The 115,343-nt window shown below is 44.4% G+C and carries 78 protein-coding genes, 4 tRNA genes and 1 rRNA gene (1 of these 83 running past the window's edge); 55 read left to right on the top strand and 28 right to left on the bottom strand.

The annotated features are described in order from the left end of the window. Positions 1 to 214 precede the first annotated feature (214 nt). Positions 215 to 326 (top strand): 5S ribosomal RNA (rrf, locus tag AC59JT_RS00005). 149 nt (positions 327 to 475) lie between these two features. Here the strand turns inward: rrf and AC59JT_RS00010 are convergent. Then, positions 476 to 862 (bottom strand): response regulator, encoded by a 387-nt coding sequence (locus AC59JT_RS00010; RefSeq protein WP_497394838.1) that lies wholly within the window; start codon positions 860 to 862, stop codon positions 476 to 478. 552 nt (positions 863 to 1,414) lie between these two features. Here AC59JT_RS00010 and AC59JT_RS00015 point away from each other — a divergent pair. Then, on the top strand, positions 1,415 to 1,804 hold the full coding sequence (locus AC59JT_RS00015; protein ID WP_497394840.1) for a VOC family protein: 390 nt from the start codon (positions 1,415 to 1,417) through the stop codon (positions 1,802 to 1,804). Positions 1,805 to 1,853: 49 nt separating this feature from the next. Here the strand turns inward: AC59JT_RS00015 and AC59JT_RS00020 are convergent, their stop codons facing one another. Continuing rightward, entirely contained in the window at positions 1,854 to 2,051 is a 198-nt protein-coding gene (locus tag AC59JT_RS00020; RefSeq protein WP_497394842.1) for a hypothetical protein, read from the bottom strand. 501 nt (positions 2,052 to 2,552) lie between these two features. Beyond that, entirely contained in the window at positions 2,553 to 5,360 is a 2,808-nt protein-coding gene (locus AC59JT_RS00025; RefSeq protein ID WP_497394844.1) for an HD domain-containing protein, read from the bottom strand. A gap of 487 nt (positions 5,361 to 5,847) precedes the next feature. On the opposite strand from AC59JT_RS00025, the gene AC59JT_RS00030 reads away from it, so the two are divergent. Together AC59JT_RS00030 and AC59JT_RS00035 are read left to right on the top strand one after the other, a co-directional pair. Next, the gene (locus AC59JT_RS00030; RefSeq protein ID WP_497394846.1) at positions 5,848 to 8,112 is read left to right on the top strand and encodes an aconitate hydratase; all 2,265 of its coding nucleotides are present in this window, start codon (positions 5,848 to 5,850) and stop codon (positions 8,110 to 8,112) included. 126 nt (positions 8,113 to 8,238) lie between these two features. Next, positions 8,239 to 10,284 carry a M3 family metallopeptidase gene (locus tag AC59JT_RS00035; protein ID WP_497394848.1) on the top strand — a complete coding sequence of 682 codons (2,046 nt, stop codon included), beginning with the start codon at positions 8,239 to 8,241 and terminating at the stop codon, positions 10,282 to 10,284. A gap of 161 nt (positions 10,285 to 10,445) precedes the next feature. Here AC59JT_RS00035 and AC59JT_RS00040 read toward each other — a convergent pair whose 3' ends face one another. The 5 genes from AC59JT_RS00040 to AC59JT_RS00060 all read right to left on the bottom strand — a co-directional run bounded on the left by AC59JT_RS00040 (position 10,446) and on the right by AC59JT_RS00060 (position 19,566). Further along, complete coding sequence (locus tag AC59JT_RS00040; protein ID WP_497394850.1) at positions 10,446 to 12,080, bottom strand: ABC transporter substrate-binding protein; 1,635 nt, start codon at positions 12,078 to 12,080, stop codon at positions 10,446 to 10,448. 195 nt (positions 12,081 to 12,275) lie between these two features. Next, complete coding sequence (locus AC59JT_RS00045; RefSeq protein WP_497394852.1) at positions 12,276 to 14,633, bottom strand: alpha-L-rhamnosidase-related protein; 2,358 nt, start codon at positions 14,631 to 14,633, stop codon at positions 12,276 to 12,278. A 116-nt stretch (positions 14,634 to 14,749) separates the two neighbouring features. Further along, positions 14,750 to 17,194, bottom strand: coding sequence for a carboxylesterase family protein (locus tag AC59JT_RS00050; RefSeq protein ID WP_497394854.1), 2,445 nt, complete (start codon positions 17,192 to 17,194; stop codon positions 14,750 to 14,752). 63 nt (positions 17,195 to 17,257) lie between these two features. Continuing rightward, on the bottom strand, positions 17,258 to 18,154 hold the full coding sequence (locus AC59JT_RS00055) for a hypothetical protein (RefSeq protein ID WP_497394856.1): 897 nt from the start codon (positions 18,152 to 18,154) through the stop codon (positions 17,258 to 17,260). A gap of 5 nt (positions 18,155 to 18,159) precedes the next feature. Further along, complete coding sequence (locus AC59JT_RS00060; protein WP_497394858.1) at positions 18,160 to 19,566, bottom strand: MBOAT family O-acyltransferase; 1,407 nt, start codon at positions 19,564 to 19,566, stop codon at positions 18,160 to 18,162. Between the two features lie 97 nt (positions 19,567 to 19,663). On the opposite strand from AC59JT_RS00060, the gene bla reads away from it, so the two are divergent. Continuing rightward, complete coding sequence (gene bla / locus AC59JT_RS00065) at positions 19,664 to 20,539, top strand: subclass B3 metallo-beta-lactamase (protein WP_497394860.1); 876 nt, start codon at positions 19,664 to 19,666, stop codon at positions 20,537 to 20,539. A gap of 82 nt (positions 20,540 to 20,621) precedes the next feature. Here bla and uvrA read toward each other — a convergent pair whose 3' ends face one another. After that, entirely contained in the window at positions 20,622 to 23,441 is a 2,820-nt protein-coding gene (uvrA, locus tag AC59JT_RS00070; protein ID WP_497394862.1) for an excinuclease ABC subunit UvrA, read from the bottom strand. 304 nt (positions 23,442 to 23,745) lie between these two features. Here uvrA and AC59JT_RS00075 point away from each other — a divergent pair, with 304 nt between their 5' ends. After that, positions 23,746 to 24,330, top strand: coding sequence for an RNA polymerase sigma factor (locus AC59JT_RS00075; protein WP_497394864.1), 585 nt, complete (start codon positions 23,746 to 23,748; stop codon positions 24,328 to 24,330). 272 nt (positions 24,331 to 24,602) lie between these two features. On the opposite strand, the gene AC59JT_RS00080 is transcribed toward AC59JT_RS00075, so the two are convergent. Both AC59JT_RS00080 and AC59JT_RS00085 read right to left on the bottom strand, forming a co-directional pair. Continuing rightward, positions 24,603 to 25,808, bottom strand: coding sequence for an MFS transporter (locus tag AC59JT_RS00080; RefSeq protein ID WP_497394866.1), 1,206 nt, complete (start codon positions 25,806 to 25,808; stop codon positions 24,603 to 24,605). A 37-nt stretch (positions 25,809 to 25,845) separates the two neighbouring features. Then, positions 25,846 to 26,511 (bottom strand): FadR/GntR family transcriptional regulator, encoded by a 666-nt coding sequence (locus AC59JT_RS00085; protein WP_497394868.1) that lies wholly within the window; start codon positions 26,509 to 26,511, stop codon positions 25,846 to 25,848. A gap of 279 nt (positions 26,512 to 26,790) precedes the next feature. On the opposite strand from AC59JT_RS00085, the gene AC59JT_RS00090 reads away from it, so the two are divergent. The 4 genes from AC59JT_RS00090 (at position 26,791) to AC59JT_RS00105 (ending at position 30,216) form a co-directional block, all read left to right on the top strand. Next, the gene (locus AC59JT_RS00090) at positions 26,791 to 26,982 is read left to right on the top strand and encodes a hypothetical protein (RefSeq protein ID WP_497394870.1); all 192 of its coding nucleotides are present in this window, start codon (positions 26,791 to 26,793) and stop codon (positions 26,980 to 26,982) included. Positions 26,983 to 27,074: 92 nt separating this feature from the next. Then, positions 27,075 to 27,836: an endonuclease III gene (gene nth, locus AC59JT_RS00095; RefSeq protein ID WP_497394872.1), complete on the top strand. Its 762-nt coding sequence runs from the start codon at positions 27,075 to 27,077 to the stop codon at positions 27,834 to 27,836. A 176-nt stretch (positions 27,837 to 28,012) separates the two neighbouring features. Further along, positions 28,013 to 29,026 (top strand): recombinase RecA, encoded by a 1,014-nt coding sequence (gene recA, locus AC59JT_RS00100; protein ID WP_497394874.1) that lies wholly within the window; start codon positions 28,013 to 28,015, stop codon positions 29,024 to 29,026. Between the two features lie 380 nt (positions 29,027 to 29,406). Then, entirely contained in the window at positions 29,407 to 30,216 is an 810-nt protein-coding gene (locus AC59JT_RS00105; protein ID WP_497394876.1) for a phosphatidylinositol-specific phospholipase C/glycerophosphodiester phosphodiesterase family protein, read from the top strand. A 5-nt stretch (positions 30,217 to 30,221) separates the two neighbouring features. On the opposite strand, the gene AC59JT_RS00110 is transcribed toward AC59JT_RS00105, so the two are convergent. Together AC59JT_RS00110 and AC59JT_RS00115 are read right to left on the bottom strand one after the other, a co-directional pair. After that, entirely contained in the window at positions 30,222 to 31,025 is an 804-nt protein-coding gene (locus AC59JT_RS00110; RefSeq protein WP_497394878.1) for a DUF4249 domain-containing protein, read from the bottom strand. Between the two features lie 5 nt (positions 31,026 to 31,030). Further along, positions 31,031 to 33,364, bottom strand: a complete 2,334-nt coding sequence (locus tag AC59JT_RS00115) for a TonB-dependent receptor (RefSeq protein WP_497394880.1) — start codon at positions 33,362 to 33,364, stop codon at positions 31,031 to 31,033. A 234-nt stretch (positions 33,365 to 33,598) separates the two neighbouring features. Between AC59JT_RS00115 and AC59JT_RS00120 the strand changes: the two genes are divergently transcribed. From AC59JT_RS00120 to AC59JT_RS00130, 3 genes are all read left to right on the top strand, one after another. Then, entirely contained in the window at positions 33,599 to 35,401 is a 1,803-nt protein-coding gene (locus AC59JT_RS00120; protein WP_497394882.1) for a DUF885 domain-containing protein, read from the top strand. 132 nt (positions 35,402 to 35,533) lie between these two features. After that, a complete protein-coding gene (locus AC59JT_RS00125) occupies positions 35,534 to 36,010 on the top strand; it encodes an RNA polymerase sigma factor (protein WP_497394884.1) in 477 nt (158 codons plus the stop codon). Continuing rightward, positions 36,000 to 36,488 (top strand): hypothetical protein, encoded by a 489-nt coding sequence (locus AC59JT_RS00130; protein WP_497394886.1) that lies wholly within the window; start codon positions 36,000 to 36,002, stop codon positions 36,486 to 36,488. The genes AC59JT_RS00125 and AC59JT_RS00130 overlap by 11 nt, the downstream gene beginning before the upstream one ends. Before the next feature lie 12 nt (positions 36,489 to 36,500). On the opposite strand, the gene AC59JT_RS00135 is transcribed toward AC59JT_RS00130, so the two are convergent. After that, positions 36,501 to 37,328: a glycoside hydrolase family 16 protein gene (locus AC59JT_RS00135; protein ID WP_497394888.1), complete on the bottom strand. Its 828-nt coding sequence runs from the start codon at positions 37,326 to 37,328 to the stop codon at positions 36,501 to 36,503. A 679-nt stretch (positions 37,329 to 38,007) separates the two neighbouring features. Here AC59JT_RS00135 and AC59JT_RS00140 point away from each other — a divergent pair. From AC59JT_RS00140 to AC59JT_RS00195, 12 genes are all read left to right on the top strand, one after another. Beyond that, positions 38,008 to 41,157: a SusC/RagA family TonB-linked outer membrane protein gene (locus tag AC59JT_RS00140; protein WP_497394890.1), complete on the top strand. Its 3,150-nt coding sequence runs from the start codon at positions 38,008 to 38,010 to the stop codon at positions 41,155 to 41,157. A 70-nt stretch (positions 41,158 to 41,227) separates the two neighbouring features. Further along, positions 41,228 to 42,877, top strand: coding sequence for a RagB/SusD family nutrient uptake outer membrane protein (locus AC59JT_RS00145; RefSeq protein WP_497394892.1), 1,650 nt, complete (start codon positions 41,228 to 41,230; stop codon positions 42,875 to 42,877). A gap of 149 nt (positions 42,878 to 43,026) precedes the next feature. Further along, positions 43,027 to 44,541 (top strand): glycoside hydrolase family 32 protein, encoded by a 1,515-nt coding sequence (locus AC59JT_RS00150; protein WP_497394894.1) that lies wholly within the window; start codon positions 43,027 to 43,029, stop codon positions 44,539 to 44,541. 2 nt (positions 44,542 to 44,543) lie between these two features. Beyond that, entirely contained in the window at positions 44,544 to 46,019 is a 1,476-nt protein-coding gene (locus AC59JT_RS00155) for a family 43 glycosylhydrolase (protein ID WP_497394896.1), read from the top strand. Between the two features lie 81 nt (positions 46,020 to 46,100). Then, positions 46,101 to 47,498, top strand: coding sequence for an SGNH/GDSL hydrolase family protein (locus tag AC59JT_RS00160; RefSeq protein ID WP_497394898.1), 1,398 nt, complete (start codon positions 46,101 to 46,103; stop codon positions 47,496 to 47,498). 30 nt (positions 47,499 to 47,528) lie between these two features. After that, positions 47,529 to 50,114 (top strand): glycoside hydrolase family 38 C-terminal domain-containing protein, encoded by a 2,586-nt coding sequence (locus AC59JT_RS00165; RefSeq protein WP_497394900.1) that lies wholly within the window; start codon positions 47,529 to 47,531, stop codon positions 50,112 to 50,114. 140 nt (positions 50,115 to 50,254) lie between these two features. Continuing rightward, entirely contained in the window at positions 50,255 to 52,561 is a 2,307-nt protein-coding gene (locus tag AC59JT_RS00170) for a GH92 family glycosyl hydrolase (protein WP_497394902.1), read from the top strand. A gap of 30 nt (positions 52,562 to 52,591) precedes the next feature. After that, positions 52,592 to 53,443, top strand: a complete 852-nt coding sequence (locus tag AC59JT_RS00175) for an alpha/beta hydrolase (RefSeq protein WP_497394904.1) — start codon at positions 52,592 to 52,594, stop codon at positions 53,441 to 53,443. 63 nt (positions 53,444 to 53,506) lie between these two features. Next, on the top strand, positions 53,507 to 54,682 hold the full coding sequence (locus AC59JT_RS00180; RefSeq protein WP_497394906.1) for a DUF5005 domain-containing protein: 1,176 nt from the start codon (positions 53,507 to 53,509) through the stop codon (positions 54,680 to 54,682). 126 nt (positions 54,683 to 54,808) lie between these two features. Then, entirely contained in the window at positions 54,809 to 56,044 is a 1,236-nt protein-coding gene (locus tag AC59JT_RS00185) for a sugar MFS transporter (RefSeq protein WP_497394908.1), read from the top strand. A gap of 50 nt (positions 56,045 to 56,094) precedes the next feature. Continuing rightward, complete coding sequence (locus AC59JT_RS00190; protein WP_497394910.1) at positions 56,095 to 57,117, top strand: LacI family DNA-binding transcriptional regulator; 1,023 nt, start codon at positions 56,095 to 56,097, stop codon at positions 57,115 to 57,117. Positions 57,118 to 57,251: 134 nt separating this feature from the next. After that, positions 57,252 to 58,130, top strand: coding sequence for a sugar phosphate isomerase/epimerase family protein (locus tag AC59JT_RS00195; RefSeq protein ID WP_497394912.1), 879 nt, complete (start codon positions 57,252 to 57,254; stop codon positions 58,128 to 58,130). 235 nt (positions 58,131 to 58,365) lie between these two features. Here AC59JT_RS00195 and AC59JT_RS00200 read toward each other — a convergent pair whose 3' ends face one another. After that, complete coding sequence (locus tag AC59JT_RS00200) at positions 58,366 to 61,014, bottom strand: glycoside hydrolase family 2 protein (protein ID WP_497394914.1); 2,649 nt, start codon at positions 61,012 to 61,014, stop codon at positions 58,366 to 58,368. Between the two features lie 221 nt (positions 61,015 to 61,235). Here AC59JT_RS00200 and AC59JT_RS00205 point away from each other — a divergent pair, with 221 nt between their 5' ends. From AC59JT_RS00205 to AC59JT_RS00305, 21 genes are all read left to right on the top strand, one after another. Further along, positions 61,236 to 62,627, top strand: a complete 1,392-nt coding sequence (locus AC59JT_RS00205) for an SGNH/GDSL hydrolase family protein (RefSeq protein WP_497394916.1) — start codon at positions 61,236 to 61,238, stop codon at positions 62,625 to 62,627. 266 nt (positions 62,628 to 62,893) lie between these two features. Beyond that, positions 62,894 to 64,657, top strand: a complete 1,764-nt coding sequence (locus AC59JT_RS00210) for a RagB/SusD family nutrient uptake outer membrane protein (RefSeq protein WP_497394918.1) — start codon at positions 62,894 to 62,896, stop codon at positions 64,655 to 64,657. 38 nt (positions 64,658 to 64,695) lie between these two features. Next, complete coding sequence (locus AC59JT_RS00215; RefSeq protein ID WP_497394920.1) at positions 64,696 to 65,139, top strand: DUF5004 domain-containing protein; 444 nt, start codon at positions 64,696 to 64,698, stop codon at positions 65,137 to 65,139. A 33-nt stretch (positions 65,140 to 65,172) separates the two neighbouring features. Then, positions 65,173 to 66,213: a DUF4961 domain-containing protein gene (locus AC59JT_RS00220; RefSeq protein ID WP_497394922.1), complete on the top strand. Its 1,041-nt coding sequence runs from the start codon at positions 65,173 to 65,175 to the stop codon at positions 66,211 to 66,213. Between the two features lie 123 nt (positions 66,214 to 66,336). Continuing rightward, positions 66,337 to 69,456: a SusC/RagA family TonB-linked outer membrane protein gene (locus tag AC59JT_RS00225; RefSeq protein WP_497399316.1), complete on the top strand. Its 3,120-nt coding sequence runs from the start codon at positions 66,337 to 66,339 to the stop codon at positions 69,454 to 69,456. 27 nt (positions 69,457 to 69,483) lie between these two features. Next, entirely contained in the window at positions 69,484 to 71,232 is a 1,749-nt protein-coding gene (locus AC59JT_RS00230) for a RagB/SusD family nutrient uptake outer membrane protein (protein ID WP_497394924.1), read from the top strand. Positions 71,233 to 71,264: 32 nt separating this feature from the next. Then, complete coding sequence (locus tag AC59JT_RS00235; protein ID WP_497394926.1) at positions 71,265 to 74,375, top strand: SusC/RagA family TonB-linked outer membrane protein; 3,111 nt, start codon at positions 71,265 to 71,267, stop codon at positions 74,373 to 74,375. Positions 74,376 to 74,469: 94 nt separating this feature from the next. Further along, positions 74,470 to 75,618: a prolipoprotein diacylglyceryl transferase gene (locus AC59JT_RS00240; RefSeq protein WP_497394928.1), complete on the top strand. Its 1,149-nt coding sequence runs from the start codon at positions 74,470 to 74,472 to the stop codon at positions 75,616 to 75,618. Beyond that, positions 75,615 to 76,736 carry a beta-1,2-mannosidase gene (locus AC59JT_RS00245; protein ID WP_497394930.1) on the top strand — a complete coding sequence of 374 codons (1,122 nt, stop codon included), beginning with the start codon at positions 75,615 to 75,617 and terminating at the stop codon, positions 76,734 to 76,736. Before AC59JT_RS00240 ends, AC59JT_RS00245 begins: the two co-directional genes overlap by 4 nt. Before the next feature lie 404 nt (positions 76,737 to 77,140). Next, positions 77,141 to 77,215: transfer RNA gene (locus AC59JT_RS00250), tRNA-Pro, on the top strand. A gap of 10 nt (positions 77,216 to 77,225) precedes the next feature. Next, positions 77,226 to 77,300, top strand: a tRNA-Ile gene (locus AC59JT_RS00255). Between the two features lie 24 nt (positions 77,301 to 77,324). After that, positions 77,325 to 77,400, top strand: a tRNA-Phe gene (locus tag AC59JT_RS00260). 10 nt (positions 77,401 to 77,410) lie between these two features. Continuing rightward, positions 77,411 to 77,484 (top strand) — tRNA-Cys (locus tag AC59JT_RS00265). A gap of 467 nt (positions 77,485 to 77,951) precedes the next feature. Further along, on the top strand, positions 77,952 to 80,852 hold the full coding sequence (locus AC59JT_RS00270) for a TrlF family AAA-like ATPase (protein ID WP_497394932.1): 2,901 nt from the start codon (positions 77,952 to 77,954) through the stop codon (positions 80,850 to 80,852). Between the two features lie 246 nt (positions 80,853 to 81,098). Further along, complete coding sequence (locus tag AC59JT_RS00275) at positions 81,099 to 83,882, top strand: hypothetical protein (protein WP_497394934.1); 2,784 nt, start codon at positions 81,099 to 81,101, stop codon at positions 83,880 to 83,882. After that, positions 83,879 to 86,656, top strand: coding sequence for a hypothetical protein (locus tag AC59JT_RS00280; RefSeq protein WP_497394936.1), 2,778 nt, complete (start codon positions 83,879 to 83,881; stop codon positions 86,654 to 86,656). Before AC59JT_RS00275 ends, AC59JT_RS00280 begins: the two co-directional genes overlap by 4 nt. 69 nt (positions 86,657 to 86,725) lie before the next feature. Then, entirely contained in the window at positions 86,726 to 87,082 is a 357-nt protein-coding gene (locus AC59JT_RS00285; protein ID WP_497394938.1) for a glyoxalase superfamily protein, read from the top strand. A gap of 38 nt (positions 87,083 to 87,120) precedes the next feature. Further along, entirely contained in the window at positions 87,121 to 87,993 is an 873-nt protein-coding gene (locus AC59JT_RS00290; protein ID WP_497394940.1) for an alpha/beta fold hydrolase, read from the top strand. A gap of 88 nt (positions 87,994 to 88,081) precedes the next feature. Then, positions 88,082 to 90,547, top strand: a complete 2,466-nt coding sequence (locus AC59JT_RS00295) for a phosphocholine-specific phospholipase C (RefSeq protein WP_497394942.1) — start codon at positions 88,082 to 88,084, stop codon at positions 90,545 to 90,547. A gap of 191 nt (positions 90,548 to 90,738) precedes the next feature. Continuing rightward, complete coding sequence (locus AC59JT_RS00300; RefSeq protein ID WP_497394944.1) at positions 90,739 to 90,888, top strand: hypothetical protein; 150 nt, start codon at positions 90,739 to 90,741, stop codon at positions 90,886 to 90,888. A gap of 81 nt (positions 90,889 to 90,969) precedes the next feature. Next, positions 90,970 to 91,176, top strand: a complete 207-nt coding sequence (locus AC59JT_RS00305; RefSeq protein WP_497394946.1) for a hypothetical protein — start codon at positions 90,970 to 90,972, stop codon at positions 91,174 to 91,176. 1 nt (position 91,177) lies between these two features. Here AC59JT_RS00305 and AC59JT_RS00310 read toward each other — a convergent pair whose 3' ends face one another. The 7 genes from AC59JT_RS00310 to AC59JT_RS00340 all read right to left on the bottom strand — a co-directional run bounded on the left by AC59JT_RS00310 (position 91,178) and on the right by AC59JT_RS00340 (position 98,715). Continuing rightward, a complete protein-coding gene (locus AC59JT_RS00310; RefSeq protein ID WP_497394947.1) occupies positions 91,178 to 92,161 on the bottom strand; it encodes a hypothetical protein in 984 nt (327 codons plus the stop codon). A gap of 109 nt (positions 92,162 to 92,270) precedes the next feature. Continuing rightward, positions 92,271 to 93,110, bottom strand: coding sequence for an SDR family NAD(P)-dependent oxidoreductase (locus AC59JT_RS00315; RefSeq protein ID WP_497394949.1), 840 nt, complete (start codon positions 93,108 to 93,110; stop codon positions 92,271 to 92,273). A 112-nt stretch (positions 93,111 to 93,222) separates the two neighbouring features. Next, positions 93,223 to 94,119, bottom strand: a complete 897-nt coding sequence (locus AC59JT_RS00320) for a helix-turn-helix domain-containing protein (RefSeq protein ID WP_497394951.1) — start codon at positions 94,117 to 94,119, stop codon at positions 93,223 to 93,225. Positions 94,120 to 94,266: 147 nt separating this feature from the next. After that, the gene (locus AC59JT_RS00325; protein ID WP_497394953.1) at positions 94,267 to 94,608 is read right to left on the bottom strand and encodes a hypothetical protein; all 342 of its coding nucleotides are present in this window, start codon (positions 94,606 to 94,608) and stop codon (positions 94,267 to 94,269) included. A gap of 188 nt (positions 94,609 to 94,796) precedes the next feature. After that, complete coding sequence (locus AC59JT_RS00330; RefSeq protein ID WP_497394955.1) at positions 94,797 to 95,981, bottom strand: acetyltransferase domain-containing protein; 1,185 nt, start codon at positions 95,979 to 95,981, stop codon at positions 94,797 to 94,799. 93 nt (positions 95,982 to 96,074) lie between these two features. Beyond that, complete coding sequence (locus tag AC59JT_RS00335) at positions 96,075 to 97,166, bottom strand: family 43 glycosylhydrolase (RefSeq protein WP_497394957.1); 1,092 nt, start codon at positions 97,164 to 97,166, stop codon at positions 96,075 to 96,077. Between the two features lie 124 nt (positions 97,167 to 97,290). Further along, positions 97,291 to 98,715 carry a sulfatase family protein gene (locus AC59JT_RS00340; RefSeq protein ID WP_497394959.1) on the bottom strand — a complete coding sequence of 475 codons (1,425 nt, stop codon included), beginning with the start codon at positions 98,713 to 98,715 and terminating at the stop codon, positions 97,291 to 97,293. 380 nt (positions 98,716 to 99,095) lie between these two features. Between AC59JT_RS00340 and AC59JT_RS00345 the strand changes: the two genes are divergently transcribed. From AC59JT_RS00345 to AC59JT_RS00360, 4 genes are all read left to right on the top strand, one after another. Beyond that, positions 99,096 to 100,307, top strand: a complete 1,212-nt coding sequence (locus tag AC59JT_RS00345; RefSeq protein ID WP_497394961.1) for a zinc dependent phospholipase C family protein — start codon at positions 99,096 to 99,098, stop codon at positions 100,305 to 100,307. A 118-nt stretch (positions 100,308 to 100,425) separates the two neighbouring features. Continuing rightward, entirely contained in the window at positions 100,426 to 100,758 is a 333-nt protein-coding gene (locus AC59JT_RS00350) for a hypothetical protein (RefSeq protein ID WP_497394963.1), read from the top strand. Positions 100,759 to 101,086: 328 nt separating this feature from the next. Next, positions 101,087 to 102,364, top strand: coding sequence for a phage integrase SAM-like domain-containing protein (locus AC59JT_RS00355; RefSeq protein WP_497394965.1), 1,278 nt, complete (start codon positions 101,087 to 101,089; stop codon positions 102,362 to 102,364). A 27-nt stretch (positions 102,365 to 102,391) separates the two neighbouring features. After that, complete coding sequence (locus AC59JT_RS00360; RefSeq protein ID WP_497394967.1) at positions 102,392 to 102,946, top strand: hypothetical protein; 555 nt, start codon at positions 102,392 to 102,394, stop codon at positions 102,944 to 102,946. 37 nt (positions 102,947 to 102,983) lie between these two features. Here the strand turns inward: AC59JT_RS00360 and AC59JT_RS00365 are convergent, their stop codons facing one another. Together AC59JT_RS00365 and AC59JT_RS00370 are read right to left on the bottom strand one after the other, a co-directional pair. Beyond that, positions 102,984 to 104,690 carry a DUF2326 domain-containing protein gene (locus AC59JT_RS00365; protein WP_497394969.1) on the bottom strand — a complete coding sequence of 569 codons (1,707 nt, stop codon included), beginning with the start codon at positions 104,688 to 104,690 and terminating at the stop codon, positions 102,984 to 102,986. 236 nt (positions 104,691 to 104,926) lie between these two features. Beyond that, the gene (locus tag AC59JT_RS00370; protein WP_497394971.1) at positions 104,927 to 105,886 is read right to left on the bottom strand and encodes an SMEK domain-containing protein; all 960 of its coding nucleotides are present in this window, start codon (positions 105,884 to 105,886) and stop codon (positions 104,927 to 104,929) included. A gap of 196 nt (positions 105,887 to 106,082) precedes the next feature. Between AC59JT_RS00370 and AC59JT_RS00375 the strand changes: the two genes are divergently transcribed. From AC59JT_RS00375 to AC59JT_RS00385, 3 genes are read left to right on the top strand one after another with little or no spacing between them, the layout of a single operon-like run. After that, positions 106,083 to 106,823, top strand: coding sequence for an ImuA family protein (locus tag AC59JT_RS00375; RefSeq protein WP_497394973.1), 741 nt, complete (start codon positions 106,083 to 106,085; stop codon positions 106,821 to 106,823). A 4-nt stretch (positions 106,824 to 106,827) separates the two neighbouring features. Next, a complete protein-coding gene (locus tag AC59JT_RS00380; RefSeq protein ID WP_497394975.1) occupies positions 106,828 to 108,327 on the top strand; it encodes a Y-family DNA polymerase in 1,500 nt (499 codons plus the stop codon). A gap of 5 nt (positions 108,328 to 108,332) precedes the next feature. Beyond that, positions 108,333 to 111,524 (top strand): error-prone DNA polymerase, encoded by a 3,192-nt coding sequence (locus AC59JT_RS00385; protein ID WP_497394977.1) that lies wholly within the window; start codon positions 108,333 to 108,335, stop codon positions 111,522 to 111,524. 2 nt (positions 111,525 to 111,526) lie between these two features. Here AC59JT_RS00385 and AC59JT_RS00390 read toward each other — a convergent pair whose 3' ends face one another. From AC59JT_RS00390 to AC59JT_RS00400, 3 genes are all read right to left on the bottom strand, one after another. Continuing rightward, complete coding sequence (locus AC59JT_RS00390) at positions 111,527 to 112,222, bottom strand: SOS response-associated peptidase (RefSeq protein WP_497394979.1); 696 nt, start codon at positions 112,220 to 112,222, stop codon at positions 111,527 to 111,529. Between the two features lie 97 nt (positions 112,223 to 112,319). Further along, positions 112,320 to 112,667 (bottom strand): hypothetical protein, encoded by a 348-nt coding sequence (locus AC59JT_RS00395; RefSeq protein WP_497394981.1) that lies wholly within the window; start codon positions 112,665 to 112,667, stop codon positions 112,320 to 112,322. Positions 112,668 to 112,770: 103 nt separating this feature from the next. Then, positions 112,771 to 113,007 carry a helix-turn-helix domain-containing protein gene (locus tag AC59JT_RS00400; protein ID WP_497394983.1) on the bottom strand — a complete coding sequence of 79 codons (237 nt, stop codon included), beginning with the start codon at positions 113,005 to 113,007 and terminating at the stop codon, positions 112,771 to 112,773. Positions 113,008 to 113,120: 113 nt separating this feature from the next. Here AC59JT_RS00400 and AC59JT_RS00405 point away from each other — a divergent pair, with 113 nt between their 5' ends. Further along, positions 113,121 to 113,513: a hypothetical protein gene (locus AC59JT_RS00405; RefSeq protein WP_497394985.1), complete on the top strand. Its 393-nt coding sequence runs from the start codon at positions 113,121 to 113,123 to the stop codon at positions 113,511 to 113,513. A gap of 8 nt (positions 113,514 to 113,521) precedes the next feature. Then, positions 113,522 to 114,403 (top strand): IPT/TIG domain-containing protein, encoded by an 882-nt coding sequence (locus tag AC59JT_RS00410; RefSeq protein ID WP_497394987.1) that lies wholly within the window; start codon positions 113,522 to 113,524, stop codon positions 114,401 to 114,403. 112 nt (positions 114,404 to 114,515) lie between these two features. On the opposite strand, the gene AC59JT_RS00415 is transcribed toward AC59JT_RS00410, so the two are convergent. Next, positions 114,516 to 115,343 carry the 3' portion of a DUF6538 domain-containing protein gene (locus tag AC59JT_RS00415; RefSeq protein WP_497394989.1) on the bottom strand. The gene runs 462 nt beyond the window's last position, so only the last 828 of its 1,290 coding nucleotides appear in the window; the start codon falls outside the window, past its right edge; the stop codon is at positions 114,516 to 114,518.

The raw sequence follows: 115,343 nt of genomic DNA on the forward strand, positions 1-115,343 counted from the left end.
CGTTGATAGGTTACAGGTATAAAGGTGGTGACATCATAGCCGAGTAATACTAATCGCCCGAAGCTTTCTTCGTGTTGGATTTATAGGTCCCCATAGCAATATGGGGACCGACCAAAACAACAGACAGATAATAATACTGTTGTTTTCTCTTAAACTTACTTCTTTCAATAATATGTCATTGTTTAAACCGTAAAGGTTAAAACATTAAAGATATTCAGGTGCCTATATCGGCGGTGTCTACCTCTTCCCATTCCGAACAGAGAAGTCAAGCCCGCCAGAGCCGATGGTACTGCGGTAAAACGTGGGAGAGTAGGTCGGTGCCAAATTTTACAAGAAACCCTTTCAGAGAAATCTGGAGGGGTTTTTGCGTTTAGGGGAGGTTTCTGATAGCTCAAGCGTTTAGACGCACAATACCATCTCCGACTTTCAGCGGAGGGATGCCCTTATACGTACAATGTGATTAAGTTAGCCGGTTTTAAAAGGCTATTTGGACGTCCTGGCCTTCGGCTTTGATGAGGTTTTTGATGGTGTCTACCAGGTTTTCCAGGTCGAAGGGTTTGCTGATGATGGCGTTGCAGCCGTAGATGCTTAGATCAAGGCCGGGTTGCATATAGGCGGTGAAGATAATGATAGGGATATGTCTGAATTTTGGGTGCTGCTTAATGGCATGGCATAACTCACCGCCGTTACCGTCTTGAAGGCGGTAATCCAGGATGATCATATCGGGGTTATATTGCTCGACCAGGGGTAGGAACCCCAGGCTTTTGGTGGCGCTGTGGACTTCGTAATTTTCGTAAGCCAGCACTTCTTCGACGATCTGGACGATATCCAGGTTGTCATCAAGTAACAGGATCTTTTTCATGATTACTTCCAGGTATGGCGGGTTACTCAAAAAGCTGAAAGCGATTGCGTCGCGCGGAAGAACGGTATGTAATGCACCTCTTCGCAATTCGACCGGGATCAGGTATTCAAACCATACACCTAAAGGTAAGCATGTTATTTTGCTTATCCTATTTTTTTAATTAAATTTTTTCCTATAAGTTAAACTAGTTTATTAGTTAAATAATAAAGCGGATTTAACATAACGGTACACTAAGCCTCTAAATCGGCGGAAGCGCAGTGTAGCGCTGTATGCGTAGCACGCTACACTGCTACACCTTGGTGTAGCATGCTACAGTATTGGTTTTGAGAGTGTTGTTATTTTTGGTGGCGCTGTTTTGTCAGTATTTGGTGCTACAGGTGTTTTTTGAGCTTCCGTACACTAAGGGATGTTTTAGTCTAAAGTCGGGAGTTTTAAGTCTTAAGTCGGATAGGAGGTGATGGGGATTCTAGGTCGAGATGCCCAAAAAGACTAAGGACTTAAGGCTCCCGACTCAAGACTAACAAATATTCAATAAAACGCTACATTTGAAGCATGACCACCTCCATAGGATTTACCCAGATTGACCACCCCGCCATTGCCGTAATTAACGTTGAAGCCATGGCCGATTGGTATTGCCGCGTGTTAGGCTATACCAAATACTACCTGCACCCTAAGCCGGTGTGGATGCTGCGCGCGCCCGATAACTCATTGCTGGAAATTATGCCGGTTGACGATACCGCACGCCCCCACCGCACAACCTGGACACCCGGCTGGAGTCACCTGGCGCTGCGGGTGAGTGATATTGAAGCGGCTATAACCCACCTGGACGCCCACAACGTGGTTTGGACCAGCGATCTCATCGAAGCTATTGGCGGCGGCAAAGTACGCGCCTTTGAAGATCCTGAGGGGAATATGTTGCAGATAGTGGAGCGGAATTTTTGATGTGCAAATGTGCAAACCTATTTGTGCCGGGCATGTGCCGAAGCCGCCATTAATCAACCCAAAACAGGGTTTCAATATCAAATCGTACGTCGAACGGGAGATCGGTTTTGAGGAGGTGGACGGTGATGATGCCGCGGCCCTTTATTTCAACACAATCCAGTATGCTGATGTTGTTTTGCTGAAAGTAGGCGGCATGCTTCTTCTCCAAAGCTTGTAGATAAAGTTGCGCCTGCGCTTTGGTTGACATGTGATTGGTTTGATCATAAGAACCATGCCGGGGTTAACACTTTTCTCGCGCCAAAATACACAATGCCGAAACCTAAAAAAATGACCGTCGTCACTATTTTGAAAATAGGTGATATTATTTTACCAAGGCATTACTGGAGATGGGAGGCTTAACGTTAGCTTGTTAAATAACCACAAGCGGGGACGCTTGCGGTAGCGGGGTTGAAAAAGTAGGATGAGGCAAATCTCACCACGCGTCATTGCGAGGTACGAAGCAATCTACATAAGCTGAGCATGTGGCAAAGTCACGAGTACGCCGCGCTCAGGCCTGCGCTGCATACTCGCGCCAGCGTGGGGTAAACCTTACCGCGCGTCATTGCGAGGTACGAAGCTCCGATAGCTATCGGGACTCTACATAAGCCAAGCATGTGGTAAGGTCACGAGTACGCCGCACTCAGGCCTGCGCTGCATACTCGCGCCAGCGGGGGATAGCATTTGGCGTGCGGAGCCATTTAAAAACTATCTATATATATTTGTCGATATGTCTTTTTAATTTTTCAAAAGCAAGAGGATATTTTCTTTTTCGTTCTTCAAAATCATAGGGTATTATAACATCGCCATTAAAATATTTTGATATAAGTTCTTTAAACAATGGGTCATAATCTTTCAATTTACTAAATCGGTATTGTCTAATTAATTTAACGTTGTCGATTACTTCGCTAAGTTTTTGCAGGTCTACACGTGACTGCTTCGGTGAATAAATTGAGTATGCTACCCATCCCTCAAATGGGGGACTTTCTAATAGATGCGATTTTTTTAATCCAGACCTAACTCTTGATTGAACTTCACTGTTGAACATTTTATTATAATGTGATACCCTTGAAAAAACTCTTACGCATTCTTCATTGTGCGCTATATCGAGTTGTTGACTTAACTTTCCAATGCTTTCGTCGCTGCTTTTTAGGTTAATTATCAAATCATCGGTAAGGGTGCCGATCTTTTCTGTGTTATGGAATATTAAAAATTCGTTGAGATTTGGTTTGTGTAAATGTTTTAAAAAATGATGGTCAAATAAAACATATCCATTTTTACAAAGGCCTATTAGATCATTTTCACTGTAATTTTTAAACGCGGGATGAGTAAATCGTAGCTCCTTAGAAAAAAAATGGCCTTCCTTGTAAATCGGTAAATCACTTTTAAAATCATAACATAAAAGTTTCGCAATAATATCAGAGTAGATGTCTTCGTACAAAGCATTAGATAGAATTTCATTGTCATCTAAGGAATTCCGGCTAAGATTTAAATTCAATATTCCATCGAAATCAAATATTGACACTTTGGGGTTGGATTTTAATATTCTGCCATGATAATTATCCGGTATTTTCCCGTAGGGGATGACAATTCCATTACAGGTTAAATTTTTAGTGATTTTTTTTGATTCAATATATGTCCACATTACAGAATGAAAACCTTTTGGATAAATTACGTTCCATATAGGGTCTACAGGCTCGTCATAGTTTGGAGAAAGCGAAAAGCTTGGTGATTTCTGAAATTTGATCCCATTTATAATTGTAAAATATTTTATTTCAGGACTGGACAATGTGTACCAGTCTGTCCATCGAATGTCGCTAGGTGAAGAGATCCTGTCTTGCAGATTTTGAAAAGTTTCCTTCGTTATTCTAATTCTAAGAGTGGTTCCTTCAATTTGATGGCCTTGATGTTTTAATACCTCTATTTGATTCGAATTAATAGAAGTTTTAAACATAAAAGCACTTGTAGAATGAATGGATTTAGTTTCAACTTCAATTTCTGAACCTAAAATAAATGCTGCCAATACACCTATTCCAAACTTTCCTGACCGTGCAATCAAAGAGTGCCCAGATTCATCTGTGAATTTTTTTTTCCAGTCCAAACTTTTTCTGAAAGACGATCCCGCCTTTAAAAAATAGTTTTTAATTTCAAAAAGGGTCATACCTTTTCCATTATCTTGTATAGAAAAAAAATACTCGTTGCCGCTTTCAATTAAAGAGACTTCGACTACAGGAATATAGGTTCGGTTTACGCCCTCTTCCTTTTTCCGTTCTCTGCAAGCGTCTATAGCGTTTTGCAACAACTCCCTGACCCCATAAGAGGGATTGTCGCCGTACAACGGAGCTGCCAGTAATTTTAGAAGCTCAATGTCAGTAGTGAACGTTATTTCTTCAGGTATATAATTAACTGATTTAATAAATTCAGACCGAGGATTGTCCAAGTTCGATTTTATTCTTCTATATTTTATCTTGGGCTTTTCTAACTCTTGATCTTTGCCATAAATCTCACCCAAAATAGCCCAAGAAACATCTATTTCATTTTGTATGTCTTTAAATAATTTTTTTAGGCTGAGAAACATTACGCTGTTATTTGGTGCGGTTTCTACTAATAACGTTTCATTATCGTTTTGAAACACTTTTACAAATTTTATTGCCAGATGTTTTAAGTGCTCATATTCAGAGAACGGAGTTGAAAAAGTTTTTATTTTTAGAGTTTGAATTGAAACTCGATTTGCGTCAAACTGAAAAAAGTCAGCGATTCTCAAAACAATCATCAAAAAAATAATTTTAATCGAGTAAGGGTTGGCCCATTCATATTCTGAGTAATTTGATTTTAAATAATCAAATGTATTTCGAATATCAATTCCATGACTTCTTGCAACTAACCCCGATAAATCTTTACAGTAATCGTCAAAATCGTTGCCAATAGATATAGCTTTCTCATCACCGAGTATTGCTCCTTTTAATGAGATCTCGTGGGCAAATCTTGCATGATGTCTTCGGAGAAATTCACCGATCAATTTTCTATCAGTGGTATTTATATGGTTTTTATCTGTTAGATTGGGTAACCTTACGATTATTGATTCGTCTCCAAAAATTATTTTTTTTTGATAACTACTGAACTTTCTAGCTTCGTCTAAGAAGTCTTGCCAAAGATTAGACCAAGTTTTATCGTCAAAAAAATCAGATTTCACATCATCATAAGACCCATCAATCATTCCTCGAAACATACTTAATGAGGTAAACATGCCGATGTCATGTAACATTATTGAATTGACGAGAATAGCAACATCCAATGGCCGCAATAAATTAGACAATGTGTTGTCTTCTATAATATCTTGACAGCTCTCTAAAACACTTTGCACGTGTTTAATTCCGTGATTAGTATATTCTTCGAAGAAATACATTTCGCCGTTTTCGAGCAACTCAGAGACCATCGCGACCGTAGATAAGGTCGCTGCATATAGTTTGTAGTCTTTGACTAATATATCGTTAAATCGTTTAGGTAAAATAATTGGCATAAGACTAATATAATAATATTAGCCATTTTTTAACTATATTATGTATAATTTACATCAGTGTTAAGTTACTGTTGATTCCATGCCCCCTCCCCCGCGTAAGGGATTGCAGCGGATACCGGCCATGTGGCTAAGGCCTGTGCAGTATGAGCGGAAAGCCCGACCCGCTTCTATCAGCGGGTTACGCCCTTATCAGTCATTGGGTCATTAGTCATTGGGCCTGTCGCTTTGTTAATATACACCCATCCCCAACCTACCAATGACTCAATGACCAATGACGCGCAGCAAATGACGCCGCAGGCTATACGCTATTTAGAATATATCCAAATAACACACAACATCCCCCCAACTTCGCTTTAAAGCTTATATTTTGTAAATTCGCCGCTATCGCTGCTTCGTGGTGGTTTTTGGCCGTAAACCGGGCTAAAAATTTGGCTTCCGCGGGGTGGTTGTGGTTTTATTACGTAATCCTATAAAAATTATACCCAACATGGCTTTTGATTTAGACATGATTAAGAGTGTTTACCAGCGTTACAGTGCCCGTGTGGCTGCTGCCCGCAACGCTACCGGTAAACCCCTTACGCTAACCGAAAAAATATTATACGCTCACCTGAGCGAGGGCGAGGCTAAACAGGCCTTTAACCGCGGTGTTGATTATGTTGACTTCGCGCCCGACCGCGTGGCCATGCAGGATGCTACCGCCCAAATGGCGCTGTTGCAGTTTATGCAAGCCGGTCGCCCTCAGGTTGCTGTACCTAGTACCGTTCATTGCGATCACCTGATACAGGCCAAGGTTGGCGCTGTGGAAGATTTGAACACGGCGGTTGATGTTAACCGCGAGGTGTATGATTTCCTGGCTTCGGTGAGTGATAAATACGGCATTGGTTTCTGGAAAGCCGGCGCGGGTATTATTCACCAGGTGGTGTTGGAAAACTATGCTTTCCCGGGTGGTATGATGATTGGTACCGATAGCCACACGCCTAACGCGGGTGGTTTGGGTATGATTGCTATTGGTGTTGGCGGTGCCGACGCGTGCGACGTGATGGCGGGCTTGCCATGGGAGCTAAAATTCCCGAAACTGATTGGTGTTAAACTGACAGGCAAATTAAGCGGCTGGACAAGCGCTAAAGACGTTATTTTAAAAGTGGCTGGTATATTAACCGTTAAAGGTGGTACCGGTGCTATTGTTGAATATTTTGGCGAAGGCGCGCAAAGCCTGAGCGCTACCGGTAAGGGTACCATTTGTAACATGGGTGCCGAAATTGGTGCTACTACTTCTATCTTCGGTTACGACGAGAAACAGGCTACTTACCTGCGTGGTACCGAGCGTGGCGAAATTGCCGACGCTGCCGACGCCATTGCCGAGCATTTAACCGGCGACGCGGAAGTGTATGCTAACCCGCAAAACTACTTTGACCAGGTTATTGAAATTAACCTGAGCGAGTTGGAGCCGCATATTAACGGTCCGTTTACGCCGGATCTGGCGTGGCCGATTTCGAAATTTGCTACGGCGGTTAAAGAGAACGGCTGGCCTGCAGTGCTGGAGGTTGGTTTGATAGGCTCATGCACCAATTCATCGTACGAGGATATTACTCGTTCGGCTTCGTTGGCGGCACAGGCTATCAGCAAAAACCTGAAAGCTAAAGCCGAGTTTACCATTACCCCGGGTAGCGAACTGGTTAGGTACACGGTAGATCGTGATGGTTACCTGGATACTTTTGGCCAGATGGGTGGTGTGGTATTGGCTAATGCTTGCGGACCATGTATCGGTCAGTGGGCGCGCCATACGGATGACCCTACGCGCCGTAACTCCATCATAACTTCGTTTAACCGTAACTTTGCTAAAAGGCAGGACGGTAACCCTAATACGCATGCTTTTGTGGCGTCGCCGGAAATGGTGACTGCTTTTGCTATTGCAGGCGATTTGACCTTTAACCCGCTTACCGACTTTTTAACTAACGAGAACGGCGAGCAGGTGAAACTTGACGAGCCACTAGGCTTAGAGATGCCGATTAAAGGTTACGCGGTTGAGGATGCCGGCTACCAGGCCCCTGCCGAAGATGGCAGCAACGTGGTAGTTAAGGTTGACCCGGCTTCGGCACGTTTGCAGTTGTTGGATCCGTTTAAGCCTTGGGAGGGTACAGACCTTACCGGCCTTAAACTGTTAATTAAAGCCAAAGGCAAATGTACTACCGACCACATATCGATGGCCGGCCCTTGGTTGAAATTCCGCGGTCACCTGGATAACATTAGCAACAACATGCTGATTGGTGCCATTAACTACTTCAACAACAGCGCCGATAGCGTTAAAAACCAACTAACCGGCGAGTACGGCCCTGTGCCTGCTACGCAGCGTGATTACAAAGCGCATGGTATTGGTAGTATAGTAGTGGGTGATGAGAACTATGGTGAAGGTTCATCGCGCGAGCATGCGGCAATGGAGCCACGCCACCTGGGTGTGCGTGTGATATTGGTGAAATCGTTCGCCCGTATACACGAAACCAACCTGAAGAAACAAGGTATGCTGGGCGTAACTTTTGCCGATAGCAACGACTATGAGAAAATTCAGGAAGATGATAAAATTGACGTATTAGGCTTAACTGAATTTGCCCCGGGCAAACAGCTTACGGTAGTGTTACATCACCAGGATGGTACTACAGATAGCTTCGCGGTTAACCACACTTACAATGCGCAGCAGATTGAGTGGTTTAAAGCCGGTGGTGCTTTGAATATTATCAGGAAGCAGCAAGCGTAATTTATTTCGGATTTCGGATTTTCGATTTCGAATTTATTTTTGATTTTATAAATGTAGAGACGCAATATTTTGCGTCTCTTTTTTTTGTGGGTGGATTTGGGTTATATTTGATCAACTGGTTTTATTATGATCAAAAAATTACTTTTTATGGCGATGCTGCCTTTGGCGGTGTCGGCTCAAAATACCACGAACCCTTTACTGGTATACACCAACGCCCCCATTCATTTTGAACAGGTGGACGCCGCCGTTATTGACGATGCCGCCGCGCAGGTGATCAAAAAATGCGACGCCATGAGTGCCGCCATTATCGCCATCCCCGCCGGGAAGCAAACCGTGGCCAACACCCTGATGGCTTTTGACGAACTGAACTTTGTGCTGAATAGCCTGAGCGGGAAACTGTCGGTCATCTCCAGCGCCTACGAGGACGACAAAACCCGCGACGAAGCCGTTAAGCTAAACGAAAAGCTGGCAGGCTATAGTTCTGACTTGTATTTAAATTTGAAGCTGTACCAGGCTTTAAAGCGGTTTTCGTTAAGTGCTGGCGCGAAAGGTCTGCGTGCTGATCAAAAGAAGTTTTTGAGTGAGACTTTGGTTTCGTTTGAGATCAATGGTACCAAGTTAAGTGCCGCGGGGCGGACAGCATTGAAGAAGACCTATGCTAAGATCATCAGCTTCGGCGCGCAGTTTGACAGGAATATAGCTGAGAGTAAAGATAGCGTTACGTTTACCGCTAAACAGGTTACCGGCGTACCATCGGGTATCAGCAGCGCCTGGAAACGCGGGGCGGATAACTATACCATCACCATTAACGGCCCCAACTTCGTCAACATCATGCGCTACGCGGATGACCCCGAAGTGCGCAAAACCATGCAGGCGCACTACTTTAATCGCGCCTACCCGGCCAACATTAAAACGCTGGATAGTTTGTTCTTTTACCGCCAGAAACTGGCAACGCAGCTAGGTTATAAAACCTACGCGCAATATGCCTTGCTGCAAAAAATGGCGGCCAAGCCGGCAAACGTATGGCTGTTTTTGGAGGACCTGAAAGCCAAGCTAACCCCCAAGATCCCGGTAGCCAATGCCGAACTTCGTGGCCTGAAACATTACCTTAACCCCACCCAGCCCGATACGTTATTTGCCTGGGACGGTGCTTACTACAACAAAAAACTACTCGACGTAAAATACCAGCTCAACACCGACGAGGTGAAGCTGTACTTCGAAATGAATAACACCATTTCGGGGATGTTTACGCTGTACCAAAAACTTTTCGGCATTGATATCCGCGAAGCGAAAGGCATGCCAACCTGGTACCACAAAGTGCGCAGTTACGAGCTATTTAAAGACGGCCAAAAGATGGGAACTTTCTTCCTTGATCTATATCCCCGTGCTAATAAATACACGCATTTTGCAGCGTTTAATCTATCGCTGTACCATAAGCAACCAACAGGTGAGGACCTGCTGCCGGTAGGTACCTTACTCTGCAACTTCCCCGAAGGGGCAACCAATGAGCCCACGCTGCTTAACCACGGCGATGTGGTAACGCTGTTCCACGAGTTTGGGCATTTGATCCATTTCCTGTTGGCACATCCAGCCATATCATCACAAAACGCGTTTGCTGCTAAGGGCGATTTTGTGGAGGCTCCATCGCAGTTCCTGGAAAACTTTTGCTGGAACTATGACGCCTTAAAACTTTTCGCCAAACACTACAAAACCGGCGAGGTACTGCCCAAAGCGCTGTTTGATAAAATGGAGAAGGGCCGCACCGTAGGCTTGATCCCTGCTAATATGTTCCAGGTGTATTTGAGTATGCTTGATTTTACTTATGAGGACCGTTACGCCGCTGCCAAAAAGCAAGGCATTAACAACGTGGCCATCAACCTATATAAAATGCTGCAGGTGCCTTTCCCGACAGGCACACACTTTATTGCCGGCTTTGACCACCTGAATGGTTACGGAGCAAACTACTACGGCTACTTATGGTCGAAGGTGTACGCTCAGGATATGTTTTCGGTGTTTGAGAAGAATGGGGTGGTTAGCCCGGCTATAGGCGAGCGTTACCGTAAAATGATACTGGAGAAAGGTGCCACGCAGGATGAACAGGTAATGCTGCAAAACTTCTTGGGCAGAAAACCTAATTCGGCGGCGTTCTTGAAATCTATTGGGTTGAAGTAGTCATTCGGTCATTAGTCATTCGCCTGCGGCGTCATTGGTCATTGCTTAACTCAACAGGTCATTTCGACGAGGAACGAGGGGAAATCTTATACGCCCTGCTACTTGCAGCTTGTATAAGATTTCTCGCTATCGCTCGAAATGACAAGCGAACGTGTGGTGGCTTACAACCCCTTCTTCACCCTCTTCAACGTCAGCAAATTTTGCGCGTTGGTGCTAAAGCCGGTTATGTTGGTTTGATACAGGTTAACCCGTTTATCGTAATATAGCGCTACTACCGGCGCCTGTTGCATCACGATGTTATCCATTTGACGGTAAAGGGCGTGGCGCTGATGGTCGTCTTTTACCAGGTAGGCGGCTTCAAAAAGTTTGTCGAATTGCTTATTGTTGAAGCCCGTATAATTGGGGCCGAAGGGTACTTTGTTTTTGGAGTAAAAAACGGAAAGGTAATTCTCAGCATCCGGGTAGTCGGCTATCCATGAACCATAGAAAAAGTTGATGCCGTTTTTAGCCACCATCTCGCGCAGACTGGCACCATGAGTAACTTCTACCGTGGTTTTTATGCCGGCGCGTTCCAGTTCGCCTTGCACATATTCTATCAGGCTGTGGTAGGCGGTGGTGCTGGTTAGCTGTATGGGCGGCATGTTTTTACCGTCGGGATAACCGGCTTCGGCCAGTAGTTTGCGACAACGGGTGGGATTATAGCTGTAACCGTTAGGTAATGTATCGCTATAGCCGGGCATCCCTTTGGCAATGAAACCCGCCTGGCCTGGTGTACCTAAACTGTTTCGCAGGTATTTCACCAGTTTTTGCCTATCGATAGCGCAATTAATAGCCTGGCGGACCTTGAGTTTCCTCAGCGGCGATTTTTTAACAATAGCCAGATTGGTATCAACCAACATCCCCAGGTACAAGGTGTGCAGGTACGGCCCCGAACTTAGCGTAAACTGGCCTTTATATTTTTGTGTCAGGTGGCCGGATTTGGTTAGGATATCATCGCGATAGCTGCCGTCTATATCATTCACAAGGTCCAGGTTTTTTTTGATGAATTCCATAAACGCGGTTTGCTTGTCATCAATAAAAGTAGCTTTCATAGCATCCAAATAGGGCAGGCGGTTACCGGCCTTATCGCGCTCAAAATACTTTTCATTTTTCAGGAAAACCAGTATCTCGCCTTCTTTCCAATATTTAAACTTAAAGGGGCCCGTACCTACCGGATGACTGCGGAAATCTTTCCCATAATGATCAACCACCTCATGTGGCACCACCGAGCAGTATTGCGCTGTAAGCATGCTTAGTAACGGCGCGAAGGGTTGCTTCAATGTAAGCCGAAATGTACTATCATTTACAGCCTCGAAAGCTTCTTTACCCGTAACTTTGTCGCTAAAGATCCATGAGCCGGATGAGGCTACTTTTGGGTCTATCAGGCGCGCAAAGCTGTAAACAAAATCTTGTGCGTTTACCTTTCTTCCAACACCATTTTTGAACTGCGCCGCGTCATGAAAGAATACATCGTTACGTAAATGGAAGGTGTAGATTTTGCCGTCGGCAGACAAGTCCCAGCTTTTAGCTATGCAGGGAATGGTTTGCAGGCTATCGTTAATTTGCACCAGGCCGTTAAACAGCTGGTTATCCATCCAGATGGTGTTGTGGTTTCGGCAAAAGGCCGGGTCGAGCGAGGTAAGGCCCTCATCGAGATTGAGGTTGAAGGTGGTTTTATCTGCGTTCTGTTTATCGGTATTGCAGGCAGTAATTAGCAAGGCTGACAGCAAGAGTATGTAGCAGATGGGTTTATTCATTAACTAAATATAGGGAAATGTTGCGTAGGCATTGTTAAGGCTTTGCGATTTGACAATGGGATGAGAAGCGATGCAATCGCAAAACCGTGTTAAGCGCTCGTTGCAAACTATCGCGAGATTAAAGCCATGCAATCGCAAGACCATGTTAAGCACTCGTCACAGACGAGCGCAAGTTTTGTAGGACGAGCGCAAATTCTATATCACCACCAAATTCACCCCACTTTTCAAAACATATCGCTTACTTTTCCAAACCAATACTCCCGTAGTTTTTTGCGGCAGGCGGATGTTTACTTTCCATTTGCCACCTTCAAAGCTATAGGCAGCAGCAACTACGCCGTTAGGGTGCGGCATTTCGCCGCTTACGTTTTTCATGCTGCCCAAGTGAGGTTCAATTTTTATGTGTGTGAAGCCGGGGGCATCGCTGTCAATACCTAAAACAGTACGGAAAAACTCCACATTCGGACTACTACCCCAGGCATGGCAATCAGACCGGGAAGTATTCACATCCGAATACTCGGCCCAGGTAGTAAGGCCCATCGCCATGTTTTCGCGCCAGATGCCGATCAGGCTGGTGTAATCATTGGTGGCTCCGGCTTTTATCAGCGCCTGGTTCAAATAATATTTAAAGTAAACCGAACATTGTATCAGGCTTTTATCCGTGGCCAATTGTTTAGCCAATGCAGGCATATCGGCAGGTTTCACCAGGCCTGTTAGTATGGCTAATGAGTTTGCGTGTTGCGAGTAACCTTTCTTGTCGCGGTTATCGGCGTAAAGTTTTTTGTTAGCGTCCCAGTATTTGCGTTGTATGGTGGCTTTAAGCTGGGCTGCTTTTTTGTTATAGATGGCAGCCTGCTCTTGTAAACCCAGCTTGCCCTCCATTTCGGCGGCCCATTGGTAGGCGTATAGTAGTTGCAGGTCGTATATGGCGGCACAACCGTCGCTGCCATTTACGCCGCCGGCCAGGTTGCCGGCCCAATCAACAAAAGCCCAGTAAGGCGTATTTTTTACTGAACCATCGGCCATCTGGTATTTGGCAAAAAAATCCAGTATGCCACGCACACCCAACAGTTTATCCTTCACAAAGGCCGGATCATTTCGGTACATAAAATAATCATGCACCATACCAATGTACCACAGCGAGAAAGGCGAAATGATCTGCGTTCCTTTAGTTGGGTAGCAGCTTTTGGTAATACCTTCGGCCTGGCGCGAGTGGTCTATTTGGGTAATGGCGTTACGGGCAAGGCGGTCGTCGGGCGTGTTGTAATAGCTCACCATGGCCTGTATGCGGGTGTCGCCAATGTATTGCAGTTGCTCGTAATAAGGGCAATCCATATAGGTTTCTACAGCGTTAAGTCGCGCGGTGCGCCAGCCAATATCCAGCATTTGGGTTATTTCGTTATCGCCGGCATTAAAAACCGCGGTGCGTTTAAACGGATAGCCGGTGAAGGTGCCGTACAGGTCGTCAATAGTTAAAGGTTCGTCTTTAGTGGTGACGATTAATCGGATATAGCGGAACGTACGATAGTTTAGCGTAGTAAACGTTTGGCCTTTGCTGCCATCGGCCAGTAAACTATCAATGCGCCCTACAAAAACTTTCCCGTCTACCTCGTTACGGTTGCCTTTGCGCTCACCTTTTCCCGGCAGGTAAAGCGATTCGGCGTAGCCGATGGACAGGCGCGCGTCTTTGCCTCCGCTCATGTTTAGGGTGATGTAGGCATTGGTCTCAAAAGTTTGATCGAGCAATAAAGTAACCTGGCTGTTGGCAGGAATAGTTAAAGGTGTTTTTTCCTGCGGGAAGGTTGCCGGCACGCTTATACCTGTGGCTTTGCGTAGTTTGGTTAGGCGCTGGTAGGTCATTTCGGGCTGAGGGAGTGTGGTAGGTACCAATGCCCAGTCAATACCCCAGGCCATGCCTTTTAAGGTGCCATCCATTATTTTATTGGCGTTGGCCCAGGCGCTATCGTCATAGTTAACCGCTGTCCAATCGCCTTTAACGGCTTTGCTCATATCGGCCATTTCGCCTTTACTGGCCGCGAAGAAATAGCCCGGTACAGGCTGTCTGCCGGCATCGCGCACGCATTTCCAGCTTTTGTTGGTGTTAATGATCTCTTCGGCGGCGGAGTTACCTTGCAGAATGAAAGCGGTACGTACGGAGATCTGCGCCTCTGGTCTAAAATCGGCCTCGTTAAATACCAAAGCAGCTATGGTGTTTTTGCCTTCGGCGAGGTAGGGAGCCAGGTTAACGGTTTCGTAATTCCAGAAATAAGTATCGCCCCGCGCCGGACCTAACGACACCAGCGTGCCATTGATATATAATTTATACCGGTTGTCTGCCGATACATGCACATAAAAAGTAGCCGGCTTAGTTTTTAACTCAAAGCTTTTGCGGAAATGAAATACCGCGTAAGTATGCCCGTCATCCCACGGCGCTGCCACCCATTGCGCGTTCCAGCTTGCCCGTTTCGGCGTTTGCGGATATGCGGTTTGAGAACGAACGGCCAAAGGCGCTAAAAGGCCGGAAAACGAAAGCAGAAGGGCGTACAGTAGCTTCATAGTACAAGGTCATGAAATTGGTGCTGCAATATGGCGAAATAAACAATTCAAAGCAAATAAATCGTTTTAGCTTATATTTACTCATTGGTCATTATGTCATTGGTTTTTTGTGGCGACTACTCTGCTACTTTCCAGTTATTATCGTAAAAGCCGGCATATTGTATTTGCGGGGCGCCGTCTTTAAGCATATCCAGTTTATATAGCATAATATCGGCAAAGCCGCTGCCGCCGGTAAAGTATTGGTTGGCGTTTAGGGCGTTCATACCTTCTATGCCCGTGCCGGCAATTACCGAAACCACATAGTCGGAAGTACCTCGCTGGGGCCAAACAAAGTAGGCGCCAAGGTCATTACCCGTAAACTTTTTGCCGCCTATCTGGGCTGTGCCGTCGGCTATTTTTATAGGGCAGTCAAGCAACAGGTTGCTCCACGCCGCGTTGGTGTTGGCGTTGCCTATCAATATAATATTCCGGGCTTCCTGCTTTTTGGCCAGGTACTCTTTATCGCTGATGATGTCAAAAGCGCCGTTGCCGCGGTAGTACCAGCTTTCCGCATCGTATCGGGCTTTGTTAATAGCCCATTGTTGTTGCTGCGTGGTGCCGCCGGTGCCGTATACATACAGTACGTCCTTATTAAAACCTTCTTTAAAAGTGCCGTAACGGTGCGGGCCTTTTTCGGTTGATGGAGGCTGGGCTACCAGTTTCCAGCCGGTATTTTCTTTCCGTAGATAAACACTGTCGTTCTCGGTAACGGTGGTATATTTTAGCGGGGCCGAAGCATCCATCACCAAAGTAACCGCCTTGTCTTTTGCAAAACCTGCCAGCTTTAATTTAAGCAGGGCCACATTATCGATAGTGCCGGTTATGGTGGCCGATTGCCTGTTGCGATTTAACCTGATGCGGCTATACTGAAATGGTACCACCTGCTGATGAATAGTTGCCCAATGGTTGGATGCCGATATACCCGGACTAGCGGTACTAAAGTCGATCGAATTAAGTTCATTATCCGTTGGTATTTTGTGCCATTTAAACAGATCAAAAATTGGCTGCCAATCTACCGAATGGTCGCCGTACCAGTGCGAGCCGCCGGGATATTCATAATAGCTCAAATCACTATGGAAGGCGGCCAGTTGCTGCTTCATCTGGCGGGCAAAGGCCACGGGTACGGTTTCATCGGCATCGCCATGCAAAATATAAACACCTGCCTGTTTATAGTTTTGGGCCAGTTTAGGCACGTCGCTTTGGTTGCTGGCGCGAAGTAAAAGTTTGCCAAAGTCAGTCGAACTGCTATCGGGCACCACCCCATCGGCCGAGCCGTAAGTTTTTAGTGTAGGATAACCCGCACACGGCGCTATCGCAGCCCATTTATCCGGATAGGTTGCACCCAAAAACCAGGTGCCATGGCCGCCCATGGAGTGGCCGGTTAGGTAAATATGTTGCGCGTCGGGTTTAAATTGTTGTTTGGCCAGTGTAAGTACCTCCATGGCATCTATACGCCCCCAATCTTCCCAGTTAAAGCCACGCGGGCGGCGGTTGGTTGGGCTAACCAGGTTACCCCAGTCTTTTGATTTGTAGGCCCGCACCTGGTTAATAGCTTCTACACCGGCACCATGCACCGAGAAGAATAGCGCTTCGCCATCCTTTTGCCCACCCACCTGCGGCGCTACCGAATAGTATTGCAGGCTGCCGTCAATACGGCTTACAAAGGTTTGGCTGTATTTATCGCCGGGTAAAACGCTTTCTATTTTCAGGGTGGCTTTATCCAGTTCCTTGCCGTTTTGTATTAATGTTAGCGCGCAATCATTAAAACCTTTAGTTTGTACGGTAGAGCCATCAAACTCAAAATAAATTTTACGGGTGCTGTTGGCAGGTACGTTTTGCAGCCAGCTGGTTACCTGCCTGCCGCCAAGATTGCTGCGCATTTGCAGGCTTTTTAGCGTAGCCGATGTAGTATTGATAACTACCACTGCGGCCATTTGCTTACCCATGGTTTTGCCGGCTATGATAAATGGCGCTGTAGGATCTTTTACATCCAGCAAAATAGCTTTAGCGGGGAAGGTTAATTGGCCCTGCAGCATGCCGCCGCGCACATAAAAATCATTATTGCCTTTATTTAGTTTAACTACCACGTTCATCCAGCCAAAGCGGTATGGGTCGCCCATATGCAGCGCGCCATTTACAAATACTGCACTATTGCCCGAAATATTCAAAATAGCCACCCTTTCGACAGGCGAATTATAGTTAAAATACAGGTAGGTGCCCTCGCCGCCACGTACCCGGAAGCGGCCCGCGGTATCGGCTGTTATTTTGGCCCATTTGGCATCGGTACTGTTGGTGGCGCCTGTTAGCGTACCGCCTTCGGTGGGGCTTTTTAGCATGCCTTTATATAGCGCATAAGCCAGTCCATCCTGGTAAACTGCCGCACGGTTGTAATTGACGTTTACGCGTATGGATAATCCGTTAGTGAATGCGTATTTACTTTGTGCATAGCTGTTGATAGTGAGCACCGTAAGTAGGCATACTATAAAATTGGGCAGCTTAAATTGGAGGGAAGATCTGGTCATACACAAACCTAATAAAAAACTGTTTATTCCTTATCTCCGGCGGTGCATCTGTTAAAACAGATTTTACTGCTGGAAAAAGTTATCGAGCATTTTTAGGGTTTGGCTACGGGCGTTGAGCGCCATTACTTCTGTTTGAAAGTATCGGGCATATTTCCCGGCATCGCCTACGGTGAAGTGTATACCATCGGTGGTTGTATAGCCTTTGCAGTCGGGTTTGGCAATGTAGCGATACTTCTGTTGAGGGAAACCGGTGAAGAATGCATTCCTGATGGTTTGGCTAAGCGGCAGGTCGCATAATTTGGTGTGCACCGGTAATTCAAAAAATATGACCGTTATTTTCCGTACTTCTAAAGCATCTACAAACCGGTGCAGCTCTTTAATGGCAGATTGAACCGCTTCCGCCTGCGGTGCCACATCGTATTTTTTAACCTGCGCGTCAAGCAACTGGTTAGCCAAAGCTTTGCTGCGCGAATTTGCTGCCTGTGTTTTGCCACGAAGCGATTTTACGGCGCGCTCCATTTGCCATACTACCAAAGGCAGCGGCTGTTTACCTTCGCGGAAGGGTAGTATGTTTTTACGCACCACATTTAGTGCGGGGTTGGTCATATTGTCGACAAAGCTTTTATTCTCGGGTACCAGCAGGGTGTTCATTTCAATAAATACTGTGTCGGGGAGTTGTTCTTTACGGAGGATAATATGCAGGCCATCCAGGTTACCCTGACCGCTAAATGCAAGGTTATAGCAACCGGGCAAAGCATTGGTTAGTTTTGCCGAAAGCGACGAGCCTACCATCACATTTTTAGGCGTAGGGCCAAAAATATAGCGTTGTGCTTTAATGGCGTTTTCCTGCCATTGCTGCTGTTTACTGTATACGTCAGGGTCTACGTTAACCGAGTACAGCGCATACAATACCAGTAAAACTAAGGTTGCGAGTGATGTTTTTTTGATCGCCTGACTCATCTCGTTTAAAACTGGAAGTAAATAAATGAACCGGATGTACCGCTGTTAACCAGCATGAGGAAAAGCATGATCGCGTACAGCATATAATCATATCGCATCGCGACAGCAAAAAACTGACGTTCCTTTAGCAAATACAGCGCATGATAAATTATAACCGGGGCCGAATAAACCAGGATATACAAAACAGGCCGTACATCAACCGGCATGGCAAGGTTGGTGCCGATGCTTTTAAGATAGATGATGACATGGCCAAACTCCGGCAGTTTAAACAGTAACCATGACAGGGTGATGAAAAAGAATACCACCAAACCCAGCAAAGCACTTGCCACAGCGCCCGTTTTTTTTTTGACGTTGTTGTGTATAAAACGCTCGCTAGCCAATGCCAGCCCGTGAAACGCGCCCCATACGGCATAGCTCCAGGCCGCGCCGTGCCACAAGCCACCCAGCACCATGGTGATCATAAGGTTAAGGTATGTGCGTGCCTTACCTTTGCGGTTACCCCCAAGCGGGAAGTATAAATATTCCATCAAAAACGTGGACAGGGATATGTGCCAGCGTTTCCAGAACTCTTTAAACGAAGTGGAGATGTATGGAAAATTAAAATTGTCCTGAAACCGGTAACCAAATAGCCTGCCCAAGCCTATGGCAATAAGCGAATACCCTGCGAAATCAGCAAATATCTGGAAGGAATAAGCAAAAAGCATTGCCACCAGGTTTGCCGATGACATGGATTGAAAGTAGGGGTAGGCTATCCAGAAGGTAAAATCCTTTAAATTATCGGCCACTACCATTTTTAAAAAGTAGCCGATGATGAGGGTTTTGAAGCAACTATCCCAATCAATATCGCTTAGTTTTTTCTCGCCTATCTGCGGGTAAAAATCGTGCGCTTTCAGTATAGGGCCGGCCACGAGGTGCGGGAAGAATGAGATGAAGAACAGTGTGTTGCGGGTATGTTGCGCCAATGACTCGGGTACCAACCTGCTGCGTTGATTGGCCGGTTCTTTAAATACATCAATCAATAAACTTATTCCCTCAAAAGTAAAAAACGAAATACCTATGGGCAGCGGGATAGTAAGCAGCCAATGGCCTATCGACTCATCAGCGTTGAAAAGGGTATGCGCGGCCAGCTTACCATACTTAAAAAACGCCAGCAATAACAGGTTGAGCGCTACGCCCGCGCCAGCCACCAACCTGCGATTTTTTGCACCCTGTAAGGCGATGTGGTAACTAACCAGGATATTAAGCGCGCCCGATGACAGCAGCAACGCAACCAGCATAGGCTGATCGTAAGCGTAAAATATCAGGCTGGAAACAATGAGAATAAGTATTTGATGGCGCCGGAAAGCAGGGGTATAGTAGGCAATAAATGTTAACAGCAATAATCCTAAAAAAGTAAAACTGTTAAACAGCATGCAGGCGTTGGTTTATATGCGGCGAAAATAAACATTTTATATCATAGCGCACTTGTTATTCGTTATCGTAGTATCTTAGCAGTACATCAATTTTTATATGAAACACCTGTTTAAAACAGCGGCGCTGGCATTGGCGCTCGGCTTTTCTGTTACACAATTATCGGCTCAGCAAGTTAAAGAGCCTGCCGCTATGGATTCAAACTGGGCCAGGCCTTATCAGCCTTTCCGTATAGCGGGAAATTTGTATTATGTGGGCACTTATGACCTGGCCTGCTACCTGGTTACCACACCCGCAGGCCATATCCTGATCAATACCGGATTGGCGGCATCTGCCGATATCATCAAAGCCAACCTGGCTACCATGGGTTTTAAAATGAAGGATATTAAAATACTGCTAACCACACAGGCGCATTTTGACCATATGGGCGCCATGGCCGCCATAAAAAAACTAACCGGCGCCAAAGTATGGGTTGATGCGGGCGATGCGGGTGTGCTGAAAGACGGCGGAAAATCAGACTATGCCATGGGTGGGAAAACAGCTACTTACGTCCCGGTAGCACCCGACCGTTTGTTGTATGATAAAGATGTTGTAAAATTGGGCGGCGCACAGCTAACCCTGCTGCATCACCCAGGCCATACCAAAGGTTCATGTAGTTATGTTATCACCGTAAAAGACGATAAGCGCAGTTACCGCGTGCTGATAGCCAACCTGCCCACTATCGTTACCGAGGAAAGATTCGACAACATCAAAGCATATCCAACAATAGGTAAAGACTATGCTTATACTTTAGCAGCCATGAAGAATTTACAATTTGATATCTGGGTAGCCTCACACGCAAGTCAGTTTGGTTTACACAGCAAGCATAAACCCGGCGATGCCTACAATCCGCAAGCCTTTTTCGGACGGGCGGACTACGATGCTTCGTTGGCGAAACTACAGGAAGCATTGGATAAAAAGCTTAAACAAAAATAGGAGGCGAAGGCCTCCTATTTTCAAAACTCTTGCGCTCGTTTGCAACGAGTGCTTAATATGGTCTTACGTTTACAACGTGAAACTATTCAAATCGCTCTTTTAAAAACTTCCCGGTAAAGCTGTCTTTAACTTTGATCAGGTCTTCGGGCAGGCCTTCAAACATTACCTTGCCGCCGCGGTCGCCACCTTCGGGGCCTATGTCTATCACCCAGTCGGCGCATTTGATCACGTCCATGTTGTGCTCGATAACGATGATGGTATTGCCATGATCCAATAGCGCATCGAATGATTTCAACAGCTTCTTAATATCCGCAAAGTGCAGGCCTGTGGTAGGCTCATCAAAAATAAACAGCGTTTTATGCGGGTTGTTACCTTTCACCAGAAAAGATGCCAGTTTTATACGCTGCGCTTCACCGCCTGATAGGGTGTTGGACGATTGCCCCAATTGCACATAACCCAAACCAACATCAACCAAGGGTTTTATTTTGGCCAGGATCTTAGCTTCTTTGCTAAAAAATTCGAGGCCCTCTTCAATGGTCATGTTCAACACATCGCTTACATTTTTTTCGTTGTATTGAACGTCGAGGATGTGTTGCTTGAAGCGTTTACCACCGCAGGTTTCGCAGGTAAGGAAAATATCGGCCATAAACTGCATCTCAATCTTCACTTCACCCTCTCCCTGGCAAACGTCACAACGGCCGCCTTCTACGTTGAACGAGAATGCCGACGGTTTTAACCCCGCCGCTTTGGCTGCTGGCTGAGCAGCATACAGGTTACGTATCTCGTCCCAGGCCTTAACATAAGTAACCGGGTTTGAGCGCGATGAACGGCCGATAGGGTTTTGATCCACCATCTCTACCTGTTCAATCTTGTTATAATCGCCCTCAATAGCATCGTATGATCCGGTTTGCTCGCCGGTATAGTTGCCTAAGGTTTTTTGTAGTGCGGGCGCGAAAATACGTTTCACCAAACTGGTTTTACCCGAGCCTGATACACCGGTAACCACCGTAAGCACACCCAACGGGAATTTAGCATTAACGTGCTGCAGGTTATTTTCGCGGGCGCCTTTTATTTCAATAAAATCGTTCCATTTGCGGCGGGTGGCCGGTATGGCAATTTCTTCGCGGCCGCTCAGGTATTTGCCGGTAAGGCTTTTATCGTCTTTTATGATCTCGTCATAAGTGCCGCTAAACACCAGTTCGCCACCGTGGGTGCCGGCAGCCGGACCGATATCTATCACATGATCGGCCGCCTTCATTATTTCTTCTTCGTGCTCAACCACCAAAACGGTGTTGCCTACATCGCGCAGCGATTTCAACACGGTTATCAAGCGCTGCGTATCACGTGGGTGTAAACCAATGCTCGGCTCATCCAGCACATATACAGATCCCACCAAACTACTACCCAAAGAGGTAGCCAGGTTAATACGCTGCGACTCACCGCCTGATAAGGTGTTTGACAAACGGTTAAGTGTTAAATAACTCAACCCAACATCATTTAAAAAACCTAAACGGTTGGTTATCTCGGTTAATAAACGCTTGCCTATTTTTACATCGGTTTCGTTCAATTTAATTTTGGTAAAAAACTCATACGCTTTATCCAAAGGCATCAGCACCACATCGGTAATCGATTTATCATTTACCTTCACATAAGTCGCGTCCTTACGCAAACGGCTGCCTTTACAATCGGGGCAGGTAGTTTTACCGCGGTAGCGGGATAGCATAACGCGGTATTGTATTTTGTAGGTCTGCGCCTCCATTTCCCTGAAAAACTCATCCAGGCCGCGGAAGTATTGGTTGCCGGTCCATAATAGGCGTTGTTCGGCTTCGGTGAGTTGGTTGTATTGGCGATGGATAGGGAAATCAAACTTTAAGGATTGCTTTACCAGCTGATCATTCCACTCGCGCATTTTTTCGCCGCGCCATGGGGCAATAGCGCCCTCGTACACGGTTTTGCTTTTGTCGGGGATAACCAGGTCCTCATCAATGCCAATTACTTTGCCATAGCCCTCGCAGCGCTTACAAGCGCCGTAAGGGTTATTAAAGCTGAAAAAGTTTGGCGATGGTTCTTCAAATTTTATCCCGTCCAGCTCAAAGCGGTCGCAAAAGAATTTTTCGGTCTCGCTATCAGCATCCGGGGTTTGATATTTAACATAGCAGTCGCCTTTTCCCTCGAAAAATGCGGTCTGCACCGAATCGGCCAAGCGGCTTAAAGTTTCTTCAGAGTTGTCTTTATTTATACGGTCGATAATGATGCGCAGGGTATGATCTGATGTTAGCGGGCCATCACTTAAAGTGTTATCCTCCAACAAACCTTCAATTCTTGCAATAGCACCATCCAATTCAACCCTTACAAACCCTTTTTGCATCAGCACCGCCAGTTCTTCTTTAATACTACGGTTATTGTGCGGATGCAGCGGGCAAAGTACCGTAGCCTGCGTATCATCAGGCAGGGCCATCACAAAGTTGGTAACATCGGTAACGGTATCTTTTTTAACCACTCCACCAGATACAGGGGAAATAGTTTTGCCAATACGCGAGAACAGTAGCTTCAGGTAATCATAGATCTCGGTTGATGTACCAACGGTTGACCGTGGGTTAGAGGTGATCACCTTTTGTTCAATAGCGATAGCTGGCGCGATGCCTTTTATATAATCAACATCGGGTTTGTTCATACGGCCCAAAAACTGGCGGGCGTATGAGGATAGGCTCTCTACATAACGGCGTTGCCCTTCGGCATACAGCGTATCAAACGCCAGCGAAGATTTGCCCGAGCCCGACATGCCCGTAACCACCACCAGTTTATTTTTGGGGATGGCCACGTCCAGATTTTTAAGGTTATGCACCCGGGTGCCCTTTATAATGATATGCTTTTGCGGATCTTTATCTGCTTCGTTGATCATGTATGCTGTTGTATAAAAAAGATATTTATCTGTACGTTAAACCCTTCGTAATAAAATTAGTCTAAACGTACATAAGCCAATACCCTAAATTTTTGAAATGCAAAAATCCTAAAATTTTTAGCAGTTTCCAAATATCAGCGTAAGGCAAATTATTATTATGACACAAAATTTATTTGCTTATTAGCGTAGATTTTGTTTTATTTGATGTAGCAATAACTTAACCAAAAAGGAGAAACGACTATAGAATAAAACTATACTTAAAAATTTTTGAACTAATTAATTTAAAAGTACTAGTAGTATTTCTATGGATTTTCAATTGCAAAGTGATCAGGATCTAATCCATCTGTACGTAACCGGCGATGAAAAGGGCTTAGTGGAGTTGATCCGTCGGTACCAAGCTAAAATTTATACCTCCATATACCTACTTGTAAAGGACGAATACCTGGCCGAAGACATTTTTCAGGACACCTTTATTAAAGTAATTAACACCCTTAAAGCAGGCAAATACAACGAAGAAGGTAAATTTTTACCCTGGGTAACCCGTATTGCACATAACCTGGTTATTGACCATTTCCGCCGCGAAAAACGCGCGCCTATGGTAAGTAATGGCGACGACTTTGATATATTTGAAGTATTGGGCAATTATGACGAAAGTACCGAGGACCGCATGGTACGCGAGCAAACTCACAAGGACCTAAAATCGTTGATACAGCTACTTCCTTCGGAACAGAAAGAGGTATTGATCATGCGTCATTTTGGCGATATGAGCTTTAAAGAGATAGCCGACATTACAGATGTAAGCATAAATACCGCCCTGGGCCGTATGCGTTATGCGCTAAATAATCTGCGTAAAATGATGCAGACCAAAGAGCTTAGCCTAAAAAACTAAACATCAAAATTGTGATTATGTAAAAACGCCTTCCCGGAAGCAATTCCGGGGAGGTTGTTTTGTTTAGGAGCGATTTTGACCTAAGCACTCCAGCAATGCTTTTCCAGACGTAAATCAAATCATTGCCGTTGGCTTTAGCCAACGGTTAACAAACTAACAAGAATGGCTTTAGCCGAACCTGTCAAATAGTTCGGCTAAAGCCATTGCTTTTCTTAGCATATTCCGTTGGCTTCAGCCAACGGCAATGAAGAATGCGGGAGGGTGATTGGCTATTAAGCAGTCGCCTTCTTTCTTCCTTCAATATTTGGCAGGAAAGCCGTAATGATCCCTATCAACGGTAAAAACGAACAGATCTTATACACATAAGCAATGCTGGTTTCATCAGCAATTTTACCTAACACGGCCGAGCCAATACCACCCATCCCGAAGGCAAAACCAAAAAACAGGCCGGCTACCATACCCACATTGCCGGGCAGCAATTCGGTGGCGTAAACCAATATGGCCGAGAATGCCGACGCGATGATAACGCCAATGATGATAGCCAATACCCCTGTCCAAAACAGGTTAGCATAAGGTAACATCAGCGTAAAAGGAGCTGCACCTAATATCGATATCCAGATTATATATTTGCGGCCAAACCTATCGCCCAGCGGACCGCCAATGATGGTGCCCGCGGCAACAGCGCCTAAAAACATGAATAGGTATAACTGCGATTGCTGTACCGAAACGTGAAACTTATCAATTACATAAAAAGTAAAATAGCTGCTCATGCTGGCCATATAGAAGTATTTAGAGAAGATCAATACCAACAGGATAATAACAGCGCCAATTACCTTGTTTCGCGGTATTGGATTGGTAATAACTGGTGCCGCTTTCTGTGCTTTTATTACCAAATGGCCTTTATACCAATTGCCTATCTGTATCAATACAATAATGCCTAACACAGCGGCTAAAGCAAACCATATAATATTATGCTGGCCGTAAGGAATAATAACCAAAGCGGCTAACAAAGGCCCCATGGCACTACCCGCGTTGCCGCCTACCTGGAACAATGATTGCGCGAACCCCTTTTTACCGCCCGATGCCATGTTGGCCACGCGCGACGACTCCGGGTGAAATACTGATGAGCCCATCCCCACTAAACTCACGGATAGTAACACGGTGTAAAAATGACCGGCATACGATAGAAAGATTAGCCCCAGCAAAGTACAGCACATGCCAATGGCTAATGAATATGGCTTAGGTTTTCTATCGGTATATAAACCAACAAAAGGTTGTAGTATTGATGCGGTGAGCTGGTAGGTAAGCGTAATTAAACCTATCTGGCTAAACGAAAGATGATAGTTTTCTTTTATTAAAGGATAAACCGATGGGATAACCGATTGCATCAGATCATTTAGTAAATGCGAGAAGCTGATGGCGAACAATATGGGGTAAACGGTTTGTTGAACGACGGTTTTGGTAGTTGTAGTACTCATGTTATGATGTATTGATGATGGCCAGGCCATCGTGTTATTATTTAGATATGTGGCCGATGATAGCCGCTACATTTTGCCAGGCTTTTTTGGCATCCTGGTTTATAATACTATCCAGCAGTTGCTGGTGCAGATGCTGGGTTTGAATAAAATCCTGCGTATCGGTATGCAATTGCATAAATGTGTTTTTTAAATGCAGCGATACAGATTTAAACAGGTCGGCCAGGATCTCATTCTTCGACGCCTCGGCAATGGCTGAGTGAAACTTAATGTCCGCGTCGATGCATGCTTCTACTTCGCCCAGTTCCGCATATAGTTTGCGGTTGGCTAAGTGTTGCCTTATCGTTTCAATATCTTTTGACGAACGGTTAAGCGCTGCTTTTTCGGCTATTTTCATTTCAAACAGCTCGCGTATTTCGTTCAGGTCCTTAATATTGGTGCGTTTAATACGTTGCTCAAAGGGCTCGGTATTGGCGCTGGCTTTAGCCACAAAAGTGCCCGCACCTTGCTGCACACGTAGCAAACCGCTATTGGCTAAAATTTTTATCGCTTCGCGGATGGTAGAGCGGCCAACGCCGAAACTTTTCATCAACTCGGGTTCTATCGGCAGTTTATCGTTCACCTGATATTTACCCAGCAGTACCTGTTCCTGTATTTTGGCAGCCACCTTATCGGCCAGGGATTGTTTGTTGATGAGTGTTTCCATTTTCGCAAATCAGCATATCATCTGATGAATTGTAAAGGTGGGGATTTTATTTCATAAAAACAATCCCATGCGTCATTACGAGCGTAGCGTAGTAATCCCCTTTAGAAAAGTAATCGTCTGACCGGTCCTGCCGGGGATCACTACGCTCGTTCCTCGCTCGTGATGACGTGCTGAATTTAGCACCCCAAACAAAATTTCATTAAATTTTCATTTTGATAAAATAAAGTGAAACAGGCTTGCGTTATAAGTCGTATACAAAACAAACAAACTAAAATGCTTATGGGTGAAACCTTTACATTAAATGAACTCATTAACCAAAGCGACGTGAAAAAGGCTGATGTAAATGAAAATTTAGAAGGTGATGATCTGGTATTTTACCACTCATTACGTGCAGACCTGGAGCAGCTAAGCAAGAAGCCCAAGCTGCAAACTATTCATTCCATCCTCGATTATTCGAAAAGCTTACGCTAGGTTTTTTGAGAAAAAAATTGGGTCCGAAGTGAAAATTAGATTTCGCTTCGGACTTTTTTTATTTTTGAGCTTTCCAAACGCCTCAACAACAAATGCTCAGAGCCGAACGCTACCGCCATTTTGTAGAATATTTTTCAAAACACCAGCCCGAAGCCGAAACCGAGCTGCACTACACCAATCCGTACGAGTTGCTGGTGGCGGTTATCCTATCGGCCCAATGTACCGATAAGCGCATAAATCAGGTTACGCCGGCGCTGTTCGCGCGTTTCCCAACGCCCGAGAGTTTGGCGGCATCAACATCTGATGAGGTATTTACTTACATCCGCAGCGTAAGTTATCCTAATAACAAAGCCAAACATTTGGTAGGTATGGCCAATATGTTGGTCAACGTTTTTCATGGCGAAGTGCCAAGCGATATTAACGAATTGCAGAAAATGCCCGGCGTGGGTCGTAAAACGGCAAATGTTATAGCTTCGGTGGTGTATGATGTGGCAGCTATTGCTGTGGATACCCACGTGTTTCGCGTAGCGGACAGGATAGGCCTTACCAATAAAGCAACCACCCCGCTGGCGGTAGAAAAGCAATTGGTAAAATACCTGCCGCAAGATACGCTTGCCATAGCCCACCACTGGCTTATTTTGCACGGCCGCTACATTTGCGTAGCCCGCAGCCCTAAATGCGAGATATGCCCGCTTACCTGGTTCTGCCGCTATTACGAGCGTAATAATACCGAAGGCGCGTTATTAAAAGCGGAAGCGTTAAAGGTGAAAAAAGCCAAAGAGGCCAAACGTAAAAAGGAACTGAATGCTATTAGTAAGGAGTTGGCTAAACGAAGTGTGGATAAGAATATTTGATTGGTGTTAAGGCGATGCCTATGTTTACGTGATGTAGAGACGCAATATTTTGCGTCTCCCGCTAATGCATTCCAAGACGCAAAATATTGCGTCTCCATGTATTAAAAAATAATTACTAAAAAAATTAGTATTTATCAAAACTATCATTTACATTTGCTAAGTATATTATTAAAAGGATGAGCAACGCAGATAAATTAAAGGCATTACAACTTACACTGGATAAGTTGGAAAAATCATACGGTAAAGGTACCATCATGAAATTGGGCGACGCCGTAATTGAACAAACCGAAGTAATTTCTACCGGTTCGTTAGGTTTGGACATTGCTTTAGGTGTTAATGGTTTGCCTAAGGGCCGTATCATTGAGATCTATGGTCCGGAGTCATCAGGTAAAACAACCTTGGCCATCCATGCCATTGCCGAAGCGCAAAAGAAAGGTGGCATTGCCGCGTTTATTGATGCCGAGCATGCGTTCGACAGATTTTACGCAAAAAAATTAGGCGTAGATGTAGAGAACCTTTTAATATCACAACCGGATAACGGTGAACAGGCTTTAGAGATAGCCGACAACCTGATCCGTTCGGGAGCTATTGATATTTTGGTGGTCGATTCGGTAGCGGCCCTGGTGCCAAAGGCCGAGATAGAAGGCGAGATGGGCGAATCTAAAATGGGTTTGCATGCGCGCTTAATGTCGCAGGCATTGCGTAAGCTTACCGGTACTATCAGCAAAACCGGATGCTGCTGCATATTTATTAACCAGTTGCGCGATAAGATCGGTGTAATGTTTGGTAACCCCGAGACCACTACCGGTGGTAACGCTTTGAAGTTTTATGCTTCGGTACGTTTAGATGTGCGTCGTATATCACAAATTAAGGATACTGACGAGGTTTCAGGTAACCGTGTTAAGGTTAAAATTGTTAAAAACAAAGTTGCGCCGCCGTTCCGCATTGCTGAGTTCGACATTATGTTTGGCGAAGGTATTTCAAAAGCAGGCGAGATCATTGACCTTGGTGTTGAACACAACATCATTAAAAAAGCAGGTTCATGGTTTAGCTATGGCGATACCCGCCTGGGCCAGGGCCGTGATGCTGTTAAGCAACTGATCCTGGATAATCCTGAACTGATGGAAGAACTGGAAACCCGTATCCGTACCGAAGTTACCGGCGATAACCTGATAGAGGAAGTAGAATAATATAGTGTAGCCGCAAGGTTTTCACTGCCAAGTGAATATTAGTTAGTTAAGCCGCTCCCGGTAAAGGAGTGGCTTTTTTATTGAGTTACTCTTGTAACAATGAGGTAATATGAAGAAGCCATAACGTAATGAATACTTAACTTCTTAATAAAAATAAGCCAATGCTATATGAGTAATTTTGACCTAAAGGTTCGGCGAGCGAACGGCGAGAGTTTTAAACCAGGAGTTGAAGTAGTGTAATTATTACACAGTTAAGTTGCTGAATATCTGACGATAAAAGTCAAATATATATTTTTAAAAATGCTTTGTAATTTGAATGTCATCTGATATTTTTGAGATTGTAACAACCCTGATACATTTAAATTATTGAAACTAACCGTATGCGTATACAGTTTTTGAGGACGCTTATTGCCTGTACTATAGGCTTGGCTCCTTACATTACTAATGCCCAAACTCAACCGTTGGAGAATGGGTTCTCACATAACGACTATCGCCGCAAGCATCCGCTGCTTGATGCCGAGCAAAATGGCTTTACCCATATGGAAGCCGATGTGTTTTTGCTTGGTGGTAAATTGGTGGTAGCACACGTTAATCCTTTCTTTAAAGGTAAACGAACACTTGAAAATTTATACCTGCAGCCTCTGTTGGACAAGATAGCCCAAAACAATGGCCGTTTTTACGAAGGTTACGACAAGCCAATCACCCTGCTGATAGATATTAAAAGTAACGGGAATCGTGCCTATGCCGCGCTTAAACCCTTGCTTGAAAAGTATCGCGCTATATTGACCAGCTATGATAGCAGCCGTGTTACGCTACGTGCCGTTACCATAGTGCTATCGGGCCATAAACCTTACGACACTATGAAGAGTGAGGAAAGTCGCCTGGCATTTATTGATAAGGACCTGCGCAAAGGTTTGATTGATACTACCAGTAAGGTTTTTACCATGGCCAGTTGCAAATACTCAAAGATGTTGAAGTGGAAAGGCGCGGGCAATATTTCTGAACGTGAGAAGAATAAACTAATGCGTTATGTATCCCTTGCCCATCAAAACGGCGAACGTGTAAGGTTATGGGCATCGCCTGACAATAAAGCGGTTTGGAAAGAGATGTTGAACTGCGGTGTGGATCTGATCAATACAGATAAACTGGTGCCTTTGCGTAATTTCCTTACTGCTAATAATGTAAACTAGGGCAATTACCGTACAGTGAATGATCGCCTGAAATTGGTGCGTACGCTGAAATAGCCCAAAACCTGGCTGTCAAAATTATTTACCGGGTTGGTTGGTGTCGCCGAACCGCCTATAAAATTATTTTGTTGTGCAAAGGTGTACCAATAGTTATATAAAGGCTCATCAAGCCCCTGCATGTCAACATCCACACGGTCGCCCGATTTTATCTTAATGTCATTTTGGTATAACTTGGAATTAACCATACGTCCATCGCTGTACTCGTCACTCCGCACAAAAATATTTTTCACCTGCACACCGTTCACAAACATCACAAAGCGATAAAAATTTTTAACACCCGGAGGGTCGTGATAATATAAGGTAACGGTTTTAGTCTCATCGTCGCCAAAAGCAGGGTCGCTGGTTGTAACCGAGTCAATAGGTACCCGGTCGGCCGGCATGGTTGAGCTTGCAGTATAAGTTTTACCATCAACTATAGCACGCAACGTATAATTGCGCCGTACCCGCCCAAAAATTTGAGTACTGGTGTAAACCCCCGGGCTTCGTTCGGTATAGGTATAAACAGCTCCGGAGTTATTGTCAGTAACCTTAACACTGGCACCGCTCACTCCCGGAAAAGTATTAGGAGCGTCAAAATTAACCGTACGGCTTATATTTATAGTTTGTGTACCAATTAAATCTATCAAATTCCCCTCAATTATTAACTGTGGAGCGGCGTTTTTAAGCTTAAGGTCGATAGCATCTTTACACGATATAAGCCCAATGCTTGTTAACAGCATCAGCAGCAATAGTTGATATCGTATGTTCTTCATCTCCATTAAAACTTAAAGTTATAAGTAACTGACGGGATTATACCAAACAAACTGGTTTTAATCGCGTCTGTGCGGCTTGGATCGTCTTTATTATCCTCAAACGTAATAGTGTAGGGATTCTTATGATTATAAGCATTAAACAGGCCAAACGTCCAGCTGGAGTGAAAACGTTTATGTTCGCGGCCTTCCAAAGTAGCGCCTAGGTCAAGGCGGTGATAGGCGGGCATACGGTCGGTATTGCGTTCAGGATAATAGAAGGTGGTTACACCTCCAACCTTGTATTTACCGCGGGGGTAGGTAACCGCGTTACCAGTGCCGTATACAAAAGTGCCGGATAAAGTCCAGCGTTTGCTGAGTTTGTAAATACCTACGGCAGACATGTCATGTGTCCTGTCGTGCCTGGCGGCGAAATAGCGTCCTTCGTTAACCGCGTCAAAACGATTTTCGGTTTTTGATAAGGTGTATCCCAGCCAGCCGTTAAATCTTCCACGTTTCTTCTTCAAAAAAAGCTCAATACCATATGCCCTGCCCTGGCCATACACCAGTTGCGATTCTACATCAGAATTACCCACCAGTTGCGCGCCGTTTTTATAGTCTATTTGGTTCTGCGTCCATTTATAATATACTTCGGTCGAAAACTCGTACAGGTTATCCTGCATGTTTTTAAAGTAACCTAATGAAAATTGGTCGGCAATGCCCGGTTTAATATTATTGCTACTCATTACGTACATATCTGTAGGCGATGAGGAGGTTGAATTGGTAAGCAAGTGGATATTTTGTGTATTGCGATTGTACGATGCCTTTAGCGAGTTTTGATCGTTAAAAGTATAGCTTAACGAAGCCCGCGGTTCGGGGTTAAAGTACTGTTTGATCAAATCATTATTGTTATAGGTTTGGCTATTGGTAATAACCCCGGATGCATTATAAGTATTGATAAGCCCCGGGCCGAGTAACGAGAACCAGCTTAAGCGCATGCCATATAACAAGTTTAATTTATTGGTAGGATGCCATTCATGCGATACGTAAGCGGCCATTTCGGTACCGTAGCGTTGCTGAATGATCTTGCCGTTAACGCCCGATGTGGAGGATGACGTGATATCGCCCGGCGTTATAGAATGGGTAGTGAAATTAGCGCCGAAGTGTAAGGTGTTTTTATCAGAGAAATAATATTGAAGATCTTCCTTAACATTAAAATCGCGGATCTTGGAATACACTCTGAAATCGTTATTGGTGGCGTAGTTTTGAACGATGTAGTAATAGTTGCTATAAATAAGCGAGGTGTTGGAAAACAGTTTGCTGTTAAAAATATGATTGAAACGTAAGGTAGCTGTTTGATTGCCCCAGTTAGTTTCAAAATTATCTTTAAGTCCCAATACATCCTTGCCAAAATACCCCGACGCGTAAATGGCGTTTTTCTCGTCAAACCGGTAGTTTAATTTAGCATTCAGATCATAAAAATACAGGCTGGCATCCCGCGCAGCCGAGTCAGGCGAAAGCTTTAAAAACACATCGGCATAGGTACGGCGGGCGCTTATCATAAATGATCCTTTGTCTTTAACCAACGGTCCTTCTACCTTCAGTCTTGAAGCGATCAGACCAACACCCCCCTGTACCGAAAATTGTTGATTATTACCATCCAGCATCTTAATATCCAGTACTGATGATAGCCTGCCGCCATATTGTGCCGGCATGCCGCCTTTGTAAAGGCTAACATCTTTTATAGCATCAGAATTAAAGGTGGAGAAGAAGCCAAACAAGTGCGATGCGTTATAAACCACAGCCTCGTCAAGCAAGATCAGGTTTTGATCGGCACCGCCACCGCGCACATAAAAACCCGTATTACCATCGCCGGTTGTTTTTACGCCGGGTAATAGCTGTATGGTTTTTAAAACGTCTTTTTCGCCAAAAATAACCGGGACATTGTTTACCTGGCTCAAATCAAGCCGGTTTACACCCATTTGGGGGCTTTCCACATTGTCGTTTTTATGGGTATTGGCGCTTATGGTAACTTCATTCAGATCAGTACCGCTGCTTAGTAAAATAGTAAGATTGGTGTTTTTATTAAGTGTAACGGCTTGTGTTGTGTTTTGGTAGCCTACGTAACTAACCAATATAGTGTAAGCGCCCTCCGGGGCTGTTAACGAAAAGAAACCGTAGGCATTGGTTGCTACCCCGTTTTGCTTCAATTCCTGCAAGCGCACCGTGGCACCTATCAGCGTTTCGCCGGTGGTGGCATCTTTAATGGTGCCGCTAATGGTATAATTTTTTTGAGCCCGTACATCAGCCGAAAAAAATAAGAACGCAAATAATAACAAAAAGTGAATAAGATGCTTGGGCATATAAAAGTTTAAACGGGCATATTGCAAAACTATTCGTTTCCAGCTAATACAAGCCGTTTTCAAATATATTATTCTAAAATATATATAGCATAACGTAAGCCGCTAAACATTATTGGTTGGCGCATAAAATTTAATGACAGATATTCTGTTCAGTTTCAAAAATATTTAGCTGCTTATCAGTAAATTATTACTTTTAATCAGTTATTGTCAATAACCCCATAAACTGATCCTGTTATGAAAAGAATGGCGATTTATGCATTGCTTGCGCTGGGCTTATTGGCCTGTAAGCAAAAAAATACTGCTGATACCACCATGCCTGATAAAGACTTAGCTACTGTTTTTGATAAGTATTGGGATGAGCACTGTAAGCTTTACCCGCTTGATGCTACGCAGCAAGGGGATAACCGCTACAACGATATTTTGGTTAACGACCAAACGCAGGCTTTCAGGGATACGCTGAAAGCGTTTTATACCAGGTACCAGGCCGAGATCAAAAAGTTTGATTACGAAAAACTGGATGAGAACGACAAAATAAGCTACGATATTTTTAACTATGAAATGGACATGCAGCTTAAAGCGCTGGATGTTAAAGTAAGCAATAGCGGCTACATCCAAATGTCGTGGATGGTGCCTACCCAGCAGTTTTGGGGTCTGACCATTACTATGGGTCAGTTAGGTTCGGGCGATGGATTTCAGCCGTTTAAAACCGTTAAGGATTATGATAACTGGCTGGGCCGTGTTAAGGGCTACACGTTGTGGACAGACTCGGCTATTGCCAATTTCAGGAAAGGTATTACCGCGGGCGTTGTGTTACCAAAGGTTTTGGTTGAGAAAATGATACCTCAGATGGATGCCATGGTAGTTACCGATGATACAAAAAGTTTGTTCTACGGGCCGGTTACCAAGTTCCCTAAAGAGTTTTCGGCGGCTGATAAAAAACGATTAACCGTTGCTTATAAGCAGGCCATATTAACACAATTGGTACCTTCATATAAAAAACTTGGTAATTTTTTGAAGAACGAGTATTTGCCTAAGGCCCGCACAACAACCGGTATAAATGCCATACCGCAAGGTGCCGAAGTTTATACTTACCTGGTTAAATATTGGACAACCACCGATAAAAACGTGAATGAGATCTATCAAACCGGTTTAAGCGAAGTGAAGCGGATCGCCACTACCATGGATAGCCTTAAAAACGCGGTAGGTTTTAAAGGTGATCTGAAAGCGTTTTTTGAATTTATGAAAACCGATAAACGCTTTACGCCTTATAAAACGCCGGCTGAGGTGATTGCAGCTTTTGAGGCCATCCATAAAACGATGGAGCCGAGCCTGAAAAAAATGTATACGCGTGTGCCTAAAACACCTTTCGAGGTACGCCAAACCGAGGCGTTCAGGGCAGCATCCGCCAGTGCGGAGTATAACCAGGGCTCGCCGGATGGTACAAGGCCGGGCATATTTTATGTACCAATTGTTGATGCGACCAAGTTTAACACTACGTCGGGTATGGAGTCCTTGTTTTTACATGAAGCTATTCCGGGTCATCATTACCAGACATCGTTACAGCAAGAAAATAACGATTTACCGAAATTCAGACGCTTTGCCTGGTACGGTGCTTACGGCGAAGGTTATGCCCTGTATTGCGAATCGTTAGGAAAGGAGTTGGGTTTGTATACTGATCCTTATCAGCATATGGGTGCCCTGGGCGATGAAATGCACCGCGCCATCAGGCTGGTGGTTGACGTAGGCATGCACAGCAAAAACATGAGCCGCGAGCAAGCCATCAAATACATGATGGACAATGAAGCGATAAGCGAAGATGGTGCGACTGCTGAGATAGAGCGTTACATGGCAATACCCGGCCAGGCTTTAGCCTACAAAATAGGCGCGCTTAAAATACGTGAGCTGCGTGCTAAGTATGAAAAGCAATTGGCCACTAAATTTAACATAGCCGCTTTTCATGATGAGTTTTTGAAAGACGGCTGTATGCCATTGGCCATTGTTGAAAAAAAGATGGATGCCTGGGCCGCGCGCCAATAGGCAGACTATCAAATATTTAAAAAATAATAGCGTATTATTATCATAGATTTTAAGTATTTTTAGCTTTTAATATAATTAATTAACCGAACAGGCGTAAACCTGTAAATACCCCTATTAATAAAGCAAATAACCATGATTAAGCCAGATCAAACGTTATTAGCGGCTAAGCCAACCAGTATAAGCGCCCTGTATGATGGGTATGCCGATAAACTGTTAGGCTATATTTTTGAAATTGTAAAGGACAGAGAAGTAGCGGAGGAATACCTGGTGAAAATATTCAACGAAGTTTCATCTACACATTTCAATAAACTGGATTGGGACGGAACGAGTGCCTGGTGCCAGCTAATGCGCTTTGCAAAAAATCAACTGGCCGCTTTTGATGATGCGGTGGCCGGGTGCGAAACCCCAGCCGCGGCCATATCATCAAACCATAGCCCCAATAAGTATTTAGATAGTATGACAGCACAGCAAAAGCTGGTCTTCTGTAATTTTTACTATCATAAAAAATCAACTGCTCAGCTTTCCAAAGAGTTAAACACACCCGAAGATGTGATAAGAAAAGCCCTGAGAGAAGCGTTTACCATAATCAAAGCATCTCATGGAAATTAAGGAATACATCGAAAGCGGGATTTTAGAATCGTACGTATTAGGCTCTGCATCTGATGCCGAGATACGGGAGTTGCTGCAGTTGAAAAGAAGTTTCCCTGAAATTGAGGACGCGCTTAACGAATTGGAAAGCGACCTGGAACATATTGCCCAATATATGGCCGTTGCGCCTCCCCCAAATATGTTCAAAAAAATAGAGGAGAGCATTAACGAATTGATCATAGCACCCGGCATTTCACCCGATACTTATGTTGAGCCGGAGCCAGAGCAAACCTATACCCGCGACCGGAAAAACCAATACATCGAGGTTGAGTCCGAATCGAGCCACATGCGCATACACAAGCTTTGGCGATGGGTGTTTGCCGGTATCTTTATCTTGGGTAAAATATTCCTGGCTTGTGCTATATACTTCTACCTGGAAAACCGCCAGGCACAGCAGCAAATTCAGCAATTAAAAAGCGAAATTGGGCAGTCTAAGTAATAGGGCGAGGTCTTATTCTTTCAGATCTGTAACTAATACCCAATCAACCAGGTATTCGGCATTACCGGCCTTTATTTTGTTAACCGATGTTTGCGACAAGCCCGGATACGGCTTTGAAACTTTATTTACTCCCTGCGGATAACCGCCACCCAGGGCCAGGTTTAGCAATATATATTTTTTATTGTCGAAAACCCATTTACCGTATTGTTCCACATTCTCTTTAAGTACTTTGTAAGTTTCCTTGCCATCAACACTAAAAACTATTTTAGCGGGGTCAATACGTACAGCGTAGGTATGCCATTGCGTAACATCTGTGCCTTTGGTAAAGGTGGTGCGTTTTTGTAGCGGGGTGTTGCCAAAGTAAGCCGGGCCGTGTATAGCGTTGCTGGTCCATGACGAGTCGCCGACGGTTTCCATGATATCTATCTCGCCGGCATCGGGCCATTTGCCTTTGCCCAATATCCAGAAGGCAGGCCAAAAACCCTCGCCCGCCGTTGTTTTAAGCCTTGCCGAAACGGTGCCGTATACAAACTCATATTTATTACGGGTATTGATGCGGCCCGATACAAAATCATATTTCCGTTGATTGTTGATGCTGAAACCGGGGCGGTATACCGGAGTGATAGTTAGCAAGCCATTTTTAAATGATATAACGCCGATAGAATCGATGTAAGCCTGCTGCTCGTTGTTATCCGTACGGCGGTTTACTTCAACATTCCATTTGTTGCGATCAAGTGCGGGGCCGTCAAAGCTTTCATAAAACAAAGTATCGGGTTTTTGCTGCGCGAACAAAACATCGGCACAGCCTAACAGTAAAAGCAGGGTTAAGTATATCCTCACAAAAAACAGTATTTAAATTGGCGTTTATAATTGACACAATATACTGCTTTGTGGTTAAATGTTTACTTGAAAAATGGTATTCGTAAAAAATAACGAACAATTATTTTGCGCTTTGCTTTTTTATGCCTTTAATTTGTAAAACATTACGTCGCTAAACATCATACCACGACATAGTGTGCTGCTTAACACTCCTCCCAAAATACGTTAAGCAGTCAGGAACCAATTAGTGTTTAAACTACAGATTAAAAATGATTTAGGCTGAAGGCTTTAAGGTCTTTTGTTTTGAACTGCTTTTTGAAAATTTTATGCCGTGCATATACGCCCGGTGTGTTATCCGCATGGAAACACTTATACCAATTTAAAACCAATTTAATAAAATCAATATAAAAACACCTGTTTTACACGGAGCCAATTGAGCATAAAGCACGATTGCCCTATGTATAACAGGAAACTACGTAACGGGCTAACTGCGTGATTTATATTATACTACTTCTATAGGTATAGTATAAATTTCGCAGCGCGTTTTCATGTTTTACATTAACTGATTATATAGCTAACCAACCAATTACCCACATCTAACCAAAAAACAAAAATTGCCAATGACAGCATGTAACCAAGCACCCAAAACCAAGCAAAGAGTAATTAATGTACTACCCATGTTAAAAATCAAAAACCAATTATGAAACTGACATTACTAAAGAAAATTCCGATTAAAAGGCCATGGCATATGGGCGGTATTGTCCTGATGGCTGTATCGACGTTATGCGTTTCAACCAGCGCGTTTGCCATCAATACAAAAAAGCCTACAGCAATTGTTGAAGCTGCCCCAATAACTATAAAAGGGCAGGTTACCGATGCCAACGATGGCTCAACCTTGCCCGGCGTTTCGGTAGTTGTTAAAGGCACCACAGCCGGCGTGGTATCTGATGCTAATGGTAACTTTACCATCAATGCCGATGAGAACGCAACACTTGTTTTTACTTATGTAGGTTATGAAACAGTTGAAGTGGCTGTAGCGGGAAAAACCACAATCAGCATAAAATTAAAACCAGCCAATAAGGCCCTTGAAGAGGTGGTTGTTATTGGCTACGGTACCGCTAAAAAAATATCAGTAACCGGCGCGGTCGACCGGATATCGGGTACCAAAGCGATTGAAGGCAGGCCGGTTTTAAACACCACGCAGGCTTTGCAAGGCCAATCGCCAAACTTAATTATACAGCAAAGGGGATTTGAGCCTAATGGCGCGTTTAACCTTAACATACGCGGTATAGGTACCACCGGTAACAATAACCCGCTTATTGTTATTGACGGGATCATAGGAGGTGATCTAAACAACCTGAATCCTAATGATATTGACAACGTATCAATACTAAAAGATGCGGGATCTGCGGCTATTTACGGTTCGCGTTCGGCTAACGGCGTAATCCTGATCACCACTAAAAAAGGTAAATCCGGCACCGCGACTGTAACTTACAACGGTATTTACGGTATGCAGGCTCCGCGACTAACCTTTAAGCAAGTGCCGGGGTGGGAAAATGCGCAGTTTAAAAACCAGTCGCTAATAAACTCGGGTAAACCTGCTGCTTATACCCAGACGCAGATAGACGCGTTTAAAGCGGCGGGAAACGGTACCTGGCAAATCGATAATATCCTGCATAATGCGCCTCAAACCAATCAAAATATCACGATAAGCGGTGGCGGCGAAAACAGCACTTACTTAATGTCATTTGGCTATTTTAATCAACAAAATGTGGTTGAAAAGAATACAGAAAAAGGTGCTTACGGACTGAAGCGTTATAATTTCCGCTTAAATCAAACTGCTACCAAAGGTAAATTTAATACCGCCTGGAACCTGGCTTACACCAAAGTTAACTGGCGCGAGCCTGTTACCGGTGGTGTCAATGATCTGATAGGAGATGTAACGCGCGCGCCGTTAACTGATAGTTTCCAGGATGCGCAAGGCCGTTATTTAACAGCTTTTGTCAATTATAACCCTTTGCAACTTTTGCGCGACGGCGGCTATCGTTTCTCTAACAATGACGAGATAAACGGAAGCTTCACGGTAGGCTACGCTATAACCCCTGCATTTAAAATACGCGGTGTATTTGGTGGTACTGTAAAAGCAAATACGCAGCTACGCAGACAGGTTAACTTAACTTATTATCCGGTCGGGCAATCAAATGCCAGAAGAGAAACGGCGAACATTAACTCGAAATCGTTGGCGACCAACACCCAGTTAATTGCTGAGTATACCAAATCATTCGGGAAGCACGACCTGAACATCTTAGTAGGCGCAGCAAACGAATCGTTTATTGAAGAAGGCAACGGTGTACGCAAATCTCTTACCGACTCATTGCTGGGCATACCAACCACGGGTACTCAAATTGACGCGGGTACTACTGATGCGTCGTACAATTCGCTTACTAATAACAGGGAAACCAGTTTAAATTCGCTGTTCGGTCGTGCGTCTTATACCTACGCCAATAAATATACGGTCGATGCGACTTTCAGGGCGGATGCATCATCTAACTTCCCGCCTAATAAACGTTGGGGTTATTTCCCTTCTATAGGTGGTTCATGGCGTTTAACCGAAGAGGGTTTCATGTCTAACTATAAAGATAAAGTAGGCGACCTGAGATTAAGAGCGACTTACGGCGTACTTGGAAGCCAGAACGTAGATCCCTACCAGTTTATCTCTAACTTCACCACAAACAGTAACGTTTATGGCTTTAACAACGTCGTAGTATCCAGCGCTACCCGAAACTTAAGTAACCCGGACCTGACCTGGGAAAAAGCGGCATCATTTAACGTTGGCGTGGATGGCTCTTTCCTAAATGGGCGATTGAATGTGGCTTTGGAATACTTCAACAAAGTTACCAGTGATATATTGGCGCCAAGGGAAGATGTGCCAACCTTATTTGGTTCACGATTCCCTGATTACAACCTGTCAAAAGTTAGAAGTTACGGATGGGAAGCCAGGGTTGACTATACGGTTAGAGGTAGCGTATTTACACACAATTTCTCGATTAACGTGGCCGATAATAGTAACAAGCTATTGGCATACAGCTTCGGGCAAACAGAGTTTACAAGGCCTATTGAGGAGTTTGAATATGTGCGCCGCGTAGGCTTGCCTGTTACGGTTTACCAGGGGTACAAAACCAATGGTCTTTATCAAAGCGCAGCCGAGGTTGCCAGTTACCCTAAGTTTGCCAACAACGTTGTGGCGCCGGGCGACTTAAAGTTTGTTGACAAGAATGGCGATGGAAAAATTGACTCGCAAGATAAATTTATCCTAGGTAACCCATTCCCGCGTTACACCTTTGGTTTTACCTATAACGTAAGCTTCAAACAGTTTGATGCATCCGTATTTGTTCAGGGTGTGGGTAAACGAAACGCCTTGGTTCGCGGAGAGCTGGTTGAGCCATACCACTTTGGTTTTAGCGGTACTTTGTTTGAGCACCAGCGTGATTTTTGGACACCGACAAACACCGATGCTAAATGGCCCCGCCTTAATGAGCCTGGCACACCGTCTACTATCAACAACTGGCGCACCGGCTCAGACATCTACTTATTTAACGCTGCTTACGCCAGGGTGAAAAATATACAGGTAGGTTACACTTTACCTAAATCGTTATTATCAAAAGCAGGTATCCAGAAAGCCCGTATTTACTTCACGGCACAAAACGTGTTTACCATATCACCAATGAAGTTTATGGACCCTGAGCAAACCGAGTTTGATAGCAGGGTAAATATTCAAAGTAATGCTAACAGTGCCCGAACTTACCCAACACCGGTATTTTATGGAGGTGGTTTAGACATAACTTTTTAACACTTTAAATTGAATTATTATGCGTTTAAAATATTTAAATAAGGCAACTTTTATTGTACTACTAACATTAATGGTAGCAAGTTGCAAAAAGCTTGACCTAACCCGTACCGATAGGTATGTTGATGAAAACTTCTGGATAGTTAACGGAAATGTTAGCAATGCCCTGAATACCTGTTACGCGCAAATATTAAGCGCGGGTTCGGGCACGGGCTCAAGCGCGGCACAAAACTTTTTCTTTAACGAGTCGCTAAGCGATAACGCCTATACCCAGTTGGATGTAAACGTGGGTAAGGTTACCCAAATATCAAGTGGCAGCACCCAGGGCTTCTTTCCGGGGTTAACCAAGGTAAAAGAGGAGTGGGCCAATTATTATGCTAATGTGCGATCATGTAATTTGCTGCTCGAAAATATCGATCAGAATAAAACCTTAGGCGCAACGCTTATCAACAGAATGAAAGCCGAAGCAAGGTTTATTAGAGCACACGCTTTGTTCAGATTGGTGAATTTATATGGCGATGTGCCTTTGATCACCAAGGTGCTTACTCCCGATGAAGCCAAAGCAGTTAAGCGTACGCCGAAGGCTGATGTAATTACCTTCATATTAAATGAGCTGACAGCTGCTGCCGATGCGCTGCCCAGAAAAGAAGATTACGCAGCTGCAGATAGGGGCCGTGCAACCAAAGGCGCTGCCAAGGCTTTAAAAGCCAGGGTGCTGCTGTACCAAGGAAACAGGATGGCCGAAGTAGTGACCGTGTGCGAAGACCTGATGAATAACCAGGCTGTTAACGGCGCATATTCGTTATTTGCAAACTATGGTAACCTGTTCCTATCGGCAAACGAGTATAACTCAGAAATGATGTTTGACCTTGGCTATGTGCCGGGCGTACGTACCTGGGGAGATTTTGGCGCGTTCGCTCCGTTTTATAGCGGGCCCAATAACCCTGCCAGCGGTAATAATAACAGTGCTCCTACGCAGGAATTGGTTGATAGTTATCTGATGTTAAACGGCAAAGCTATCAATGATCCGGGTTCGGGTTACCAGGAGGATGCTGCACCTTACGCAAACCGCGACCCTCGCCTAACCGCGACAGTAGTTTATAATGGTTATGATTTTGTTAATCCTGACGGCGTTACCAAGGTTTATATCAAGCCAGGCAGCGACCCGGTACAACCCGGTAAAAACGAGTATAACCCTGCCGGTGGCGGTAAAACACCCACCGGTTACTATTGGAAAAAATACTTTGATCCTTCGGTAGGTAAGGTATTCGATTCGGGCGAAAACATTGTGTTGTTACGTTGGGCCGATGTGTTGTTGATGTATGCAGAAGCTAAAGACGCTTTGGGCCAGATGAACGCGGCTGTTTGGGATGTAACCATTCGTCCACTACGTGCACGCGCCGGATTCACAGATCCGCTGGCGCTAACCTTCCCCGGCAATACGGCTATGAGCATGACAGATCAGATCAGAAATGAAAGAAGAAGCGAGTTTGCCCTTGAAGCGCAGCGCTATGATGACATCAGAAGATGGAAAATAGCCGAAGTAGTTATGAACAAGCCTGCGGCCAACCCGGTTAGAGGTGCCAAATTTGCTGCGGGTAATACTTACATTAATGTAACAACCAGGGTGTTCGATCCGTCGAAACATTATTTGTGGCCAATCCCTACCGAGACCATACAAACAGCTCCCGGTATAACACAAAACCCGAACTGGAATAATTAACCTATATTTTTAGATGAATATAAAACGCCTGCTACACCAGCAGGCGTTTTTGTTTTTATGCCTTTTATACTAACTTTAAGCGCACAAGCATATAAATGCTTGCGCAAGCAACCAATTATAGTCATTATAACACTACCAATACCTCGATCATGCTACGAAAAAAACTGATAGCAGCCCTGTTTTTGCTGCCGGCCATAAATGCTTTTAGCCAACAGCCAGAACCTGTGCCAACACCTCACTGGCGCCCGCAGTACCACTTTACACCATTAAAAAACTGGACTAACGACCCTAACGGTTTGTTTGTATTGAATGGCGAATTTCAATTATACTATCAGCACAACCCCTTCGAAAACAAATGGGGACATATGAGCTGGGGCCACGCCACCAGCAAGGACCTGGTAAATTGGACTCACCACCCCGTAGCTATACCCGAAATAATGACCAAAGACAGTACCTATTGGATGTATTCGGGTTCGGCAGTGGTTGATAAGAATAATACCAGTGGCTTCGGCAAAAATGGTAAAGCACCTATTGTGGCCATGTTTACCATCGATCTGCCTAAGCAACGTAAAGAAGTACAAGCTATAGCTTATAGTAATGATGGGGGGATGAGCTTTACCCAATACCCGGGCAACCCGGTGATTGATCTGAATAAGCGAGATTTTAGAGACCCCGCTGTTTTTTGGTACGAGCCAACCAAAAGCTGGGTGATGACCGTAGCTATGGTTGACGAGAAACAGGTGCGCATTTATGGTTCAAAAAACTTAAAGGAGTGGACAAAGCTGAGCGATTTTGGTCCGGCAGGTTATACTAAACATGGCTGGGAGTGTCCTTCGCTTATACCTTTGCAGGTTGATAACGACCCTTTAAAAATTAAGTGGGTGATGTTTGTATCATCAGGCGGTGATCGTGGTCCGTTGATGCAATATTACATCGGCGATTTTGATGGTACTACCTTTACCAACAATGCCCCGGCCAGCACTGTATCTACTTTAAATTATGGCGATGCTTATTATGCTGCCATTGCCTGGCGTGATGCTCCGCAAAACAAAAAGATATTACTGGGCTGGCTGCAGGATGGCCGCAGGCAAACCTATCCGTGGAAAGGGCAAATGTCAATCCCGCAGGATCTGGCACTTAAAACTACACCGGAAGGTTTAATATTGACTCAGGCACCTTCATCTGTTGTTAGCAAAAACCTGAACAAACTAGCTGGCGGTAAAGTATACAACACAAAAAATGTAATTCTTAACGAGGCTGGGTTCGACCTGGCGGAGGCTGCAAACCTGGCGGGAAATGCCTATTGGATTGATGCCGAATTTACCATAGGCGAGGCTAAAAAAATAGGCTTTTATGCTGTTGGCAAAGGCTCGCAAAAAGTAATTGTGGGCTATGACGCCGCTAAGCAGGAACTGTTTGTTGATCGTACAAACTCGGGCACTACGCCAAAAATAGAATACCTTACCGCGCCTTTAAAAGCCACCAACGGTACGGTTAAAATCCAATTACTGGTTGATAATTCATCGCTTGAAGTTTTCGGTAACGACGGCGAGCGGGTAATATCAACCATGATATATCCCGACGCTGATGCTAAAGGATTGGCCGTATTCGCAGATGGCGCAGGCACTGCAAAAAGCTTAAAAGTTTGGAACTTAAATAAATAAATATGAAAAAGACTGTACTGTTTTTGGTGTTGTGTACCATCGTTTTAACTACTAAGGCACAACTTGGCGTTAAGTATGATAATACGATACAAAGCACCAAAAACATGCAGTACTTTAAACCCAAAGGCGATCTTTTTGTGGGCGATTGTATCCCCTTCGCCAAAGATGGCACCTATTATTATTACTGGCTGCTGGATTCGGCGCACCATCGTAGTTTAAACGGCTTGGGTGGCCATCAATGGGCGCTTAGTACATCCACTGATCTGAAAACATGGACGCAGTACCCGCTGGTTTTAAAAATTGACGAGCCCTGGGAGAAGTCTATCTGCACCGGGTCGGTGGTTTATCATAAAGGCAAGTATTATGCTTTTTACGCTACGCGATTGGTGAACAATGGCCAGGTAAATGAGCAGTTAAGCTACGCCATTAGCGATGATGGCATTCATTTCGACAAACAGAAGCCCAACCCATTCTACACATCGGCCCCCGGTTATAGCAAACGCAACTTTCGCGACCCGGAGGTGTTTGTTGATAAGAATGGCGAGTTTCACCTGTTTGTATCCAGCGATCAGGAAAACCCCACTATTCGTGGTTTATCCGGAGCATTGGTTCATCTTTCATCAAAAGATCTGAAAACCTGGGCCGTGCATGATCCCGTTTTAACCGGTCAGGGCAGCACGCCCGAGTGCCCCAACTATTTTTACTGGAAAGGCTGGTACTACCTGGTGTTTAGCGATAATAGTAATACATCCTACGTAATGTCTAAAAACCCTTACGGCCCTTGGGTGCAACCGCGCTACCAGGCTTTAAACGAAGACTGGGCCAATGTGGTAAAAACTGCCGCATTTAAAAATGATCGCCGGATTGCGGCTGCCTGGGTGCCAAGTCGTAATAACGGTAAAGACAATAACGGTGAAATATTTGGCGGTAACTCCCTGTTCAGGGAAGTAACGCAGGAAGCCGACGGTACGCTGAACACCCGTTTCCCACCCGAAATGATTCCCGAAACCGGCAGCCCGCTAACCATCAGCATAAAGGCCGACGAGGCCGCGACCGTTATAGGTACCGACGCGGTACTGATCAATTCAACAGCCGGCGTTGGGGCGGCTCATATAGAAGGTGTACCCTCCAATTGCCGCATCACCTTAACGGTTGAACCAATGAGCCGCAATGAGGAATTTGGTTTGTATCTTAAATCCGGTCCGCAGGGCAGAGGCGGGTACAGACTTAATCTATCGGCCAATAATAAACTGGTAAGCCTGCACAACACAGCCATCCCGGCGGTGGAAGGCCTGGATAAACCCATAACGCTTGATATTGTGATGAAAGACGGTATTGTAGATGTTGACATTGACCACAAACGCACCATCGTTAACCGCACTTACGAGCAGAATGGCACTTATCTGTGGTTTTTTGTGAAGCACGGAAAATTAAAGTTTAACCATATCAAGGTTAGTCCGCTGGTTGACGGGCAGTAGGCTTTTTCGTAACAAAAATATTGCGGCTATGGTTTGCTAAATTGATTTAGTAAGGCTAATATTGTCTTTCTTTTATAAATTATGAGATCGATCCTATCTTTTTTGCTACTTGCCTTGCTGGCAACACAGCCCCTTAAAGCGCAGCAAATTGCTCCTTTCCACAAGGGCGACCGCGTGGTATTTGTTGGTAACAGCATTACTGATGGCGGCCACTACCATTCGTACATCTGGTTGTATTATATGACACGCTTTCCCAATCAACGCATTGATGTTTTTAATGCCGGTATAGGCGGCGATGTAGCCGAGCAGATATATGATCGTTTTGACACCGATGTATTTGCAAAAAAACCGAACGTTATTACGCTAACCTTCGGTATGAATGATACGGGCTACGGTAATTTCCTACGCCCCGACGCCACTAAAATAGCCGACGAAAAAGTGCAAACAGCTTACAATAGTTTTAAAAAGATAGAAGCTAAATTACAACAGTATCCCGCGGCGCGGAAGATCATGATCGCTTCATCGCCCTATGATGAAACCTCAAAAATAAAATCTACCCCTTTTAAAGGTAAAAACGCGGCTATGCTGCGTATTGCCGGTTATCAACAGCAGGCTGCGCAGGCCCACCATTGGGATTATGTTGATTTTAACACACCGTTGGTTGCCGTGAACTTGCAGCAACAAAAAACAGACTCACTGTTTACCTTATGCGGACAGGACCGCGTGCATCCCGCTAACGATGGCCATTTTGTAATGGCCTACAGCTTTTTAAAAAGTCAGGGCTTTACCAATAAACCGGTGGCTGATGTTGCTATTGACGCCACCAAACGCACCGTCATCAAAGCCGAAAACTGTAAAATAACCGAGTTAGGTTCAACCGCAGGTAAGCTGAGTTTTATGTATGATGCCGCCGCGCTGCCTTACCCCATTGATACCATATCCCGCCCCGGTAGTGGTTTGCCTAACAAGCGCCGGCAGTCGGATGCTTTGGCGGTTATACCGTTTACCGAGGAGTTTAACCGCGAGGTGATCAAAGTTGCCGGTTTAAAAGCCGCCGCAAACTATCGTATAAAAATTGATGGAAAAGATGTTGGCAGTTGGGCCGGTAAACAAATAGGCGAGGGCGTTAACCTGGCCATCATCACCAAAACGCCACAATACCAACAGGCGTTGGCCGTGCTGGCGCTTAACGAAGAACGCTGGAGCATTGAGCGCCGGCTGCGCGAATATGCCTGGCTGCATTATTCTATCCTGTCTAAAAAAGGCCTATTGTTTAATGATTCAGAAAGCACGCTTGACTCCTTAAAACGCTATGCCCGCCGCGACTTTTTTATTGGTGCCGTAATGGGTACTTACCAATCTGCCCGCTTGCCCGAAGTTAGGGCCGCCTGGCAAAAAGAAATGGATGTGCTGGTTGATCAGATATACGCCATCAATCAACCCAAAAAACGTAAGATCGAAATTGAGGAGATCAAGTAATATCAACCTATCTTTATAGTATCACCAAGCATGAGCAATAAGTTTACCCCTAATAAATATATAGGCGCCCTATTGGGCCTGTTAATAGCATCACAAAGTTTTGCGCAAAAGCCGGCTTATTTTATTGACGGCTATCACGGCGGAGTTTGGGGCCACTATCCCGAGTGGAACACCCGTTTCATGACCGACCAACTTAACAGCCATCCCAACTGGAAAATAAACCTGGAGATAGAGCCCGAAACCTGGGCCGTTGCTAAAGTGAAAGATCCAAAGGCTTATGAGGAGTTTCGTGCGTTGTTTGCCGACCAAAAGATCGGCAGCCGCCGTATAGAATATGTGAGTCCGGCTTATGGTCAGGCTTATATGTACAACATCAGCGGCGAGAGTATTATCCGCCAGTTTTCGTACGGTATGGAGATGGTGAAGGAGCATTTCCCTACTGCTGTTTTTACCACCTATTCATCCGAAGAACCTTGCTTTACCAGCGCGCTGCCGCAGATATTAAAATCATTTGGTTTTAAATATGCGTCGCTAAAAAACCCTAATACCTGCTGGGGCGGCTATGTGCGGGCGCATGGCGGCGAGTTGGTGAACTGGATTGGTCCGGACGGTACAGCGCTGGTAACGGTGCCTCGTTATGCTATTGAGGATCTGAAACCCAAATCAACCTGGGAAACTATTGCTAACAGCAACGGTATTCCGTATATGACGGCAGCCTTTAATGCCGGTATTAAAAACCCGGTGGGGATGACCTTGCAGGATGCAGGTTGGAAAGGAGGCCCTTACATTGGCGATGGCTCTAAAGGCTATCAACCCACTTATTACAAAACGTGGACTGATTATGTAGACAACTACTCCATAAAAACACCTGCCGAAAGCTGGAAATTCTCGCAGCAGGATGTGTTGAGCAGCCTGGTTTGGGGATCGCAGGTATTGCAGCGCATTGCACAGCAGGTGCGGGTATCCGAGAACAAACTGGTTACTTCAGAAAAATTGGCCGCAATGGCTAAGCTTTATAAAAACGCGCCATGGCCAAAAGCAGCCATTGACGAGGGCTGGACACGCGTGTTGCTATCACAGCATCATGATTGCTGGATAGTGCCTTATAACGGTCGCCCGGGCGATACCTGGGCCGATAAGGTGGTGCGCTGGACAGGCATCACCAATAAGAATACGGATAGCGTGAGTATGGTTTCGACAGACAAGTTTTTGGCAGGTACGGCTTCGGCAGGGCCGCAAAAATACATCCGTGTGTTCAACACCATGGGCATTAAACGTACCGAGATGGTGAAGTTGGATGTTCCCGCTGATTGGGGAACCGAGGTTAAAGTTACTGATAACAAAGGCCAGGAGTTACTAAGCCAGATGGTAGGAAATACCCTTTGGTTTAAAGCGGCTAATGTGCCGTCTGTTGGGTATGCTACCTATAAAGTTATCCCACAAAAAACAACGTTAAGCGGCGCCAAAGTGAGCCAAATTACTGGCAAATATAAAGTAGAAACCGACCTGTACATCGTGATCATTGACCCGGCCAAAGGTGGTACTATAGAAAGTCTGATCGCCAAAAATTTAAGTAATAAAGAGTTTGTAGATAAAGCCAACACCCGCCGCTTTAACGAATTGCGGGGTAACTTTTTTAAAGATGGCGGCTTTAAATCAAGCGCCGGGCAGGCGGCTGAGGTAAGCGTTTTAGAGGATGGACCGGCTCGGATAAAGCTGCAGGTCAAAGGCAGTATTGCCGGTAACTCATTTACACAGATATTAACTTTCACCCAGGGCCAGAAACGTATCGACCTGAATGTTAGAATAGACTGGCAGAGTAGCCCAAGCGTTGGCAACCCATACGGACAAAGCGAACGCTACGAAGCCACATCGCTTAAAAAAGCATTTTATGATGATCGGGATAAACTGTTGACGCTGTTCCCGCTTAACCTGAAATCGCAAAAAGTATATATCAATGCCCCTTATGATGTTACCGAAAGTAAACTGAAGAATACTTTCTTCGACAGTTGGGATAGCATCAAAAACAACATTGTGCTAAGCTGGGTTGATGTTACCGATGCCACCAATACCTACGGCATGGCCATGCTGACAGACCACACCACCAACTACGCCCATGGCGAAGATTTCCCGTTAGGATTAAATATTGCTTACGCAGGTGTGGGCCTTTGGGGCAGAAACTATACCATGAAGTATCCAACCGAAATGAACTATGCCCTGTTACCGCACACCGGTAAATGGGACAAAAGTGGCGTATGGGCCGAAGGCGCTCGTTTTAACGAGCAAATGGAAGCACGGGCAATGACAACTGCACCAGCTGCCGGCGATATGAGCAGATCAATGATAGACGTAAGCGGTACAGGTTTAGAAGTATCGTCTGTAACCATAACAGGCAATGATATGCTGGTGCGTTTATTCAATGCCGAAGGCGATGCGCTACCTCGCAAAATTTCATTGGATGGCGTAGCCGATAAAGCGGATGTTGTAGCCTTGAATGGTAAAACTGAAAAATCATTAGCTATCACCAAAACTGCGGCTAAAACTATGGTGAGCGTAGCTATGCCAAGGTTTGGCCTACGTACCATTAGGTTTTCAAATGTAAGTTCGGGCAAGTAATCGGGCTTGTTTTTAATGCTGATTGGAATCGATGAACAAAATTTGCTAAATCGTTTTTCTTTATTTATTTTGGCCGATTATAAGCCAATTTGTAAAACCGTTGCTGCGGCTTTTACAACCAAGTTTAATATCGTTTAAAAATGAAGAAATACCTTTTGCTTGCATTTTTGTCGGCAGGTTTCAGCGCGCAGGCGCAGGATCTGGCCAGTTATGTAAACCCTTTTATTGGCGCCAGTACCAGCGTTGCAGGCGCCGGCGTATATCACGGCCTGGGCAAAACATTCCCGGGGGCTGATGCGCCTTATGGCATGGTACAGGTTAGCCCCAACACCATAACCGGCGACGATAATGGCTCGGGTTATAGCTACGAGCATACCAGTATAGAAGGCTTCGCGTTTACGCAAATGAGCGGCATAGGCTGGTTTGGCGATATGGGTAATTTTTTGGTAATGCCCGGCACCGGCACGCTGCACACCGCCGCGGGTAAAATAGATATGAGCACGCCCGGCTATCGCCAGCGTTATGATAAAAAAAGCGAAAAAGCCACCGCAGGATATTACGCTGTAAACCTAAGCGACGATCACATCAAAGCCGAAATGACCGCAGCTCCGCACAGCGGCATTTTACGCTTTACCTTCCCGCAAAATAAAACATCGCGCATACAAATTGACCTGGCCCGCCGGGTTGGCGGTACTTCCACTTTGCAATACGTAAAGGTGGTTGACGACCATACCATTGAGGGTTGGATGAAATGTACGCCCGACGGCGGCGGCTGGGGCAACGGCGATGGTCATGCCGATTACACCGTTTACTTTTACGCCCAGTTTAGCAAACCGCTAAAAAATTATGGTGTTTGGAGCGCCGATATCCCAGAAGGCTGGAGCCGCAAGCGTGAAAATATTGAAAGCGAACTGTACCAAACTCAAATAGCGAAAGCCGCTATTTTAAAAGGAGCTAAAGAAAAAGAAGGCAAACATCTGGGCTTTTACACCGAGTTTGCCACTGCTGCCAATGAGCAGGTGTTAATGAAATCGGGCATATCATTCGTAAGCGTTAATGGTGCTAAGAATAACCTGAAGGCCGAGATCAAAGACTGGAATTTTAACGCCGTGCACCAACGCACCCGCGCTTTGTGGAATAAGGCTTTATCAAAGGTAAGCATAACCGGCGGCACCAAAGATCAACGCACGGTGTTTTATACCGCCCTGTATCATACCATGATCGATCCGCGCATTATACAGGATGTTGATGGCAACTATCCGGGTGGCGATGGCAAGGCGCATAAATCATCCGTATTTGCAAAACGCACCATTTTTAGCGGTTGGGATGTTTTCAGGAGCCAGATGCCGCTGCAAACTATTATCAACCCATCGCTGGTGAACGACCTGATCAATTCGCTGGTTACGCTGGCTGATGAAAAGGATAAAAATTACTTCGAGCGTTGGGAGATGTTAAACTCGTACAGCGGCTGTATGCTGGGCAATCCTGCAGTGCCTGTTTTGGCAGATGCTTATGCTAAAGGAATAAGAAATTATAATGTAGCCAAAGCCTATGACCTGGCCGTTGGTTCGGTAGAAAAATTTGGTAATGGCGATAAAGGTTATACACCTAACCCGCTAAGCATATCGTACACCCTGGAATATGCCTACACAGACTGGTGCACAGGCAAACTCGCTAAAGCTTTAGGTAAAGCTGCCGACGCCGAAAAATACACCCAACGCGGTCAGGCCTACCGCAATATTTTTGATGCCGAAAAAGGCTGGTTCAGACCGAAAGAAAAATCGGGCGAATGGGAAGCCTGGCCTGCCGAAGGCCGGTTAAAGCAATGGTATGGCGCCATTGAAAGTAACCCCTTACAACAAGGCTGGTTTGTACCGCAAGATGTGCCGGGCATGGCCCAACTAATGGGTGGCAACGCCAAAGTTATTGCCGACCTGAATAACATGTTCGCCAAAACACCCCAGAACATGATGTGGAACGATTACTACAACCACGCCAACGAACCGGTACATCATGTGCCTTTTTTGTACAACCGTTTAGGTGCGCCATGGTTCACCCAAAAATGGACACGTGCTATTTGCGATCGCGCTTACAAAAACTCGGTAGAGGGCCTGGTTGGTAACGAGGACGTAGGGCAAATGTCGGCCTGGTATGTGTTGGCGGCCAGTGGTCTGCACCCGGTTTGTCCGGGTGATACGCGCCAGGAAATAACCGCGCCACTGTTTAACAAAGTAGTATTAAAGCTTGATCCTAAATATGCAAAAGGGCAAACTTTCAGCATTGTAGCTAATAATAACTCCGCCAAGAACACCTATATCCAAAGTGCCAAGCTCAACGGCAAAACCTATAACAAGTGTTACATCGATTATAAAGATATCGCCGCCGGCGGAACCCTTGAATTAACTATGGGGGCTATGCCTGCCAAAAATTGGGGCCTGGCCAAATAACAAAAACCTGTAAACAATTAAACCATAACGATGCAGTTAACTACTAAACGTTTAATCAAAAAATTCGCGGGGCTGATATTTGGCCTGAGTTTATTTGTGTGTACGCTAAACGCGAAAGCGGCAACGGTTGATACCGCGCTTACGCATAGCGATGCCATGCATAAAGACATCAAGGCGGTAGTGATCAAACCGAAAGGCTATTCGGCCAAACAAAAATATAATGTGCTTTACCTGCTGCACGGTTTCAGCGGTAATTACAGCGATTGGATCAAAAAAGTGCCCGCTGTACAAGGCCTGGCCGACCAATACAACGTGCTGATAGTTTGCCCCGACGGCAACTTTGCGGGTTGGTATTATGATAGCCCCATGAACAACGAATGGCAATACGAAACCTATGTTGGTACAGAGTTGGTGAAGTGGATAGATGACCATTATTCAACGATAAAAGACCGCAAGGGCAGGGCCATTACCGGGCTAAGCATGGGTGGCCACGGCGCATTATACCTTGCCTTTAAACATCAGGATACCTTCGGCGCAGCCGGAAGCATGAGCGGTGCCGTTGATGTTCGCGCGTTTGCCAATGCTTATGGTATAAGCCAGGTGTTGGGTAAAATGTCAGAACATCCGGATATGTGGGAGAAGAACACCGTGGTAAATATGGTGGGCCTGGTAAAACCTAATTCGCTTGCGCTGATCATTGACTGCGGTTATGGCGATACTGCCATGTACGGCCAGAATCTGGTATTGCATGAAAGATTGCTGGAACAAAAAATTCCGCACGATTTCATAATCCGTCCCGGCTTCCATGCCTGGGATTACTGGGCCAATTCTATTGACTACCAGATGCTGTTTTTCAGTAAGTTTTTCGCCAAAGCAAAATAATATAAATGCCCTGCTAAAACGGTTAACAATATTTAAATTAGCATCGTAAACCACACCTGCGAGATGAAAAGAATTTTTTTATTACTTGCTGCCGCTGTTTCTGGATATGGCAACGTACAGGCGCAAAGTTCGGCCAATATTACCGGCTTTAAATACACCGTAGAAGAAGCTGCCGACTGGACAAATCTGCTTAAACGCAGATCGGGCTGGTTTGGTGGCGATGGCATTTATACCATCCCGCTTAACGGGCAGGAACAGCAAAGCCCATCGGCCAAATCAAAAACGCTTTTTATTTTTAGTGATAGCATGATAGGTGAGGTGGCCAGCGATTCTTCGTTAGCACCGGGTTCTAAAATGATCCATAACGCGGCAGCCATCCTGACGGGAAATACTGCCGACCCAAAACAGTTTATACCTTATTGGGCCAAGAACGATGCCGGAAAAGCCGAATCGGTTTTTATCCCCAATACACCACAAACGCACCCTAAAGACTACTACTGGCTGGGCGATGGTTTTACCAACCCGGATAACAACACCACTTATATTTTTGGTTATCGTGTGCGCAATGTAGGTACCGGTGCTTTTGGCTTTAAAGAGGTGGGTAATACGCTCATCAAAGTAAAAACAGGTGGGTCCCTGCCGTTTACATCTATGGAACAAAAAGACACACCATTTTATATAGAGAAGGGCGAGGAGATCGGCTCTTTCGGTACCGGCATCTTCGTTAACACCAAACAGGCCGGTGCGCCTAAGCCCGATGGTTATGTATACATCTACGGCGTTAAAGGCAAAGCTAAAGAAGTAATGGTGAGCCGTGTATTACCAAAGGATATTGAGGCTTTTGACAAATGGACTTTCTGGACCGGCAGCACCTGGAGCCCTAAAATGGATGAGGCCGCCACGCTGGCCGACCAGGTATCAAACGAGATAAGTGTAAGCGCTATGCCCGATGGGCGTTATTTGATGGTTTTCCAGGTTAGCGGGATATCAACAACTATTGGGGCGCGTGTTGGCGCAACGCCTTATGGTCCGTTTGGGCCGGTAATTAAATTGTGGGATTGTAAGGATGCTTTAACCCGCAAAACCTACCTGGTTTACAATGCCAAGGGCCACCCCAGCATATCCAAACCCGGCGAACTGATCATTAGCTACAATGTAAATTCGGTAGAGTTTGACAAGGACCTGAAAACCGATCCTTTGCTTTATCGGCCACGTTTTATCAGGCTTAAATTCCAATAACAAAAATATCGCGTGCCGCTAACCTAAAATTAGCGGCATTCTTTTTTCGTGTAAAAACAACGATGTAATTAATTTGATTTGTGAACATTTTAGCTAATTTACAAAGCCAATTAATTTATACCTGTTTTGAGCACAAGCCATCATAAGCCCGGTTTTACCGAACGCAAATACATTGTGTTACTACTTTTTGTAACCGTGTTGTTTTTGCTGTGGGGCATAGCCATGTCGCTTGGCGATACGTTGAATAAGCATTTTCAAAACGTATTTAATATCTCCAAATCAAAGTCGGCCTACGTGCAGTTATCCATTTTTGGCGCGTACGCGGTAATGGGTATCCCGGCAGGCTTGTTTATGAAAAAGTTTGGCTATAAAAATGGCGTGTTACTGGGTTTATTGCTTTATGCCGGCGGGGCGTTTTTATTTGTGCCTGCGGCAGATGCGGGTTCATTTGAATTTTTCAGGCTGGCTCTGTTTATCCTGGCCTGTGGTATGGCAACATTGGAAACCGTTGCCCACCCCTTTGTAGCCGCTCTAGGCGATCAACGTACCAGCGATCAGCGCATCAACTTTTCGCAATCTTTTAACGGGTTGGGCGGGGTTATTGGTCCGATACTGGGTAGTTACTTCATATTTCGCGAGGGCGGAAATGCAACTGATCTATCGGCCGTAAAAAACCTGTACATATCTATAGGCAGTATTATCGCTTTGGTTGCTTTCCTATTTTCTTTTGTGAAAGTGCCTCAACTGGAATCTCCACACACTGTAGCCCCAGATGCTTATGCGGTTGCAGGCGAGGAAGGAGATGAAAAGAAACTCTTCCAACATAAACACTTTGTTTTTGCCTGTATAGCCCAGTTGTTTAACGTGGCAGCGCAAGGCGGCACGTGGGCCTATTTTATTAATTACGGGCACGATGTAATGGGCTTTAGCGATGAAAAAGCGGGTTATTTTTTCGCCCTAAGCATGGCAATTATGGTAGGCGGACGCTTTATCGGCACGTTTTTAATGCGCTATGTGGCGCCCAATAAATTACTGTGGATATTCGCTATCGGTAACATCGCAATGTGTTTGCTTGTGGCGCAGCAATGGGGCATTGTATCGTTCGCGGCGTTGATCATGATCAATTTCTTTTTCAGCATTATGTTCCCTACTATTTTTAGTTTGGGGCTGAAAGACCTGGGCAAAGCCACACAGCAGGGCTCCTCATTTATTGTGATGGGTGTGGTTGGCGGAGGGTTATTCCCTTTCCTGATGGGATGGGTGGCCAACACCAATGTCGCGACAGCTTACTACCTGCCAATAATTTGTTATGCGGTAATATTTTTATTCGGCTATTTATATCCATCGTTACGCAGGCGTTAAGGTTTGCGCAATATTATATTATATTTGAAACTTACTTAAAACGAAACAAGTTGAAAAAGAAATTATCTATAGTTGACATTGCCAACCATTTAAATGTTTCCAAAACAACAGTTTCGTTTGTGCTTAACGGCAGGGCTAAAGAGAAACGCATCAGCGAGGATCTGGTGGCCCGCGTATTAAAATTTGTTGAAGAGGTTGGTTATAAACCTAACTCGCTGGCCAAAAGTCTGCGCACCGGTAAATCACACACCATTGGTTTAATGGTGGAAGATATTTCTAACCCGTTCTTCGCCCGCATTGCCCGCCGTATTGAGGATAAGGCGTACAACAATGGCTACAAGATCATTTACTCGAGCACCGATAATGATACCGCCAAAACCAAGGAGCTGATAGACATGTTTAGCGACCGCCATGTAGATGGTTACATCATCGCCCCGCCGGTTGGTATTGAGGAGAACGTATCTAACCTGATCAAGCAAAACCTGCCGGTTGTTTTTTTCGATCGTTACCTGCCGGAGATAGAAACCGATTATGTGGTGATCAATAACGAATTCAGTACTTATAATGCCACCAGGCACCTGATAGATCGGGGCTATAAAAACGTTGCTTTCATCACTTTTCAATCGCAGCAAACACAAATGCAGGATAGGGTAAAAGGCTATCGAAAAGCTTTGCAGGAGCACCAGTTAAGCGAGTATCTGAAAGAAATAAAATTCAACCACAACGAAGAGCTCATTGTAAAGCCCATACACGAATTTTTAACCGCCAACAAACAGCTTGACGCGATATTATTTGGCACCAACCACATGGGCGCCTGTGGCTTGAGGGTTATCAACGAACTGGGCCTGAAAATTCCGACCGACCTGGCTATAGCCTCGTTTGATGATTACGAGGTATTTCAACTATACTCGCCGCCAATTACTGCTATTGAGCAGCCGGTAGAAGAAATTGCTGACAAGATCATTTCGCTGATGCTGAAAAGACTGAAAGGCAAAACCAAGCCGGAAGAAAAAGAGCAAATCACCGTAGAAACTTCATTGGTGGTACGTAATTCCTCAGCGGCAGCAGTGTAACAGAAAAATATTTTTTTAATTTTGCTAAATGCATTTAGCTTGTGGTATTTATTTTGCATATTTGAATATTAATAAAACCTATTACCTAAAATGTCAAACTTAAGCCATAGGTTTGGGGAGCTAAATTTATGAACATGACAAACAGAAGAACATTTTTAACACAGGCCGGATTATTAACTGCCGGTGTAATGATGAAACCTAAGCTGCTTACCGCAGCTCCTAAAGCGGTTAGAGGCATACAGCTGTACTCGCTTAGGGACGAGTTACCTAAAGATGTAAAAGGCGTTATAGCCAAAGTGGCGCAAGCCGGTTACCAAAGTGTTGAAACCTATGGCTACAGCAAAAAAGCCGGACACTGGGGACTTTCATTACCTGATTTTGCACAGCTATTAAAAGACAATAATTTAAAATCATCAAGCGGCCACTACGGCGTTAACAAATATTTTGCTGACGGTAGCTTAGGCGAGCTGGATGACTATACCGAAGCAGCTTTGGCATTAGGCCAGGAAGCGGTGATCATCCCGGGCATTGGCGGCCAGTTCATTAAAAGTGCCGATGAATGTAAACGTACTGCCGAGAAAATGAACAAAGCAGGCGAGATACTAAAAAAATCAAAACTTACTTTAGGCTACCACAACCACAATTTTGAGTGGAAGGACCTGGGTGGTACTTCGTTCTACGATATCCTGTTACAGGAATTAGACCCAAAACTGGTTATCCTGGAGCTTGACCTTTACTGGGCCGTACGTGCCGATAAAGACCCGATAGCCTTGTTTGATAAATACAAAGGCCACTTTGGTTTTGTACACGTAAAAGATCGTGATAAAACAAACGGCAACCTAAATACCGAAGTAGGTAAAGGTAGCATTGATTATAAAGCAATCATCCCTAAAGCTAAGGCTGCCGGTGTGAAACACTTTATTGTGGAGCAGGAAAACTGGGTAAACAATATCGATCCATACGTGAGTATAAAAGAGAGTGCGGACTATATGAAAAATACTTTAAAAATATAATTCATAGCCTTAAATGGCACGTCCGCATGTTAGATTGAAACAAATCTCCCCCAACTTTTCTCGTCCGAGAAAGTTATAAATTGGTTGGCCCTGATGTGAGAATCGGGGCCTTTTTTTTGTCTAATATAGCATAAAGTTTTATAATCAAGTAAATCGATTTAAATAATAGACTAACTACATAAAAGCCCGCCGGCAAATACCGGCGGGCTATGTTATTTATAGGTATTTACAAGCGTTAATTGTTGTATGCTTTTAGCGATAATTTGTAACCCTTACCTAATAATTTAGGGTCAACCTCAACCGTCAGCGTTTTGGTTTCGCCCTGCATCAGCGAGAAATAGCCGTCGTTAAACATGGCCGGCAATATCTGCTCGCCCGCGCTGTTAAGCAGTTGCGTGCGGATGGCAAAAGCAGCCGCGGTTTTTGAAGTATTGCTCACGGTATAGGTAAGTAGTTTGTTAGCGCCATCAGCAGTGCTTGATATTTTAGGCGAGCTTACCTGCAGATTTTTGCCTACAGACGGCATAGTACTAAGCCCGGTATAATCCAGGTAAGTATTGCCTATCCAATAAAAGTTATCAGATACCAGCTTGCCTTTGTCATCAAACAGCTTCAGTTTCAGAAAATGGACATTGCTCAGTTTAGGCAGTCCATCACCTTTAAATGCCACAAAAGCTTCGGTGGCTGATGATGCTTTTACGTTTAAGGTTTTCGTGGCGGAATAAGCGGGCACCAATTTACCATCCATATTATAAACCTCGGCTTGTGCTGTAAGGCTGCTGATGGCGTAGGCTTTATTGTTGATGATCTTTATCGAATTGGTGGCTGCGTTCCATTGAATATGCACCGGCTCGCAGGCTTTTTTAACGCCGAAGTAGGCGCCGGTAAGGTCGTAATAGTAATCATACGTTTGCCAGATCATACTCGGGTAGGCCGATTGGCTCATCCACATCAACATACCCGTAGCATCGTTCCAAAGATGATCGTTCCAGGCTTCGTACATGGCTTTGGTGGTTTCTACATTGAATAGCTGTGCCTTGGTGCAGAAATCCTCAATGGTAGTAGCCTTACCATAACTTTTATTAATGTCGTTTATGTATTTTACCGGATCAGTACCACCACCCAGTGCACCATCTGTACTGAAATAATGTTTCGCCCACATATTGGTTTTGCTCTTCACAGCCGTATCGGTAGGCGGTACCCAATATTCCTTCGGCATAAATTTTTTGAAGCTTTCGATATTGACGAAGGTTGCCGTGCCCAATTCACTGCGCATACCCCACGAGTTTTTGGAGAACAGGTAACCATTGTGAGGATCGGTAAAGTAAGTTTTCGGGTCAACATTGGCCCATATCCCACTGCCCGACATCACTTTGCTGCCGCCATGAATGGAGAAATTAGGATTGGTAACACCCGCGTTTGATCGTGGCAGGTAAAGTTTGTCATCGCTGTCATTATCGGCAATCGCAGCTTGTATAGCCCGGTTAAGCGGGCTGTTTACGCCTCCGCCGGGTAAACCCTCATTTGCACCGCACCATATTACTATAGATGGGTGGTTACGTAGCTTCTTAACCTTTTCTATCGCGTTAGCTTTAAAAACATCCAGGCTATCAATCGGCCCAAAGTTGTTGAGCCAGAAATCGTCCCAAACCATAATACCATACTTGTCGCAATAATCATAAAAAGCCTCGTCGGTAACTTCGCCCGTCCAGTTGCGGATGGTGTTAAAATTCATTTCGCGGTGCAGGCGTATGCGGGTATCGTAATCCTTGCCACGCACTTTCAGCATGTAATCGCTCATGCCCCAGTTGCCGCCCTTAAGCAAAACAGGCACATTATTTACGTATACGCGTAGCGGACCTTTAAGCGTAGTGGTATCCGCAGATATCTTACGTATCCCGAAGTTTTTGGTAACCGCATCAGCAGCAATATTCCCCTCGGTTTCAAAGCTTACTTTGCAGGTGTAAATGTTTTGCGAACCATCGGCTTTCCCGCCCAAACCATTGGGCCACCATAGTTTTGGGTTTTGTATGCGTAGTTGGGCGAATTGTTTATCATCATACGTAACTCCGATAGTGCTGTTAGGCTTTAGGGTGATGGCTGGTCCGTTTACTATAACATTTCCCGGGTTAATGAACATTTTAACCCTGCCGCTTACAGCGTTAGCCGATGTGTTTTGAAGCTGAACTTTTATCGTAAGCTTAGCCAGTTTAGTAGTAGGCAGTTTAGTTTGCACCCAGGGATCTTGCACCACCACCGGGCCGCTGTAAGTTAGCGCTACGGTATCCGTAATACCACTGTTTAGGCCGGGCACGGCAGGCATCCAATCCCAGCTGCCGCTACTCAGGTACGTAGGGGCCTGGCGGTTGGCCAGGTCGCGGCTGGCATCGGGTGGTACTATCAGCACCGCTATAGCATTAGATTTATTTTTGTTCAGGCGATTGGTGATATCAAATTTACCACGCTCGGCAATACCATGTATAGTGCCTAGGTGGCTGCCGTTAAAATATACCTCGGCACGTTTGTTCACCCCGTTAAAATTCAACCAAAGCCGACGGCCATTTGTTGGCAATGCCGCGTTAAACTCGGCGCGATACCAGTAAGGGCGGTTGTATTTGGCTTTATCAACTTTGTAAATATTATCAGCATAATCAGGATTGGCTTCTTTGCCTGCGATAACGTAGGAGTAGAATACCGTACCCGGCACAATTGCGTTTACCCAGCTGCCGGTGTTAACGCCCGGCATTGATAGTTGAGCAGCTGTGTAAGTTGCATCCTGGGGGTAAAGCTTCCATTTTAAAGCAGGCAGGTTTTGCGCAGCTAAGGGCTGTAGCGATGTTGCGGCGATAATTATAGTTACAAATAGTTGTAGCGTAAATTTCATCGTGACGAGTGATTTTATGTGGTAGAAATTTTCCTGCAATGATAAGGAATTTTGCTAAAACGATTTATTTTAGTTTGAGGATTGATCGCAGCATAAAATATTTGCACGGGTTTTATTTTGTTAATGAAATTTTAATATCTTTGCTAAAACGATTTATTAAATCGTGGCGAACGTCGAGCGCTAAACCAATAGAACCATATTTTAAACCAATATATTACTACATGAAAAGACTTTTACAAGCCTTGCTTATTTTATTGTGTATACCTGTTGCCACGGCGAACGCGCAAAGCGTAGCCCCATTTAAAGCGGGTGATCGTGTAGTGTTTTTGGGAAACAGTATTACCGATGGCGGTCATTATCATTCGTACATATGGTTGTATTACATGACGCGTTTCCCCGGCATGCGTATCGACTGTTTTAACGCGGGCATAGGCGGCGATAACGTTAAACAAATGAGCGACCGCTTTGAGCAGGATGTAATGCCCATGAAGCCAACCGTGCTTACACTAACCTGGGGTATGAATGATACCGGGTACTTTGAATGGTATAAAAGCGACGCAGCCGATATTGCCAAAAAGAACATCGCGCTGGCAAAAGAACGTTACCAAGTACTGGAAGCTAAACTGGCCAAAACACCGAATGTGAGAAAGATATACCTGCTGGGATCGCCCTATGACGAAACCACAACTACAGCACAAAACCGACTGTATAAAGGTAAAGCAGCGGCATTTGGTCAGTTGATAGATTTCCAGGAAGCTGCCGCCAAAAAGAATGGTTACGGTGTGGTTGATTTTTATCACCCGATGACTGTCATCAACGAGCGCGAGCAGAAAAAGGATCCGGCTTTCAGTCTCACCCCCGGCGATAGGATACACCCCGATAACCATGGCCATATGGTAATGGCTTACCAGTTTTTAAAAACACAAGGTTTTGCTAATAAAGTAGTGGCCGATGTGGCAATTAATGCCGCAAAGAAAACGGTAACCAAAACAATCAACGCCGCAGTTACCAATGTAAGCGGTAGTAATGTTGGTGTCAGTTTTGATTATTTAGCTAAATCATTGCCTTACCCGTCGGATACTATTTCACGTGGCTGGGGTAATAATAAACGCCAGTCGGATGCGCTGTCGCTGATACCTTTTACCAAAGAGTTTAACCAGGAATTAGTTACGGTTAAAGATCTGAAAGAAGGCAGCTACAAACTACTTATTGATAACCAGCCCATAGCTACCTATACTGCGCAACAGTTGGCCGATGGTATTAACCTGGCCGAGCAAACTAATACACCGCAATACCAGCAAGCCATACAAATACGCGAGCTGAATGAGGAGCGCTGGGAGATAGAACGCCGTTTCAGAAACTATGCGTTTATACAATTTGACCTGCTAAAAGATAAAGGCTTATTATATGCCGATAACCGCGCGGCTATGGACACGGTGGAGAAAGAATCGCGTACCAACATTTTTGTAAGGGGCAACAAGGATAATTATATGAAGGCCCAATACAAAGGTGTACGCGATGCCTGGACGAAGGAAATGGCGGCGCTGGTAAACCAGATATATACCATTAATAAACCGGTAGTACATCGCATTAAAATACAGGCGGTAAACTAATATTATTGTGCCTTTTATTAAGAATGCAACATTTTTGACAGGTACATTAAAAAAATGCAAAATAATTTGCTAAATCGTTTTTATGATGTATATTGGCATCAAATTAGCTTTAGCAGCTTAATTATAAACTAAGTACCAAAAATAAATTTTATTGACAATGTAAGCAGCAGCGCATCTGTTGTCGAAAATTGCTAAATCGTTTTTGCAATTATTGACTTTCGGAGGTATTGTTGTTTAGCAGGTAAATCGCATAAGGATATCTTTATATGAAGAAATTTTACTTTCCATTTTTCGGAGTTCCGGTTTTGCTGTTGATGCTTGTAGCTGCGGTAACGCAATCGTGCAAAAAATCAAGCAGCTTTTTGGCAGCAACAGCCACAACCGATTTAACCCAGGCCAGTGTTTTTGCCGATAGCGCCAGGACGCTGGGTTTCTTAGGAAACATTTATTCAAACATTGGATACAGTGCTTACCCAAACCGTTTTGGCGTAGCCGGTATGGATGCTGCCACAGATGAGGCAAGTCCGTCATCGATAGCTTCAAACTCGGCATCGCAATTTGCAACGGGTACGGTAAACGCCGGTGTAATTGAATCTGAGCCTTACAATACCTGTTACCGCCAGATACGAGCGGTTAACCAGTTCCTGAAAAATATACCTAAATCGCCAATCGGCGCCAACAACAAAAAAAGCATGGTTGCCGAAGCGCGTTTTCTGCGTGCGTGGTATTATGCCATGCTTGTAAAGCATTATGGTGGCGTACCACTGGTAGGTGATACGTTATTAGAGTATGAAAAACCGATAAACGTTAAACGTAATACCTACGAGCAATGTGTAAACTACATATTGGCCGAATGTGATGCTGCGGCTGCTGTATTACCTATAAACCAGATAGGTGCCGATTATGGCAAGGTTTCTAAAGCGGCATGTTTAGCACTAAAAGCAAGAGTGTTGTTGTATGCTGCAAGTCCGCTGTTTAATGGTACCACATTGGTTACCGAGGCAGGTGGTAGTACACCTGCCAACCTGGTTGGTTACCCAACAGCCGACCCCAACCGCTGGAAGCTGGCTGCCGATGCTGCTGCCGCGGTAGTAAGTTTAGGTACTTATAGCCTCAATACATTGCCACCTAAAGGCGGCGCGGGAAATCCGTTTGTAGGGCTATTTACTTTGCGCCTCAATACCGAATACATCCTGGCCTTAATGCGTGGCAATAACCAGGAGCTTGAGAACATATTTGTGCCACCAACGCGTAATGGCGGCGGTACCCGCGGATCTGTACCTTATCAGGGTATGGTTGACGCGTTCCCGATGGCCAATGGTAAACTGATTACCGACCCTACATCCGGCTATGATCCGACTAATCCTTACGCTAACCGCGATCCGCGTATGGATGGCACAATTATTCATGATCAAAGCCCGATGCTTATTCGGAGCGGTGGCGGCCAGCCTGTTGGCACAGGCCCTGTCAATATCTACTTAAAACCCGATGGTACTGGCGTTGATGCAGACGCGATTTACAAAGGCACGCCAACCGGTTATTACCATAATAAGATGCTCGACCCCTATGTAGTATCGGCATCAATTCACGTATATTCAGAAAGGTGTATACCGTTAATCCGCTACGCGGAAATATTATTGAACTACGCCGAAGCCACTAATGAAGTTGACGGCCCTACCGCCAACGTGTACTTAGCGATAAATACTATCCGCCAGCGTGCCGGCTTAAACCCATACCAATTGCCTGTAGGCCTTAGCAAAGACCAAATGCGCGAATACATACGCAACGAGCGCCGTATTGAACTGGCGTTTGAAGAGCACCGCTTTTGGGATGTGCGCCGCTGGAAAATTGCACCTGTTACCGAGAATATAACACCGCAAGGTATGGAAGTAACCCGCAACGGAAGCGCGGTAACGTACAAAATAATAAACCTTACCAAGCACAATTTCAGGCCGGCAATGTACCTGTGGCCGTTCCCGCAGGCCGAAACCGGTAAATCATCAACGCTGGTGCAAAACCCGGGTTATTAATCATTCAAATCAAAGCATCATTTTTTTAAATGAATATTATGACTAACACTTTTAATTTAAAACGATATAGCTTTTTGCTGGTGGCCGCGCTGCTTATCGGCATAGCATCATGCAAAACAGAGCGTTTTGCCCCGGTTGATGAATCAGTGAAGGATCTTACGGGCACCTGGCGGGTTGTGAAGGCTACCCGTAACGGTACCGATCTGACGACGGTTATCAACTTTACAGATTTTAAAGTAAAGTTTGATGCCACCGGTAATTATAGCCTGGTAAATCCACTGCCTTTTATAGTGGCCAAGGATGGTAAATACAAGCTTGACGACCCTAATTACCCCTTTAAAATAACTTTTACCGCAACTGGCGGGCAGCCGCTGGTAACAGCGTTTAACTACCCCATTATCGCGGGTGCAAGGCAGCTAAACTTAACATTTAGCCCGGGCTGCAGCCTGAATACCTACATCTACACCATGGTAAAAGAATAACCCTAAAAATTGAACATTATAAACCTGACATAAATGAGAACACGTTTACGCATAAAAGGAAAAATATTATGGAGGCTTTGTACCCTGGTGCTGATTGGCGTAATTTTTACCTTCTGCCATACTTACATTACCAGTGTTACCATGCCGGCTACAGCAACTGTAGGCCAAACGGTTGATATCGATGTGTTGTATGACCTGTCGGTTAACTATGGCGACAGCAACCCACGCACCGCTAACCTGGTATTGGCTGTTTTAGTGCCAAAAGGCTGGAAGGGCGCGCAAAACATGACCGCTACTTATACAAGCCCTAAAGGCGATGGCAATATGGTGATGATGCCTGCCGGTACGGTAGCTGCCAACACTAACGGATTAACCTGGGAGGCTGCCCTGAAAAAAATGTTTGGCACCGCAGGTAACCTGATTGATGACCTGGACTGGGTGGTGATGCAAACCAACGTTCCGTATAGCTATGTTAACGGTAATAAGTTTACCGGCCATATCTACATTAAACTTAAAGTAGCTGCGGACGACAATCCTACCATAGTTAAATTATCATACGTGCTGGCTAACACAAACGACGGTTTAAAAGCACCGGATGGTACGCATGACAATGCGCCTTATGGCCCAACTGCTAATTATTACAACCAGTTTACAGGTACCTGCTTCACAGTAACCGGCGGCAGCGGCGATTTGGTTGACTTTTGCAACCCGCAGTTAACAACTATCGATCCGCCAAAATCATTGGATAATGACTTTGTGACTATTAGCTACAACAACAACGTAACACCAACTGCCCTTGCCGGCAAGCCCGAAGTTTACTTGTGCGCAACAGCTACGATGAGTGATGGTTCGACGGTTACAGTGTGCGACAAATCGGCAAAAACGCTGATGAAGCAAACCACGACCAACAGCGGCCTTTACCAGTTAACGCTATGGCCACGCAAATACTTTGGTGCTACCGAAGCGCAAACGGTGGTGAGCATGAGCTATTTTATTACCGACCAAACGGGTGCCATACAGGTAGGTTATGGTAATACCGCGGCGCCATTTTCATACAAGTTTAAATGTAATTAACACACAGTTTTAAAATCGGTTACGGGTTAGTTGCAATCAAATAATTATATCGGCAATGGTAATTGCAAAATGATATAAAAGGGGCTAACCATGTTCAAATTATTAACACTTAAATCTGATTCTATGCTTTATTGCTACTCAAAGAAATACCTAACAGGAGTAATTGCACTGCTGCTTGCCACAGTAACAGTTAACTGTGCCCGGGCGCAGAATGCTCCTGCTACGCCGGCCCATCCGGATTGGTTGCATGGCGTTGTGCTGGATGAATTCAGCCATCCGCTTAAAGATGTAACCGTGATGGTTAAAGGCAAAAGCACCATCTATGTTTCGGCGGCTGATGGCTCTTTTGAGGTTGACGCACCGGTGGGCGCTACCCTGATATTTAGTACCCCTGATCGCAACATCCGCCAGGTAACAGCGCAAAACAAAGAAATTTCGGTAAAGCTGGAGCCTACCTTTCTAGTCGCTCCGCCTAGGTTGGATGTGCTGTATGGTTCGGTAAAACGCGAATCTTCGCTGGGTGCCATATCAACCATTTACACCAACCAGTTAACTACCACACCGGCTTCGTTGTTTGTATACGCGTTTCCGGGACAGTTAGCCGGTATGTATACTTCACAGACTTCGGGCTTTTCTTCGTTTAAAACCGCGGCTTTGTCGTCTGGGTCGCTTATTGGTCAAACGTTGATCAATAACTCATCAAACAACAACAGCAGTACTGATAATAATGAGATCGCCCTTAGCGTACGTGGCCAAAATCCTATCACGGTGGTTGACGGTGTTCAGCGCGAAATATCATCTATTGATCCCGAGAGCATCGAATCTATATCCATATTAAAAGACGGTCTATCTACCATTTTATTAGGCATGAACAGTTCGCGCCCGGTAATATTAGTTACTACTAAACGTGGTGTGGTAGGTAAGCCCCGTATCAACTTTACTGCCAATGTGGGTCTGCAGCAACCGCTTAATATGCCTACTCCGCTGCCGGCTTACCAATACGCTTACCTGGTTAACGAAATGCTTACCAGCGATGGCAAAGTACCAATTTATACCGCTGCCGACATTGCCGCTTACCGCGACGGATCTGACCCATACAGGCACCCGGATGTAAACTGGTTTAAAACCATATTAAAAGACTATGCGCCAATGACCAGCTATAAGCTGAATGTTAACGGCGGATCAAACGTGGCTACTTACTCGGTGTCGTTAGGTTTGTTTAACCAAACCGGTATTTTTAAAACAGCCGATGAAGTTCCTTATAATACCAATGCCGACCTGACACGCTATGTGATCAACTCAAACGTGGCCGTACAGGTAACTAAAAACCTGAATGTAGCTTTGCAACTATTCGGCAGGGTGCAAACATCAACCCAGCCGGGCCCGGGCTACGGTAATATTTTAAGTGGTGTTTACAGTGGTACGCCAAACCTTGCCTACCCGGTACGTAACCCGGATGGTAGCTTCGGCGGTACCAATATTTATACCAATAACCTGTTGGCTCGCGCTCAATATTCAGGCTACGCGCAAAACAGTACCGATGATATATTAGCCAACCTTGATTTGAATTATAACCTGGATAAGGTAACACCGGGTTTATCGGTTAAGCTAAAAGGTAACCTGTCATACCAGTCGATAACCTCGTTAAACAGATCGTTAAACAACGCGGTGTACCGCTATAATGCCGATAAAACCTATACTGTATTTGGTGGGGCATCATCGCAAAGCAACAGCTTTACACCTGTTTACACCCAGCGCCAGTCGTACGGTCAGGCAGCACTTAATTACGACAGGCAGTTTGGTAAAAACAGTATTGGTGCTACTTTAATGTACGATACCAAATCAAACGTAACCAACTACGACCTTCCGGAGGTAATTAACAACATTGCTGCAAAAGCAAATTATAATTACGATGGTAAATATTTTGCCGAATTAGCCGTATCGCGCAGCAGCAATAACCGTTATGCGCCGGGCAGGCAATGGGGCACATTTTATGGCGGTGGCCTGGGATGGCAAATGGGCAAAGAGAAGTTTATGGAGGCCCTGCCATGGATCACTTCGTGGAAATGGCGCGCTACTTATGCACGTACGGGCAATGCTAACATAAGCGCCTTCAACGAGCTTTACTACGCTTACAATCAAACTTATGGTGTTAACGTGCCCGATCATAACTACTCATCAGGCACCGCCTACAGCACCACTTACTATTATTTTGATAACACTTTTGCCAACCCTTACATCAGGTGGGAGAGTGCCGATAAGATCAGTATAGGCGCGGATATCTCGATGTTTAAAGATCACCTGCAATTAACTGCCGAGTATTATAACGATCGTTATTTCGACAAATTAGGTACACGTGGTAATACCATTGCACTGTTAGGTGCAACCTATACCCAGGAAAATATTCGCCGCGACCGTTTTGAGGGTACCGAGTTAACCCTTACCTACAAAAACAACATAGGCAACTTTAATTATTTTGTTACCGGTAACGGGACCGTACAAGCATCAAAAATATTGTACATGGACGAGTTGATGACGCCATACCCGTATAATGCGCGCACTGGTTTGCCGGTAAATATACCCGGGCGCAATGTTAATTACGGTTATACTGCTCTGGGCTTCTATCAAACCGCTGCTGATGCCGCTACAGCACCGCATATTAATGGTTACAACCCGCAACCGGGCGATATAAAATATAAAGATTTGAATGGTGACGGGGTGATCAACCAGTTCGACCAATCACCGATATCAAACACCAAACCGCTTATTTTTTATGGCCTTAACTTCGGCTTTAACTACAAAGGTTTAAGCTTAAGTGTATTGTTCCAGGGCGTTGGTAACAGGCAAATAAATGCTCAAAACGATATTGTTAATCACTTCGGTCTTGATTTTTCAAATACAACCAATCAAACATATGGCCCTGCAACCGGCAGATGGACGCCGGAGACGGCCAATACCGCTACACTACCGCGCCTTTCTGTTGCGGCATTTAACAACAACGGCGGCACAGCATCATCATTCTGGATAAAGAACGGAAACTATGTGCGCCTTAAGAATGCGGAGTTAGGTTACTCATTACCATTATCGGTAACCAAAAAATTGCGCCTGGGCGGCTTAAGGGTATTTGTTAACGGCGAAAACCTGGCAACCGTAGCCGGCTTTAGCGGCCTCGACCCCGAAGTGTTCCCAACAGCTTACCCTATACAACGCGTGTTTAATGCCGGTGTAAGCATTAAACTGTAATTGGTAATAATTAATTGATTGAAAGAGATGAGAAAATATATAAATAAAACCTTACTATTAACTGGCTTATCGGTACTGGTTTTTAGCTGTCGCAAATCAGAGACTTTCCCATTGGATAAAACCACCATAAACTATGTTTTTGATCCGCTTGACTCGGCAGGAGTAAATGCCAAGAGTTACATGGCAGGCGTGTATGCCGGTATTAAAAACGGGCATAACCGTGTTGGCGGCGATTACCTGGATGCGGCTTCTGATGATGCTGTGTCATCAAAAACAGGTAATGTGGCGGTAACGTTGCTGTCTACCGCTTCCTATAATTCACAAAGTTTTCCGGGTAACGAAAACTTTTGGGAAGAGCAGAATGGCGGCGGCGTATTAACCGGCTCATACACCGGTATACGTAAAGCAAATACGGTTATTACTAATATCCTGAAAGTGCCTATTAACGAAAAACCGTCGGGCATACCTATGAACAAGATCATGCAGTCGGAAGCTCGTTTTTTACGTGCATGGTATTATTTTGAATTATTAAAACGCTATGGCGGTGTGCCGATAGTGGGTGATAAAGTATTTACTATTGAGGATAACCTGGCATTACCACGCAATACCTTTGATGAATGCGTAAAATATATTGTTAGCGAGTGCGATGCCATTAAGGATAATTTGCTTTCGGCACCACTGCCGGCAGCTTACGCTACAGATAATTACAGGGCAACCAAAGGCGCGGCAATGGCGCTTAAAGCACGCGTGTTGTTATATGCTGCAAGCCCATTATTTAATGGCGGCAACATTGATGGAGCAAACCCATTAACAGGTTACACCAATGCTGATCCTAACCGTTGGGCATTAGCCGCGCAGGCTGCACAGGATGTAATGAACCTGGGCACTTACAGCCTGGTTGCTAACTTCAGGAATGTGTTTTTATCACAAATGAATACCGAAGTGATATTTATCCGCCCCGGCGGCCAAAATGCCAGTGTTGAAGGTAACAATGGCCCGGTAGGTTTCCAGGCTGGCGGATCGGGCAATACCAGCCCTACCCAGGAGTTGGTTGATGCCTTCCCGATGGAGAATGGCTTGCCGATAACTGATCCGGCATCAGGCTACAACATCAGCGATCCTTACGCTAACTTCACCTCGCCAAAGCGCGACCCGAGATTTAATTTCACTATACTTCATAACGGTTCGCAATGGTTAAACAGCGAGTTGCAAACTTATGAAGGCGGTATAAGCAAACCTAATCTTAATCAGCAACAAACCGTATCGGGTTTTTATATGCGCAAATTTATGGGCGCGTCAGAAAACTCATCTACCCTGGTAACTCACCCTACTGATTGGGTAGCTATACGTTTTGCCGAAATAAAACTGGCATTTGCCGAAGCCCGGAACGAAGTTGAAACCGCGCCGCAGGCTGATGTTTACAACCAGTTGTATGATATCCGCAAACGCGCCGGCATACTACCGGGAGCGCTGAACAACTACGGCTTAAAACCAAACATGACCCAAGCCGAAATGCGCGATGTTATACGCAACGAATGGCGTATTGAATTTGCTTTTGAAGAACACCGTTATTTTGACATACGCCGCTGGAAAATAGCCGAGGCCGTAATGAGCGCGCCGCATAAAGGTGTATCTATTGTTAAAATAGGATCGAACCTGGTTTACAACCCCATCACCTTGTTAACAACAACGTTTGCCAAAAAACAGTACCTGTACCCGATACCTTACAACGAGGTAGCGAAGAACACGCAAATGAAACAAAATCCGGGTTGGTAATCACATTATTTCAATTTTTTAAAAAAAGAGTTATGAGAAAAATAATACTTTTCTTTCTTGTTATCATCAATATGCTACCGGCTGTTTTGCATGCGCAAAGCAGGGTAATATCCGGTACGGTGCGCGATGCGGGAGGTGTTTTACCCGGAGCTTCGGTTGTAGAAAAGGGCATGAACGAAAATGGTACGGTTACCGATGCTAACGGTAAGTTTACCCTTACTTTAAGAGGAAGCTCAAACACCGTGGTGGCCAACTTTATTGGTTACACCCCACGCGAAGTAACCATTGGCACCCGCACAACGGGTATTGATATAACCCTGATATCAAACAACCAGGGCCTGGATGAAGTAGTAGTAGTGGCCTACGGTAAAAGCAGCCGTATTACCAACACCGGCGCGGTGAGCACCGTATCGGCAGCGGACATACGTACAGTACCTACCGCTAACGTACAAAACGCCTTATCTGGTAGGATGCCGGGTTTCTTTTCGCAGCAAACCTCTGGTCAGCCGGGTAAAGATGCTTCTGACTTTTACATACGTGGTATAAGCTCATTAAACCCCGATGGTAATAAACCATTGATCATTGTTGATGATATTGAATACACCTATGATCAGTTACAGCAGATCAACGTAAACGAGATAGAAACCATATCGATATTAAAAGATGCATCGACTACAGCTATCTATGGTATTAAAGGCGCAAACGGCGTATTAGTGGTTACCACCCGTCGCGGTAAAAGCGGCAAGCCACAGGTAAACCTGCGTACAGAGGCCGGTTTGCAATCACCAACGCGTACACCTAAGTTTTTAAATTCGTATGATGCAGCGGTGCTGATTAACCAGGCACAAACCAACGATGGTTCTACCTTATCGTTCTCCCAAGCTGACCTAAATGCCTTTAAAAACGGAACCGACCCATACGGCCACCCTGATGTAAACTGGTACGAAGCTATTTTTGATAAGTTTACCTACCAGGCTAATACCAACCTTGACATATCAGGTGGTACAGACCAGTTAAGATACTTTATATCGGGCGGTGCTTTATCACAAAACGGTTTGGCTAAAACCTTTGCCGATCCGCGTGGTAAAACCAATACGCAGTATGATTTTCAGCGTTATAATTTCCGCTCGAATTTGGATCTGAAAGCTAATAAAACGCTTGATCTTCGTTTGGATATTACTACACGTTTTTCAAACATTAACTCGCCGCGTATATCTTCGGCAAGCGCTTTGTCTGAGGTTTATGATTTTTCGCGCATAACTCCGTTTACCGCACCATTTTTAAACCCGGATGGTAGTTATGCCTATGCAACGTCGCCATTTAATCCATCGCAATTGCCTACGTTAAATGCCCGTTTGGCTACTGGTGGCTATGATAACACCCGCCGTACAGATTACAATGTGCTTTTTAACGCCACACAACGCCTTGATGAGATAACCAATGGCCTATCAGTTACAGGCCGCGTAGCGTTTGCCAGTACCGAGCAGTTTACTAAAAGCGCCGGCAACTACGGGGCAATACCAACCTATCGTTATGATCCGGTTACCAAAACAACCATAAAAAATCCTAATGGCAGCTACGTGTTCCCGAGCATTTATTACGCCGGTAACATCAACATATATACCACCAATGTTAACGTGCAGTTGTTTGGTAACTATGACCGCACCTTCGGTAACAAACACCATGTTACCGGCTTGGTATTGGCCAGCCAATCGGCACAAACCTATAGCGCCAATGATAACCTGACTGCCGACCGTGTAGCTGTACCGGCAAAAGCAAGAGGCCTTTCATTACAGGCAGAATATGAGTACGCCGGTAAATATTTATTTAAGATAAACGGCGCCTACAACGGTACCGACCGCTTCGCTGCCAAAAACCGTTACGGCTGGTTCCCATCAGTATCTGCAGGTTATAACATTTCGAAAGAGGCATTCTTTAAAAAGGCCCTGCCAATGGTTGGCCTATTTAAAATCAGGGGTTCATTTGGTCTGGTTGGGTCTGATGCTGCACCGGGTAATAAATACATTTATACCCAAACCTATGATAGGGGTAACGGCTATAATTTCGGTACGTCGTCTTATGATATTGCTACTTATCGCGAGGGTTCATTATCAAACTTTGATGTGGTTTGGGAGAAGCAACGCGAAGCGGATATCGGTTTGGATATTAACATGCTGAAAGATAATGCGCTGTCTATGTCTGTGGATTATTTTTACAACGTTCGTTACGATCAGCTAATCGAGCCTAAAAATATCCCCTTAATACTGGGCGTTGGTTTGCCGGCGGTTAACGTAGGCCGTGTGCGCAACATGGGTTTCGATGGCCAGATAGGTTATCGCTTTAATGTGAACAAAGTACAAATGGGTACCAACTTTGTATTCTCATACGCCAAAAACAAAGTGCTGTTTAAAAGCGAAGCACAGCCGGCCTATCCGCATTTAGCCGAAACAGGCTGGCCTATCGATCAGCCATTTGGCTATCAGTTTGTGGGTTACTACACACCTGCCGACATAGCGGACATAAAAGCAAACGGCAACAAAAACGTCCCTGTTCCGGATAGTAATTACCCGGTACAGGCCGGCGACCTGAAATATAAAGACTTAAACGGCGACGGTATAATAAGCGTATTTGACAAAACAGCCATAGGTAACGCGCCATTGGCTACTACCAACCTTGGTTTAAACTTAACAGCGTCGTACAAAGGCTTCAATATTAGCGTATTGTTCCAGGGTTCGTTTAACTATAGCTACATTATTACTGGTACGGGTATCGAACCGTTCCAAAGCCAGTTTCAGCCCATACACCAGCAAGCCTGGACGCCGGCTAACGCCGCAACCGCTCAGTTCCCGCGTTTAACGCAGTTTGCTACTACGGTTAACAGCCCTAAGGCCTATCCGTCAAATTACTGGTTGGTTGATGCGCGCTACGTACGTTTAAAAACTGTTGACATGGGTTACCAGTTCCCGAGCCGCATGTTGCCGTTTAACCTGAACAACGCGCGTATTTATCTGAGCGCATACAACCTGTTCACCTGGAACAACTTTAACCGCTACCAGCAGGATCCCGAAGTTAAAACAAACACCGCCGGCGATGCCTACATTAACCAGCGCGTGGTTAACTTGGGTATACAGTTAGGTTTTTAATTAGCGGCTTAGGCAGCTATTTATATAAAGCATACATTAGCATTTCAAATTATACAACAGTATAGTTTGAAATGCTTTTTTATTCGCCAACGTTATGTTCGCTACATTATCAGACCTCTTTGCATACTTGTTTGGTATACAGGTTACCATCCCCATACAAACGTTTGGTTTTTTTGTGGCGCTGGCATTTTTGCTACCTTACTTCATATTTAAATCCGAGTTTAAGCGCAAGGAAGCCGAAGGTCTCATACACGCTTTTACAGAGGAAGAGGTAATTGGTTCACCCGCCTCAGTTTTAGAAATTGCTATAAACGCGTTGCTCGGTTTCCTGCTGGGCTTTAAGGTTATAGCAGCCATAATTAGCTACCGCAGTTTTGTAAGCGACCCGGTTGGCTTCTTGTTTTCGCTGCGCGGAAATTTAATTTTGGGAATACTGGGCGCCCTGGCCTTTGGCTATTGGATATACGCCGACAGGAAGAGAACTCAACTATCCCAACCGCGGGTTGTAAAAAAAATAATCCACCCTTACCAGTTAACCGGCTACCTGGTTTTTATACTGGGCTTTTGGGGATTTATAGGAGCCAAGCTGTTTGATATTATCGAACACTTCGAACTATTCATTTACAAGCCGATTGAAATGCTTTTTTCGTCAGGCGGCTTTACTTATTATGGGGGATTGATATTCGGCTCCATAACCTATCTGTACGTGCTCCACAAGCGCGGTATGAAGCTGGTACACCTGGCGGATATTGGCTCGCCGGGCATGATGCTGGCTTACGCGGTTGGCCGCATTGGCTGCCACCTCTCCGGCGACGGTGACTGGGGGATTGTAAATGCGCATCCAAAGCCCGGCTGGCTGCCACAGTGGATGTGGTCGTTCAAATTCCCGCATAATGTTATTGATGCCGGGGTGCCTATTCCGGGCTGCTTTACTGCACATTGCAACCAGTTGGCCTACGGCGTTTACCCAACCTCGTTTTACGAAGCCGCTATTTGTCTGATATTGTTTGGGCTGATGTGGGCGTTCCGCAAGCGGATAAAGGTTGCCGGGCTGATGTTCTACATATACCTCATTCTTAACGGTACCGAACGCATCCTGATAGAACAAATTCGCGTTACAGACCGCCACTATTTTTTAGGCCTCACCTTTACCCAGGCCGAGTTCATCTGCTTTTTCCTGATATTGGGCGGGTTCACAGGCATAGGCTATCTCATCACCACAAAAAAATTAAAACTACTATGAATAGATTTTTAAAAATAAGCTCGACGGCTTTACTGTTAATTGCAAGCGCGCTTAGTTCATTCGCGCAATTGCCTGATTGGGCGCTTGGCCCCTTTGTGAGGCCGGCGGGAGTGAACCCCATTATCAAACCCGACACTAACTCCGTTTTTTATGATCCCATGAAAAATAAAATGATCAAGTGGGAGGCTAACGACACTTTCAACCCCGCCGCCACTGTTAAAGATGGCAAGATCTACATCCTCTACCGCGCCGAAGACCGCTCAGGCATTGGCATTGGCGAACGCACATCGCGCATTGGCCTGGCCGAAAGTAAGGATGGCTTCACTGTTAAGCGCTCGCCTAAACCGGTTTTGTTCCCCGGCGATGATGCCCAGAAGGAATTTGACTGGACCGGCGGCTGCGAAGACCCACGGGTGGCCGTTACGCCCGAGGGCCTATACGTGATCATCTACACCTCGTGGAACCATAAAACTCCGCGCCTCTCGGTGGCTACTTCACGCAACCTGGTAAACTGGACAAAACATGGCCCGGCGTTCAGGCTGGCTTATGGGGGTAAATTTTTTGAGAAAGAGCCTACCAAATCAGCGTCCATCATTACCAGGATTGTGAATGGCAAACAGGTAATTGCCAAAATTAACGGCAAATACATGCTATACTGGGGCGAGCGCCACGTTTACGCTGCCACCTCTACCGATTTGATCAACTGGACGCCGCTGGTAAATCCCGACGGCACCCTGAAGCGCCTCTTCTCGCCACGTGCGGGTTACTTTGACAGCGACTTGACCGAATGCGGCCCACCGGCGGTAATGACCAATAAGGGCATTGTTTTGCTATACAACGGCAAAAGCGGCCGCAACAACGGCGACCCTGCTTACACCCCTAATGCCTACTGCGCAGGCCAGGCGCTGTTTAGCCTCAATGATCCCACCAAGCTCATAAGCCGCTTGGACAAACCATTTTTGATACCACAGGAAGACTTTGAGAAAAGCGGGCAGTACCCAGCCGGTACGGTTTTTATAGAAGGCCTGGTTTGGTTTAAGCAGCAATGGTTTTTATACTATGGCTGTGCCGACTCGAGGGTGGCCGTGGCCACTTATAAGCCTGCTGTTAAAAGGTAATTTTATGCCCTGAAAAAAGGGCGCAGTGTAGCGCCGTATGCGTAGCACGCTACACCGCTACACCTGGTGTAGCATGGCTACAGGCCTGATCATCAAAAGGTTTGATTTTTTTGGTGGCGAGGTTTTGTCAGTAAGATGCTACACCGTATAAATTACGGTGTTAGCCTATGGTTTTTGCCGGTGTTAGGCCGGTATATTTTGGTTGAAAAAAATATTTAAAGAAAATTTCTTTATTTTATAAAAATTGTTTGTATAATTGCAGCATGAAAACAACGCAAATACAATGCTTTATACCCCAACTGATTTATCGGAGAGGATGAGCTATGTATTGACTTGAAATAAAAAAATGATACAAAATCCTCTTAGATATTCTAAGGGGATTTTTTGTTTTAGGGACATTTTACAGGGTAGTATATCAATTGGTTCAGATTACTCCGTTTGGAACGGAGAGGTTCCCGGTTCGAGTCCGGGTTACCCTACTTTATTAATGGAAATATAGCTCAATTTGGTTAGAGCGGCACCCTTATACGGTGATGGTTGAAGGTTCAAGTCCTTCTATTTCTACACAGTTTAGCGGCTGATTTATAGGGAGAATTAGCAAACATGGTGTATGCGCCGGATTGAAGATCCGAAGATCCGGGATCGTTACCCGGGTTCTGCACCATTATACAAAAGGTTGGTTGCCCGAGTGGTCAAAGGGAGTCCTCTGCAAAAGGAATGCGCGCAAGTTCGAATCTTGTACCGACCTCAAAATTTCCTATGGTGCAATGGTAGCACGTCCGGTTTTGGTCCGGGAGATCGTGGTTCGAGTCCATGTAGGAAAACATGGTGTTTTTTAAAAGGCCGTGGTGGTTTTTTTGGTGATGATGTGCTGCCAGGGGCGGGTAGGGGGAGGTGTGTTTGTTAAAGAAATTTCTTTATTTTATTGAGGATGCTGGTTGTAATGTTGGCTATTCAATCGCATCGCTCCCGCAAGCGTCCTCGCTTGTAGTCCGCGTTTTGGTTTCGCTACTTTAATACTTTGTACTTAGCACGTGCCCACAAGCGGGGTGCTTGCGGTAGCAGAGACTGTCAATTGCTTTCGCAGGCGCCCGCCTATGACAGTGGTGTATTGGTTAGCTATTGTAGTTATAAGCCGTGATGATTGTTGCTTTTAATTCAACTACAACTTCCGTAACTTTAGCGGATATACCTAATTAACTTAATCAACATCACATGAATAAGTATAACAAAGGCGCACTCTGGCGCATGTGGGACCTTCAAATACAAACCATTTTAGATGATAGATATTTGTCGTTAAACTCTTATTACGAAAATCTTAAGCTTGAAAATATAGATAGATGGACGTATTTTGTTGAAAAAGTTGGTGGCCAAGCCAATGCGTTGTTATTTGATAGTAAACATTATTTTGCTGATAACTCGATTCCCAAAAAGGAACGATGCCTTAATTATGTCAGAACGACATTCGCTTTTTTAGAAACGTATAAACCTGAATTGAGCGTAATAGGATTAACTGATCATAATTATTTCGATGACGATCTTATAGATATCTTCTACGACTATTCAAAAGGTTCAGAATGTAAAGTTATTTGTGGTGTTGAAATAAATGTAAGCGGTATACACATGCTTGTATATTTTAACAGTCCGCCGTACAGTAAAGCCAATTTCTCGGCAGGAATTAAAACCTTTCTTTCAAAAATAGGAGTTGACGAACCGAAAAAATCTGGTGTATTAACGGTATGCAATAAATCTTGTCACGATGTGATCGACGAAATAAAAAAATCGAATGGTATTTACATTTTTCCTCATTGTAATTCAAGTAACGGGCTTTTTCAAGAGCGAGGAAAAACTGATAGAACCCATTTAGCCGAAATCTATAATTTTTCGCCTTATATCATACTTCAATCAAACAGTAAAGAGAGCATTGATAAAACAGCAAAATACATTGAGAGCAATACAACTTTAACGGCTAACGCAATATATACAACAGCGTCGGACGGCAGATGCTTGAAAGATTTCGGTAGCCCTGATCAAGATGGACATTACACATGGATAAAAGCAGATCCAACTTTTGACGGACTGAGGCAAATAATATTTGAGTCAAAATCCCGTGTCAGGATAGATAAGGAGTTGCCAGAGTTTAAGGACGATTATTTGGTGATTGATAAGGTTCGATTTATTGATAATTCTAATAATAACCTATTTTCAACTGATTATATTGAAGTAAATGATAAGTTAAACGGAATTATTGGGGGTAAATCATCAGGGAAGTCCATACTCCTGTATTACATTGCTAAAACAATTGACCGTGAACAGGTGGAACGTAAAATCAATGATTCAGGATTAGACTTGATTTACGATTTTGATAAAAAATCAGACTTCGATTTTGAAGTGGTTTGGAAAGACAATGCTGTTTATAACCTTACAAACAGCAGTCAAGATAAGTCAAGGCAAATCACATATGTGCCTCAAATGTTTATAAATTATTTGGCTGAAAAAGGTGGGCAAAATGAACTTAGAAAACTAATACAGGAAATCCTCGAGCAGATACCAGAATTTAAACTTTTATACGATTTGCATATTAAAGCGATTCAGGAAGATAAGATTACTTTAACTGGGGCTCTCCAAAAATACTACCAATCAGTTGAAAGTTTGGTACGAAACGCTGAGAATATTAAGGCCAAAGGAGATAAACAGGCAAGACAAGAAAATCTGCGGAAAAAGAATCAAGAAATTGAAAATCTTCGACAAACGGCGGGGTTTTCACCAAGTGACGAACAGTTTTACCAAACTTTACGGAGTGAACAGGCAATTTATACGACTAGGTTTACGAATTTACATGCGGTGAAAGATTTTTTTACCAATGAATACCTTCCGCACTTAAGATCATTGCAAGCTAGCTTGGGGCCCTCATTAAATAATATTCAGATAAATGGAGTTTCTAGATTTATGAGAAACGCCATTATGGTAAACTACATAGGTAAATATTTAGAAGCGGATACTTCTGATTTTAGGAATTTATTTGATAATTTGATAGAGAAGAGTGAAAGAACTGTGAGGAGAATTGAGCAAATGATTGTCGGAAATGAGAATAGATTGGAAAAATATCGGACAAGTTTAGCCCCTTATTTGGCTAAAATAAAGGATCAACAGAAGTTGGACGACTTGAATTCAGATATAGACGCTGAAAATTTTGTTATAAGAGAGATTGAAAAGTTGGAAGCGTCTAGAGATCTTTTAATCGAGGAAAAGGACCGTAACAAAAAAGAGTTTCTATCTGCTTACAGGAACATTTATAAGAACTATCAAGCAATTGCAGATACAGTAAATAGCAATTCGCAGTTTAGCGCAATTAGTGAAGATAAAGGAATTGTACTTTCAGCAGAGGTTGGATTTGATGAACAAAGATTTCACCCTTCGACAATTGGCTTTATAAATAGCCAAGGTTATTTAAGTACTAAGTTGGGGTCATACATTAGCTCAGAAAATCGATATCTTTTTAATCAAGAGAATCATTTAGTAAACGTTGAAGACTTCTTTGAAAAATTGCAAAATCATTCTATCTCTAACATACGTTTTAATCAAGGCGGCGATGTAGCTTCTATTTCTAAAAAACTTTTTGATGACTACTTTTTTATTAAGTATGAGATTTCTCAAAACTCTGAAAGCATTTTAAGAATGTCGCCTGGTAAGAAAGGAATGATTTTGTTGTTTTTAATTTTGCATCTGAGTAATGCCAAGTATCCAATCCTTATAGATCAGCCAGAGGACAATCTAGATAACCGTACTGTTTATCGAGAGCTAAAAGAATTTATAAAAGAGAAAAAGATTCTGAGGCAAATTATAATGGTTACTCACAATGCGAATTTAATTGTACCGACCGATGCAGAAAGCGTGATTGTGGCAAATCAAAAAGGTCAGGATAATAATAAAGACAATGTAAAGTTTCGATTTGAATACGCTAGTGGTTCGCTTGAAAATTCATTTCTTAACACCGGTGCAGATGGAGTACTAAATCAAATGGGCATAAAAGAACATGTATGTGACATTCTAGAAGGAGGTACTCAAGCGTTCTTAGAGCGTGAGCAAAAATATGATTTAAGTTATAGGTCATAAACTTACCCGGGCAAGCCCCTCCCCCGCGTTAAGGATTGAAATGGATACCGGCCTTCGCGCCTAAGGCCTGCAGGCGTATGAATGGAAAGCCTGACCCCGGCTTCTACCAGCCGGGGGAACGCCCGTATTTACCTGTTATTGATACTATTTGTTAAAGTATTGATATAAAACAGCATGCGTATAAACCAATAAGATGTTTATTTTTGGTTTATTATAAACCAGCACCCGCGGTTAACCTTACCTTAAATGAACCTGAAAAACGTTGAAACGCGTTCGGCTCCGTTTTACCGGATGGCTGTACGTAATGCTACAAGGCCGGCGAAAACTAAAGTGGCGTGTTGTAAATTATTGTCTTTTTTATGGGTTATGCTATTGCCTGCATGGGCAAAGGCGCAATCTGCCGAAGGCATAAACCAACCGGTAAGCGCCTTAGCGGCCTATCAAAAAGCTTTCCCTACCGAAAAAGTTTACCTGCAACTGGATAAGCCCGGCTACGCCATAGGCGATACTATTTGGTTTAAAGGCTATGTGTTTAATGCCGCGTTTTTAACGCCTAGTTTGCAAAGCGGATTGCTATATCTGCAGTTTAACGATCAAAGCAATAAAACGGTTAAAACCGTTCGGGTGCCGGTAAGTTTCGGGCTGGCTTCGGGCTATGTGGCTATTAGCGATGCCGATTTTAAGGACGGCAATTACACGCTGCGATCATACACCAACTGGATGCGCAATTTTGGTAACGATGGGGTATTTACAAAGCAAATAATGATAAGCCAGAACAACGCCGCGTCCTGGTTGATCGCTTCTTCGGCCAAGCTGGTGAAGAATGCTGCCGGGCAATTACAGGTGCAGGCGCAATTGGGGCTGAGCACCACGGAGGGCCGCGCGCTTGGACTGCGCGAAGTGGAGCTGACCACCATGGCGGGCAAACGTATAATTAGTAAAAATGCGCTGCAAACCGGCTTAAAGGGCGACCTTAACCTGAACATCGCGCTGCCTGATAAAGCCGATGCCGGTGATCTGCAACTCATCATCCGCGATTTGCGGAAGGGCGAAAAGCCGCAGCAATTCAGCATCCCGCTGGATATACAAAATCTGGCAGGTGCCGACCTCCAGTTTATGCCCGAGGGGGGCAACCTGGTAGCGGGGCTGCCCGGCAAAGTGGCATTTAAAGCTATAGCAAGCAATGGCAAAGGCATAGCAGTAAGCGGCAGCATAGTTAACAAAGCCGGGCAGGAAGTAGCAACATTTCAATCGGCCTACAAGGGTATGGGGACTATCCACCTGCAGCCGCAAGCCGGTGAACAATATGCCGCCCGTATAAAACTGGCTGATGGTACAACTAAAACATTTGGCCTGCCGGCTGTAAAAGCCAGCGGAACGGTATTAGGCGTTTTGCCTAATTATGGTAAGGATTCATTGATTGTAAACCTTAGGGCCACGCCCGATATGTTTGGCGGCAGATTTTACCTTATAGGCCAGGTAGCGGGTGTAGTATGTTATGCTGCCGAAACCAATTTTAGTAAGCCCGAAATAAGGGTGCAGATTGCCAAAACTAAATTCCCCGAAGGGATAGTACGGTTTACCCTGCTAAACCAAAGCCAACAGCCGCTTAATGAGCGGGTGGTATATAATGACAAGCAGGACAGGCTCAACATTACCATAAAAAACCTGCGCGGCAACTATGCCTCGCGAGACAGCATAGCTTTGCAATTAGAAGTATGCGACGCGGACGGCAAGCCCGTACAGGGCAGTTTCGCGATGGCGGTAATCGACAACGGGCAGGTAACAGCCGATACCACAAGCAACATCATCAGCAATGTATTGCTGGCTGCCGACCTGAAAGGCTACTTAGAGACGCCGGGTTATTACCTGCAACCCAAACCCGAAAACCGGCAGGCGCTTGATAATTTGTTGCTAACGCAGGGCTGGGTTGGTTACAACTGGGCCGATGTGTTTAAAAAGCCCGCAACGCTTCCGTTTGAGGCCGAAGCCGATATCGCGGTAAAAGGCAGGGTGAATAATATACTGCACAAACCGGTGGCGGCAACGCAGGTTAAAATTATGTCGGGCAACCCTTTGCTGGTAGCCGATACTTTAACAAACGCCGATGGTATATTTAAGTTTACCAGCTTGCCGCAGGCAGATACGGTAGCCTACGTACTGCAGGCCCTGAACAAAAAAGGTAAGGATTTTAATGTAGGGATAGCGATGAATGAGTTTAAACCGGTGGAGTTTCCTGCCATGGCCGGTTTCCCTCGCCCATGGTATAGTAACAACAGCGATACCAGTTTGCTAAACCAGTTAAAAAACACGCGTAAACGCGATGCGGCCATAGCCAACCTGCCCGGTAACCAGCTTAAAGAGGTGAGGATAAACGATAAAAAAACAGTCAGGGGCGCGATTGAAATATCAGGATATATTGAAACGGTAATTGACGAAAAGGAAGTGCTGGCCGCACGTAAAATGAACTTATTTGATCTGTTAACTCAAAGAGTAAAAGGCTTTCATCCGGGCGGATTTTTTATCAAGGGAGTATTTTTTCCTGCTTTGATGGTCAGAACCGAGCGGATTGTGAACTTATGGTTTGATGGAGAACCATTGAAGATTGAGGGTACTAATAAATACAGCGGGGTAAATGCCCGTGTGAATTTACTTCAGGAATATAAGGCAGAGGATATAGTTGGGATACAGGTTTATCATTATCATGAAGGCTACACGGTAAATATTACGACCAGGTCGGGCGATGGGCCTTTAAAGAAAATGATGCCGGGGTATTATTTGTTTAAACCGCTCCCCATCACCTGGCCCAGGGAATTTTATCGCCCGCGCTATACGGCTAACACCATCGCGCCCATACCCGATACCCGGGCCACCATCCATTGGGAACCATTTATAGTAACCGGCGAGGATGGCAAAGCCACCGTATCATTTTACGCGGCCGATGCTAAAGCAACTTATACCGTAATTACCGAAGGAGCGGATATGAACGGCAAACTGGGCACATCATCAACAAAAATTGAAGTAAAATGAGATGTAGCATAAAGTTTTGCATAATTGTATGCCAGCTTAGCCTGGCATACCTGCCTGTATTTTCGCAGGTGGCGGCCATGGTAACTCAATTGAACACCTACCGCCAAAGCCTCCCGATAGAAAAACTTTACCTGCAAACCGATAAGCCTTATTACAACAACGGCGATACCCTGCATTTTAAAGCGTATGTTTTAAATGCCGATTTCTTTACGCCATCGGCCCGTAGCGGTTTATTGTATGTGGAGTTTGATGATTTGCATGGCCGGTCGATAAAACGGATCATGGTGCCGGTTTATGCCGGGCTTGCCATGGGCGATGTGCCTGTTAATGCCGATGATATTCCCGAAGGCAGCTACACCCTGCGCGCCTACACCAACTGGATGCGCAACTTTGGTGATAGTTATGTGTTTAAAAAGAATATTTATGTATCGGCCATTAGCAATGCCACCCTGGTGAATGCCGCCTTTAAGGTGGATAGTGTTAAGGGTAAAACCAGGGTGCAGGGCAAAATAAAACTAACCGACATGGCCGGCACCAACCTGGGCCTGCGGGATATGCAATATCAGGTTACCGATGGACGGCGAAATTTGCTGCGCGATAAAGCTACAACGGGTATTGATGGTGCCTTAACGATAGATTTTGATCTGAAAGATAAAACCCTGCTGGATAACCTGGTTATCCGGCTGTTGCAGGCCGGCAAAAATGCGGATACCACTAAAATAATGGTCCCGGTAAGTATAAACCGGTCCGGCAACATCGATCTGCAGTTTATGCCCGAGGGCGGCAGCCTTGTAGCCGGTATAACTACCAAACTGGGTTTTAAAGCTATTGGCGAAGACGGCAAAGCGGTTAATATTAACGGCCGGATATACGACAGTAAAAACCAACTCATAACTACCTTTAAAACCTTGCACAAAGGCATGGGCAGTATGGAACTTAGCCCCATAACTGGCGAGGTGTACCAGGCCAGGGTACTGCTGCCAGATGGTAACATTAAAACTTATGCATTGCCCGCCGTTAACCCCGTGGGTACAAGCTTAAAAATAACGCGTAAAGGGGCCGACTCGCTTACCATCACCATTAGCTTAACTAATAATTTACCGTCGGGCAGTATACCGGCAACATACAATTTGCTGAGCCAAAGCCGTGGGCTGGTATGTTATGCGCAAAGTGTTGCGTTAACTAACGGCAAATCGGTAAGCCAAACTATTGCTACCTCTTTATTTCCTAGCGGGATAAGCAGGTTTACCTTGTTAAATGAAAGTAATCAGCCCTTAAACGAGCGGCAGGTATTTATTGATCATCATGATAATCTGAACGTTAGAATGCTGGCTGATAAACCCCACTATGGCATTCGCGACAGCATAGCTTTAACGTTGGAAGTAAAGGACAAAGACGGCAGGCCCTTGCAAGGTAGTTTTTCGGTGGCGGTTACTGATGATGAGCAGGTGAGTGCCGATAGCCTGGGCACCAATATTTTGAACAGCTTGCTTTTTACGTCAGATTTAAAAGGCGACGTTGACGCCCCCGGCTACTACTTCGCGGCGGCGGGCAGGGAAACCGAACTGGATAACCTACTGCTAACACAAGGATGGACGGGTTATGACCTGGAAAAGGTATTCGCCGAAAAGCCTGCGGCTCCCCGCTTTGTAGCCGAGCCTGAATTTGTTGTACAGGGTAAAATAACCAACGCGTTTGGTAAACCGGTAGAGAAATCGCAGATAGTGCTATTCTCGCAGAAACCTAAAATGATGTGGGATACACTCACAAACAAACAAGGCATATTTACCTTTAAAGGATTGATGCCTGTTGATACGGCGATGTTCAAAATAACTTCGCATAATAAAAAAGGTAAACACAGTAATATCAATATCGCTATGCTTAACGAATTCAGGCCTCCGGTTTTTATGGAGAAAAGCCCGCTTTCGCCCTGGTATGTTAATACTGATACATTACTGTTAAACAATAGCAACATCAAACAGCAACAAAAAAATGCTGAAGCTAACTTCAAAGGCGAGGGCAACCGGCTCAGGGAAGTGACCATCAAAGCCAAAAAAGTAATAAAAAAATCAAAACATTTGGTTGAACCGGCGCCTACCGACCAGGTTATTGATGAAAAGGAACTGGAGAAACTGGATAAAATGACAATAATTGATATTATGGTTGCTAAAGTGAAAAACTTTAGAGTAGCCGGTTATGCAGCTGCCAGCCTGAACGCACGGCCTAAATTTTGTTGTTTTGTGTTAGAGAACAGGCCTGTAAAGTTTGTAATAGATGGGGTGCCGTTTGATGACCTTGGAAATGACACCATGACCTGTACATTTCCTAAAGATATGTTGCACTTATTTAGAGCCGAAGATATTATTGGTATGGAGATAATGACCAGTGTTGAAACTGCCGGGCGATATTCTCAATACTTTTATACTAAACCGGGCTTGCCGCCCTTGTACACCTATGTAGAAATAACTACCCGCGGCGGTATTGGGCCCTTTGTAAGGCAAACACCCGGCACGTATTTATATAAACCCATGCCCTTTAGCATGCCTACCCAGTTTTACAGCCCCAAATACACCGTAAAAAATAAAGGTATTGGCGTGGGTGCCGATCTGCGGTCGACGATATATTGGGCTCCGCATGTTGTAACCGATGCCACCGGCAAGGCCGCCTTTGGTTTTTACAGTGCCGATAAAAGGGCTAACTATACGGTTATCGTTGAAGGAACAGATTTGAATGGTAACCTGGGTTATACCTGGCAAAAAATAATTGTCAGGTAAGGGATCTTGCCAAATTCGGTTAACTTTGATATAAGAGCCATGTTGGTGTGTAAGTAATTGAATAGTAGGATGAAACCTGAGTCGCTGATACCCATATTATACTCGGCCGATGTGCGCCGTAGTATTACGTATTACAAAGATGTATTGGGTTTTCCCGACCATTGGGAATGGGAAGATCCACCCACCTTTGGCGGTGTTGACTGGGGTGATGTGCGCGTGTTTTTTTGCGAACAAGGCCAGGGCCATCCCGGTACCTGGATATGTATCAACGTGGAGAATGTAGATGAATACTACGAATTTATTAAAAACCGCGGCGCGGACATACTAAGCCTGCCCGAAGACAAACCCTGGTTTATGCGCGAAATGCTGGTACGCGATCCCGACGGCCACATCATCCGCTTTGGGCATGGTATTGATTGCGATTAGTTTTTGTGTAAGAAATGTTTTACCACTATTTTAAGGGCATGAAAAACATTGCCGCATTGTTCATTATCGTGCTTTTCGCGTTAGCGGCCTGCAACAATCCATCAAACAAAACATCAACCCAAATGACTACCGATACCCTTACCGCAAAATCCGGCTACGCCAATGTTAACGGCCTTAAAATGTATTACGAAATTTATGGCGAAGGCATGCCGCTGGTATTGATACATGGCGGCGGTTCAACTATCGAAACTACGTTTGGCCGGATTATCCCCTTGCTGGCCAAACGCCACCGCGTTATAGCGGTTGAGTTACAGGCGCATGGCCGTACTAATGACCGTGGACACGACAGCAGTTTTGAACAAGATGCGGATGATGTTTTCGCACTGCTAAAAGAATTGAAGATAGATAAGGCCGATCTGTTTGGTTTCAGCAATGGCGGCACCACGGCTTTGCAGGTGGCCATAAGGCACCCTGAAGTGGTGAACAAAATTATAGCCGCGTCTGCCTTGATGAAGCGCGATGGTGTGCCTGCCGGATTCTGGGATTTTATGCAGCATGCCAGCCTGCAAAACATGCCGCCGCAACTACAGGAAGCCTACAAAAAAGTAGCCCCCGATAGCGCCGGTTTACAAATAATGCACGATCGTGATGCCAAACGCATGGTTGATTTTAAAGATGTGCCCGACGAGGTGATCAAAGGCATTAAAGCCCCGGTGCTGATCATCAACGGTGATAAAGATGTAATTACCAACGAGCATGCTTTGGCCCTGAGCCGCTTGCTACCCAACGCGCAGCTGGCCATTTTGCCCGGCACGCATGGCCAATATATAGGCGAAATCACCACCCTTGGCACCGGCTACAAAAACAGCGACGCGGCCATAGCGCTGATAGAGAATTTCCTGGGCGAATAAGTTCATACAAACGTAACACGTTGCGCATTCGCCAATTTTTTTGCAGTTTTAAATTTGTAACCGGTTTATCAATTTCAACCTGCTTTTAATGGAAAATACACGCCGCGAGTTTATAAAAAAGGCTACCCTGCTAACCGGTGCCGCCGGACTATTTACCGTACTGCCCGAATCAATACAAAAAGCCCTGGCTATTGATGCCCCCGCCGGTTCAACCTTTATGGATGCCGAGCACGTGGTGTTTTTGATGCAGGAAAACCGGTCGTTTGACCATTGTTATGGCACCTTGCAAGGCGTGCGCGGTTTTGACGATCCGCGGGCTATGGATTTGCCAAACGGTAACAAAGTATGGGCGCAAACAAACGCCGCCGGCGAAACGTATGTGCCGCACAACCTCGACATCAAAAATTCAAAAGCTACCTGGATGCAGTCGCTGCCCCACTCGTGGGAGAACCAGGTGGATGCCCGCAATGGCGGCAAAATGGATAAATGGCTGGATAGCAAACGGTCGGGCAATAAAAACTACGCTAATATGCCCTTAACGCTGGGCTATTACGACCGGAAAGATATCCCGTTTTATTATGCCCTGGCGGATGCTTTTACGGTATGCGATCAGCACTTTTGTTCATCGTTGACAGGTACCAGCCCTAACCGATCCTACTTTTGGGCGGGTACTATAAGGCAGGAGCAGAATGAAAATTCGCCCGCGCTGGTATGGAACGAGGAGTTTGATTACAAGGATCTGGACATGATCGCCTTCCCCGAACGCCTGGAGCAACTGGGCATTAGCTGGCGAATATACCAGAATGAGCTGAGCGTAGGCATTGGTCTGGAGGGAGAGAAGGACGACTGGCTGGGCAACTTTACCGATAATAACATCGAGTTTCATAAACGCTTTAATGTGCGCCTGCACAAAGCGCACCTTGACTACCTGGCCAAAGCCGAACCCCAATTAGAGAAAGAACTGGCCGATGCGAAGCTAATGATGCAAACGCCCGAGCAAACCAAAGCCACCAAAGAGAAAGCGGCTAAACTGGAAAAAATAAAAGCCGAACGCGCCATCTGGACGCAGGAACGTTTTGACAAACTAAGCGAATTTGAAAAAAACCTGCACCGCAAAGCTTTTACCACCAACGTGAATGATCCGCATTACCACGAGCTGGAAACGATTACTTATGATGATAACGGCACACAGCGCGAAATGAAGGTGCCTAAGGGAGATATTTTACACCAGTTTAGGCATGATGTAAATAACGGCAAGCTGCCAACGGTATCATGGCTGGCGGCACCGTCAAACTTTTCAGATCATCCCGGTTCGCCGTGGTATGGGGCCTGGTATGTGTCGGAGGTGATGGATATATTAACCAAAAACCCGGAGGTTTGGAAGAAAACCATCTTTATACTCACCTACGACGAGAATGATGGCTATTTTGATCACGTAGCACCATTTGTGCCGCCACACACCGCCAAAGCCGAAACAGGTAAAACATCAACAGGTATAGATACCGCGGTTGAACACGTAAGCATGGCACAGGAAGAAAAACGTGGCTGGTCCGCCAAATGGCGCCGCGAAAGCCCGATAGGTTTAGGTTTCCGCGTACCCATGGTAGTAGCTTCGCCTTGGACGCGGGGCGGATGGGTAAACTCGCAGGTGTTTGATCATACCTCGTGCCTACAGTTTTTGGAAAAATTTTTAAGTAAAAAATCAGGCAAAGCTGTTAAGGAAACTAACATCAGCGACTGGCGCCGCACGGTTTGCGGAGATCTGACATCCATCTTCCGCCCTTATAACGGCGAGAAGATAAATTATCCCGCTTCGCTTAACCGTAATGAATCGGTGATCGGTATTCAGCGGGCGCGATATAAAGATCTGCCCTCAAATTTTAAAGCCTTAACGGCCGACGAGGTGAAACTATTTAACCATCGTCCTTCATCATACGCAAAATTCCCCGAGCAAGAGAAAGGCAGCAGGCAATCATGCGCCTTGCCCTATCAGTTGCATGCGGATGGGCACCTTAATGCTGCTAAAGATAAAATAGTGATAAGCATGAGCCCAGGCACGGGCGTTGGCGCACCGTTTACAGTTTGCGCGCCGGGTACTTATGGCGGATCGCAGATGCGTATCTGGGATTTTGCGGTAAAAGCCAATGATAAAATAACTTATGAATGGCCGTTAAGCGCTTTTGAAAATGCGCGCTATCATTTGCGACTGAATGGTCCGAATGGATTTTTGAGGGATATTGCCGGAGATAAGAATGATCCCGCGTTGCAGGTAACGCTCAATTATAAGCCGAGTGGCGATTTGGAGATACGTTTTAGCAACGCAGGCAAAAAGCAGCTTACTGTTAGCGTGGCTGATAAATCCTATCAACAAAGAACACAAACTGTAACCCTAGGCCCAGGTGTCAAAGCGATAAAGCTCATCAGCCTTAAAACCAGTTATAATTGGTATGATCTGGAATTGAGGGTCAATGGTTTTACCAATTTCGCTCACCGCTACGCGGGAAGGGTAGAAACAGGTAAGCCTGGCTTTACTGATCCGTTGATAGGGGCGTAAACACCTTATTCACCCACCATGTCATCTCGACCAACGGGAGAACTATTCTCTTGAGCGTAGCGAAAAAATCTATACACTCGCTAAGTACTATGCTACCTGTCCGTGTATAGATCTCTCGCTATCGCTCGAGATGACATTTCTGTTTAGTACTTGCTTTCTACAACAAATAGCGTTAACTTGTATCATATTACATGATCTACGCCCTAAAAACATACCACTCAAGGGTAAGCACACCCGCTTACAACGCGCCGTACCCGGCAGCGCCTGCGGTGGTTATTTGTTTTTCGTACACAAGGCTTGCCTACGCCTTCCTGCAAAGCTGTAAGGACTTCATCAAGTAAGCCCCGGCCAGGCTTTTTCCTGGTTTTGGGGCCGGTTTTAAAACGTTAGTTTTTTACTGTCTTGTAAGTTTCTGTGCTATCATGAAAAAATTCAGAGTACCATCTTCAATAGGCTTTTGCCTTACTTTTTTGTTTGTTTTAAATATTGGGGTGATTGTGGCCATGGTTATCACCCATGATCATTTGCTGGCGGCTTATGCTATTGGTCTTTCTGGCTACCAGTTTTATTTGCATCATAAGTTTGCGCCACGAACCAGTTTAATCATGCGCCGCTTACGCAAGCCGTAATTTAAGGGGTATTGGTGGTATGCGTTTTTACCCGCGACATGTATTTTTTTAAGATCTGCTTTTGCATGGGCGTGCCTGTTTTAAGTTTTTCCTGTATCTGTTTGCCGAAGGCTGACACAAAAAGGCTATCATTCCCAAAGTCGCCAAAACAGGCTATTTGTTCTTTGGTGAGGTCTTCAAGGCTGTTTTTGTAAGCGGGAATGGCGGGTTTGTAACGATATGTTTTGTTATCCCATGTGTACAGTACGTTACCTTCGCCGCTTATTAAATGGATTTCTTCCTGTGGATAATCGCCATAGCTGTATCGGGCACTATAGCCGGGAAAGAAGTTATAGTCATACGTTACCCAAAGTTCATCGTTAATATCATTATTAAAAACAAAACTGGTTCTTATTCTTTGGTTGATATCAAGAGCCCAACCATATACATGAGCATTATTCACAATATTAAGGCAGTTGTATACTTTGCCATCAATCAATTTGTAAAAATCGCAAGCTTCACCATAAATGCCGGAGCCATGTTGAAAAACCCGTTTTAAATAAAAGGTTTTATTTTTTGAAAGATTAGTAGCTATTGATATGCTGGGTGCGTTATAAAATGTGCTTATTTCCTCTTTGTATACAAGGTGCCAGTCATCTTTGCCCTGTTTAAATACGCATAGGTATGGGATTTCATAGTACCAGCCAAATAAGCCTATCATTTCTTCTCCCGGTTCGCCATCTAAATCAATAAATATGGTATTAAATACAAACGGATCGGTAGACGTAACTTTACCTTTGGCAAAATGGATATCCGATTTTACCAGTGCCGCAAATTCATTTAGCAGGCTTGTATCCTTCATGCTATAAGTTCTTTGCCTCACCTTATTTATCCACGCCGCCGGGATACTTCGGCCGTTTAAAGTTGTGTGTTTTTTTTTGTTACCATTCTCCTGGCAAGCACTCAACATAAATAATAGCGATACGAAAAATAAGGCAAGTTTCATAACATTGATCTGATGCTATGAATTTACAAAAATGAGGGACTATTTTCCGCCAAAGCCAAAACAAAAAAGCCGACCTGATGGCCGGCTCTTTGTTTATGAAGCAAGGGTATTAAAAACCTGTTGATGTAGTCAGCTCTTTCCAATCTTCCATTTCTTTACCAAGCGAACTTAGTTTATTTTGCGCCATACCAAAAGCATCGGCCCCCAGGAACAAATGCAGCGGCGGGTTCTCGGTTTCGGTGATGGCTACAATAGCCGCTACGCCTTTTTCAGGATCGTTTGGTTGGTTGCCGTTAATGCTTTTTTCATGCAGCTCAATTGCCTGGCGCACACTTTCATAGGCTTCGATAGGGCTTTTAGGTGTAACCAGTGAGTCTGATTCCAGGAAGTTGGTGCGGAAATAGCCCGGCTCAACCACCGTAGTTTTGATACCGAAGGCGGCAACTTCGGTAGCCAGTGATTCGGTGAAACCGTTCATGGCAAACTTGGTGGCGCAATAGATACCAAAGCCCGGGAAATCGCCCACAAAACCGCCGATGGATGATATGTTGATGATGTGGCCGGCTTGCTGGCTGCGCATTTGCGGCAGCGCTTTGCGAATGACGTTTAAGGAGCCAAATACATTAACATCAAAGTTACTACGGGCTTCGGCATCTGTCAGTTCTTCTACGCCGCCTACCAGGCCATAACCGGCGTTGTTTACCACCACATCAATGCGGCCAAAGGTGCTAATGGTTTTTGCAATGGCATCGGCTACGCTGTCTTCGGCTACCAGGTTTACGGCCAGGGGTAAAAAGGCATCGGTGCTGTTGTCAACGGCTTTAACCAGGCTATCTACGCTACGCGATGTTGCGGCTACTTTATGTCCGTTGTTTAATAATAGTTTTACTAAGCTCAGGCCCAATCCTTTTGAGGCGCCTGTTACAAACCATACTTTTTGAGTTTTCATTTTCTTTCGTTTTAGATTATGAATCAAAGGTATGGCGGTAAGCAGGGCTACCGTTTGCGGCAATCAAGCCGATGCTTACAAAATTCAAACAGTTTGAATTTTGTAAGCCTGTTTACGCGGCGCGGAAGGCTGTTGGCGAGTATTGGGTTTGCTTTTTAAAGAAGTTGTTGAAGTGCGATGCTTCCTCAAAACCCAGGCAATAACCAATTTCGGATACATTCCAATCGGTATGTTTTAGCAGTATTTTGGCTTCGCCGAGGAGGCGCTCAGCGATCAGGTCGGTAGTGGTTTTGCCGGTGGTTTGTTTAATGGCGCGGTTAAGATGGTTAACGTGCACGGCCAACTGATCCGCAAAATCCTTGGCCGAACGCATGGTAAAACGTTGCGAAGGGGTTTCTATCGGGAACTGCCTTTCCAACAGTTCAGTAAACACGGATGTGATGCGTGATTTGGCATCCGGGTGATGAAATACATTCTCGTTAGGCTGTGTTTTAAGGCCCAGGTGGGTAAGCTCGGTTACATAATTGCGCAGCAGATCGTACTTGAAAGCGTAATCGGACTTGATCTCCTCCATCATTTTAATAAATATAACGCTGGCCTGCTGGTCCTGTAACTCGTTTAACGTATAAGCATGCTTGCCGCCCAATTTATACATCGGCAGATCATTTAGTCCGCCAAATATCTTATCGCTAAAAAACGATTTGGAAAAAATACAGAAATACCCGCTGATCTCGTCAGACAAAGGTTCCCAGGTATAAGGTATCTGCGGATTAAAAAATATCAGCGTAGGCTCATTGATCTCGATACTCTTATCGGCATAATGGTAACGATTATTGCCACGGATCAGCGTTATCTTATAAAAATCCTTGCGACTGTAATGCACCGGCGCGCCTATACAATCCTCCAGCCTGAAAACATTAAAATGCCCTACATTTTGCTGCAGATTAGCCGGCAGGTAGTTAAACTTATGCTGATAAAAATCTTCAATGCTTTCGGTTTTTGCTAACATGGCACGTTTTAATTTTACTACGTAAAATTACATATTAAGGTAGTGTTTTGTTTGCGTGCATCAAACTATTGCTTACAAAATTCAAACAGAAAAGCCCGGGTTATTACCGGGCTTCCACAAAACAGAAACTAATATATATTCACAAAACTAATTCCACATAGTGCCTGCCAGGCCTAATACGGTGCCCATCCAAAGCGCTATGATAAAACCAATTACGCCTAGTGCAAATACTGCAATTTTTTGCCAGCCGGTAACTTTAAAAAAGCCGGTCCAATAGTGGAAGCATAAGCCACCTAGTGCGGCAACAGTTGGCGTTACCAGTAATGGCTTTATGCGCCAGTTTGGTCCCCAGTAGGTCGGCGGGTTTTGCCCGCCTACGAATACAAAAAATGATATAACGGCCAGGCCGATAGCCGCGCCAATTAACATGCGCTTAGCTAGTAAGCTTACAGGCGCGGGCTGGGTTGGTAAAGTGTTTTCGTGTGTCATGTTGTTTAAATTTTAGAGTACGGTACAAAGATATATAAAAGTACTTTGTATTTCAAAGTATAAATTGAAAAATATATTTTCAGGGTTATGTATTGGCTTGAAACTAATCTGGATTAACTTTAAGAACCGAATAAGCCAGATAAAAAGAAAGCCGCCTTTTTGAAGCGGCTTTCTTTTTATCTATTATCCTACAAATAACTTAACCACCATTTGTGTTTATTTGCCTGCTTGTAGGTGTCGTATTTTTTGCAAAGCGGATACAGGGCAGCTACGATAACTACCCAGAGCAGGTAGGCAACCGGTAGAGAGAAGCCGTAACCTTTCAGATCGCCGGTGAACCAGATGGGTTGCTTCAATATCCAAATCGTCCAATCCTGTCCCGGTGTGAAAGCCGAGGCAAGTAAGGCCACCAGGTGAATGATGTATATGTGCAGCAAATAATAAAACATCGGCACCCGCCCGTATACCGAAATTACGTTTACCACCGCACCCTTCGCTTTTTCGCTTACAGCTAAAAATAGTAAAGCTGTGCCAAGGGTTATCAGCAGGTATAATAATGACGGCGGATATTTACTCACGTTTAAAAACGACAGGAAAGTAAAGAAGGCATCTTTTTGAGCACTCCATTTTGATGGATCGCCATACACATTAATATAGCGCAGAGCGATAAATAGCACCATACTTAACGAGCCGATCATGAGTAAATTGGTTTTCCTTTTCGCAGCATCATAGCCCCCGGTGTACCATTTGCCCAGCGCGTAACCCAAAGGCATAACCGCCATTAAGGGCACAATGGGATAGCCCACTAAAAAGGCGATGCCATGCCAGGTAAAAAACTGCTGATCATGCACCAATGCCCAACCGAAAGCCGGTAAAGTATTGCCGGCAACATGCACGTTATCCAACAAATTATGCCCGAAAACAATGAGCAGGCATATGGTCACGATGTATTTGATGGGCAGGTGTATAAATCCCGCCAGGATGATCATGCTTAAACCCAGCGCCCATATGGTGATGAAGAAATACATGGGGAAGGTGATATTGAAATTCCAGCCAAAGTTTACTACAAAAAGCTCCAATACAATGAGCCATAAACCCCGCTTTACAAGGAAAGATGATAGCTCAGCCTTTGTCTTTTTTTGCCCGATAAACCAGGCCGATGTGCCCGCCAGCAGCATAAATATAGGCGCGCAGAAATGCGTTATCCAACGGGTAAAAAATACCAGGCCATTGGTTTTAGCCAGATCAAGCGGGTCATGATAAAAAGAACCCGCGTACAGGTAATCGCGCACGTGGTCAAGCGCCATAATGATCATGATGGTGCCACGCAGGAAATCAATAGAAGTAATGCGGTTCTTTAAAATTGTGCTCATTGGTGCGAGAGGTTTTGTAAAACTAAAGGTAAGTGTTTTTACCGATGGCTTTATCTCTGCCTTGAGTCAAATTTTAATCGATTCGCCTACTTACTATTTGCCGTTATAAAATTGCTCGGTGCGTTCAATATCGGGCATCAGCTTATTATTTTCCCACTTAACAGCCAGCACCGCCGGGCGGCATACGGCAGGGAAAGTTTTAGCGGCTTCGCCTTTGGGGTTAAAAAATGTGGTTGACCACCACTTGCCATCTTTGCCAATAAACAGGTTATTATGCCCGCCCGCCATAATGGCCGGGTAGCGCGGGCCGTACGGACCGTAAATGTTATCAGCCTCTGCTACCACCACGTCATAGCTCACCATGTTCGATCGTTTAACCACGTTGTCAAGGTACGAGTAGCTGCCATCGGGTTTATGTATTGACCATGCGGTTTGCAATAACTGGTACTTGCCATTATGCTTGGTTATGTATGCACCTTCCAGGTAGGGTTCTACCTCGTATGGCGTTTCTTTTAATTGTTTGATAGGTTCGGCCAAATCACTTAGGTCGTCCTTCATACGGGCTATAAAATGATTATGGCCCACCAGGTAAACCGTGCCGTTATCATCTTCAAACAAGCTGCCATCAATATGGTTAAAAATTGGTGCCGAAGCATTGCCCTCAATATTAACATAAGGCCCCTCGGCTTTGCCCGATGTGCTTTTTAGCACGAAGGTATCGCCATGGCTTACACAGGTAACTATCATCCATTGCTTTTTACTTTTAATGTAATGTATCTCGGGTGCCCAAACGCTTTTGTAGGCAGAGTCGGCTAGTTTGGTTTCCCAGAAATCTGTCGGTTTCGGGCGCCAGTTTTTTTGCCAGGTAGCATCTTTATCCATAGACCATACGCAGCCCATGGCATCCCATTTCTTCATATCGGCCGATCGCCACATATAAATGCCCTTGCTTTTGCCTTTGCCGGGGTTAACGGTACCCGTCATGTAATAATTACCATCCGGGCCGTAGGTTACATAGGTATCGCGCATAAAACTGTCCATCAACGGTTTTACAACAGCGGGCACAGTTAGTTTTGTATCGCCAACAGGCGCTTGCGGGTTGCTGTATTGTTGCGCAATGACGGTAGCGTTAATGGTAAATAAAAACAGCGCAGCAAGGCCTATTTTAAGTGCAATGGGTTTCATGATCAACATTGTTTATTGGTTTATAATGCATCCCAATGTTAACGTAAGTTATGTTAATTGATAAGCACTAGGGTTAAATAAAGCAGTAGTTATGTTAATTCAATAAAAAATAAAACTTTAAAACTTACTTGTCTTCCGCAGCCGCATTATTGCCAAAAGGTTTATCAATTTCGGCTCCCGGGTCGCCTTGTGCTGTCATCCATTTTTTTATTTCGGCAGTGTAGCCGGCAATTTGCGTTTTGTATTTGGCATCGCCGGCCAGGTTGCTCAATTCATATGGGTCGGCTACGATGTCAAAAAACTCTACAGGCGGGCGGTGGGCAAACCGGTCAACCAAAAATTGCGCTTTAGCATCGTTAGTGCCTTTTTCAACCCAGCTGCTCCATACGTTGTTTTTGTTAGCCGGGTTCATCATAAACTTGTTGTAGTAAGGCGCCGGGGCGCTAAGGTTCATGATCAGTTTGTATTTGCTGTCGCGAATGCTGCGTATAGCGTAAGCGGTACCTTCGGGAATGTTATTGTAGATGCCGTAAGCATAAGGGCGTGCCTGCGCTTTTTGTCCCCATAAAACCGGCAAAAAGCTTTGGCCATCTAGTCCGGTTATAGGTTTACCGCCTGCAAAATCAATCAGGGTAGGGGTAATATCTTCGTATTGCACAATGGCGTTGGTTTGGCTGCCTGCTTTAATTTTGCCCGGCAGGCGCGCTATCATCGAGCTTTTTACACCATTATCATAAGCGTTCCACTTCCCGCCGGGAAACTGCGGACCTTGCTCGCCCAGAAATATTACCATGGTGTTTTTATCCTGACCGGTTTCTTTCAGCAATTTCATAATATCGCCCACCTGGTTATCTAAACGGCGCACTTCGGCCAGGTAATTTCTAAACAGGTTGCGGGTTTGTTTGGTATCTACCCAATGTGGTGGCAAAACCAGTTTGTCGGCGTCAAATTCGGTAGGGTCGCCAACTGTCCATGGGGCGTGGGGGTTAATGCTCATCACAAATAAGCAGTAAGGTTTGTCTTTTTTGGTGATGTAAGTTTTAACGCTGTCCAAAAAATAATCGTCAGTAGCCCGGGTGCACATAGGTTCAAAGCCTTTTACGATCTCAAACGGGAAAACAGAAACCGGTTTGGTGCTATGGTCTTTTCCCGTCAGGCCAACGCGGTAGCCATTGGCATTAAGGTATTGGCAAACGCTTTTTAAATTTCTATCGGTGTAAACAGGTTTGTGGTTTTGGTACGAGCCATGGTGCATAGGGTACAAGCCCGTAAACAACGAGGCCCGCGTAGGCACGCATATAGCCTGCGAGCAAATGATCTGGTTGAACTTTAAACCTTCGGTAGCCAGTTGGTCGATATTTTTGGTGACCAGATTTTTGCCGCCATAGCAGCTTAGCTGTTTACTGTCAAGGTCATCAGCCATTATGATGATAACGTTGGGCTTACTTGCGGGTGTTTGTGTTTTTCCCTTGCCGGGGATAGTAACTTTAGCGGCCGAAAGCGATACAATAACCAGCGCGGCTATTAAATAGGTGTATTTGGTTTTCATTGATACAGTGTTGTTTAACAAAACAGGCTTATAACGTTATCAAAAATAACATTTGTAAAAGCACATACAAGCATCCGGGGCGCTATTGAGACAAACTGCTTAAAAGTTGTTACTTTTTGACTACTCCGATGATATCAGTGCATCTCTAAAATTAGCTATGTGTTAAGCTGATGTTATGTTGATTTGTGTTTTATGTTAGATAGGTGTAACCACTTATAAAAAGCGAATTAATTATTTAACGCAACCTTAATTTAAAGCAAGTTTCAGCTTAAACTGCCGGCCGATATTTGTAATGTGATTTACACGATAACATATCCAACGGTACAGCTATCATGAAACTAGTGTACCAATGCAGACACCTCCTTCTTCTGTTGTGCTGCATGGTCGTCTTCACTCCTGTGCGCGCCTTCTCTATACTAGCGCACGAAGCCATTATTGACGCGGCGTGGAACGGCCATATAAAACCCTTGCTGATAAAAAAATACCCCTCGGCTACAGCCGCTGATCTGACGCAGGCTTATGCTTATACGTATGGCGGCAGCCTGGTGGCCGATATGGGTTATATGCCTTTTGGCAGCCCATACTTTACCAACCTGGTACACTACGTACGCAGCGGCGATTTTGTGATGACCCTGGTTGATGAGGCCCAAACGCTTGACGAGTATGCCTTTGCCCTCGGCGCCATATCGCACTACATGGCCGATAAATACGGCCACGCGCTGGCTACTAACCTGGCTGTGGCTGTTGATTACCCAGAGCTGCAGAAAAAATTTGGCGACGTAGTAACCTATGATAACGACCATACATCGCACAGCCGCATAGAGTTTGCTTTTGATGTGATTCAAACTGTTAAAGGCAACTACGCCAGCATAGCTTATCATAATTTTATAGGGTTTGAAATAGCCACACCGGTTTTGCAAAGGGCTTTCCGCAAAACCTATGGGCAGGACCTGGCTACAGTGTTTCCTAATTTCGAATCATCCATTGCCGGTTTCCGTTGGGGTGTGCGTGATCTGTTTCCGGAACTGGCCCGTGTGGCCAGGCAATCGGACAGGAAAGGCATTAAAGTGTCGCGTAGCGATGTCACCGGCGAAAACTTCAGCAGCCGCATGTCGCAGGATGCTTTTGATAAGCAAAGTGGTACACCTTATTCCCGCATCGGTTTTATTGCCCTCTCACTAGCGCGGTTAATTGAGCGATTGCCAAAGGTTGGTCCGCTTAAAAAAATGGGCTTTAAATATCCGGGCGTAACCTGCGAGGAAATGTTTTTACGCAGCATGGACAGCATTATGGTTAACTATGATGCCGCCCTAGCCAACGTGGGTGAAGGCAGGCTGATGTTAACCAATATTGATTATGATACGGGAAACGCATCAGCATTGAATGAATACGCGCTGGCCGATGCGTCATACAACGAATGGGTTGCTAAACTACAGGCCGATAAGCAAGCCGTTATTACCCCATCGCTACTGCAAAATATATTGGCTTTTTATAATAAGCCCGAAATAATAAACTTAACGGTAAATCATCCCGATACGCCAAAGAAACAGGCATCTGGCCAGGCTATATTATTGGGCGCCCTGAGCCGCTAGCAGCGGCGTGCTTACACAAAAAATAATTTGATGCCAATATTATATAATTGTAAAATAAGCTACAGCAAGGGCGGTTTTTTCTGTTTTTTGGTAGCTTTACTTTAATAACACAATACTTATGGATCTGCACATCGTCACCTTAGAGATAACAACCCTGGTCATTGCTTTTGATCACTTCGATACCTTGGTTTTCGATCAACTGGGTAACAACCCAGAGTTAAGTGAAGAGTATCAAAAAATACAAAGTAAAACCCGCGAGCACCTTGCCGGCTTTTTTAGCGACAGCGCTTTTTACGACGAAGCCAACAAATTAAAACCCCTATCAGCCATTAAGGAAGACATCAGCAGTAAGCTGGGCAGCCTGAAAAGCAAAGACATACACGAACTGGTTGAAAAGCTGGAGAAGGATGCGAAAAAGATGAAGAAGCTTTATAAGGCGGTGAAGGGGTGAGGGCGGGTCCCCGGTTTCGTCAATCCGGACACAACTTTATAGATCATTTGAATCTTGTACTAAACAAAAAGCCTGTTACAATAATTTGTAACAGGCTTCACAGTAGCGGGGAGCAGGATCGAACTGCCGACCTTAGGGTTATGAATACTTTCACATAGAATTCTGCTGGTGGCAAATGTGCTCTATTGAGCTTTAAACGCACTTTTGATCTCATATCCTTTCATTTGAAATCATATAAAATCGCAAATTGTTGTACCTATGTTGTACCTTTTTCGTATCTTTATGTATTGATAATCAGGACTAAAGATAAATAATAAATTCTCATTATATGGCTTCGCTAAAAGTTGTACTAAGGGCTAAGAAAAATAAAGATGACACCTATCCTCTGGCCATCCGTGTTATTAAAGATCGCAAAACTTCGTTCATCCACTTAGGCCATCATTTGCGTGAGCACGAATGGGATGCAAAAAACCAAAAGGTAAAGTCATCACACAAAAATTCTGGTTGGCTAAATGGTGTAATCTCAACGCGCAAAAAAGAAGCTTACGACACCCTATTACAATTGGAAAACGAAAAACAAGATATATCATCTCAACTTGTAACGTCCAAAATTAAGCCTAAAGTAGGCTCGTCATTTTTTGACCAGGCGGCTGCTTTCATTGCTAACCACAAGTATAAATATAACCGCATCAAGACCGATGAGTCCCGTATTAAATACTTCAAAGAATTTTTGAAGAATAGGGATATCACTTTTGCGGAAATCAATGTTCCGTTGTTGAAGCGTTTTATCGCTTGGTTGCGTACAGAGCGCAATATCGGAGATCGTACGATAACTAACTACCTAATTTTAATTCGTGCGGTTTACAATCATGCTATAGCTGCTGAGGTCGCGAGCCAAAAAAATTATCCGTTTGGCAAAGGCAAGATCTCTATCTCTATTCCTGAGAGCCAAAAAATCGGTCTATCTATTGAGGATGTGCGAAAAATTGAGAACGTTGATTTATCTGAATCGCCATCCTGGAATCACGCCCGAAATTTATGGCTTATCTCTTTTTATTTCGCAGGTATGCGGGTTTCCGATGTACTGCAAATGAAATGGTCTGATTTTCAAAATGGACGTTATTACTACCGTATGGGCAAAAATCAAAAAATGTGCAATCTCCAACCGCCGGCAAAGGTTTTGGACATTATAGAACAATACAGGAATCACGAATCCAAACACGACTTAATATTTCCTGAACTCAAGAAACTAAGTTCACTAACGAACGAGTATGAAATAGATCGTTTGATTTCTTATAAAACAAAGTTGATCGACAAATTTCTGCGTTATGTTGCGAAACATGAAGATGTACAGCTCACGAAAAAATTCACTATGCACATTGCCAGGCACACATTCGGATTTCTTGCAGCTAGTAATGGCAACATTACACTCCGTACATTACAGGAGGCTTTTAGGCATTCAAGCATCACGACGACTTACAATTATATGAAAGCGTTTAATACAGAAGATTTAGATAATGCTTTAAGTTTTGTGGTGAATTTCGATGCTCCAGCAAACGATAACAACGAGAAGAACTTTAAAATCAAATTAAAGCTAGCCAATTAACCAAGTAAGAATAAAGCTAAACTGGATATGTTAAGCACTATTAAATCCTACATTTTAAACCGCAGAATCTTAAAATTGATTGATCAAGTAAACAGGCTTGTCTATTCCGATGATTTTTTGAACGCTGTGCCTGATAACGATGATAAGTTAGTGAATTCTTTAGCCGGTCGAGGCGAGTGGGAGAAGCGCATTATCGTAAATTATATGATCCGCGCTGTTGTTGGATGCATTGGGGAATGGAAAGAGTCATTACTTTCGTCTGCAAAAGAGGCCGCAATTGCTGAAATAACACGTATGAAAAATATTGAAGAAAGTCTAGGGCAAAGCGGCTTTAAAAGCATTTTACCATTATACTTTGATGGAGAGGATTTGAAAAATGGATTCGAATTTATGCTGGCTAGAGACTATTTGTTGCCAAAGCGAGAAGTAGCTAAATCCCAACCTTATTCATTTGAAGGGCTGCAATATAGATATATGATGTCTAGGCGCCGCTCTTTGACATTTATTGAATCGGCAGAATTGAAGGGTAAAGCTGTTGAATTTAATATACTCGAACAAAGGTTGAATGAATCTGACGGTTAAAATTGTTAATGCTTTATCCCATCGTCAGATACTAACTCTAGCCATTCTTCGTTTCTTGATATCTCGTCTTTAAAAACCTATTCTGCTTCGTAAATCTAGCTCTGACAAATTCTTCCAACGATGCCGTTGAATTTGCATTAAGCCGATCCGCGTTCAAAGTTAGTATATATTGACTTTCTCCGAATCTAGCTTTCTTTTCAAGATAGCCGAGACTTCTTTCTAGTGTATCCTGATCCACATCGAAAATGTTATCGTGAATTAAAAAGCCAGGATGGTTTTTCCTTGTAAATTCGTTTAACAACAATGCCATATCGTATATAAAGGTCTTCTCACGTTCAACACTGTGACTGCCATCATCAGCAATCCGCATTGTCATTTCGATAACTTGCACCTTATTCACTTGTTTTATCTGAAATGAAGCTTGTTTATTTCCTTGAACAAATTCGTGAATCTCTAAGATTGTCTTTTCGAAACTTTCAATGGCCTTTTTTTGATCTTGAATTAAAGACTGTAACCTTAGTAATTCCTGTTCCTTTTTTGCTTTATACTTTTGTTTATCAATAGTAAGTTCATCGTAACGATCTACGAACCCTCTAAGTTGGGAAAGCTGGTCAGACTTGTCTTTAAATGCGGCGTATGTTTGTTTTAGGTTTTTTAAATTTCCGTTTTGATTAAGGACTAAAAGGCCAGCCGAATACTGTTTATCGAGAGCGTCTAATTCTTTGTCAAGCTGCAATACATCGTCCTGAAGCAGTTTTTTTCTTTCGGTTAATAGCCGGTTTTGAAATTCGTCTATTTTACCCTTGAACGCTAAAGCTTCATCAAGGCTTTTTCTGACCAAGTCGCCCAAACCATTTTTAAGAGTTTCATAAAATTCTGAAATTTCGTCAGAGCTAATATCTACTTTTTGAGATACTGGCTTAAGCTTTGTAAGTTGGACTTTGAGTATCCCTTTTTGTCTGCGTCTACCGTCTATTTCACCTTCAAGTCTAATTAGTTCGTCACGGACTAATTCATAGCCAGTAGTATTTTCCAACTTGTCAATGCTCGCTTCTATAGACTTAACTTCGTCATCCAATTCGTTTAAGTCGGATCTCGCGTCATCTATATCTTTTTGTCTTATCAATAAAACATTATCTTTGACCTTTTTTAAGTCGTTTTGAAGGTCATCAATCATTACGATGTATTGTCTTACTAACTCATAAACGTTTATATCAATTCCTAATAAATATAAGTGGGGTGAGTAATTATCAGGTACCCTGCTTTTGGTGTCATAGCATCCAATCAGAGATTTAAATTCGGATCGTTCATCTCTTATTAGCGGCCCCATCATCGTTCTAAATGAAGGATATGCGTCTTCTGAATTAGCGAATAGCTTTTCTGTCAAAAAGTTATTGGCATCTTCAATTTTTGAGAAAACTATTTTATTGTCATCTTCTATAATTATCGGTGTTTCCGAATCTCGTAGTGAGCGTTGAATTGTGTATGGTTTATTGAATAGTTTGAAATCCAAACATATCAAAATCTCGGGCGAAAAAGCATCCTTTGGAATTTGATTTACTCTACTGTCACTTTTTCGCTTGAGTAATGCGAAATTTATAAACTCAATACTAAGCGACTTACCAACCCCATTGGTTTTATCGCTTGTCACGTCCGTTTCGCCAAGTATTAAATTTAACCCTGACGAGAATTCGATAGGATCTATGACAGCGGGTTCGGTATATAGTCTAATTAGCTGTAACATTTTTCTTTACTATAATATAAGAATTAGAAAAGTCGATTACATCGACGGTAAACAAAAACATCATCGCATAATAAAGAGCTTTAGGCGTAAACCACCGCTCGCTACGAAAATGATCTACAACGTCGAAAATGCTAATGCGTTCGACGTTTTTAGCATTCATATACTTTAATAGTTTAAAGCCTACCACCGGTGCGGAAGACATCAAATTCTCATCTTTAAAAAGTATACTACTCATTTTAGTTTAGCTTATTTGGGAAGACATTGCATTTGATTAGCTGATCCAGAAGAAAAAATCTAATAGCTGATTTATCAAAGTGATCACCTCGAACTTGAAGTAGCGATTCATACCTTGCTGTCAATTCTTCAATAGCCAAACGGGGATCATTGTTTGATAGCGTTAAAACTTTATCGCTTTCGTTTTTTAGATGCAATCCTAGACGACGTACTCTTATCTGCTCAATATCTGCTTGTCCCAATACATCGTCAAGAACCTGTCCGTATTCGATATATAAATCTTGATACTGGTTGGTTAAGAATTCTGAGTGGCTTTCAAAGCGATTATAAATTTTACCGTCAGGATCTGGGTTTTCAATAAAACCTGTGCCTGCGGATGGTTGGGCTTCATCACTTAACATCGAAATTAATGATGTGAAAGTCAAAAGTTCTTTAGCGATTGTATGTACGTTTTCAAATTTTATCTCCTTATCTAAAAAATTCGAGATTTCCCCAATTCTGTCAGTGTCTTTTATATCTTGAATATCAGCTAACAACGTTCCGATGTCCCAAATATCTTCTTTGGTGTCAATTTCAAAAATTTCCGGATCACCAATAGTTGCTTCTTGATGGTTGCTCTTTTCAACTATATTGAGAATTACCAACTTTGAAAATTTTTTGTGTAAGTCGTATTCGATAAACTTCTTAACAGTTTTTCTAGTCTTAATAATTTTATTTGTAGATGTTACTTGAAAACATATGCCCTCAATCTCGTCTCCAAGATCTATTGCGGCAGCATTTGGTATTATTTTATTTATGTTGTCCAGATTATATCCATAAACCAGATTTAAAAAATCACGAAAAAAATTCTCGGATATGATGTTTATGTCTGTGAAATTTAAAGGATTGGATAATCCAACCTTCATTTTTAGAAACGAAAGTTTGTCTATGATATTACTTATATAATCTTGGCGACTAATCATGGCTTTCCAATGAAGGTATAAATATATCAATTAACTCAACTGAAGGAACAAAAATTTAGGTCAAAGATATAATTGAGATTTGATTTTGCTAATTTTTTTAGCATATCTTTGTTCTTGCAGTTAGAGAAATAGGAATATATACTTAAGAAAAGATAGTATTCCTACGACCCTAACTTGTAAAGCAAAGTAAGTCAATATGCTACAGACAAAGCAACAAATCATCGAACAGCTAAAAAAGGATATCCTGCTACAGCAGGGGTATAAGCCTTTGGCTAATGATGCGAAGCATATTGCTGGCTTGGAGCAAATTGAAGCATCATTTCCAAATTCGGTTCTACCGACCGGTATGTTGCACGAGTTTCTTTGTGAACCCGGAGAGCAATCCGCCGTCTGCAATGGTTTTATTACCGGATTACTCAGCTCACTATCAAATTCGGGAAATCTATGCCTTTGGGTGAGTGCCAAACGCACTTTATTTCCGCCTGCCTTAGCAGCATTTGGTGTCGATCCAGATCAAGTAATCTTTATTGATGCCAACCGTCAAAAAGAGGTCCTTTGGATTTTTGAGGAAGCATTAAAATGCACAGGCTTTACAGCGGTAATTGCTGAATTGCGGGAACTTAGTTTTATACAATCAAGGCGGCTACAATTAGCAGTAGAGCAAAGTCACGTAACAGGCTTTGTCTTACGGACCGATCCTGAAAAAATTTCCACTACCGCTTGCGCCGCACGATGGCGCGTCACAGCATTACCAACGCAACCTGAAGAAGGCTTACCAGGTGTTGGGTTTCCAAGATGGAATATTGAACTCCTTAAAGTGCGAAACGGCCAACCCGGCTCATGGCAAATTGAATGGCAGGGCGATAAATTCGTTTCACTAGATAGCGGTATGGCAGCTATTGCGCCGGTATCTCACGAAACAAGAAAGGCGGGATGAGGACATGGACAAGCGATTTATGGCGTTATGGTTTTGTCGTTTAAAAACGGATTGGGCAACTTTGCGCAAGCCTGAATTGGGTAAAGTGCCATTGGTATTTTCTCATTCCGAACAAAACCGTCTTGTCATTACCGCCCTTAACGCAATCGCAGAGACCCACGGCTTAACAACTCAAATGCGCATAGCCGATGCTAAAGCAATTGTGCCGCATTTAAAAATTTTAGACGACCGCCCAGGCCGTGAGCAAAAATTACTAAATGTTATCGGGCAATGGTGCATCCGCTATACGCCTTTAGTCGCACTCGACCTTCCAGACGGTTTAATGTTCAATTGTAGCGGCTGTGCGCATTTGTGGGGCGGGGAGGCGCAATACATGGAGGATGTTATAGGTCGCTTGAAAGGTAAGGGTTACACGGTAAGGGCCGCTATTGCTGATACCGTTGGCGCAGCTTGGGCAATAGCCCGATATGGTCAACGCAATGCTATCATACCGTCCAATGAGCATAAACATGCGGTGATGGCTTTGCCGCCAATTGCATTACGCTTAGAAGGTACTGTGTTAGACAAGCTGCATAAGTTGGGGTTTCGCCGTATTGAAAGTTTTGCATCTATACCACGAGCGAGTTTAAGACGGCGCTTTGGTGACGGCTTGCTGTTGCGACTAATGCAAGCTTTTGGCGAGGTTGAGGAATATATTAAACCAATCGTTATGCCAGAGCCTTATCATGAGCGCTTACCAAGCATGGAGCCGATCCGCACACGCGTAGGAATCGAAATTGCGTTACGCCAGTTGCTTGAAACTTTGTGCCAACGCCTGTTTACTGAGAGTAAGGGTATTCGTAACGCAGTTTTCAAAACATATCGCGTTGATGGCAAAGTACAACAAACAGAGATTGGTACAAACCAAGCAACATGCCATGTTGACCATCTATTTAAATTATTTGAACTGAATATCGAAAAAATTGCGCCTGGTCTCGGCATTGAATTATTCGTGCTTGAAGCAACAAAAATTGATGATAATGATATAATACAGCAAGCCTTATGGGTTACTAAGCCCACCTTGGAAAACAACGGTGTAATGGAGTTGCTTGATCGCGTTGCAGGTAAAATCGGCCCGCAAGCGATACACCGATATTTACCGCAAGAGCGTTATTGGCCGGAGCGTTCTATCAAGTCAACGCTTAATCCTAAGGAACTGCCGCAAACTTTATGGCGCACAGATTTACAGCGACCAATGGAACTTTTGAAAAGGCCTGAGCCGATAAACGTATCGGCACCGATTCCTGATTATCCGCCAATGCTGTTTCGATATCAAAACAAAGTCCATCATATTAAACGCGCTGATGGGCCTGAACGCATTGAACGTGAATGGTGGCTCGATGAAGGAGAACATAGAGACTACTACATCGTCGAAGATCAGACTGGAAACCGCTATTGGGTTTACCGTTCCGGTCACTACGGAGCTACCCAAACACAATGGTTTTTACATGGATTTTTTGCGTGATATAGATGGCGTACGTCGAGTTACAGGTTACAACCAATTTCAGCTTTTTGCGCGGTGGGTCACATCCCGACGAATTAGTAAACCATGCGGCTGATTTAGGTTACAATGAGATCGGTATCACGGATCGTAACACCTTTGCCGGTTTAGTGCGCGCACATGTGGCGGCAAAAGCCAAAGGCATTCGCATTATACCTGGCTGCCGTCTCGATTTGCTTGACGGGCCAAGCTTACTTGCTTACCCGACCGACAAAGAGGCGTACGGACGACTGTCTGCATTACTTACTTTAGGAAACCAACGTGCCGAAAAAGGTACATGTTTCCTATATAAAGCAGATGTTTTTGCGTGTACCAATGGCATCATCTTCATTTTAATACCGCCACCAACGCTCAATAAGTTTTTTCAATTTGAGGATTCATTTAAAAGCGAAGTTGCAGAATACGCACAACAAATTCCGAACTTGTATATTGCTGCAAGCCGCACTTATTTAAGCGCCGATAATAAGCGGTTATTTCGCATTGATCAGTTAGCGAAGCGTAATAAGATAAAAATGGTTGCTACAAACGATGTTCACTATCACGATTTAAGCCGCCGCGAGTTGCAGGATGTTTTAACGTGTGTGAGAGAAAAATGCACCATTCAGCAAGGAGGGTTTTTACTACATGCCAACGCTGAGCGATACATCAAACCACCCTCTGAAGTTGAGCGTATTTTTCGACTTTACTCCGAGGCTTTACAAGAAACCCAGGTAATTGCTGACGCATGCACCTTTGGTTTGGATGAGCTGAAATACGAATATCCTCATGAGATCAACCAAAATGGACGAAGCCCATTAGAAGAGCTTAAATATCTTACATGGCGAGGTGTTGCCGAGGTGTTTGGTACAAAGCCACCGACAAAAGTAGTCAAGACTATAGAACATGAACTTAAATTCATTGAAGAAATGGACTACGCCAACTATTTTCTTTTTGTCGAAGACATAGTGAGGGAAGCTAGGCGACGAGGGATTTTGTGCCAAGGTCGGGGGTCAGCAGCTAACTCGGCGGTATGTTATTATTTAGGCATTACTTCTGTCGACCCCACGCAGTTTGATTTGTTATTCGAGCGTTTTATCTCAAGCGCTCGTAACGAGCCGCCGGATATTGATGTTGATTTCGAACATGAACGCCGCGAAGAAATTATCCAGTACATCTATAAAAAATATGGCAGAGATCGCGCAGCGATTGTGGCCACAGTGACCCAGCAACGTCAAAAAGGCGCTATCCGCGATGTGGGCAAGGTTATGGGGTTATCCCAAGATACAATTGATCGGCTGTCCTCTGCTATCTGGGAATATACTGATGAGTGGTTCGAACCACAGCGATTGAAAGAGCAGGGGTTGAATCCAAATGACCCGCATTTGTTGAACGTGTTGAAATTAACCAGTCAAATGATGGGGTTTCCGCGCCAGTTAGGCCAACATACAGGCGGCTTCGTTGTCACCCAAGGCAAGCTGACAGATCTATGCCCCATTATCAATGCACGGATGGAGGATCGAACGAATATCGAGTGGAACAAAGACGACATTGATGCCCTTGGCTTTTTAAAAGTAGATGTACTGGCATTAGGTATGCTTACCTGTATCCGCAAAGCGTTTGATTTATGTAAGCAGCATTATGGTTTGGAACTTACGCTTGCTAACGTACCGCAAGAAGATCCTGGCGTTTACGAGATGGCTAGTGCCGCCGATACCGTGGGGGTTTTTCAAATTGAAAGCCGGGCACAGCAATCTATGTTGCCCCGATTACGGCCAAAGTGTTTTTATGATTTGGTAATTGAAGTTGCTATTGTAAGGCCAGGTCCAATACAAGGCGACATGGTGCACCCTTATTTACGTCGGCGTAACGGGGAAGAACCAATTACTTTTCCATCAAAAGAACTGGAAGAAATATTAGGCCGGACGTTAGGCGTACCGCTGTTTCAAGAACAGGCAATGAAGATCGCCATGGTGGCGGCAGGTTTCTCCCCGACCGAAGCGGATGGGCTGCGCCGTAGCATGGCAACGTTCAAATTCAAAGGGCTTGTCAATGTTTATCAAGAAAAGCTAGTCAACGGAATGATAGAGCGGGGCTACACAAGGGAGTTTGCGGAACGCATATTCAAACAGTTGGAAGGCTTTGGCTCCTACGGTTTCCCGGAAAGCCACGCCGCCAGTTTCGCGTTATTAGTTTATGTGTCATTGTGGCTCAAATGTTATTATCCGGACGTTTTCGCTGCCTCACTACTAAACAGCCAGCCCATGGGTTTTTACCAGCCTGCACAAATAATAATCGACGCCCAAAAGCATAAGGTTGAAGTGCGTCCGATTGATGTAAACTTTTCAGAATGGGATAACATTCTTGAAGAACGTGCAGGATTTTTTGCACCGCTTCGCTTAGGATTTCGTCAAATCAAGGGTTTAAGGCAAGATGATATGTTCTTGCTGCTTGCAGGACGTAGCAAGCCCTATAAGTACCTAAATGAAATTTACAATGTTGGCGTTTCACAATCAGCGTTAGAAATTTTAGCTAACGCGGATGCCTTTCGCTCTTTAGGGTTAGATCGTCGGCAGGCTTTGTGGCAGGTATCAGCACTCGGCGATACGCCAAACGGATTATTTAAGGGTCAACCGTCCGAAAGCACCAAGGAAAAGCAAATCGAACTGCCGTTTATGAATCAAGCTGAACACGTTATACAAGATTACGCTTCAACCTCATTATCATTAAAAGCACATCCTGTAAGCTTTACGCGAACGCAATTGCAGCGATTAGGGGTTTTATCGTCTGAGCAAATCTATCAAACCAAAGCTGGTACCCGTGTGAAAGTATCAGGCCTTGTTTTATCAAGACAACGCCCTGGCACAGCCGGAGGCGTTTGCTTTATGACGATAGAAGATGAGACTGGCACAGTAAACCTTGTCGTGTTCGAAAAGCTATTTGAAGAATTTCGCAAGGAAATATTAGGAGCAAAATTACTTATGGTGCAGGGATGGGTGCAACGCGAGGGTCAGGTCTTACACGTTATTGTAAAAAGCTGCCACGACCTAACGCCTATACTTAGTAGCAGCGTTTACAATAACAACAGGGCTAACGAAATGCCGTTCCATGCAGAAAATAAGCGAACGCAGGTAAGAGAAAATCCAGCCGGTGAAGTTATCCCAAAAGCGAGGAATTTCAGATAACATTAATTGAATAGGCCGAAATCCTCGCCGTTTTTTTTGTTAGGGCGAGTGGCCTTTATCGGTTTGCGGCTAAATTCTGTGATTGACAACATGTCGTCAGAACAAGGCCGAAGCAAGCTCATTACCTGGTCTTTGGTAGCAGACGGATTCATCCATAGTCTTCGCTCCTCTTTGGTCATTATAATAGGTATGCGATCATGAATTTTTCGAAATTCGCTATTACCAGGATCACACGTAATCATCGTAAAGCTTTCTACTACTTCACCGCTTCCTGGGCTTTTCCAAGTTGTCCAAAGGCCAGCTTTGTAAAAATAATCTTCTAAAGCAGGACCGATTTTCCACTCTACTTTTTCGTCACCTTGTGTTTCGCGCTCGTAGAAGCCCTCATCTAATATCAGGCAACGCGTAGTCATCACTAAATCACGAAAGGCAGGCTTTTCGAGCAGAGTTTCCGCACGGGCGTTAAACATCGTTCCTGCTTGGGAAGGGTCACTTACATAGTGCGGCACCAAACCCCAGCGCATGTACTGTATTTCGCGAGGACGATTCAGCGTAATTATTGGCATAAAATCAGTTGGCAACGTATCAGCACTGCCATCTCGTTTATCCACGCTCGGCTTAGATTGTGGCGAAACGAAAGGCACGTTGAGCTTTTCTGACATCGCTCTCACATTAACGGTAACTGCTTTAGTACACATACTACAAATATACCATCAAATTGAAAAATAGCTAAGTTAATTAGCTGCTACTTAAACGGCTTGACCGAGGATTTTACTTGAGGATTATCTTCGTAGGTTAATAAACAACTTGGCCGCGTTCATACGGATAAAAATTGTGCTGATTAATCAATATTAAGCCGTCCGGTTCTTCACCGAAATTACGGACGCAGTAATGCGCTACCGCCTCCTGAAATAGTTCCATATCCCATTTTGAGAAGTCGCTATCAAGGTCACGGTATAAAACTTCGAATACAAAGTCATACGCCACAATTCCTTCACTATGCAGAGTGAAAGTTAGGCCCAACATATCTTCCGGTATTTCAATGGGCTTGTTTAAAACCCGCATGAACATATCTCGTTTTGTGCAACTAACTACTTCTGACTTTTTATCAGTAGGATCCATTGAAATCTTATATTTTTCCATACAGCTTAAATTAATACACAAAGCTATGCTAAAAATATTAGTAAATGAAATTAACGAAAGAAATTTTCTTTAAACTATATGCGGTCTCTGAAATGTAAATTGATTATTTCGGCGAGTGATCCTTTAATATTTCTTGCAAAGTAACCTGAAGGGCGTTCGCAATTTGAATTATTGTCGATAGACGCGGATCACTCTCGCCATATTCTATTCTTGAAATTTGGGATTTTTCTATTTCGGCGAGGTTCGCCAGTTGCTGCATACTCAATTCTTTTTCATGGCGTAACCGTTTAAGGTTCGACGCAAGGAAACTGATATCAACCTTTTTTACCCCACCTGCCATAGGTCAAATGTGAGATAGATGTAGAAATTTAATGTACGCAAATTTGCGTACATTAAATTTGCTTTATATCTTTGGTTATTAGGCAATAAATTAATAACCTCTAAAATTTTACTATGGAAGCAATTTTATATTTAGTAATTATCGTCGCAATAATTGTGGCGATTTACAGGGTAGTGCATATGTTCACCAGTAACATGGTCACTGCTAATGATAATTATTTTAAACAAGCGGGTGTTATCGTAAACTTCAAAGACCGTACAATTGATATCAAAGGCAAAGTCTATGATGTCGATAAAGTGACAGGTATTAACACGATAACGCAATCAGGCGGTCAAGGAATGGGAGCTGCTTTAAAATCGACTGTCGGTATGGTTGAGATCGCCGTGGACGATTTAAGAAAACCTATCCACCGTATAACGGTTTCTGGCGGTCAAGGAAAAGCTGCCAATTTTAGTCAACGGTTAAGCACAGCACTACGTCAAGCTGGCGGTCCAAGTTTTTATTAATTATTATCATGAAGAATTTTTATTTAGCAGCAATACTGCTATCAAGCTTGTTTTTAACAGCATGCAAAAAGTCGGAAACCGCAGCCCCGACGAATGAACAACCCCAGCCAGAAATTAAAGTGCCGATTGTCATTACTGGATTTAGCCCGAAAGTTGGAAAAGTGGGTACAAGGATCACTATAACAGGCAGCGGGTTTATAGAAGAGGCTAGATATACATACGCCTTTATCAATCATAAACCCGGTTCGGCAAAGGTGATTTCTGCAACACCTACAGCCATTGTTATTGAATCAACTGAGGCTTCTGAAAGTGGTATAATTTCCGTACAAATAAATAATTCATTAGGTGAAAGTAAGGAAGAATTTGACGCTTTACCATTTGACGATTTAGAATTTACGGATGCAAAAGATATGCAAGCACAATTGGGACATTCGTTTTATTTTCCTGCTTCCGGTTTTAGTGGAAATAAAAACAATATCACAGTTTCTTTTGGCGGAACAACACCCGTAAAGGCAGATTATTTGGGTCAGTATACTGTCGGAGTTGTAGTTCCGAGATATGCTAAAGAGGGAAAAGTTACAATGTACCGTAGTGGCTTGTCTGCCACCAGTAAAGGCAACATTAGGTTCGGTGTATCGGTAAGCGACTATACGCCTAAAACTGCTGCTGTCGGTGATACGGTAAAATTTACAGGATATGGGTTTACTAATGCAAGTGATATGGAGATAACCTTTGGCGACACATATGGCACTAGTGCAATAAAAGTCACTTCGAATGAAATTTGGGTAAAAGTACCAACACAGGCAAAAACAGGTTCTGTCAAAGTGAGGGCAAAATCAATAGATGTGTACGATATTTTGTTAGGTGATTTGAAATTCACTTTGAAGTAAGGAAAGTTATACAGTACCCCTTTATTATATTTACGGCCGTGTAGGCGCAAGCTTATATTGTGATAAGGTTTAGGTTGAAGCCCCGAAGCTGCAAGAGCGACGGGGTTTCGTTTTATTCAGGTTTTAGTTGAATTTTTTTCAATTCCTCCAGTTTGGTTTCTAAGGTTCCACCTTCGCCATAAGTTATTCTATCAGCGAATGCATGACCCATCAAATCAGTTTGTATGCGATCTAGGCATTTGCTATTGGTGAGGCGATCTTGGAAGCTATGCCGTAACGAATAAAGTGTATGCCTCTCAGTCGGCAACATTTCGTTTTCACGTAAGTACTTTGCAATTACAGTTGTAGCGCTATCCACATTACGTACGATTTCTGAAAATCCTTGCGGATATGCACGGAAACCATCCAATGCAAAACCTACCAAAGGCATTACCCTTTCGCGGTGAATTGTCTTTAGTTGATCCTTTTCATATGAAGTGACAACCACATGCGGTATTTTATGGTCTAAGAAAATATTTTCAGGACGAATACCAACCAGTTCATCAAGGTGAATCCCTGTTTCAGCGAATATATCCATCATCTTTTTGTGGTGATCGCTCATGCCAGCTCGTTTTTGGTCATCCAAGAGGACCTTTAATATATGGTCAGTAGTAAAGGATGCGCGACGTTTGCGGCTTTTCTTAAAGAATAGCTTTTTGAAGATGTGCTGGGAGTCAATCTTAATTTTCAGGTTATCACATACCGTTTCGATAATGTTTTTAGCCTGGTCCATTGCTTTATTAGCGTAGTTCGGGCTTAGCTTTTCTTCGCCGTTAATCTTATCAATCCACCAATCTTTAAATTTCAGCATATCCTCCCTGGTTAACTGTTGAACCGGCTTGTCACCAACCACTTGTATAAAATATTTCATTGCTAATTTTCTAGGGTTAGCCCAACGTTT

Source organism: Mucilaginibacter sp. A3364, from assembly GCF_059690715.1.

What these genes read in the sequence shown, in the direction of transcription:
- AC59JT_RS00410 (WP_497394987.1), top strand. Translation starts at nt 113,522, where the DNA reads ATGAAGAATTTTTATTTAGCAGCAATACTGCTATCAAGCTTGTTTTTA.
- AC59JT_RS00370 (WP_497394971.1), bottom strand. Translation starts at nt 105,886, where the DNA reads ATGATTAGTCGCCAAGATTATATAAGTAATATCATAGACAAACTTTCG.
- AC59JT_RS00285 (WP_497394938.1), top strand. Translation starts at nt 86,726, where the DNA reads ATGAAACCTGAGTCGCTGATACCCATATTATACTCGGCCGATGTGCGC.
- AC59JT_RS00110 (WP_497394878.1), bottom strand. Translation starts at nt 31,025, where the DNA reads ATGAAGAACATACGATATCAACTATTGCTGCTGATGCTGTTAACAAGC.
- AC59JT_RS00205 (WP_497394916.1), top strand. Translation starts at nt 61,236, where the DNA reads ATGAAAAGACTTTTACAAGCCTTGCTTATTTTATTGTGTATACCTGTT.
- AC59JT_RS00320 (WP_497394951.1), bottom strand. Translation starts at nt 94,119, where the DNA reads ATGTTAGCAAAAACCGAAAGCATTGAAGATTTTTATCAGCATAAGTTT.
- AC59JT_RS00015 (WP_497394840.1), top strand. Translation starts at nt 1,415, where the DNA reads ATGACCACCTCCATAGGATTTACCCAGATTGACCACCCCGCCATTGCC.
- AC59JT_RS00180 (WP_497394906.1), top strand. Translation starts at nt 53,507, where the DNA reads ATGAAAAGAATTTTTTTATTACTTGCTGCCGCTGTTTCTGGATATGGC.
- AC59JT_RS00310 (WP_497394947.1), bottom strand. Translation starts at nt 92,161, where the DNA reads ATGAAACTTGCCTTATTTTTCGTATCGCTATTATTTATGTTGAGTGCT.
- AC59JT_RS00385 (WP_497394977.1), top strand. Translation starts at nt 108,333, where the DNA reads ATGGCGTACGTCGAGTTACAGGTTACAACCAATTTCAGCTTTTTGCGC.
- AC59JT_RS00050 (WP_497394854.1), bottom strand. Translation starts at nt 17,194, where the DNA reads ATGACCAGATCTTCCCTCCAATTTAAGCTGCCCAATTTTATAGTATGC.
- AC59JT_RS00010 (WP_497394838.1), bottom strand. Translation starts at nt 862, where the DNA reads ATGAAAAAGATCCTGTTACTTGATGACAACCTGGATATCGTCCAGATC.
- AC59JT_RS00290 (WP_497394940.1), top strand. Translation starts at nt 87,121, where the DNA reads ATGAAAAACATTGCCGCATTGTTCATTATCGTGCTTTTCGCGTTAGCG.
- AC59JT_RS00305 (WP_497394946.1), top strand. Translation starts at nt 90,970, where the DNA reads ATGAAAAAATTCAGAGTACCATCTTCAATAGGCTTTTGCCTTACTTTT.
- AC59JT_RS00380 (WP_497394975.1), top strand. Translation starts at nt 106,828, where the DNA reads ATGGACAAGCGATTTATGGCGTTATGGTTTTGTCGTTTAAAAACGGAT.
- AC59JT_RS00105 (WP_497394876.1), top strand. Translation starts at nt 29,407, where the DNA reads ATGCGTATACAGTTTTTGAGGACGCTTATTGCCTGTACTATAGGCTTG.
- AC59JT_RS00140 (WP_497394890.1), top strand. Translation starts at nt 38,008, where the DNA reads ATGAAACTGACATTACTAAAGAAAATTCCGATTAAAAGGCCATGGCAT.
- AC59JT_RS00200 (WP_497394914.1), bottom strand. Translation starts at nt 61,014, where the DNA reads ATGAAATTTACGCTACAACTATTTGTAACTATAATTATCGCCGCAACA.
- AC59JT_RS00215 (WP_497394920.1), top strand. Translation starts at nt 64,696, where the DNA reads ATGACTAACACTTTTAATTTAAAACGATATAGCTTTTTGCTGGTGGCC.
- AC59JT_RS00335 (WP_497394957.1), bottom strand. Translation starts at nt 97,166, where the DNA reads ATGAAACCCATTGCACTTAAAATAGGCCTTGCTGCGCTGTTTTTATTT.
- AC59JT_RS00090 (WP_497394870.1), top strand. Translation starts at nt 26,791, where the DNA reads ATGGGTGAAACCTTTACATTAAATGAACTCATTAACCAAAGCGACGTG.
- uvrA (WP_497394862.1), bottom strand. Translation starts at nt 23,441, where the DNA reads ATGATCAACGAAGCAGATAAAGATCCGCAAAAGCATATCATTATAAAG.
- bla (WP_497394860.1), top strand. Translation starts at nt 19,664, where the DNA reads ATGAAACACCTGTTTAAAACAGCGGCGCTGGCATTGGCGCTCGGCTTT.
- recA (WP_497394874.1), top strand. Translation starts at nt 28,013, where the DNA reads ATGAGCAACGCAGATAAATTAAAGGCATTACAACTTACACTGGATAAG.
- AC59JT_RS00345 (WP_497394961.1), top strand. Translation starts at nt 99,096, where the DNA reads ATGGTCGTCTTCACTCCTGTGCGCGCCTTCTCTATACTAGCGCACGAA.
- AC59JT_RS00020 (WP_497394842.1), bottom strand. Translation starts at nt 2,051, where the DNA reads ATGTCAACCAAAGCGCAGGCGCAACTTTATCTACAAGCTTTGGAGAAG.
- AC59JT_RS00055 (WP_497394856.1), bottom strand. Translation starts at nt 18,154, where the DNA reads ATGAGTCAGGCGATCAAAAAAACATCACTCGCAACCTTAGTTTTACTG.
- AC59JT_RS00085 (WP_497394868.1), bottom strand. Translation starts at nt 26,511, where the DNA reads ATGGAAACACTCATCAACAAACAATCCCTGGCCGATAAGGTGGCTGCC.
- AC59JT_RS00145 (WP_497394892.1), top strand. Translation starts at nt 41,228, where the DNA reads ATGGTAGCAAGTTGCAAAAAGCTTGACCTAACCCGTACCGATAGGTAT.
- AC59JT_RS00025 (WP_497394844.1), bottom strand. Translation starts at nt 5,360, where the DNA reads ATGCCAATTATTTTACCTAAACGATTTAACGATATATTAGTCAAAGAC.
- AC59JT_RS00035 (WP_497394848.1), top strand. Translation starts at nt 8,239, where the DNA reads ATGATCAAAAAATTACTTTTTATGGCGATGCTGCCTTTGGCGGTGTCG.
- AC59JT_RS00350 (WP_497394963.1), top strand. Translation starts at nt 100,426, where the DNA reads ATGGATCTGCACATCGTCACCTTAGAGATAACAACCCTGGTCATTGCT.
- AC59JT_RS00150 (WP_497394894.1), top strand. Translation starts at nt 43,027, where the DNA reads ATGCTACGAAAAAAACTGATAGCAGCCCTGTTTTTGCTGCCGGCCATA.
- AC59JT_RS00165 (WP_497394900.1), top strand. Translation starts at nt 47,529, where the DNA reads ATGAGCAATAAGTTTACCCCTAATAAATATATAGGCGCCCTATTGGGC.
- AC59JT_RS00225 (WP_497399316.1), top strand. Translation starts at nt 66,337, where the DNA reads ATGCTTTATTGCTACTCAAAGAAATACCTAACAGGAGTAATTGCACTG.
- AC59JT_RS00040 (WP_497394850.1), bottom strand. Translation starts at nt 12,080, where the DNA reads ATGAATAAACCCATCTGCTACATACTCTTGCTGTCAGCCTTGCTAATT.
- AC59JT_RS00340 (WP_497394959.1), bottom strand. Translation starts at nt 98,715, where the DNA reads ATGAAAACCAAATACACCTATTTAATAGCCGCGCTGGTTATTGTATCG.
- AC59JT_RS00220 (WP_497394922.1), top strand. Translation starts at nt 65,173, where the DNA reads ATGAGAACACGTTTACGCATAAAAGGAAAAATATTATGGAGGCTTTGT.
- AC59JT_RS00330 (WP_497394955.1), bottom strand. Translation starts at nt 95,981, where the DNA reads ATGAGCACAATTTTAAAGAACCGCATTACTTCTATTGATTTCCTGCGT.
- AC59JT_RS00325 (WP_497394953.1), bottom strand. Translation starts at nt 94,608, where the DNA reads ATGACACACGAAAACACTTTACCAACCCAGCCCGCGCCTGTAAGCTTA.
- AC59JT_RS00175 (WP_497394904.1), top strand. Translation starts at nt 52,592, where the DNA reads ATGCAGTTAACTACTAAACGTTTAATCAAAAAATTCGCGGGGCTGATA.
- AC59JT_RS00125 (WP_497394884.1), top strand. Translation starts at nt 35,534, where the DNA reads ATGATTAAGCCAGATCAAACGTTATTAGCGGCTAAGCCAACCAGTATA.
- AC59JT_RS00245 (WP_497394930.1), top strand. Translation starts at nt 75,615, where the DNA reads ATGAATAGATTTTTAAAAATAAGCTCGACGGCTTTACTGTTAATTGCA.
- AC59JT_RS00275 (WP_497394934.1), top strand. Translation starts at nt 81,099, where the DNA reads ATGAACCTGAAAAACGTTGAAACGCGTTCGGCTCCGTTTTACCGGATG.
- AC59JT_RS00195 (WP_497394912.1), top strand. Translation starts at nt 57,252, where the DNA reads ATGACAAACAGAAGAACATTTTTAACACAGGCCGGATTATTAACTGCC.
- AC59JT_RS00170 (WP_497394902.1), top strand. Translation starts at nt 50,255, where the DNA reads ATGAAGAAATACCTTTTGCTTGCATTTTTGTCGGCAGGTTTCAGCGCG.
- AC59JT_RS00390 (WP_497394979.1), bottom strand. Translation starts at nt 112,222, where the DNA reads ATGTGTACTAAAGCAGTTACCGTTAATGTGAGAGCGATGTCAGAAAAG.
- AC59JT_RS00235 (WP_497394926.1), top strand. Translation starts at nt 71,265, where the DNA reads ATGAGAAAAATAATACTTTTCTTTCTTGTTATCATCAATATGCTACCG.
- AC59JT_RS00075 (WP_497394864.1), top strand. Translation starts at nt 23,746, where the DNA reads ATGGATTTTCAATTGCAAAGTGATCAGGATCTAATCCATCTGTACGTA.
- AC59JT_RS00240 (WP_497394928.1), top strand. Translation starts at nt 74,470, where the DNA reads ATGTTCGCTACATTATCAGACCTCTTTGCATACTTGTTTGGTATACAG.
- AC59JT_RS00280 (WP_497394936.1), top strand. Translation starts at nt 83,879, where the DNA reads ATGAGATGTAGCATAAAGTTTTGCATAATTGTATGCCAGCTTAGCCTG.
- AC59JT_RS00160 (WP_497394898.1), top strand. Translation starts at nt 46,101, where the DNA reads ATGAGATCGATCCTATCTTTTTTGCTACTTGCCTTGCTGGCAACACAG.
- AC59JT_RS00300 (WP_497394944.1), top strand. Translation starts at nt 90,739, where the DNA reads ATGATCTACGCCCTAAAAACATACCACTCAAGGGTAAGCACACCCGCT.
- AC59JT_RS00270 (WP_497394932.1), top strand. Translation starts at nt 77,952, where the DNA reads ATGAATAAGTATAACAAAGGCGCACTCTGGCGCATGTGGGACCTTCAA.
- AC59JT_RS00115 (WP_497394880.1), bottom strand. Translation starts at nt 33,364, where the DNA reads ATGCCCAAGCATCTTATTCACTTTTTGTTATTATTTGCGTTCTTATTT.
- AC59JT_RS00315 (WP_497394949.1), bottom strand. Translation starts at nt 93,110, where the DNA reads ATGAAAACTCAAAAAGTATGGTTTGTAACAGGCGCCTCAAAAGGATTG.
- nth (WP_497394872.1), top strand. Translation starts at nt 27,075, where the DNA reads ATGCTCAGAGCCGAACGCTACCGCCATTTTGTAGAATATTTTTCAAAA.
- AC59JT_RS00030 (WP_497394846.1), top strand. Translation starts at nt 5,848, where the DNA reads ATGGCTTTTGATTTAGACATGATTAAGAGTGTTTACCAGCGTTACAGT.
- AC59JT_RS00155 (WP_497394896.1), top strand. Translation starts at nt 44,544, where the DNA reads ATGAAAAAGACTGTACTGTTTTTGGTGTTGTGTACCATCGTTTTAACT.
- AC59JT_RS00365 (WP_497394969.1), bottom strand. Translation starts at nt 104,690, where the DNA reads ATGTTACAGCTAATTAGACTATATACCGAACCCGCTGTCATAGATCCT.
- AC59JT_RS00375 (WP_497394973.1), top strand. Translation starts at nt 106,083, where the DNA reads ATGCTACAGACAAAGCAACAAATCATCGAACAGCTAAAAAAGGATATC.
- AC59JT_RS00405 (WP_497394985.1), top strand. Translation starts at nt 113,121, where the DNA reads ATGGAAGCAATTTTATATTTAGTAATTATCGTCGCAATAATTGTGGCG.
- AC59JT_RS00130 (WP_497394886.1), top strand. Translation starts at nt 36,000, where the DNA reads ATGGAAATTAAGGAATACATCGAAAGCGGGATTTTAGAATCGTACGTA.
- AC59JT_RS00060 (WP_497394858.1), bottom strand. Translation starts at nt 19,566, where the DNA reads ATGCTGTTTAACAGTTTTACTTTTTTAGGATTATTGCTGTTAACATTT.
- AC59JT_RS00355 (WP_497394965.1), top strand. Translation starts at nt 101,087, where the DNA reads ATGGCTTCGCTAAAAGTTGTACTAAGGGCTAAGAAAAATAAAGATGAC.
- AC59JT_RS00080 (WP_497394866.1), bottom strand. Translation starts at nt 25,808, where the DNA reads ATGAGTACTACAACTACCAAAACCGTCGTTCAACAAACCGTTTACCCC.
- AC59JT_RS00120 (WP_497394882.1), top strand. Translation starts at nt 33,599, where the DNA reads ATGAAAAGAATGGCGATTTATGCATTGCTTGCGCTGGGCTTATTGGCC.
- AC59JT_RS00045 (WP_497394852.1), bottom strand. Translation starts at nt 14,633, where the DNA reads ATGAAGCTACTGTACGCCCTTCTGCTTTCGTTTTCCGGCCTTTTAGCG.
- AC59JT_RS00400 (WP_497394983.1), bottom strand. Translation starts at nt 113,007, where the DNA reads ATGGCAGGTGGGGTAAAAAAGGTTGATATCAGTTTCCTTGCGTCGAAC.
- AC59JT_RS00210 (WP_497394918.1), top strand. Translation starts at nt 62,894, where the DNA reads ATGAAGAAATTTTACTTTCCATTTTTCGGAGTTCCGGTTTTGCTGTTG.
- AC59JT_RS00360 (WP_497394967.1), top strand. Translation starts at nt 102,392, where the DNA reads ATGTTAAGCACTATTAAATCCTACATTTTAAACCGCAGAATCTTAAAA.
- AC59JT_RS00295 (WP_497394942.1), top strand. Translation starts at nt 88,082, where the DNA reads ATGGAAAATACACGCCGCGAGTTTATAAAAAAGGCTACCCTGCTAACC.
- AC59JT_RS00230 (WP_497394924.1), top strand. Translation starts at nt 69,484, where the DNA reads ATGAGAAAATATATAAATAAAACCTTACTATTAACTGGCTTATCGGTA.
- AC59JT_RS00395 (WP_497394981.1), bottom strand. Translation starts at nt 112,667, where the DNA reads ATGGAAAAATATAAGATTTCAATGGATCCTACTGATAAAAAGTCAGAA.